Source organism: Pantoea sp. B623 (genome assembly GCF_024814475.1).
GTDB classification, from domain to species: Bacteria; Pseudomonadota; Gammaproteobacteria; order Enterobacterales; family Enterobacteriaceae; genus Pantoea; species Pantoea ananatis.
Map to the genome: position 1 here is coordinate 1261552 of NZ_JANUXM010000004.1, position 115343 is coordinate 1376894.

Genomic DNA, 115343 nt, shown 5'->3' on the forward strand with positions numbered 1-115343 from the left:
CGTAACGCAGATAGCGCGATACCACATCAAACGCCACAAACGTGCGCCCGTGCCCAATGTGACAGAGGTCATACACCGTGATGCCGCAGACATACATGCCGATTTTGCCAGCATGAATAGGGGTAAATTCCTCTTTTTGTCGACTCAGGGTGTTATAAATCTTCAGCATTGGGGTTTCCGTAGTAAGCGTGCGTAACGCACCGTTTTAAGTATCCTGATATTGTGCCGTATTTTTATCTGTCACGCGATGCAAAGCAAGCCAACTGCGCAGCCTGGCTGACGTATTATCGGAAATTATGATATAAGAACGTTCGAGAAAAAGGCGTGTGCACCCTAACCGCGCACCCTATGCTACTGACGACAACCTTTACAGGACGAAAAAAATGGTAACTTTCCAGACTAACCATGGCGATATCGTGATCAAGACCTTCGATGACAAAGCGCCCGCAACCGTAAAGAACTTCCTGGATTACTGCCGTGAAGGTTTCTACGACAACACCATTTTTCACCGTGTGATTAACGGCTTTATGATTCAGGGTGGCGGTTTTGAACCCGGCATGAAGCAGAAAGCCACCAAAGAAGAGATCCGTAACGAAGCCAACAACGGTCTGAAAAACACCAAAGGTACGCTGGCGATGGCGCGGACTTCTGCCCCGCACTCTGCGACCGCACAGTTTTTCATTAACGTGGCTGACAATGACTTCCTGAACTTCCGTGACGAAAGCCTGCAGGGCTGGGGTTATTGTGTGTTTGCAGAAGTGGTTGAAGGTATGGATGTGGTTGAGAAAATCAAAGCCGTTTCAACCGGCCGCAGCGGTATGCATCAGGACGTGCCGAAAGACGACGTTGTGATCCAGAAAGTGACCGTCAGCGAGTAATGCCGCGCACGCTGTTTATCGCAGATCTTCATCTGTGTCAGGAAGAACCGGCGATCACCGCCGGTTTTCTGCATTTTTTACAGCGCGAAGCCCCACACTGCGACGCGCTCTATATTCTCGGCGATCTGTTTGAAGCCTGGATAGGCGATGACGATCCCAATCCCCTGCATCAACAGGTTGCTGATGCCCTGCGATCCGTGCCTGTTCCGGTGTACTTTATTCATGGCAATCGCGATTTCTTAATCGGTCAACGTTTCGCCCGCGCCAGCGGCATGACGCTGTTGCCTGAAGCGCGCGTGCTGACGCTTTACGGCCATCGAGTGCTTATTATGCACGGCGATACGCTGTGTACCGACGATGTGGGTTACCTGCAGTTCCGCGCTAAAGTCCACAATCCCTGGATTCAACGTCTGTTCCTGGCGTTACCGCTGTTTATTCGCAAACGCATCGCAGAACGTATGCGCGCCAACAGTAAACAGGCCAATCAGCATAAGTCGCTGGAGATTATGGATGTGAATCAACAGGCCGTGATCGATGCCCTGCTTCAGCATAAGGCGCCACTGCTGATTCATGGGCACACGCACCGTCCTGCGATTCACGATCTGTCGCTGAATGGCGTAAACGCTCAGCGTGCCGTATTAGGGGCCTGGCACAGCCGGGGATCCATGATTCAACTCGATGCCAGCGGCATTCAACTGATCGATTTCGACTTCTGACAGGGCGAATCGCTTAGCTTCTCATCCAGGAAGGGATGAGGATAGTCTGCGCCAAATTGTTCACGCCATGCGCGCTCAATTCGCGCTCTGTCCGTCTGGATGATCGCTTCCCGCGCCAGGTATGCCATGGCTTCATGCGCATGACGCAACGCTGCAGCCTGGTACGCATCCGGCCAGGCGACAGACAACATGCCCAGCGCCTTAAGTAACCGTAACTGCACTTCTTTTATCGCCGCGCCGTCTCGCGCGACAGGTGAGAAAAAATCATCGAATAATGCGTCTACTGACAAGGGCGCGACGTGAATGGCGGGATAGAACACCGTTGGCGCCGCACATTCGCGTGCAAAGCAGGAGAGTATTCTGACGGCTCGCCCGATCACATCGATGGCGGTGCCAGGGTCATTAGTCGCAGGCGACAGCGCACGCGAGGCGATTTCTGCCATCACACACAGGCAAAAACGTGGATCCTGGGCGAAAGTGCGAGACGCGGCTATTGTCAGGGCAGACAACATCAGTTTGCGTTGCTCCGCAGGCAGGGCGTGGGTGACATACATGACCGGGCGGGCGGGATGAACAAAAAATCCGGGTTGCGCGCCCAGGTAAACATGTACAGGACTGTCTGTGATCGCCTTATGTAGCCTGTCCATATCAATATGCTGAACATAGCCAATAGCGTCCGAATAAACAGCAAACGTGCCCGCAGGTTGACGATCGCTTTCCCGCCAGGGCCTGGCGCCGAAACAAGGGGATTGAGCACGCGCGCTAAAAACATCAAGCGCCATGCGTTCCACACGTGAGGTCGTTTCATCTACGCTGCCAAGCGAGGTGAGATGGTGAATCCAGCGCAGAAGCGTCACCAGAATTAATGCAATGACCACCAGCGTGACCGCAAACAGGATCACTCGCCCCTGTTCACCATAAGCCCCCATATTCAGGGCGATGATGCCGACCAGACTAAACAGGAAAGAGCCAATAAAGGTCGCGAGAACATTTTGTGTTGTACTGTCTTCAACGACCAGTTTCGTGGCGCGCGGCGTAACATGGGTAGTTGCTGAACCAAACGCCGTTACCATCGTACTCAAGGAAAACGTGGTGACCGCCAGCATGCTGGACGCCAGAATATTCAGGATATTGTCCACTGCGTCAGCACCCACCTTTACCGAAACCGAGGGGGGAATTGCAGATTTAAAGACAATGGAGGCCAGGGCGCTGACAACCGCAGCAAGGGCAAATAAAGTTGCCCTGAACCACAGTTTTCTGCCTGCTTGTCTGAAAATCAGTTGCCAGCGTGAAATCATCCTGTTCCTCTTTCTGTCAGTTAACGTCATCCCTTACCAACTGGGTGCAGCGCGGCTCATCATGTCAGTCACCTTGCAACTCTGTTAACTAAAGTTCAGCGTTTCTTGCGCGTCAACGTCAGAGAACAGAATGTCGATAAAACCCCGCCAGCGCGACGTGTAATCCCGACGCAACCGTTTTCCTTGCGCCCTTCTCATGCTATTCTCTTTGCCCTTCAAAACCTGTCCGCCTGGTCAGGTGTGTTTTCATTCACAGGAGTTGACCGCATGTCGTCGAATGCCGCCCCGGCCCGCATCGCTGTTGTTATGGGTTCCAAAAGTGACTGGTCCACCATGCAGTTCGCTGCGGAAATCCTCTCCAGCCTGGACGTGCCCTTCCATGTGGAAGTGGTCTCAGCGCACCGTACCCCGGACAAGCTGTTTAGCTTTGCCGAAACGGCTGCAGATAACGGCTTTCAGGTCATCATTGCCGGTGCCGGTGGCGCGGCGCACCTGCCTGGCATGCTGGCGGCAAAAACCCTGCTGCCGGTGCTGGGCGTGCCGGTGCAGAGCGCAGCGCTGAGCGGCGTTGACAGCCTCTACTCTATTGTGCAAATGCCGCGCGGTATTCCGGTCGGCACGCTGGCAATCGGTAAAGCCGGTGCCGCCAATGCGGCACTGCTGGCCGCGCAGATTCTGGCGATTCACGACAGCGCGCTGTCATCTCGTCTGGCCGCCTGGCGTCAGGCACAGACCGATGAGGTGCTGGATAATCCGGATCCGCGGGAGGACGCATGAAGCCGGTTTGCGTACTGGGTAACGGTCAGCTTGGCCGCATGTTGCGCCAGGCGGGCGAGCCGATGGGCATTGCCGTTCATCCAGTGGGGCTGGATGCCGATCCCGCCGCCCTGCCTATCGTCGAAAGCGTGATTACGGCCGAAATCGAGCGTTGGCCCGAAACCGCTCTGACGCGCGAGCTGGCGAATCATCCGGCCTTTGTGAACCGCGATATTTTTCCGCGTCTGGCCGATCGCCTGACGCAAAAGCAACTGCTGGACGAGCTTAATCTGGCGACTGCGCCCTGGCAGTTGCTGGCGGATAAAAGCGAGTGGCCTGCGGTTTTCTCTCGGCTGGGTGAACTGGCGATTGTTAAACGCCGCACCGGGGGTTACGACGGTCGCGGTCAGTGGCGTTTACGGGCCAGCGAAACGGCCACGTTACCCGACGACTGCTATGGCGAGTGCATCGTCGAACAGGGCATTCACTTTTCAGGTGAAGTGTCGCTGGTCGGCGCGCGCGGCCACGACGGCAGCACCGTGTTTTATCCCCTGACACATAATCTGCACGAAGAAGGCATTCTGCGGACCAGCGTCGCTTTTCCCCAGGCAGATGTGGAACAGCAGCAGCAGGCCGAAGGAATGCTGGGCGCGATCCTTCACGCGCTTGACTACGTTGGCGTGATGGCGATGGAATGTTTTGTGACGCCTCAGGGTCTGTTGATTAATGAGCTGGCGCCGCGTGTGCATAACAGTGGACACTGGACGCAGAACGGCGCCTCGATTAGCCAGTTCGAACTGCATCTGCGCGCGATTTTGGGGCTGGCGTTGCCCCAGCCGGTCGTCATTGCGCCCTCGGTCATGATCAACCTGATTGGCACCGATGTGAATCCAGACTGGCTACAGCAGCCGCTTGTCCATCTGCACTGGTATGACAAAGCGGTTCGGCAAGGTCGCAAGGTGGGCCATCTGAACCTCACCGACAGCGATCAGCCCCGACTCAAAGCTGCACTGCATGCGCTGTTGCCCCTGCTGCCGGCTGAATATGCCAGTGGTATTCGCTGGGCCACAGACAAGCTTTAAGACGGACTGACGCCGTGCGCAGCCTTGCCGCGCACGGCGTTTTTTATGCGCCGTCGAACGTCCTGAACAGCGCTTTGCCCTTGAGCAAACGCACGCCCAGCCAGCCTCCGCACAACGACAACAACAACGCGCCACACAACGGTAACGCCAGCCACAAGGCCCAATCGGGCTGCCACGGGAAATCGAAGATTTTACGCTGCAGCGCCCAGAGCGCCGCTTCAGCCCCCACTGCGGCCGCAACGCCGGACACCACGCCAATCAGCGCAAACTCGCACCACAAGGTCGTCCGCAGCAGTCGCTTGCCTGCACCCAACGTGCGGTACACCACCAGTTCCTGTCGGCGCTGACGCATGCCCACCTGAATCTGGGCCATCAGCAGCAATATGCCACAGGCGGTCACCAGCACCACCATAATCTCCAGGGCCTGGCTGACCTGGGTCAGCACCTGTCCGATCTGACGCATGATGCTGCCAATGTCCAGCAGGCTCAGGGTCGGGAACTCACGGTTTAGCTGCGCCAGCAGCGTGGGGTTATTGTCCAGCCGAAAGCTGGTGAGCCAGGTCAGCGGCTGGCTGTCGAGCGCACCGGGTGGAAAGATAAAGAAGAAGTTTGGCTTCAGGCTTTCCCAGTCAACCTTGCGCAGACTGGTAATTTTGGCACTGAACTTTTGCGTATCCCCCTCAAACGTTAAGCTGTCTCCCAGCTTCACCCCCAGCCGCTCCGCCAGCTCGGCCTCCATAGACACTTCCCCCACGGCAGGCGGCCAGTTGCCCGCCACCAGCGGATTATGCGCAGGGAGGGCCGCCAGCGAAGTCAGGTTGAGCTCACGGTTAAGGGCATTATCCCGTTCAGGATCGGCGGCTTGGCCGTTCAACTCGCTCAGCCGCATCCGTGCGATGGGATAAAAGGTTTCTGGTTTAATCTGATGCGCCTGCAGGAAATCACGCACCTGCGGCACCTGATCGGCCGTCATGTTAAGCAGGAAAAAGTTCGGGCTGTCGGCGGGTAACTGCTGCTGCCAGCGATCCAGCAGATCGCCCCGCATCACCAGCAGCAGGGCCAGCAACATAAACGACAGTGAGAACGCGGCAAGCTGACTCAGCGTCATCGCGGGCTGTCGCAGTAGCCGATTAATCGCCAGACGCAGCGCCAGATTTCGCACTGTCAGACGGCGCAGAAGCAGTAACGTGCCCCAGCCAAGCAGCGCCAGTAGCCCCGCCAGCACCACCACGCCCGCCAGCAGCGCCCACAGCATTTTACTGCCGCCCACCAGCGCCGCCAGCAGCCCCACCACCACGACAGCCATCGCCGGCAGGTAGATTTTCAGCGGCCAGACGGTGGCGACGGCATCGCGCCGAAATACGCGCAAAGGCTGCGTCGCCAGCAGCAGGCGATAAGGACGCAATCCCACCAGCAGGGAAATGACAAACAGCGACCCCGTGGCCCATACCCACGGCCACAGGCTCGCATCAGGCAGGGATGCGGGCAGAACGGGTTTAAGCATTCTCATCAACAGGGCTTCGACGCCCAGCCCTGCTGCCCCGCCCGCTACGGCCGCCAGCAGTAATACCGCCAGCCACTGTCCAATAATCAGCTTTTGCAGCGCGCCGCGCGTAGCACCCAGCGTTTTCAGCACCGCCACCAGGTCGTAACGACTTCGGCAATAATGGCTCATTGCCACGGCCACGGCAGCAATCGCCAGCATCAGCGTTAACAACGCCGATAACAGCAAAAACTGCTGCGCGCGCTGCATTGAACGGCCCAGCGCATCTTCGCTGTTCTCAATACTGATCCAGCGTTGACCGGTTTTTATTTGCGGCGTTATCCAGCGGTCGTAGTTTTCCAGCTGCTGAGGGGTGCCAGCAAACTTGTAGCGCCAGGTGATGCGACTGCCGGGCTGGATCGCGCCGGTCTTATCGGCATCGGCCAGATTAATCAGTAAACGCGGCGCCATTTCGAACGGATTGAAACCGCCATCCGGCTCCTGTATCACCTCTCCGGCAATACGCAGCGTGGTATCTCCCACATCGAGTTCATCGCCCACGTGGAGGTTAAGCAGCGCCATTAAGCGCGGAGCGGCCAGTGCCGTGCCGGGCTGAGGTTTCAGGCCCGGCGGGCGGGTTTGCAGCTCGCCAAACATCGGGTAGTGGTTATCGACGGCTTTGACCGACGCCAGCTGCGGCGTCTGGCCGGCAAAGGTCATGGTCATAAAGCTCAGCTGACGGCTAACCGATAATCCCGCTTGCTGCGCTTTCGCCAGCCAGTCGGGCGGTGCCGCCGTGCTGGTGCGCAGGGTACGATCGCCCGCCATAAAGTCGCGACTCTGCTGACTCAGCCCTTTTTCCATCCGGTCGCTGATTGATCCCAGCGCCAGCACGCAGGCCACCGCCAGAGTGAGTGCCAGCCAGACGATTAACAGTGAGGGCGAACGCCACTCACGCCAGAACCAGCGCCAGATCATTGCTCCTCCCACAGTTTACCGTCACGCAGACGCAAGCGTCGGTTACAGCGCGCCGCCAGCTGCTCGTCATGGGTAACCAGAATTAACGTCGTGGCAAAATCGCGGTTGAGGGAAAACAGCAGATCGACAATACGCTCGCCGGTTTTACGATCCAGATTCCCCGTGGGCTCATCGGCGAACAGCAGGCCCGGACGACCGCTGAAGGCCCGGGCAAGCGCGACGCGTTGCTGCTCACCACCGGATAACTGCGCGGGCAGATGCAGCAAACGCTCACCCAGGCCTAACTGCGTGAGCAGCTCCCGTGCCTGGTCACGGCTCTGACGGTCGCTCTCACCGCGCAGCAGTGCAGGCAACTGAACATTTTCCAGCGCATTTAACGTTGGCACCAGCATAAAAGACTGGAACACGAATCCTACCTGCTGCGCACGTAAGGCCGCCCGCTGCTCTTCATTCATCTGATGCAAAGGCTGGCCCAGCAGATGCACCTCGCCCTGGCTGCCGTCATCCAGACCGGCCAGAATCCCCAACAGCGTAGATTTGCCCGATCCTGACTCGCCAATCAGGGCGATTGTTTCAGCTGGTTTGACAACTAACTCAACTCCGGTAAGGATGGTTAACTGATGCTCTCCCTGACCCACGGACTTAGTAAGATGATGAACTTCAAGAATGTTTTCCGCTGGCATTATCCTTTCCTGTTATTGTGCTGTCTGTTGGTGTCCCGTCTTGCTGCGGCCGATACGTTGCTGGTGCTGGGCGACAGCCTGAGTGCAGGCTATCAAATGTCGGCCAGTAAAGCCTGGCCCAGCCTGCTCGATAAAAACTGGCAGCAGCAGCCCAGAGTGATTAATGCCAGTATTAGCGGCGATACCGCCGCACAAGGACTGGCGCGCTTACCTGCCCTATTAAAACAGCACCAACCGCAGTGGGTGTTAATCGAATTGGGCGGTAACGACGGTTTACGTGGCTTTCCGCCAAAGGATATTGAGCAAACGTTAAGCACCATCATCGAGCAGGTAAAAACCGCCAGGGCTAAACCGATCCTGATGCAGGTACGCTTACCCGCCAACTACGGCCGCCGTTATACGGATGCGTTCCGCGCGATTTATCCGCAGTTGGCGAAACAGCACGATATTCCTTTACTGCCCTTTTTCATGGAGCAGGTTTATTTAAAACCCGAATGGATGCAGCAGGATGGTATTCATCCCAATCCTGACGCCCAACCCTTTATCGCTGAACTGATGGCGAAAGAACTGGCCCCATTAGTTAAGCAGTAGTTGTGCAAAAAAGGTAACACATGCAAAAAACCATTTTGATCACGGGCTGTTCGAGCGGTATTGGCCTGGTTGCAGCCAATGACCTGCTGGCTCGCGGCTATCACGTTATTGCAGCCTGCCGAAAAACCGACGACGTGGCGCGCATGCAAAGCCTCGGCTTTACGGGGCTGATGCTGGATTTGGACGACGCAGAGAGCGTTGACCGCGCTGCCGATGAGGTGTTGGCGCTGACCGGTAACCGGCTGTTTGCCCTGTTTAATAACGCCGGCTTCGGCACCTATGGTCCGTTAAGCACCATCACGCGTCAGCAATTTGAACAGCAATTTTCCAGCAATGTGTTTGGCACCCACCAACTCACTATGCGGCTGCTTCCGGCGTTGAAGGCTTTTGGCAATGCCCGGATCGTGAATACCAGTTCGGTGTTAGGCCTGATTTCCACGCCGGGTCGGGGCGTTTATGCCGCCAGTAAATATGCGCTGGAAGCCTGGAGCGATGCGTTACGCATGGAGCTGCACGCAAGCGGCGTGCGCGTCAGCCTCATTGAACCGGGTCCAATCCAGACCCGATTCACCGATAATGTAACGCAGGGTGAGCAGGATAATCCGGTGCTGAATCCCGGTCTGGCCGCGCGGTTTACGCTGCCGCCTGAGGCCATTTTACCTAAGCTGCGCCATGCGCTCGAAAGCAAACATCCGCGTTTGCGTTATCCGGTGACACTGGTCGCACACGCGATGGGCCTGTTGAAACGCGCGCTGCCAGGCTGGATACTGGATCGCATAATTCGCAGTCAGTAAAGGTATTGCGCGAATACAGCTTGAAGCAGGGCCAGTCGGCCCCATATTCTTTAAACATTTTCTGCAAAGAGACTTAGTCATGTCACCACACGCTTCGATTATCGACATTAACGAATCCAACCTGCAACAGACCCTTGAGCAGTCAATGCAGATACCGGTGCTGTTCTACTTTTGGTCGGATCGCAGCCAACATTGCCAGGAACTGACGCCGTTGCTGGAGCGACTGGCTCAGGAATACGCAGGCCAGTTTATTCTTGCCAAACTGGATTGTGATAAAGAGCAAAGGGTGGCATCGCAATTTGGGTTACGCTCCATTCCCACCGTCTACCTGTTCCAGAACGGCCAGCCTGTTGACGGTTTCCAGGGGCCACAGCCGGAAGACGCCGTGCGCGCCCTGCTGGAAAAAGTGCTGCCGCGTGAGGAAGAGTTAAAAGCCCAGCAGGCGATGGCGCTGATGCAGGAAGGCAAACCGCTGGACGCTTTACCGCTGCTGAAAGAGGCATGGCAGCTCAGTAATAAAGACAGCGAAATTGGTTTTCTGCTGGCGGAAGTGCTGATTACCCTGAACCGTAGCGATGAAGCAGAAACGGTACTCAACGCCGTGCCGTTGCAGGATCAGGACACCCGTTATCAAAGCCTGATCGCCCAGATCGATTTACTGAAACAGGCGGCCGATACGCCTGAAATTCAGCAGCTGCAATCACAGCTGGAAAGCGACCCGGATAACGCTGAACTGGCGACCAAACTGTCGCTGCAGCTGCATCAGGTCGGGCGTAATGAAGAAGCGCTGGAACTGCTGTTTAACGTCATTAAACGCGATTTGAACGCCGCTGACGGCCAGGCGCGTAAAATGTTGCAGGAGATCCTGGCGGCATTGGGCACGGGCGATGCGCTTGCCGCACGCTATCGCCGCCAGCTCTATTCCCTGCTTTACTGATGTAAGCAGAAAACGGGCCGAACGATTTGGCCCGTTCATCTGACAATCTGGAGGTTATATGCTCACCGTGATTCCTGTTCTCATCCTGGTCGCCCTGGTCACCGTATGGTCCGGCGTCAAAATCGTTCCGCAAGGCTATCAGTGGACGGTCGAACGCTTTGGCCGCTACACCCGCACGCTTCAGCCCGGCCTGAGTCTGGTTGTTCCCTTCATGGATCGTATCGGTCATAAGATCAATATGATGGAACGGGTGCTGGATATTCCCTCTCAGGAGATCATCTCCAAAGATAACGCCAACGTCACGATTGATGCGGTCTGTTTTGTCCAGGCCATCGATCCGGCGCGGGCCGCCTATGAAGTCAGCAATCTGGAGCTGGCGATTCTTAACCTCACTATGACCAATATGCGCACCGTGTTGGGCAGCATGGAACTGGATGAGATGCTGTCTCAGCGAGACAGCATTAATACCCGCTTACTGCATATCGTTGATGAAGCCACCAATCCCTGGGGCGTAAAAATCACCCGTATTGAAATTCGTGATGTTCGTCCGCCACAGGAGCTGATTGGCGCCATGAACGCCCAGATGAAAGCGGAGCGTACTAAACGAGCCGATATTCTGGCGGCGGAAGGTGTGCGGCAGGCGGAAATTCTGCGGGCCGAAGGGGAAAAACAGGCGCAGATTTTGAAAGCGGAAGGGGAACGAACATCGGCTTTCCTGCAGGCTGAAGCCCGTGAACGTCAGGCGGAAGCGGAAGCCCGCGCCACGAAAATGGTATCGGAAGCGATAGCCGCCGGCGATATTCAGGCCATAAATTACTTTGTGGCGCAGAAATACACGGATGCGCTGCAAAAAATTGGTGAGTCCAGTAACAGTAAAGTGGTGATGATGCCGCTGGAAGCCAGCAGCTTGTTGGGTGCGATCGGCGGAATTGGTGAGCTGTTAAAAGAAACCCGCAGCGAGTCGAAACACTGATGGTGAGTGAGATTGTTGCCCATCCGCACTGGTTCTGGCTGACGCTGGGCGGGCTGCTACTGGCGGCTGAGATGCTCGGCACAAATGGCTACCTGCTCTGGAGCGGGCTCGCAGCCATGCTGGTCGGTATCACAGAATGGGCTTTGCCGCTCAGTTGGACCGCCCAGGGCTCTTTGTTTGCCGCATTAACGCTGGCGAGCGTATTTATCTGGCATCGCGTCATGCGCTATCGCGAGCGCAACCAGCAGCCAAATTCCCTTAATCAGCGCGGCAACCAGATGATCGGCCTGCAGTTGACCCTGGACAGTGCGTTGCAAAACGGTATCGGTCACGTCCGCGTTGGCGACAGCAGCTGGCGCGTTCAGGCAGACCAGAATCTCCCTGCCGGTACGTTGGTTGAAGTGGTAGCAGTGGAAGGTATTACTCTGCGCATTCAGTCACGCTTGCCGCCAACCTGACTGCAGCAGCCTGCCAGGTTATTAATGATCGGGCAGTCCGCGCTGTCATTACCCGGGCAGGCCGCCGCCAGCGCCAACAGGCGTGCGCGCATGGCGTGCAGTTCTTCAATATGCGCAGCAATTTCGTCAGCTTTCTGCAGCGTACGCGCCTTAACGTCCGCGCTGTGGCGTTCAGGGTCGTTAAACAGCCCGACCAGCTCGCGGCACTCATCAAGGGTAAAACCCACCTGCCGTGCCTGGCGTAATAAATTCAGCTCATCAAGATGGTGTGAATTGTAATGCCGGTAGCCGTTATCGCCGCGCAGTGGGGGCGTGACTACGCCCTTTTCTTCATAGAAACGAATAGCCTTACTGGTTAGCCCGGTCTTTTTCGCCACGGTACTAATATTCATAACAGTTTTCCTGATCTTCCCCTATACGGGGCGCTTCTAAAAGGCCCAGCCCGTGAGCTGCCGGGCTAAATCAGTGTTTGATTCTACGTCACTCGTGCCCGACTCTGTCGTTTTGCACCCGAGAACAGGTGGAAAACAAGGCATTTCATGCAGGAGATTATAGATCACCCTGCCAGGTAAAAGGGTTCTCGTCCCGGTATCTGAGTCAACGCGGTCGCTGCAGAGGCCTTCGGCTGACTCTTCCGGTTAACCTGAGTAATGCCAAAACGCTTTTGAGTGCAGAACAAACTGGCCAGCCGGTCAATCTGCCATCAACCTCATAAAAAATAAGATGATAACGATTGTCAACGAAGAAAATTCCGATAAAATCCCGCCAGTTTGTAACAAATCATTATCATCATTAAAGTATAGGGGATTGGATTATGGCTTTAGTCAGCTGTCCAGAATGTCATAAGGAAGTGAGTGATTCAGCATTACGTTGTCCATCATGTGCCAGGCAGCTCAGAAAGCCGCGTCGCTCTTTTTTTGGCAAAATGGTTAAGTGGACTTTCATTCTGTTTAACATTCTTATGGTGTACTGCCTGTTCGCAGGATTAGGTGGAAGTGGCGACGTTATCAATAACGCGGCTTCCGATGCGGAAAAAGCCGGTGCTGCGCTTGGAGCAGGTTTAGGTTTAATGGCGATCGGCACCCTTTGGGTTATTGGCGACATCATTATCGGGACGCTGGTCTTCTTTACCAGACCCAAAGGGTAATTGACTCATCCTGCGTGCCTGCAAAGGGTTTAGCATGCCTGGCGAAAACCGTTGCACAGCAAGGAACAGCGAAATGTCGATCCCGTTAACGCGGATAGCAGGTAAATCAGTCCCGCTTATCTGGCGAAGCACGGAACTGTGTATATCTTGAGCGACAGGCATGATCGAACAGGATGAAGCCTCGGCAGTAAGCGCGGGGCTGGCCGTCATTTCGTCACCCCTTTTCATCAGCGGGCTTGCACGCCTTTAAGCCGAATGAAAGTCAAAAAAAGCCCTGCTTATCTGGACTGCCGCAAAAGTTGGACAGTGCAGGTTACGCGGGGCTTTCTTCTTGTGGCGTCCTGAATAATGTCAACACCAGCAAGCCGGGTACACCACCGGTGAATAAACTTCCTTATCTGGCCATTCAGGATTTGACCTTCCCCTTGAGGGAAGGTTTAACCTGAATAACAGTCACATCTAAACGATCAACCCCGCACATCTGATAAAGGAGTCAACCATGTCAAACACGATTGTTCTGGCGCTGGACGGATTGTCCTGCGGCCACTGCGTAAAACGCGTCAAAGATGCGCTCGAACAGCGCGACGATGTCGAGCAGGCTGAGGTTACTCAACAGGAAGCCAGCGTGTCAGGCCGTGCAGACGCTACCGCGCTGATCGCTACCGTTGAACAAGCGGGCTATCATGCAACATTAAAAGCTGCGGGTTCCAGCCCAAAGCCTGAGCCGTTGACAGCAGCAGAGCCGCCGCCGGAGGCGCTGACAACGGAGTCTTCTCCTCTTCCGGCAACTGAAAATCAGCCCGCTCACGTGCTGTTAATCGACGGGATGAGCTGCGCCAGCTGTGTCAGCCGGGTTGAGAAAGCCCTTGAGCAGGTAAGTGGTGTGCAACAGGCCCGCGTGAATCTGGCCGAACGCAGCGCGCTGGTGATGGGCAATGTGGCACCCCATCTGCTGGTCGCCGCCGTGGATGCGGCCGGCTATGGGGCGGAAGTGGTCGAAGACGAACAGCAACGCCGTGAAAAGCAGCAGCGCAGCGCCCGACGCGCCATGCGACGTTTTAGCTGGCAGGCGGGACTTGCACTGCTGTTTGGCGTGCCGTTAATGATCTGGGGCATGTTGGGCGACAACATGATGCTCACCGAGGACAATCATACCACATGGCTGGTGTTGGGCACGGTTACGCTGTTGGTGATGGTCGCCACGGGCGGTCACTTCTACCGCAGTGCCTGGCGCAGCCTGCTCAACCGCAGCGCGACAATGGATACCTTAGTCTCGCTGGGCACCGCCGCTGCCTGGATCTACTCCTTTAGTGTGGTGATTTGGCCGGCGTTCTTCCCGCTGCAGGCGCGTCATCTCTACTTCGAAGCCAGCGTAATGATTCTCGGCCTGATCAATCTGGGCCATGCGCTTGAACAACGCGCGCGCCAGCGTTCCTCGCGAGCCCTGGAACACCTGCTCGATCTGACGCCGGAACAGGCAAGAGTCGTAACGGAACAGGGTGAAACCTCAATGCCGGTTAGCGCGGTACAGCCCGGCATGATCCTGCGGCTGGTCGCGGGCGATCGCGTGCCGGTCGATGGCGAAGTCCAGGACGGTGAAGCCTGGTGTGATGAGGCCATGCTAACGGGTGAGGCGGTGCCGCAAAGCAAAACGCAGGGCGATCGTCTGTTTGCCGGCACCCTGGTGCAGGACGGGACAGTACGCTTCATTGCCCGCGCGACCGGCGGCAATACGACGCTGGCGCGCATCATTCAGTTAGTCCGTAAAGCCCAGAGCAGTAAGCCAGATGTGGGTCGCCTGGCCGATCGTATTTCTGCCGTGTTTGTGCCGGTGGTGGTGCTTATCGCCCTGATAAGCGCCGCAGTCTGGTATACCGCCGGTCCGGCGCCTCAGATTGCCTACGCGCTGGTGGTGGCCACCACAGTGCTGATTATTGCCTGCCCCTGCGCGCTGGGCCTGGCCACGCCCATGTCCATTATCGCCGGAACCGGCCGCGCCGCCGAATACGGCGTGCTGGTACGCGATGCCGATGCACTGCAGCGCGCCAGCCGTATCGATACGCTGGTGTTTGATAAAACCGGCACGCTGACAAGGGGCACACCGCAGGTGACCGAGGTGATGAGCTGGAACGGCAGCACGCGCGATTCGGTCCTGTCTTCGGCGGCGGCGCTGGAACAGACATCGGGTCACCCACTGGCGAAAGCGATCCTGGCGGAAGCGGGTACCGCAGCAACACCCGCGATTGCGCAATTTCGTACAATACGCGGCAAAGGCGTAAGCGGCATACTCAATGGCAGACAGCTGTTACTGGGTAATGTCAGTCTGTTACACGATTACGGCGTGGATTGCCAACCGGCGCGGGCTGAAATTGACAGGCTCACCCGGCAAGGGGCAACCCCGGTATTACTGGCACAGGATGGACAGCTTACCGGTCTGATTGGCTTGCGGGATACACTGCGCCCCGAAGCGAAAGCAGCACTGCAGCGGCTGCATGAAGCGGGTTACCGACTGGTTATGCTGACCGGGGATCATAAAAATACGGCCCGGGCTGTTGCGCATGAAGTCGGCATTGATGAGGTGATTGCAGGCGTACTGCCCGAAGGTAAAGCCGATGCGATAAGCCAACTACAGCAGCAAGGAAGGCAGGTTGCCATGGTGGGCGATGGTATCAATGATGCTCCTGCACTGGCGCAGGCTGATGTCGGTATTGCGATGGGCGGCGGCAGCGATGTGGCGGTAGAAACCGCAGCGATTACGCTCATGCGGGCCGATCTGCATGGCGTGGTGGATGCCTTAAAGATTGCCTCTGCCGCCCTGGGCAATATCCGGCAGAATCTGTTTGGCGCGTTTATTTACAACGTTATCGGTATTCCGCTGGCGGCAGGCGTGCTCTTTCCTTTTACCGGCCTGTTGCTTAGCCCGGTTTTTGCCGGTGCCGCCATGGCGCTGTCGTCAATAACCGTGGTGAGCAATGCTAACCGCCTGTTGCGTTATAAGCCACGCGTTTAGCAATAACTGCCCTGCTCTGTCTTTCGCAACGGGATCCCGCTAGCATGGTGGCTTTCAAACAGTGAAGGACAGGGAATGACAGCGCGCCTTTTGCAACGTTTACGTAACTGGATTAATCCGCTTTTTCCAGCCAGCTATCGTTGGCCCGCCGTGGATATTCAGTCGGGCGAATGCCGGTTTCATCTGGTGGGTAGCATTCATATGGGCACCCGTGACATGCAGCCCCTGCCGGTCCGGCTGCTACAGCAGTTGCAAAAAGCCGATGCGCTGGTGGTTGAAGCGGATATTACCCAGGGAGGATCGCCATTTGAAAACACGGAAGAGCGTCCGCCACTGATCGCCAGAATGGATGATGAGGCGCTGGCGAAGCTTGAAACACTGTGCAACGAAACCGGTCTGCCCCTGAGCCGGTTTGATACGTTACCGGCCTGGCAGATTGCGCTGATGCTACAGGCCCAGCAGGCCCAGCGGCTGGGGTTACGTCCTGATTTCGGTATTGATTATCAGCTGCTACAGGCCGCGCGGGCGATGGATAAACCCGTGATTGAACTGGAGGGTGCGCAGGCGCAAATCACCCTGCTGAAATCCTTGCCCGACGATGGCATGGCGCTGCTGGCGGATACGCTGACCCACTGGCACACCAACGCACGCATGTTGCAAACGATGGTGAGCTGGTGGCTGGAAAGCCCGCCACGCGATCCCCAGATTGCGTTGCCAGCGACATTCAGTCAGACCCTGAACGACACGCTGATTAGCCAGCGTAACAGCCAGTGGTGTGATCATTTACGTCGCCTGCCTTCGGGCCGATATGTCGTCGCGGTCGGCGCTCTGCATTTATATGGCGAGAATAGCCTGCCGGGAATGATGCGCGTCAGATAACTCACGGCAAAAAAAAGAGAGCCGACAGTCATATCGGCTCTTCAAAGAGGAATGTGTTAATGATTTTAGTTGTCGCCAACAACAGGATTGCTGGCGCGTGGCAATTCTCGCCTAAAGCACATTATTTCGCCACATTTATTGTTCATTAATACGTAATAAGATTTTTCTGAATATGAGGCAATAATGACGCCCGCGGTAAAACTACTGGAAAAACAAAAGGTCAGCTTCACACTGCATCCTTATGAGCATGACAGTAACGAAACCAGTTTTGGCGACGAAGCGGTTCGTAAGCTCAACCTGGACGCCCGGCAGGTGTATAAAACCCTGCTGGTGGCGTTGAACGGCGAGGCGAAACACCTTGCCGTGGCCGTTACGCCCGTCGCTACTCAGCTCGACCTCAAGAAAGTGGCAAAAGCGTTCAATGTCAAAAAAGCCGAGATGGCCGATCCCATGCTGGCCCAGCGCATCACCGGTTATCTGGTGGGCGGTATCAGCCCGCTGGGCCAAAAAAAGCGCCTGCCTACGGTGATCGACAGCTCGGCAAACGCCTTTGCGACGCTGTTTATTTCCGGCGGTAAGCGCGGGCTGGATATCGAGTTAAGCCCACAGGATCTGTCACGGCTGCTGGAGGCACCCTTAGCGGATATTGCCCGACGCGACTAAGCCGGTTGCAGTGCGCAGAGTTCATCAATCATCCAGCGCCCGGCAGGGCCGGGTGGATTGCGGCGCGACCAGACGACGTCAACCGCGATGCGCTGCGGCCATCCTGGTAAGGGCAACTCCTTTAAAACACCATGTCCAAACTGTTTCACCAGCCAACGGGGTAAAATACTCCAGCCAAAGCCCTGTTCCGCCATCTCCAGCAGGACATAATAGGTTTGAGCAGACCAGGCTCTCCCCTGGAAAGTCGGTGCACGACGATCGGTCCAGGTATTGAGGCGCAGGTGACGAAGAGGTTCGAGCTGACTTTCGCTGATCGTGGTTTCCCGCGCCAGGGGATGATCACGATGCAGATAAACCCCTAATTCAGCATCAACCTGCAGGCGCGCGATCGCAATGTCAGCCGGCAGCGTTGGCTGGGCACGAATCACCCCAATATGCGCACGCCCGGTTTGCAACAGCTCAACGACATCATCATCTTCCGCCGCAATGCCTTCCAGCTCGACATCAGGATAATGCTGATCAAATTGCTTAAGCAGTCGCTGATGGTAATGCGTTTGCCAAAAATCTGAGACTGCAACGCTGAGCCGCGGCTCTGTTCCCTCGGACAAGCGCGTCGCCAGCGCATCCAGTCGCTCGCTGGCGGCGAGGATTTGCTGCACCTGAGGCAGCACGCGTCGCCCCTGCTCGGTGAGCTGTGGCTGGCGGCCGCGCCGGTCAAACAGGGCGAAACCGAGATCGGCTTCCAGATTAACCACAGCCACGCTGACGGTAGACTGGCTTTTTTTTAACGCCCGCGCGGCGGCTGAGAACGAGCCGCTGGCAACGGTCTGGACAAAGGCTTCCAGAGATTCCGGTGAGTAACGCATGAGAACCATCGCTTTTATCGATAGATGATCATTTTATCTTAGCATTTTGTCGTGGGAGAATGCGTAGCCTGAATAAAGGAGATTGAAATGCAAATCCGTTCACTCACAGAACGCATCGTCCATGCCACCCTGTTTGAAGGCCTGGCCATCGTGACGATTGCTCCGCTGGCAGCATGGTTTATGAATAAACCCCTGTTTCAGATGGGAGCGCTGGCGATCATGCTGTCTACGGTGGCAATGCTATGGAATATGATTTACAACAGCGTGTTTGATCGGTTTTATCCGCCAGGGCAGAAACGTCGCGCCCTGCTTCGAGCGCTGCACGCATTGGGTTTTGAGGGCGGTTTTATCCTGATAGGCCTGCCGCTGGCGGCCTGGATGCTGGAGATTTCACTGTGGCAGGCATTTTTAATTGAAGTCGCGTTTTTTCTGTTCTTTCTGCCCTACACCTTCGTCTACAACCTGGTGTGGGACAAACTGCGTCCACACTGGTTCGGTCGCAAATCCTGCCGCGCCTGAAAAAAAGCAGGGAGGCGTTCTCCCTGCCTGGACTTAATGCAGCGTTGCACTCTCTCCATTCCAGTGCCGGATCCACGTCAGTACCATTTTGGGATAGCGCCGCAACGGCGTCGCGTCTTTCGCTTCATCCTTTGGTGGTGCTGCCTGCTCAGCCTGATAAATAACCGCTTCACGTGGCTGGTAATCGCTGGCGTTCACCGGAGAATGGGCGCTTAGCCAGTCCCGCAGGACCTGCGCATCCACCTTGCCGCTGTTCACATAACCCGGGTGCGTGTCGATGCGTGGATAGCCATCCCCGCCTGCGGCATTAAAACTGTTTGTCGACATACGATAGGTTTTTTCATCTGCCAGCGGCTGTCCGTTGATCCTGACCTGGCTGACGCTGCTGCCGTTGGCGATCAGGCTGACGTTGGCCAACTGGGCAAAACCGCCTGAATCAGGTTTGATGTTTGCCACAACCGCCAGATAGCGTTTGATTTCTGCGCCGGTCAGCGTGACGGAAACGACCTGATTACCGAAGGGTTGTACCTGTAACAGATCGCGCCAGGCAACCGGGCCGGATGTCAGCGAGGTACGGATCCCGCCCCCGCTCATCACGGCGAAGTCAGCCTGCGTTGCGGCCATCTGCGCACGCAGTATTAACTGCCCAATGGCGCTTTGTTTAAACCGCACGGTTTCTTTTTCGCCGGGGAAATCCCCTTTAATGCTTCCCACGTTGACCCGTAGCTTCGCGTCTGCGCGCTTTTGAAAAGGCGTCAGTAGTTTCATCATTGCGGTGTTAGCCGGGATGGCTTCCTGCCAGGTCAGTGAGGATTCACTGCCATCAAGATTTTTGATTTTGTGTTTGAGGTTGACCGGTATCAGCTGGTAGGCCTCCAGCGTCACCTCTCCATTGCGGTAGGTAAAATCGCCGCGCCCTACGTATTTACCCCATTTTTCCGCTTGCATGATCCAGACGCCGTTCTGCCGATCGGGCTCACAGGGTTGGCCTGGCTGATAGTCTTTACGGCTGACATTCTCTTTTTCCATACATACCGCATCGTGAGAATGCCCCCCGACGATCATATTGAGGGTTCCCTTTGGCAGACTGCGGGCCAGCGTCACGTCATCAACACCGTTACTGCCGTGTTGACCGTCGTCATAATGGCCAAGATGGGTTAACGCGACGATAACGTCGGGCTTCTCAGTAGCACGCAGCTCGGCGACGGCCTTTTCGGCCTCGGCAATGGGATCGCGGAATTCGATATCGCTTAACTGCGCAGGATTTGTCAGCCGGGCGGTATCGGGGGTAATCAATCCGAGCACGGCGATTTTTAACCCCATGCGCTGAAATACAGCCCAGGGCTTAAACAGGCGCTTGCCACTGCTTTTCTGATAGACGTTGGCGGCCAGGAACGGAAATTTGGCCCATTTTTCCTGCTTATGCAGGACGGCGAGCGGTTTATCGAACTCGTGATTGCCCAGCGTCATGGCGTCGTAGCCAATCAGGTTCATGCCGCGAATGTCGGGTTCCGCGTCCAGCTCATCCGACTCAGGCACGCCGCTGTTAACATCGCCAGCAGACAAGATTAACGCCCCACCGCCTTTGGCCTGAATATCGTAACGCTGCGTATCCATTAGCGTTTTTTGCGCCGCCAGCCCGTATTCACCCTGATCATTAGTCCAAAAATGCCCATGTTGATCGTTGGTATGCAGAATGCTGAAACGGTAACTGCGGTCAGGCACTGCAGCATGGGTAAACAGCGACGATAACATCACGAGCAGTGCCAGACCTGCTCCTGCCCCTCGAAATATCAACACAGCCCTTCTCCTTTGATTGTTATCCGTTTCACCCGCCGGCCATCGGCGCCCTTCTGTGTCGCACAGAAACGGCCGTAACTCAAGATGAATACGGCTCCGTCTGGCCATTATGGCAGGCCAGGCGACCTGACAGGAAACGCCAACCGTCTGATTTATCCGCTCTCTTTTCTCTGACGTGCTGTTAAAAGGCTAAATGTTGACGGGATATGAAGGCATTGTTCATTAAACCTGCAACATTGTTAACCGCTGCGACATCAACTCGACAAAGTGGGTCTTTGCGCTTTTTCCGACATGACTGCTGTTTTCAGCTCAACCTGACAGCCAGACTTTTTTCATGAGTGCTGTCAGCTTTGCGCTGTAGCTTCGGCACAATAGTCTGTTTTCACGATGTTTTTACCCGACATCCAGCACAGCGATGGCACCGCTGCTTCAATCTGAAAAAACCGCTATTACGCTTGTGAGGCTGACTGGCCTTAGCAAATCTCACGCTGGTTCCGGTTGGTGACGGTTTATAGCGCATTCGCGCATCATTGGCGTCACGTCTGTGTCATTTAACGGGCGTAAACTTATTCCGTTCTGTTCCTGATGAAGCGCTAAACCAGCCGATGACAGGGATAAGTGATAAAAACAGCCTTCCGATTGCATTTTTCTCGTATTAGCATAATTTTTTCTGTTAATCCCACAAATTATTCAGCGATCCTTTCCGATATGCATTAGACTCATTTGTTACAAGCGGACACATTTATACCCATGGAGACTGGCATGCATCACACCACACCGTTGATTACGACTATCGTCGGGGCTCTGGTCCTGGCTTTTCTCCTTGGAATGCTGGCAAATCGGTTACGCATTTCGCCGCTAGTGGGTTATTTAGTCGCGGGCGTACTGGCTGGCCCTTTTACGCCGGGGTTTGTGGCTGATACCAATCTGGCACCGGAACTCGCAGAGCTGGGCGTTATCCTGCTGATGTTCGGCGTCGGTCTGCACTTCTCACTCAAGGATCTGATGTCGGTAAAGCGGATAGCCATTCCCGGCGCTATCGCACAGATCGCTGTGGCGACCTTACTGGGAATGCTGATGTCGTGGGCGATGGGCTGGTCCTGGATGACGGGCTTAGTGTTCGGTTTGTGTCTTTCTACCGCCAGTACCGTGGTGTTGCTGCGCGCATTAGAAGAGCGTCAGCTTATTGAAAGCCAGCGCGGCCAGATTGCTATTGGCTGGTTGATTGTTGAAGATTTGGTCATGGTGCTTACGCTGGTCCTGCTGCCCGCGATTGCCGGCATGATGGAACAGGGTAACGCCAGCGCCAGCCTGGTGATATGGGACCTGCTCTGGACCATCGGTAAAGTCGCCGCCTTTATGGTGTTAATGATGGTCGTCGGTCGCCGTGCCGTGCCCTGGATCCTCGCGAAAAGTGCCGCAACGGGTTCACGTGAGCTGTTTACGCTGGCCGTATTAGCCCTGGCGCTGGGCATTGCGTTTGGCGCCGTCGAGTTCTTTGACGTCTCTTTTGCCCTCGGGGCCTTCTTTGCCGGTATGGTGCTGAACGAGTCCGAGTTAAGCCAGCGCGCCGCCCGCGACACGCTGCCGCTGCGTGATGCCTTTGCGGTGCTGTTCTTTGTGTCTGTCGGGATGCTGTTCGACCCGATGATCCTGGTGAAAGAACCGCTGGCGGTGCTGGGGGCGCTGGTGATCGTCGTGATAGGAAAATCTGCCGCGGCGTGGCTTCTGGTCTCGCTGCTGGGTCATTCACGCCGCACGGCGATGACTATTTCGGTCAGCCTGGCGCAAATCGGCGAGTTTGCCTTTATTCTTGCCGGGCTGGGGATCTCCCTGGGGCTGCTGGATGAAGAGGGCCGTAATCTGGTGCTGGCTGCCGCCATTCTTTCTATCATGCTCAACCCGGTACTGTTTACCCTGCTGGGGCGCTATCTGTCTAAGAACGAAACGATGGAGCAGCAGACGCTCGAAGAGGCGCTGGAAGAAGAAGAACAACAGATTCCGGTGGATATCTGCCATCACGCGGTAATCGTTGGCTATGGTCGCGTCGGCAACCTGCTGTGTGAGCAACTGATGGCGCTCAATATTCCGGTGGTGGTGGTCGAAAGTTCGATTCCTCGCGTTAAAGCACTACGCGATCAGGGCATTCGGGCCGTGCTGGCCAATGCTGCCCGCGCAAACACGCTGGAGTTAGCCCGTGTGGACTGTGCAGCCTGGCTGCTCATCACCATTCCCAACGGATATGAGGTGGGGGAAATCGTTACCGCCGCCCGCCAGAAAAAAGCGGACATCAACATCATTGTGCATGCCCATTATGATGATGAGGTGGAGTACATTCTGGAACGTGGCGCAAACCATGTCGTGATGGGCGAACGCGAGATTGCCGCCAGCATCATTCAGAAACTGCAGGAAAACCTTGAGCAGGAGCACACCAGGCTCGCCTGTGAAGGCAACAGCTAATGACCAGCCCTTCAGCAGCGGCAGCGTTGCTGAGGGGCAGTTTGTCTTTCCGGCTTAACGATCCCAGTAGGACTCTTCCAGGCTGTCTTCCCGCTCGGGCAGGCCGCGCGTCAGTCGGGGAGAATGCTGGTTCAGCACCTGATAGCTTACCCGGTTCGCATATTTGCAAACCTGCGCCAGGGACGAATAGGTGAGATAAGCGCGCGCATGCTTACTGGAATTAGGCACGTTGCGGCGATGATAATTGTTTGCCGTAATATCGTGCAGCAATGCGGCCAGTGCGCCGTCCCCTGCCCCGTTGGTATTCATGATCTTTTCCGGGCCGCCCATATAAGGGGCGATGTGAGAAAAAATGCGCAGCGGCTGCTGGCAGTCCTGTTTACGCATCGCCCGGCTGAATTCGTACAGGTTGAACTCCGCAATCGCGCCAGGCAGCAGCGGATGATTCGTTTTGCGCTTGAACGCCTCTTCCGTATAACCCGCCATATACAATCCGGTCGGCCCTGCGGTACACAACACCAGGTCAACCCATTCCAGCGCCATATCCGATGCCAGCAGAGGATCGGCTTCGCCGGTCAGCGCCAGGGCTTCTTCTTCGTTCATGGCCACAATTGAAACGTGATCGCGCAGAAAATCGCGCCAGAACTGCGGGTTGTCGCCGATGACGTGTTTGGTGCCCAGCGTCAGGACCACGGGCACGTTGTGGCGTTTGGCGTATTCAATGGCCTTTAACGTTGCCTCAGGCATGGGCTCGCCCGCCTCGCAGCGGATTAGATAGGAGGTCAGCACCAGCGCAGAGGCGCCCGCAATAACGTCTTCAGGGACGTTTTCCGCCCTGAGCTGATTCATTTGCCCCGGGCTGATAGCAAAGGTGCGGTCGCCCTGATCGCCAATCAGCGTAAAGCAGCGGCCAATCGCACCGTCAACGCCCTGCAGATAGTTCAGGTCCATTCGGCTGGAGGTATTACACAGATAGCGGTAGGCATAACCGCCAATCTGGATATTGTTGCACATCACCCCCAGCAGTACGGAACGATCGTCCGCCAGCACCGAGAAATTATGCAGCGTATTACCAATTGTGCCGCCCGCAAACTGGTGGGTCACCAGTTCGTCACGCATCAATTCCGCATACAGCGCTTCCGCCACGGTATCGTCGATAACCAGCGAATGGCCAGCGCTCAGGCCGTAGCGAACAAGAAAGGCGTCATCGACTTTGGCTTCGATATCGACCAGCGTCTGATCGATGCCGACCACCCAACTGCCGTCTTCACTATCAAATTGGGAGGACTGTAACAGCGGATCGCGGGCGCTAACGGGGAAGTAATGTTTGGATTTACGTTTGCCGGGAAATTTCATGGTAACTGCCGTGAGAAAAAACAGGCAGAGAAGCATATCACATTCTGTGTCGTGACTTTACTGTCGCAAGTGAACCCACTGCATACTCATCTCAGTATGTTCTGCCATTGTATTTAGCACCAGGCGAACCTCAGCCTTCTGTCCAGCAGCATGCAGGAAGAGGAGAGAAACAGGGGGGAAGTCAACGCGTTGAGGGCAAAAGGGGCCAGCCTGGCCAGCCCCAATCCGCTTAGCCGAGAATCTTAGCCAGCTCTGCGCTCACGTCGGACACGTTGCGCGTACCGTCGATCTTGTGATACGCGGTGTGCCCCGCTTCCGCTTCTTTGCTGTAGTAAGCAATCAGCGGCGCAGTCAGCTGATGGTATTCCACCAGACGTTTGCGCACCGTTTCTTCCTGATCGTCTTTGCGCGTGGTCAGCTCTTCACCGGTCACGTCATCCTTGCCTTCCACTTTCGGTGGATTGAATTTGACGTGGTAGACGCGGCCTGATGGCGCGTGAACACGGCGGCCTACGATACGCTCAACAATCAGCTCGTCTGGTACGGCGAACTCCAGCACGTGATCCACTTTAATACCGGCTTCTTTCATTGCGTCAGCCTGAGGAATGGTGCGTGGGAAACCATCAAGCAGGAAACCGTTTTTGCAATCTTCCTGGGTGATGCGCTCTTTAACCAGCGCAATGACCAGCTCATCAGTAACCAACTTACCGGCATCCATAATGGCTTTCGCCTGGTTGCCAAGTTCGGTGCCAGCTTTAACCGCTGCACGCAGCATGTCGCCAGTGGAGATCTGCGGAATGCCGTATTTCTCCATGATGAATTGGGCTTGAGTCCCCTTACCTGCGCCCGGAGCTCCGAGCAGAATAATACGCATTGCGTAAATCCCCTTGCGAATCGCATTGATGAATCTGAGAAGCGGAAGAACATACCATTATGACCCGCCCACCACAAGGAAGCGGCGGGTCAGGAAAGTTTAGTGTACTGGCTTTAGCGCGTGATAGCAGTGCGTCAGGTCAGCGAAAGGGCATTTTCGGACTGGCGGCTTAGGCTGAATGCATTTCATGGCGTTTGCGCAACAAAACGGCTCGCTTAAATCAGGCGATGCACTTAAGCAAAAAAAACCGGTGGACCTTGCCACCGGTTTTGATTGGCTTACGCCGTCAGTAACTGATTCATACGGCGGATAAACTGGTTAGGATCGTCCAGCGTGCCGCGCTCGGCCAGCAGCGCCTGATCCAGTAACAGCTCTATCCACTCACCGAAGCGGGTTTCATCCTGGGTATCCGCCACGCGTTTCACCAGTTGGTGATCGGGGTTGATTTCAAAGATGTATTTCACTTCCGGCACATCCTGACCTGCCGCAGCAAACAGTTTGGCCATTTGCGTGGTCATCTCGTTCGCATCCGTGGTCACAATCGCCGGCGTATCGGTCAGGCGGTGCGTCAGACGCACTTCTTTCACGCGCTCACCCAGCAGCGTTTTCACGCGCTCAACAAACGGCTCCAGCGCTTTTTCAGCTTCTTTCTGCTCTTCCGTCTCTTCGTCGGCCAGCTTATCCAGTGCGTCATCGGCTTTGCTGACAGACTGGAAGACTTTACCGTCGAACTCGGTCAGGTAGCTCATCATCCATTCGTCGATGCGATCGGACAACAGCAGCACTTCGATGCCTTTCTTACGGAACAGCTCCAGATGCGGGCTGCTGTTGGCGGCGGCATAGCTGTCGGCCGTGATGTAGTAGATCTTCTCCTGACCTTCTACCATGCGGCTGACGTACTCTTCCAGCGAAACGGTTTGCGCCGCGCCTTCGCTTTGGGTACTGGCAAAGCGCAACAGTTTAGCAATCGCTTCTTTATTCGCGTGATCTTCCGCCGGGCCTTCTTTCAGTACCAGACCGAACTCTTTCCAGAAGGTCTGGTATTTTTCGCTGTCGTCTTTTGCCAGTTTCTCCAGCATCTGCAGCACACGCTTGGTCAGCGCGCCACGCAGGCTCTGGGTTACCCGGCTGTCCTGCAGGATTTCACGCGATACGTTAAGCGGCAGATCGTTTGAGTCAATCAGGCCGCGCACGAAGCGCAGGTAATTCGGCATGAACTGCTCGGCATCATCCATGATAAACACGCGCTGTACGTACAGTTTCAGGCCATGTTTATGATCGCGGTTCCACATGTCGAACGGCGCACGCGCCGGGATATAAAGCAGGCTGGTGTACTCCTGTTTACCTTCCACACGGTTGTGGCTCCAGATAGCCGGATCGCTGAAATCGTGTGCGATGTGTTTGTAAAACTCGTTGTACTCTTCATCGCTGATGTCAGCTTTGTTGCGCGTCCACAGCGCCTGGGCCTTGTTGATTTTCTCCCAGGTGGTGGTGCCGGTCTCTTCGTCTTTGCTTTCGATTTCTACCGGCAGGGCAATGTGATCGGAGTACTTGCTGATAATGTTGCGTACGCGCCAGCTATCAAGGAACTCATCTTCGCCCTCGCGCAGGTGCAGGGTAATTTCGGTACCGCGTTCGGCTTTGCTGATATCCGCGATGGTGTAATCCCCTTCACCCGCGGATTCCCAGAAGACAGCTTCATCTTCTGCCGCGCCCGCTGCACGGGTGCGCACAGAGACCTTGTCGGCCACGATAAACGCCGAATAGAAGCCTACGCCAAACTGACCGATCAGCTGGCTGTCTTTCGCCTGGTCTGAGCCCAGAGACGCCAGGAAAGATTTGGTGCCTGATTTAGCAATGGTGCCCAGGTTTTCAATCACTTCATCACGACGCATGCCGATACCGTTATCGCTCAGCGTAATGGTACGGTTGTCCTTATCCACAGAGAGACGCACGCGCAGGTCGCCATCGCCTTCATACAGGCTGGCATCAGACAGCGCGCGGAAGCGCAGTTTATCTGCCGCATCCGAAGCATTGGAAATCAGCTCACGCAGGAAAATCTCTTTGTTTGAATAGAGAGAATGGATCATCAGGTGCAGAAGTTGTTTTACCTCTGACTGAAAGCCACGAGTCTCTTGTCCTTTCATGGTCATTGCTACCTCAACAGAATCAGATTTAACGAACGTTGAGGAGGATGTGGGGATAAATGAGAGGTTTTCAAGCCGGTGTCTTTCACAACACCGGCAAGCGTTTAAAATTTAATCTTTTGACGACCGGCGAGGGAGTGGGACAGCGTGGTGCCATCGACCATTTCCAGTTCACCGCCCATCGGAACCCCATGCGCAATACGGCTCGCGTCGACGCCATACTGTCCGCACAATTCAGCGATGTAGTTCGCGGTAGCTTCACCTTCAACCGTGGGATTGGTCGCCAGAATCACTTCGTGAAGCGTTTCTTTTTCCAGCCGTTGTTCCAGTCGGTCAAGACCAATATCGGCTGGACCAATGCCGTCCAGCGGCGAAAGATGCCCCATCAACACGAAATAGCGGCCGGCAAATTGCCCGGTTTGCTCAATAGCATGGATGTCTGCCGGGCTCTCAACCACGCAGATTTGACCATTTTGCTGACGCCGGGGATTGGCGCAAATGGTGCAAATTTCCTGCTCGGTGAAGGTGCGGCAATCGGCACAGTGGCCGATTTCCGACATCGCCCGGGTCAGAGCCTGCGCCAGACGCATTCCGCCACTCCGATCGCGCTGTAGCAGTTGAAACGCCATACGCTGGGCCGATTTAGGCCCAACGCCCGGCAAACAGCGCAGCGACTCCATTAAAGACTCTAGCAGGGGGCTGGTTTGCATCAGAACGGCATCTTGAAGCCTGGTGGCAGCTGCATGCCTGAAGAGACAGAGGCCATTTTCTCTTTCTGCACTTCGTCAATGCGACGAGCGGCATCGTTGAATGCGGCGGCAATCAGATCTTCCAGCATGTCTTTGTCGTCCTCAAGCAGGCTCGGATCGACTTCTACCCGGCGGCAGTTGTGAGCACCGTTGATCGTGACCTTGACCATGCCTGCACCTGATTCACCCGTGACTTCCAGGGCGGCAATTTCTTCCTGAACCTGGGCCATTTTGTCTTGCATCTGCTGGGCCTGCTTCATCAGGTTGCCCAATCCGCCTTTACCAAACATAGTTTTCTCTCTCTGCTGAGGCTACAACGCGGTTTATTCAGACCGTTGCAGCGTGTTCAAACGGGTCGAATGCTTTCCTCATCCAAATCGGCATCAAAAAAGCGACGAAGGGTTTGAATGTGGGTGTCACTCAAGATTGACTGACGCGCCTGCGCCAGCTTCTCTTCGTAAATGGCCTGACGCCACTCCAGTGGCGTCAATACCGAAGAATTATCGTCTTCAATAACCGACAGTTCAACCTGATGGCCTGCTGCCTGACTTAACGCGGCGCTCAGGGCCTGCTGCGCCGACGCGGAATTCAGGTGGCGCTGACCGGAACGTAAATGCAGGCAAATGCCGTTATCCGTGGTTTCTTTCCATGCATTCAGCGCCAGTTGCTGAACCAGTTTAGGCAGCGGTAAGCCCGCGACCTCTGCCGCCCATGCATCGCGCTGCTGGGCTTCTTCCGCCAGTCGCGCGGCCAGCTCAGGATTTTTCTCATGCTCCAGCGCAGAACGCAAGGCTTTTGGCGTCGCGACCGGCTCAGCGACCTCTGTCACTGGCGTCTGTGCTTTCCAGCGGTAAGCCTCTTTTTTTACCGGTGCCGCAGGCGCGCTGTCTCGGACTCGCTGCTGGCTGCGTTCGGTAACAGAGGCCAGTCGTTCCAGCGCAGAGTTGGCCGGCCGCGCACCTGGCGCTGCCGGCTCACTCTTTTTTGCTTTGTTTGCTCCCTGGCGCAGCAACTGCGTGCGCGCCTGCAGGAGCTGGCTGGTGGAGCTGGACAGTGACGGATCGGGCGAAGCCGGCGGCACGGCCTGCTGACTGACAGCCGGTTCCGGCGCGGCCATTTGCGGCTGCGCCGCGGGCGCCTTTTCAGCGGGCTGGGCAGCGACATTCTGCACTGGTGCCGGTGCCGACTGCGCCGTCAGCGTTGGCCGCGCGATCGGTTCGGCGATGGCTGCCTTGGGATGGAACGCCAGGGCGCGCAGCAATGTCATTTCAATCCCCATGCGGCGATCGGGCGCAAGCGGTAAATCTTTACGCCCCATGAGCAGGGTTTGGTAGTACAGCTGGAGATCGGCCGGTGGCACCGCGCGCGCCAGCTCACGCAGGCGTAGCGCATTGCTCTCTTCATCGTCATTGAGCGACGTGGGCAGGAGCTGCACCATGGCAATCCGGTGCAGCAGGCGCAGCATCTCAACCAACAGGGCTTCCCACTCAACGCCGCGTGAAGCAGCCTGGGCTAGCAGCGTCATCATCTGTTCGCCATTGCCCTCAACCACGGCTTCGAGCAGGCCAAGCGGCTGTTCATCATCAAGCGTTCCGAGCATCGTGCCCACGGTAGCGCTGGTCACGCTGCCCTCGCCCATTGAAATGGCCTGATCGGTAAGGCTTAACGCGTCACGCATGCTGCCATCGGCGGCTCTGGCGAGCAGTTGCAGGGCGCGCGGCTCACGCGCGATCTGCTCCTGCTCTAAAACATGATCCAACTGCTGGCGGATCTGATCGACCTCAAGCGCTTTTAGATGAAACTGCAGGCAGCGCGACAGAATCGTCACCGGCAGTTTTTGCGGATCGGTCGTGGCCAGCAAGAATTTTACATGCGAAGGCGGTTCTTCCAGCGTTTTCAGCAGGGCGTTGAAGCTGTGACGCGACAGCATGTGCACTTCATCGATCAGGTAGACTTTAAACCGGCCGCGCGCGGGCGCGTACTGCACGTTATCGAGCAGATCGCGTGTGTCTTCCACTTTGGTGCGCGAGGCCGCGTCAATCTCAATGAGATCGACAAAGCGCCCCTGCTCAATCTCACGACAGTTGTCGCACTGACCGCAGGGTGTTGCGGTAATACCGGTTTCGCAGTTAAGCCCTTTTGCCAGCAGACGGGCAATCGTGGTTTTCCCTACGCCCCGCGTGCCGGAGAAGAGATAAGCATGATGGATGCGTCCCAGAGACAATCCATTCGCCAGCGCCGTCAGAACATGTTCCTGACCGACAACATCAGCAAACGCCTGTGGACGCCATTTTCGGGCAAGTACCTGATAGCTCATGTGGTTTCGACGAATTTGGATGGAAATGTGAGCGCAGACGCACTGCAACCCCTGTATATGATTGCAGTAGTCTAACAGCTACGCTTTCACCTATCACTCGTTATCTTGAACAGGGAAAGATGTGCGGCCTGGCGGAGCACGAGGCCGCAAGCGAGGGTTAGTGGCCGGGAAAATTGACCAGACTGTAGCTGTCAACGCCCAGCGCCTTGAGACGCGCTTCACCTGCAAGATCGAACAGGTTGATAATAAATGCCGCGTCCTTAACTTCGCCGCCTGCACGACGAATCAGTTTGATGGTCGCTTCGAGCGTGCCCCCCGTTGCCAGCAGGTCGTCGACCACCAGCACCACATCGCCTGGCTGAATAGCATCTTTATGCAATTCCAGTCGGTCGGTACCGTATTCCAGTTCGTAAGCTTCGCTGAAGGTTTCACGTGGCAGTTTGCCCGGCTTGCGCACCGGAACAAAGCCCAGCCCCAGTCCGAGGGCGACAGGTGCCCCGAACAGGAAACCCCGCGCTTCCGTGCCCACCACTTTGGTGATGCCTTTATTGCGATAACGCTCTACCAGCAGCGAGATGGACGCGGCATAGGCTTTTGGGTCTTCCAACAGGCTGGTGACGTCACGGAAAAGAATACCCGGCTTCGGGTAATCAGGAATACTTTTGATACTGTTTTTAATCAGTTCAAGCTGCTGCGCAGTGTCGGTCATAATCTTAAGCCTGGTAAAAAAAAATTCTGTTCTGTTTTGCGCAGCTTCAATAGCGCCAACACCGGGTTAAAGGCTCAGCGAAGAGGCATGAATAATGGGAAGCTGCACACGAAGAGGCCCAAATCTAAGCAAATGGTCGGCTAATTGCAACTTTATCGCGGCGGTAAACGTTCATCCGCCGTTTCTGCCACCACCGGCATGCGCCCGATAAACAGCAGTAGCACAGCCAGCATAATAAGTAACATGACGCGTACCCACCACAGCGGAACCAGCCAGAGAGACACCGCAAAGGTTATTACAATCACGATCATCGCCCGGCTTTTTGCACCGGGGGGCATGCCACGATGCTGCTGCCAGTGGCGGATATAACGGCCAAAAGGCGATCTCCAGAGCAGCCAGTCGTGGAATCGGGGAGAGGAGCGGGCAAAACACCAGGCCGCCAGTAGCATAAATGGCGTGGTGGGTAATAAAGGTAATACAATACCCAGTATGCCAAGCACAATCGCCAGCCAGCCAAGGGTCAATAATACTATGCGTTGCATAACCATCGCTCAGCGCGTTTCCAGTCCCGTAACCTTAGCATACCTGAGTCTCGGGCGATGAGTTACGTCACTGCACACCAACGCCTGCTTAACTGCATGCTTGATTTACGACAGGATATTGCCAGCCATCCTGATGGACACTGCCGTTCCCCCCGCTTTGACAGCCAGCTCTTTACCACCAAAGGCACCCGGCTGGCAGATTATTTGCAGGAGATTGAACACAATTATCAGCGTTTGTGCCAGCCCAACGGTGACGTGGCCCGCAGCCAGTGGCTGGCCAGCCATCTGGTCGATCAGATTGCTGCTCTGCAACGTGAGGCCCGCACCCAACAGTTGCGTAGCCCACAGGAGCGCGCTCAGCCCTCTTCCCGGCAGCGAAAATATCAGGAATACCGCGAGTATGAACGTCGACTGCAGGCTATGATCGACCAGCGTGAACAGCGAATGGCGCTGGCGGAAACGCTGGCCGTGCAGCAGCAGTTGAAGAAAGACCTGGAGGTGCTCGAAGGTCGTATGGCACGCTGTCGACAGGCCATCCGTTCGGTGGAGTGGGCAATGTCGCTGGCAAACAGCGCCTTTAACACTTAATGCGCTATCCGTGCTGGAGGGGATTCCCGGATGGCACGCTTATCTGGCCCATGATACAACTGCTCAGGAGGAAAGATGTCCCTGGAAACGGCGCCTGAAGAGGTCAAACTGGCCGTCGATCTCATTCAGCTGCTTGAAGAGAATCAGATCGCGGTAGAAACCGTGCTGTCTGCACTGGCCATCGTTCAGCGCGACTTTGAAAGAAAGCGCGACACGCAGCGTAAAGATTAGGCCTTTTTAGCCAGCGTTGGGCTGAAGCGCAGCATATCAATCAGCGCATCAACCAGCACAGGCGCATCGGTAACCAGATCAAACTTATCGGGTGTAAACAGCCAGCTTTCCATCATGCCGTTCACGTAGCCGCGCATAATCAGCGCGGCCTGACGCGTCTGGAAGGTTTCCGGGAGCTGCCCGGCATCAATGCACTGGCGCAAAACGTCTTCTATTTCATTGTAACGCTCCAGCAACAGGCTTTGCTGAATGCTTTTTACCGCCGCCATTTCCCCCACAAACTCGCATTTGTGGAAGATAATTTCCATTAGCGCGCGGCGCTGAGGATCTCTGGCCGTCGCCTGAAAGATATACACCAGCATCGCTCGCAGAATGGAAAGTGGATCACCGGGGTATTTTGTCTGATACTCAAGTTTCACATCATCCAGCCCTGCATCACTGCGAAGCCATATTTCGTTCAACAAATCGGCTTTGTTTTTGAAATGCCAGTAGATTGCCCCCCGTGTTACGCTGGCTGCGGATGCGACATCCGCCAGGGAAGTGGCTGAAACCCCCTCTTTAGAAAAAAGGGCAAGTGCAGCGTCAAGAATTTGATGCCGGGTTTCAAGAGCTTGCGCTTTGGTTTTTCGTGCCATAGGGGACTTTTTTTACAATCGAGTAAGTTTACATACATTTGTGAATGTATGTACCATAGCACGACCTACACTCTTACGCAGCAATGGGTTCCTGGCTTTGTGATCCATTGATCATTTGATATCGGACTCTAGAGGTTTATTTATGACTAAATTCAGAGGGTTAACGCCTCTGGCGGCCGTCCTGATGCTATCAGGCAGCTTCGTGTTAACAGGATGTGACGGAAATAAATCCGACCAGGCCGCCCAGCAGCAGCAGCCACCTGAGGTGGGTGTTGTTACGGTTAAAAGTGAACCCCTTAAAATTTCGACTGAATTACCCGGCCGCACTTTGGCTTTTCGTATTGCTGAAGTTCGCCCGCAGGTTTCCGGTATCATCCTGAAGCGTAACTTCATTGAAGGCGGAGAGATCAAAGCAGGGGAATCGCTGTATCAGATCGATCCGGCGACCTATCAGGCGTCCTACGACAGTGCTAAAGCCGATTTAGCGAAAGCGGAAGCTAACGCACGCATTGCGCAGCTTACCGTGAATCGCTATAAGCCGCTGCTCGGCACTAAATACATCAGTCAGCAGGATTACGATACGGCTGTGGCCACCGCCGCGCAGAACAATGCCGCGGTTCAGTCAGCCAAAGCCAATGTGGAAACCGCCCGTATTAATCTTGCCTACACCAAAGTCACCTCGCCCATCAGCGGCCGTATCGGTAAGTCTTCCGTAACGGAAGGTGCGCTGGTGCAGAGCGGGCAAACTACGGCGCTGGCAACCGTGCAGCAGCTTGATCCGATGTATGTCGATGTCACCCAGTCGAGTGAAGATTTCCTGCGTTTACGTTCAGAACTCGAATCGGGTCAGCTGAAACAGAACGATGGCAAAGCGAATGTCACCCTGCTGATGCAAAACGGCAAAGACTATGCTCAGCCGGGTACGCTGGAATTTTCCGACGTGACCGTTGACCAGACCACCGGATCCATCACCCTGCGTGCGATCTTCCCGAACCCTGACAAAGCGTTGCTGCCTGGCATGTTTGTCCGTGCTCGTCTGGAGGAAGGCACCAACCCGAACGCCCTTTTAGTGCCACAGCAGGCGGTGAGCCGTACGCCAACCGGCGATGCCTCTGTCATGGTGGTGGGCGCGGATAACAAGGTTGAAGCACGTAAGATTAAAGCGGCCCAGGCTATTGGCGACAAATGGCTGGTGACTGATGGGCTTAAAGCGGGTGAGCGCGTGATCTTTACCGGTCTGCAACGCGCAAAACCAGGTGCGCAGGTTACGCCTAAAGAAGTCACCGATGATGCCAAAGCCGCCAGCGGCGATCCGTCCAAAGCGCAGTCTGCTAAAACATCGTCATAACAGGAGCCGTTGATACATGGCTAAGTTCTTTATCGATCGCCCCATCTTTGCGTGGGTTCTTGCTATTATCGTGATGCTAGCGGGCGCGTTATCGATTCTTAAATTACCGATCGAGCAATATCCCAATGTTGCGCCGCCGGCAATTGAGATTCAGGCCAACTACCCAGGTGCTGACGCCAAAACGCTGCAAGACTCGGTGACTCAGGTCATCGAACAGAACATGAATGGTATTGATGGCCTGATGTATATGTCATCAAGCAGTGACTCATCGGGCGCACTGACGCTGACGATTTCGTTTGAGTCAGGCACCGATGCCGATATCGCCCAGGTTCAGGTGCAGAACAAACTGCAACTGGCCATGCCGTTGCTGCCTCAGGAAGTGCAACAACAGGGGATTCAGGTTAAAAAATCCTCCAGTAGCTTCCTGATGGTCGCCGGTTTTATCAGCGATGACGGCAGTATGAATCAGAACGATATTTCTGACTACGTTGCCTCAAACATCAAAGATCCGATCAGCCGTACGCCTGGCGTCGGTGATACCCAGGTATTCGGGGCGCAGTATGCCATGCGTATCTGGATGGATCCCAGCAAGCTTAATAACTATCAGTTAACCCCTGTTGACGTTATCAACGCGCTGAAAACCCAGAACGCCCAGGTCGCTGCCGGTCAGTTAGGCGGCACGCCACCGGTGCCGGGACAGCAGTTGAACGCCTCTATCATTGCACAAACCCGTCTGACCTCGACCAAAGAGTTCGGCAACATTCTGCTTAAGGTGAATGCTGACGGTTCTCAGGTTCGTCTGCGCGATGTGGCTCAGATTGAACTGGGTGGGGAAAACTACGAAATCATCGCACGTTATAACGGTAAACCCGCTTCCGGTATTGGTATCAAACTGGCGACCGGCGCTAACGCCCTGAACACGGCGGAGGCGGTGAAGGCAGAGCTGGCTAAACTGCAGCCCACTTTCCCGGCGGGTATGAAGGTCGTTTACCCTTATGACACGACACCTTTCGTAAAAATCTCGATTTTCGAAGTAGTGAAGACACTGATGGAAGCCATTCTGTTGGTGTTCCTGGTGATGTATCTGTTCCTGCAAAACTTCCGTGCCACGCTGATTCCTACCATCGCCGTGCCTGTTGTTCTGCTGGGTACCTTTGCCATTATCAGCGCCTTTGGCTACTCGATAAACACCCTGACGATGTTTGGGATGGTGCTGGCCATCGGCTTGCTGGTCGATGACGCCATCGTAGTGGTCGAGAACGTCGAACGCGTAATGGTGGAAGAAGGGCTGCCGCCCAAAGAGGCCACCAAGCGATCGATGGAACAGATTCAGGGCGCGCTGGTCGGTATTGCCCTGGTGCTGTCGGCAGTATTCATTCCTATGGCCTTCTTCGGCGGATCTACCGGGGTCATTTACCGTCAGTTCTCGATCACCATTGTTTCAGCGATGGCGCTGTCGGTACTGGTTGCGTTAATTCTGACGCCGGCGCTCTGCGCCACCATGCTCAAGCCGGTGAAAAAAGGCGATCATGGCAAAACCACCGGTTTCTTTGGCTGGTTTAACCGCCTGTTCGACAAGAGCACGCATCACTATGTCGACAGCGTGGGCCATATCGTTCGCGGTACCGGTCGCTATCTGCTGCTTTACCTGCTGATTGTGCTGGGCATGGCGTTTCTGTTCCTGCGCCTCCCCTCTTCCTTCCTGCCGGAAGAAGATCAGGGCCTGTTACTGGCTCAGGCACAGTTGCCTGCGGGGGCAACCCAGGAACGCACGCAGAAGGTGCTGGATCAGGTTTCTGACTACTTCCTGACAAAAGAGAAGGACTCGGTTAAGTCGGTCTTTACCGTTGCCGGTTTTGGTTTTGCCGGACGGGGCCAGAACACCGGTATCGCCTTCGTCAGCCTTAAACCCTGGGATGAGCGTACCAGCAGCGATATGAAAGTCCCGGCTATCCAGGGACGTGCCATGCAGGCATTAGGGCAAATCAAAGACGGTATGGTCTTTGCGTTTAACCTGCCGGCCATTATTGAATTAGGGAACGCGACAGGCTTTGACTTTGAGCTGATCGATCAGGCAAACCTGGGCCACGACAAGCTAACACAGGCGCGTAACCAGCTGTTTGGCATGATTGCCCAGCATCCGGATACGCTGGTCGGTGTTCGCCCTAATGGCCTGGAAGATACGCCGCAGTTCAAGCTGGATATCGACCAGGAGAAAGCGCAGGCGTTGGGCGTGTCACTCAGTGACATCAACACCACGCTCGCAGCCTCGTGGGGCGGCTCTTACGTCAATGACTTTATTGACCGCGGTCGTGTGAAGAAAGTGTACGTGATGGGTAAAGCCGACGCGCGTATGCTGCCGGACGACATCAATAAGTGGTTTGTCCGTAACAGCAACGGCGAGATGGTGCCCTTCTCTGCCTTCTCTTCGGCACACTGGCAGTATGGTTCGCCGCGTCTGGAACGCTATAACGGTCTGCCTGCCATGGAGATCCTGGGTCAGGCCGGACCGGGCAAGAGTTCCGGTGAAGCCATGAATCTGATGGAAGAACTGGCCTCTAAACTGCCAACCGGCATCGGTTTTGACTGGACGGGAATGTCCTATCAGGAACGTCTGTCAGGCAACCAGGCACCGGCTCTTTATGCCATTTCACTGATTGTAGTGTTCCTGTGTCTTGCTGCCCTGTATGAGAGCTGGTCCATCCCGTTCTCTGTCATGCTGGTCGTTCCGCTCGGTGTGGTCGGTGCATTACTCTTCACCACCTTACGTGGCCTGAGTAACGACGTTTACTTTGTCGTGGGGTTACTGACAACCGTTGGCCTCTCGGCGAAGAACGCCATCCTGATCGTGGAATTTGCGAAGGATCTGATGGAGAAAGAAGGTAAAGGCCTGGTGGAAGCGACGCTTGAAGCCTGTCGTATGCGTCTGCGTCCGATCCTGATGACCTCGCTGGCCTTTATTCTTGGCGTACTGCCCCTGGCCATCAGCACCGGCGCAGGCTCAGGTGCCCAGAATGCGGTCGGTACGGGCGTAATGGGCGGTATGGTGACCGCCACCGCGCTGGCAATCTTCTTTGTACCGGTATTCTTTGTGGTGGTGCGCCGTCGCTTCGGTAAGAAAGCGGACATCGAAAAGGATCATCCTGCCGATAACCACTCGCATTAATCCGTAAACATAAAGGCCGCGTCAGCGGCCTTTTTTTTGTCCTCATCGTGCCTTCTCATACCTGACTGCTCACATTCTCTGTCTGCCACGCCGATGGGCCCGATGCCCGCTCAACTCTGACTGAACCTCGCCCTCTCCGCTATGGATTTCTTTTCCGCCTGTCTCACGCGCATCGCCACCGGGCTGTATTGTTACTGCCTCTGTTTTTCCCTGCTTTTTGGAGGGTTGCAATCGAATCGGCTGCGGCGCATAATATTGTTATAGTATAACATTACATTAGTGAGAATCATGAAAGCGAATATTCATCCTACCTATCGTGCAGTGGTGTTCCACGACACCTCTGCTGACGTGTATTTCAAAATCGGTTCCACCATCAAAACCGATCGTACCGTTGAGTTTGAAGGCGAAACCCTGCCTTACGTTACGCTCGACGTCTCGTCGGCATCTCATGTGTTTTATACCGGTAAGCAGAAAGACTTTGCTAAAGAAGGCAGCACTGCCCGCTTCAACCAGCGCTTTGGCCGCTTTCTGGGTCGCCGATAAGAGAGGACATGATGCAGGTATTAAGTTCGCTGCGCTCGGCGAAGAATCGCCATCGGGATTGCAAGGTTGTCCGCCGTAAAGGCCGCATCTATATCATCTGTAAAACGAATCCGCGCTTTAAAGCCGTACAGGGAAGAAAGAAAAAACGTTGATGTGTGTCGTGAACCTTAGCCGGAATGTCGCTCACCCGCCATTCCGGCTTTTTTTATGCTCAGCGCATGCTGTTCAGCATCGCCTCTACGTTATGTTTAAAAGCGGCCTCGTAGGTGGGTGCAGGGCCGGAAGCCGTTGACAGCGCTTCAGGATAAAGCTCTCCCCCCGGCTTCGCGCCCGTGGCGCTGGCAATCTGCTTCACCAGACGAGGATCGGTCTGGTTTTCCATAAAGTACGTTTTAATATGCTGCTGCTTAAGCTGCGTGATCAGGCTGGCGACATCGCTGGCGCTGGCTTCCGCTTCCGTTGAGAAACCGACAGGTGCCAGGAACGAGACGCCATAACGTTGCCCAAAATAGCCAAAGGCATCGTGGCTGGTCAGCACTTTGCGTTTTTGCTGCGGGATAGCCGCAAAAGACGTTTTGGCCCAGCTGTCCAGCTTCTGGAGCTGCTGAATATACTTTTCGCCGCGCTTACGGATATCATCGGCATCCTGCGGATCGGCCTTGATTAGCGCATCCATCACGTTTTTGGCATAAATCGTGCCGTTATACATGCTGTTCCACGCATGAGGATCGGTGATGGTTTTGCCATCTTCTTCCATCGTCCGCGTTTCGATGCCCGTTGACGCCACTACGGGTTGACCTTTATAGCCCGAGGCACTCACCAGACGATTCATCCAGCCTTCCAGCCCCAGCCCGCTGACGAAGACCACATCCGCTTTCGCCAGCGCTTCGCTGTCTTGTGGTGTCGGTTCAAAGGTGTGCGGATCGCCATTTGGCCCGACAAGACTCTTCACGTGGACGTGATCGCCACCAATTTGCTTCACAATATCGGCCAGGACGGTAAAACTCGCTACCGCATCGACCGTTTTTGCCATAGAGAATGGACTGATGACTAACGCACCGACTGCCAGACTAATGGGTAATATCTTCATAGCTACCTCTGATTAATGGCGGCGCAAAATCCCACCGCACGGCCCTGTTAAGATGGAGAGAAAGAACAGCATTGCGGCACTCAACACCACCGCCGGTCCTGCCGGCAGTGAAAAGTGCCAGGAAAGCACCAGCCCGGCAAACGCCGACAGCACGGCCATCAGCATGGCCGAGCCCAGCATGATGACGAGGTGACGACTCCAGAAACGGGCGCTGGCGGCGGGCAACATCATCAGCCCCACCGACATCAAGGTTCCCAGTACCTGAAAACCTGCGACCAGGTTGAGCACCACCAGCGTCAGAAAAATACCGTGCACCAGCGGCGCGCTCCATTTGCCCTGTGCGCGCAGAAAGTCGGAATCGAATGCATCAATGACCAGAGGACGGTAAATGACGGCCAGCATCAGCAGCGTAAACGCGGCGATACCACCGACCACCGCCAGCGCAGGATTATCCACTGCCAGCAGGGAGCCAAACAGAACGTGCAGCAGATCAACGCTGGATCCGCGAAGTGAGACGAGCGTGACGCCCAGCGCCAGCGAGCCCAGGTAAAAGCCAGCAAAACTGGCATCTTCTTTGAGCGGCGTGTAACGACTCACGGCACCCGACAGCAGTGCCACCGCCAGGCCGGCAATCAGCCCGCCCACGCCCATCGCAACCAGGGACAAGCCGGAGAGTAAATAGCCGATAGCGGCACCGGGCAGTACGGCATGGGATAAGGCATCCCCAATCAGACTCATGCGGCGCAGAGAGAGAAAAACGCCTAGCGGGGTGGCGCTAAATGCAAGCGCGACACAGGCCACCAGCGCCCGTCGCATAAAGCTGAACTCAATAAACGGCTGAATAATTGTCACGGCGCCACGCTCCGTAAGGGCGCGGCATCGATCACACTGCGGCGGTGAGCACCATCATCCATAGACAAGACATCGCTAAAATAACGCTCAACCAGCGGGCGATCGTGGAGCACCACCATGAGCGTGGTGCCAGCCTGCTGCTGCTGCTGCAAGATGGACATCAGTAGCGTTACCGTCTTGCTGTCAATGCCGTTAAAAGGCTCATCAAGCAACCACAGGCGACTACGTTGCAGCATCAGCCGGGCAAACAGCACACGCTGCAGCTGTCCGCCGGATAAAGTGGCAGGTTGAGCATCGGCATAGTCGCTCATCTGCACCGCCTCCAGGGCCTCGCTAATTTCTTTACGCAAGCGCCGGTTGATTCCGCCAAACCAGCCACAGCGCGGCCAGCAACCTATTGAAACCAGCTCGTACACGGTTAAAGGAAAACGTGTTTCCAGCTCGCTTCGCTGAGGCAGCCAGCCAACTTCCCGGCGCGGAAGATGCAGTTCACACTGCCCCTGCACTGGCGGCAATAAGCCAGCGATGGTTTTAATCAGTGTGGATTTTCCGCTTCCGTTCGCACCAATCAGCGCGGTCATGCTGCCCTGGGGCAACTGGGTGGTCAGAACGGGTGAGACAGATTGCCCCTGATAACCCACCTGTAGATTTCTCAACGCTATCACGGCTGCATTCCCCACCACATCGCTGTTGCCAGAACAGCGATTAACAGGAGAGCCACCGCTAACCGTCCTCCGAGTGACATTAACAGTCCACTTTGATTCATCACCGCACCAAAAAAAATGTTATAACATAACAACTATGATATCCGATGTTGTCGCGTTATCACCACGGCAATGTGTTTCAAAAAATAAACCAGCGCACGATTTGCCATAAAAAGGGCTATAGAGAAGCAGAAACGAATCAACCACTTGCTTAAATTTGCCCTCAACGAGGCCTTATTATGTGTGGAGGACTACTTGCAAACCGCCAGAAGAACATCAATGATGGGTTTATAAGTTGTTATTCATGAGCAGACTATGTCAGTAAGAATTGAATGCGATGTCGCGCAGGATGAAACGGATTGCGCAAAATTAGCCACAATTATAGAGCGGAATATTCTCAAAATAACAGATTCACTTGTTGGCGATTTACAGTGGTATTCAGCCAATGCCATCTTAGTGCCAGGCAGTTTACGCGTTATTGCTGTTGAGATGACAGAGACGAATAGATTTAAGTTACTTTACGATTTTCAGTGGAATTTATTTAATCCGTGTCTGGATTTAAATGAAATCGTTACGCAAGATGAACAAGTCAGCTTCCGTATCTGCCCTGCCGCGCTTGTATTTGAGCCGATTGAGAATCAGCGCCCCTCACCTGGCGATGAATTGTAATATTTAGTAATGGAGGTGAGCAGAACTAATGATTCTACACTATTCTTAACTCAGTCCGTTATTTACAAACCCGATAACCACTTCCTGGCCGCTTCACCTAATCGCGCCGCTTTGCGGTAACTTTGCTCGCTACGGAGGGGAAAAAGATGGACGAATACTCACCGAAACGGCATGATATTGCCCAGCTTAAATACTTGTGTGAGAATCTGTTTGACGACAGCATGGCGACATTAACTGACAGTCATCACGGCTGGGTTAATGACCCCACTGCCGAAAGCAATTTACAGCTAAACGATTTGATTGAGCACATCGCCTCTTTCACCATGAATTACAAAATTAAGCATGTTGAAGACGAAGCACTGATTACCCAAATCGATGAATATCTTGATGATACCTTTATGCTGTTTAGCAACTACAGTGTAAATACTCAGGATCTTCAGCGCTGGCAACGCTCAGCGAAACGTTTATTTAATGTGTTTACTGAAGAGTGCGCTTTTCTTCAACAGCAAGCCATTCATTATAGTACTGACGTGAGAACGGTTTATTTATGAACAAAACCCTAACTAAAACTGATTATTTGATGCGACTGAGGCGCTGTCGTTCTATTGACACGCTAGAACGCGTAATTGAAAAAAATAAGTACGAATTACCCGATGAAGAATTAGCAGTATTTTACTCAGCAGCCGATCACCGCCTGGCTGAACTGACGATGAACAAGCTCTATGACAAAGTCCCGGTGTCAGTCTGGAAATTTGTACGCTAACCTATTTTGTATTACGTTTGATCTGATTTCACCAGCCCGTTTTTGCACAACTCGCCTGCCGGCAATGGAACGGCCCAGGCGAGATTCGCCTGTTTATCATCTGGGAAGAGGGATGTTTACGAGATGAAATGGTGGAGGCCCCGCCAGCTACATCCCGGCACACACGTCACCTGCTGCGGCTGCTTCCTTCCGGACCTGACCGAGTTCACAAGCTAGCATTGCGGGAGAACCAACAGGGCCCCCATTGACTAGCCCTCATTTCGAGAGCGCAGGCATTATCGGGGATGCCCCCGGCAATTGCAAGCCTGGTCGGGATGACCGTTGGTTTCTTGTACGATCGCCGATAATTAACCCTCAATGTGATAAAATTATCGCCTTTTCTCGGGCAGGTAAGTTTATGGACAGCTCTGACAGCTTCAAACAGCGAATCTGGCAAATCGTTGCCGCAATTCCTCCCGGCCGCGTCACGACCTATGGTGACGTCGCCCTGCTGGCGGGCTCGCCAAGAGCAGCGCGCCAGGTCGGTGGCGTCTTGAGTCGCTTACCTGAGGGCAGTACGCTTCCCTGGCACCGGGTGATTAATCGCCACGGTACTATTTCGCTGCAGGGCGATCGGTTATTTCGTCAGCGAGATGCGCTGGAGGCGGAAGGCGTTGAGGTGAGTGACGCCGGTGAGATTGATTTAGACCAATATCGCTGGCGATTTTAAGGCGTCAGGGCGGCGGCAATGCCGCCCTGGTAAGGTTGCCCTGAGACCTTACATGGTCGTCGGTGCCGGGACAGCGGCTGACGGTGTAACCTGCGTCGGTGACGTTGCCGGTACGCTCGTGGCTGCGCCAGGCTGCGTTGGCATCGCCATAGAGGGGACCGGTACTAATACCAGATCGGTTTTTGTTCCGCCCTGATTGATCACCGGTTTAACCTCTTCGGTAATGAAGGCCATCTTGCCATCAACCGTAATGGCAGCGCTTAACAGGATGCGCGCATTGGGCTGAATGTCGGCCGGGTTGAAAGGCAGCACAAAATGGAATGGCGCCTGCTTCCCTTCCGTGCGCACGACGCGCTGGGACAGCACTTTCGACGGAGCATCCGCAACCGATGCATCTGACAGCGTCACGGTCAGTGCAGCATTCGGCGGCAGCGCAATGCGCTGACGAATATAGACGGATCCACTGACGTTAGGCTGAGCAATCGTTGCTGTTTGTCCTGCAACCGCTGACCCTAAAGTCGGGGTTGGAACCGGTTTGCCTTTGTGTGCACAACCCGCGAGAGCCATCGCCATCGCTACGCCACTTAACACATGCCAGAATTTCATTGATGTCGTCTCCTTTTGATCAAAATGATTTTTAGCAGTGAATCTTCATTACAGCGTTTCACTCGCCGTATGTCTTTAATGTTGGCACAAAATCAAAAGTTTGCCTGGTCGGATGAAAGACCGAAAGTCTGATTGACGGAAACTGGTCGGATCTTTCACACTTAGGCAAATACTTATTATCAGGAAAGCGTCATGAGTCAGGCACTCGAAAATCTGCTTAATTTAATCCATCTGGAAAAAATCGAAGAAGGCCTGTTTCGCGGCCAGAGCGAAGATCTTGGCCTTCGTCAGGTCTTTGGCGGTCAGGTAGTGGGACAGGCACTTTTTGCGGCCAAACAGACCGTGCCGGAAGATCGCGTCATTCACTCATTCCACAGCTATTTTCTCCGGCCCGGCGACAGCCAGAAACCGATTATTTACGACGTGGAAAGCCTGCGTGACGGTAAAAGTTTTAGCGCCCGTCGGGTCAGCGCCATTCAAAATGGTCAGCCTATTTTTTATATGACGGCCTCTTTCCAGTCGCCGGAAAGCGGTTTTGAACATCAGAAACCCATGCCGCAGGTGAAAGGGCCAGATAATCTCCCCAATGAGCAGCAGATGGCGCAAAAAATGGCCCATATGCTGCCAGAAAAGCTGCGCGAGAAATTTATCGCCGAGCGTCCACTGGAAATCCGCCCGGTGCAGATCCACAACCCGTTACGAGGCCACGTTGATAAACCGCAGCGTCAGGTGTGGATTCGGGCTAACGGCACGCTGCCCGATGATTTACGCATCCATCAGTATCTACTGGGCTACGCTTCCGACCTTAACTTTTTGCCCGTGGCGCTGCAGCCCCATGGCAAAGGCTTTCTGGAACCCGATATGCAGGTGGCAACGATTGACCACTCTATGTGGTTTCACCGTGAGCTGAATTTTAACGACTGGCTGCTCTACAGCGTGGAGAGCACCTCTGCATCGGGCGCGCGGGGCTTTGTACGCGGTGAGTTTTACAACCGGCAAGGGGAACTGGTGGCCTCAACGGTTCAGGAAGGTGTGATGCGCCAGCGCAGCGAATAGCAAAAAGGGGCGAAATCGCCCCTTTTCTCTTATCGTTAAAGATGAATTAATGGTTGTATGCGTTCTCGCCATGGCTGTTGACGTCCAGGCCTTCGCGCTCCTGCTCTTCCGGCACGCGCAGCCCTACAATCATATCCGCCAGTTTAAAGCCAATGAAGGCCACCACGGCAGACCAGACGATAGTCACCCCTACGCTGAACAGCTGAACGGCAACCTGATGCCCCATAGTGACGCCTGGTGCATAGCCTACGCCGCCCAGAGAAGAGGACGCGAACACGCCCGTCAGGATGCAGCCGATGATGCCACAGACGCCGTGAACGCCGAATACGTCACAAGGATCGTCAACCCGCAGCCATCTTTTCAGCGTTGTTACGCCCCAGATGCCCGCCAGACCACCGGCTAAACCGATAATTAACGCGCCACCGACGCCGACATAACCACAGGCTGGCGTAATGGCAACCAGACCCGCAATAAAACCAGAACAGGCACCTAACAGAGAAGGTTTACCACGCAGCGCCCACTCGCCGAAGGTCCATGCCAGCACAGCAGCGGCAGTCGCCACAACGGTATTCAGGAAAGCCAGTGCGGCAATTTCGTTAGCTGCCGACGCCGAGCCTGCGTTGAAGCCAAACCAGCCGACATACAGAATCGCGGTACCGGTAAAGACCATTGGCAGGTTGTGAGGTTTAAATGCCTCTTTGCCGAAGCCTGCACGTTTGCCCACCAGGTAAGCACCGACCAGTCCGGCAACCGCCGCGTTAATGTGCACAACCGTGCCGCCAGCAAAGTCCAGCGCGCCATCCTGAGCCAGTAAGCCGCCTGCCCAGACCATATGCGCGATAGGCAGATAAGCCAGCGTCAGCCATACCGCCACGAAAATCAGCACGGCTGAGAAACGAATACGTTCCGCAATGGCACCGACGATCAGCCCCACGGTAATACAGGCAAAGGACGCCTGGAAAGCCACATGGATGTATTGATAAAAGCTGCCCATTACCGCTGTCAGCGCAATGTTTTTCAGCATCACCCAGTTGAAGCTGCCAAAGAAAGCATTGCCTTCGCTAAAGGCCAGTGAGTAGCCATAAATCACCCACAGCACACATACCAGCGAAAAGGTGACCGCCACCTGAGTGAGCATAGAGAGCACGTTTTTACCGCGGATCAAGCCGCCGTAAAACAGCGCAATCCCGGGAATTGACATAAACAGCACCAGCGTAGTGCAAATCATCATAAAGGCGTTATCGGCTTTGTCTGCAACGGCAGGCGCAGCAGCCATTGCCAGCGACGGTAACAGTGCCAGGCTGGTGAGGCCCAACTTGGTCAGCATTTTATTCATTTTTTTTCCATCCCATCACATTACTGAGTCTTGTTTACAGTGCGGCTTCGTCGGTTTCGCCGGTACGTATGCGAATCACGCGCTGCAGTTCAGCAACGAAAATCTTGCCGTCGCCAATTTTTCCGGTGTAAGCCGATTTACTGATTACGTCCACCACTTCGTCCAGTTGGTCGTCTGCAATGGCGATATCAATTTTGACCTTGGGCAGAAAGTTCACGCTGTATTCCGCACCACGGTACAGTTCGGCGTGCCCTTTCTGACGTCCAAAACCTTTCACTTCGGAGACGGTCAGTCCCTGAATACCAATGGAGGATAATGCCTCTCGCACATCTTCCAGCTTGAACGGCTTAATTACGACGGTAACCAGCTTCATAGCCTCTCCTTAAGGAATTGAAATAAGTAAGTCTCATGGACACGCAGAGACTTAAGCAAAGGCTGTGCCAGATGTAAGTATTGTGCGAAATCCGTTATCAGGCCGCGACGGAATAAGGCTCAGGAAATGCTGAATATCGGTCTGGGAAAAACTGGGGGATTAATAAACGAAGCGGATGCACTCCTTTGGTGCTGTTACGCTCAAAGGCGTGCATCCTGACGGAACAATGGAGAAAAAGATGCGCAAAAAAGGTGCAATCACCCTGCACTGACTAACGGTGCTGCCGATTCCAGTTCATCGCCAACCTGTTGCAACTGATACATTTGCCAGTAGCGCCCTTCCTCTGCCAGCAGCTGCTGGTGCGTGCCCTGCTCGACAACATGACCACGGTGCAGCACCAGTATGTTGTCTGCTTCGGTAATGGTGGAAAGACGGTGGGCGATAACCACCAGCGTCGTATGCTGACGCAGGGTGCGCAGCGTGTGCTGAATAGCCTGCTCTGTACCGGAATCGATATTTGCGGTGGCTTCATCAAGGATGAGAATCTGCGGCAGTTGTACCAGTACGCGCGCCAGCGCCAGTAATTGCTTTTGCCCCACCGACAGGTTATTCCCCTGTTCGCCCAGTCGGGTATGAATACCTGCAGGCAATGCCCGGGCCAGCGGCGCCAGCTGTACCTGCTCCAGCGCCGTCCACACGGCTTCTTCGCTAATATCCCGACCCAGCCGCACGTTGGCCAGCAGCGTGTCGGCCAGCACGACCGGATCCTGCTGTACCATCGCGATGCTGCGTCGTAGCGCCTGGTGGGAATATTGCCCCAACGGACGATCGTCCAGACGGACTTCACCGCGCGTCACCGGATAGTAGCCCATTAACAGGTTTGCCAGCGTGCTCTTGCCGCTGCCGGTATGACCGACCAGAGCGACAAAGCCGCGTGAAGGCACATCCAGCGAGATGTTGCTTAGCACGTCCCGATCATCGCGATAGGCAAAGCTCAGGTTATCCAGCGTAATGCGTCCGGACGCCATGGGTCGATCGCTGTCACCATAGTGCTGCTGGGGCGCATCCATCAGTTCAAAAATACGCTCGCCCGCGACAACTGCCTGCTGCAACATCGACTGCTGCGTAGTGAGTTCGATTAAGGGCTCGTTAAGCCGTCCCAGATAGGTGATAAACGCGTACAGCACCCCGACTTCGAAAACGCCGGGCATTGAGAAACTGAATAACAGCAGCAGCCCGCACAGCACCAGCGCCGAAAACAGGCTTAAAAGCGGCCGTAACAGGAAGCCATCGAGCCGCAGGGTTTCCATGCGCGCCAGATAGTGAGAGCGGCTGGCTTCCCCCATGCGTTCGCCAAAACGTGCCTGCTGGCGGAACTGCTGAATCACGCTCATCCCGCTAATCACTTCGTTAAAACCGTTGTTGATATCGGCCAGATAGCTGCGAACGCGACGCGCTATCGGTGTACTGAAGCGCTGATAAATCAGCATGACGATGAGCACCATAGGGAAAATCAACATCGCCACCAGCGCCATGCGCCAGTCCAGGCTGAACATGGCCACCATCATTGCGCCCACCAGCGCGGCGCTGCGCAGGACCGTCGCGACAACGGTCACATACAGATCCCGGACGACTTCCGTGTCGTTGGTGACCCGGGAAATCAACTGACCCACCGGCTGGGTATCAAACGCAGCGAGCGGCTGACGCAGCGCCGCGTTCATGGCATCGGTGCGTAAACGCTGCACCACGCCAATCGCAGCCTGGTTAAACAGTAACGCCTGCCCGTAATGCAGAGCGGCGGCCAGCAGCTGCAGCAGAATAAAACTCACGACCAGTCCTGCCACGATGCCCCAGGGCATTTGATGCTTCGCCACCAGATTATCGATGAAATAACTCACCAGAACCGGGCCGGTGACTTCGGCGGCGGCGGCAATCCAGAGCATCAACACGGCCAGCGACAGCGATTTGCGCCACGGTTTACCGTAGCTCAGCAGGCGTTTAAGTGTTGGCCACATACGTTGTGACTTAGCCATGCGGCACTCCTTTTTCCGTTTCATCATCATCCAGCGCGGCTTCCAGTTGCTGATAGCGATACATATCCCGATACCAGCCCGCCGCGTTGGTCAGGGCAGCGTGGTCGCCTCGCTGCGCCACGGTGCCCTGATGCAGCACCAGAATCTCGCTGGCTTCCGTGAGTGCCGACAGGCGGTGGGCGCTGATGATCAACGTGCGCCCTTTGCCCCACAGGCGCAGATTATGCAAAATTTCGTGTTCTGTGCGTCCGTCCACGGCTGACAACGCATCGTCCAGAACCAGGATCTCCGCATCAAGCAGCAGGGCACGGGCGATTGAAATACGCTGTTTCTGACCGCCGGACAGCATGACTCCGCGCTCCCCGACTTCGGTTTCGTAGCCTTGCGGCAGGCGTAAGATATCGTCATGGACGCAGGCCATTTTTGCCGCCTGCTCAATATCCTCCTGACTGGCATCCGGCCTGCCCAGCGCAATGTTATTGGCCACGCTGTCGGAAAACAGAAACGGCGTCTGACTGACGACGGCGAGACGGCTGCGCCAGCTGTCCAGCCGCAGCTGTGGCAGCGGGATGGAATGGTAGCGGATATCCCCTTGCTGAATATCGAAGTGACGCTGAATCAAACTCAGCAAGGTCGTTTTACCACTGCCGGTCGGGCCGCACAGGCCCAGCATATCGCCCGGCTTGAGTTGAAATTCAACCTGGCTCAGTATCGCACCTGAACTGGCGGGATAGCTGAATTCGCGAATCGAGACCTGTAACGTTCCGGCCCTGTCAGGCAAGGTTTTATCACCGTCCTCAACGACCGGTGCCTCAGAAAGCAGCGCGCGAATTCGGCTCCAGGCAGCACTGCCACGCTCAACAATGTTAAACATCCATGCCAGCGCCAGCATCGGCCAGATCATCAATCCCAGGTACATGACAAAGCTGGTGAGCTGCCCCAGCGTCATTTGATCATGCCACACCAGCCAGCTTCCGCCGCCAATCGCCAGCAGGTTGGCAAAGCCAATCGCGATATAAATGGTGGGATCAAAACGCGCATCCACTCGCGCAACGCGCAGGTTTTTCTCTCCGGTATCACGTGCAATATCGGCGAACTGCGCCGACTGATGTTGCTCCAGCCCAAATGCCTTAATCATTCGGATGCTGGTAAGGCTCTCTTGCGTCTGATCGTTCAGGCTGGAAAAGGCCGCCTGCGCCAGTTTGAAACGGTTATGCAGCTGCTCGCCATAGCGGTGAATGACCAACGCCATGAATGGCATCGGTATTAGCGATATCAGCGTCAGCTGCCAGCTGATTTGTGTACTCATGGCAATTAACACAACGCATCCCATGACCAGAGAATCCACCAGCGTCAGCACGCCTTCACCGGCAGCAAAAACCACCCGATCGACGTCGTTGGTGGCGCGGGCAATGAGATCGCCGGTTCGGTGACGCAGGTAAAACGCCGGCTGCTGACGGCTGAGCTGACGATAAAAATCCTCTCGCAGCTCAACGGCCAGTTGGTAGGATGCGCCAAACAGCAGCACGCGCCAGACATAGCGCAGCAGATAAACCACCACGGCGGTCAGCAGCATAATGCCAATCCACATCAGGATGCGCCGGGCATCCATGTTTTGGTGGGTCACGCCGTCCACAATCACCCCGACAATCCACGGCGGCAGCAACTGCAGAACGGCAATAACGATCAGTAAGGTGACGGCGCCCAGATAACGCCGCCACTCACGGATAAAATACCAACTTAACTGGCTGAATAATCGCACAAGGCTGCTCTCAATCTCAGATACTCAGGGGCCAACAGGCAGGGCTGTCGTGTATTTAATCTCTTCCATCGCGAAGCTGGAGGTCACATCGATCAGGCCTGTTACACCATTAACTAAACGCTTATAAAAGGCATCATAACTTTTCATGTCGGCAACCTGAATACGCAGTAAATAATCGTACTCACCGGCCATACGGTAAAAGCCCATCACTTCCGGCATGCTCTGCACCACCGAGACGAACTCCTGATACCAGGCTTTGCTGTGCTGGGTGGTTTTGACAAACATAAAGGCCGTGAGACAGAGGCCAAGCTTTTCATTATCCAGCAGAGCGACCCGTCCGCGAATAATGCCGTCTTCTTCCAGCTTTTTAAGGCGCTTCCAACAGGGCGTCGTGGTGAGATTAACCGCATCTGCCAGTACCTGGAGTGAAGTGGTGCAGTCCTGCTGCAGCATAGCCAACAGTTTAAGGTCAATTTTATCTGGCATACGGCCCTCCGGTAGAAATATTTTCTCCATTACCGCCATTTTAACGCAAAACCAGCAAGCTCTTTTTCCTACACGTGCCTTAAAATAATGACTTTCATCCGACCGGAAATGAACGCCATGTCAACATGCTGGGTACGCCACGCGATTAACGAAATTAACGCTGATTTTCAACGCTCAGCGGACACACACTTAATTCGCTTCAGTTTGCCGGATTTTCCGGGCATCAGGTTCTATCTCAAAGATGAAAGCACGCATCCCAGCGGAAGTCTGAAACATCGTCTGGCGCGCTCTCTGTTTCTGTACGCGTTGGCCAACGGTTGGATTAAACAAGATACGCCGGTTATTGAGGCATCTTCGGGCAGTACGGCCGTGTCTGAAGCCTATTTTGCCCGCCTGCTGGGCTTGCCTTTTATTGCCGTCATGCCCGCCAGCACCGCGAAGCGTAAAATTGAGCAGATCACCTTTTACGGCGGTCAGTGTCACTTTGTCAGCGATCCCTGTCAGCTCTATGCAGAATCCGAGCGCCTCGCTCGGGAACTGAACGGCCATTTTATGGATCAGTTTACCTACGCGGAACGGGCCACCGACTGGCGCGGCAACAACAACATTGCTGAAAGCATCTTCCGTCAGATGGCAAACGAACCCTTTCCCGTTCCTCACACCCTGATTATGAGTGCCGGCACTGGCGGTACCTCGGCCACGCTGGGACGCTATATTCGCTATCAGGGATGCGATACGCGATTACTGGTCGTTGATCCGCAGCATTCCGTTTTTTATGACTACTGGCACAACCGTGACGCCACCCTGACCAGCAATCGTGGCAGCATGATTGAAGGCATTGGTCGTCCACGCGTCGAGCCTTCCTTTATGCCCGATGTTATTGACGAAATGCTTCGCGTACCGGATGGCGCATCAATTGCCGCCATGCTGAAGCTGGAAACGCTGCTGGGACGCAAACCGGGCCCGTCTACCGGCACCAACTTCTGGGGCATGATGCAGGTGGCAAAACGCTTACGCGATAACCACGAGCAGGGCTCGCTGGTGACACTGCTGTGCGACAGCGGAGAACGTTATCCTGATACTTACTATCAACCTGAGTGGGTTGTCGAGCACATTGGCGATATTACGCCCTGGCAGCGCGAACTGGGCTAGTGCGCTATCAGACCTTGACTAACGGGTTTAAGGGTTTAAGAAGAGCGAGATCGGGCCAGTTATTGCCCCTGCAGCTGTTCAGCCGCGCGTTCAGGTATTACCATAAGCACCAATTTTTATTATTGGGACGTGCCATGAAACGCGCCGTTGTCGTATTTAGCGGTGGACAAGACTCCACCACCTGCCTGGTTCAGGCCCTACAGCATTACGATGAAGTGCACTGTGTGACCTTCGACTATGGTCAACGTCATCGTGAAGAGATTGACGTGGCCCGGGATATTTCCTTTAAACTGGGCGCCCGGGCGCACAAGGTACTCGATGTGACCATGCTGAATGAACTGGCCGTCAGCAGCCTGACGCGCGACAGCATTCCGGTTCCCGCTTATGATCCCGAGGCTAGCGGCCTGCCGAGCACTTTTGTGCCGGGCCGCAATATTCTGTTTCTGACCCTGGCCTCGGTTTACGCGTATCAGGTTGAAGCGGAAGCCGTCATCACCGGCGTTTGCGAAACCGACTTCTCCGGTTATCCCGACTGTCGCGACGAGTTCGTCAAAGCGCTTAACCACGCGATCGGCCTTGGCATGGCGCGCGATGTTCGTTTTGAAACCCCGTTGATGTGGCTTAATAAAGCCGAAACCTGGGCGCTGGCCGATTACTGGCAGCAGCTTACGTTGATCCGCGAAGAGACGCTCACCTGTTATAACGGCATCAAAGGTGACGGCTGTGGCGAATGTGCCGCCTGTCATCTGCGCTCAAACGGCCTGAATGCTTATCTGCAGGATCGCCCCGGTATTATGGCAGCCATGAAGGCAAAAACCGGTTTGCCGTAACCTCGGGCGCGGCGGCGACAGATAGCCGCCGCCTTGATGACATGAGTTAAGACATCAGTTAAGACATCAGTTAAGACATCAGTTAAGACATCAGTCTTTCCAGTCGCTGCCGCAGTTCGCCTTCCAGCGGGACGGCTTTCTGGGAACGCAGGTCGATGCACACGAAGGTCAGTGCCGCATCTGCAACAACAGTCTCACCACCCGCTAAAAGAACCCGCTGAGAAATGATGCCGCTTTTTCCATTAAGCTGCGTGATGTCGCTGCTGATCTCCAGTACATCGCCCAGCACCGCCGGGCGACGATAATTGATGTTGATGTTTACCACCACAAAGGCCAGTTTCTGCTCAAGCAACCAATTAAAGGCGTCCGCTTCTTCCAGCCATTGCCAGCGCGCTTCTTCTAAAAACTCCAGATAACGAGCATTGTTAACATGCTGATAGACATCCAGATGATAGCCGCGCACTTTTATCGTGGTCTGCATTCCTGTTCTCCTGCTGCTATAGATTAACTGGTTGGACCTGTTCACTTTAGCAGAGTCCGCCCGTAACAGCAGGTTAAGCATCAGAGTTGCGCATCACTTCACAATTTCAGACGCGACAGGTTTCTTTCAACCAGGGCATTGCCAAAGCCGGGCACCTCTTTCAACTGATCGATAGCCGTAAACGGCCCGTACTCTTCACGATAGCTGACGATAGACTGCGCCTTCTTGAGGCCCACCCCGTTCATCGCCTTTGATAGCTGCTCTGCCGTCGCGTCGTTTATGCTGACCAGCTCCTGCTGCGGCATGGAAACCTGCGCGGCCTGGGTTTCACTTGGGGTTTCTGCCGCTGAAAGAGGCATTTGATACAGCGCGCCACACAGGGCGAGGGAAAGATAAAAGGCGTGTAAGTTGGGTTTAGCCATGCTGTGTTTCTCCTTGTGTTAAACAGCAGGCTCAGGTTGTCACGACAATAACCTGCCCTCAAACGGCAAAGGTTAAAAATGGAAAAGGCCGCATAAGCGGCCTTGGGTTGTTTCAGTCATTATCTGAAATTTGCGAGGATCACTGCATCTGCTGGGCAGCGGCACCGTATTTGATTTTGGCCTCTTTACGCAGATTTTGCAGCAATGCTTCAAAGGCAAGCTGCGCGTTGTTCTGCGTGACGCCTTTGACCATTTCATTAATCTGCGCCTGTGGCATCGTACCGGTGCTGACCTTATCCACCGCCACCAGAACCACATTGCCCTGCATATCTTCGCTGACGCCCCAGGAGGGTTTGTTATCCTCAGGCTGTGGCAGGTTAAAGGCAGCCTGTGCCACCGGATCCTGCGTATTTCGATCAACCGTTTTACTGGCGCTCAGGGTCAGGCCTGCCGCTTTAAGCACATCTTGTTTTCCGGCTTTGAGGTCGGCTAACAGTTTATCGGCCTGGGCTTTAGCCTGCTGCGTCGCTTTGTCGTGTTTCAACGTGTCGATAATCTGTGCTTTAACCTTCTCCAGCGGTTCAACCGCTTCAGGTTTGTGCTCACTGATACGCAACACGAAGGCACGATCGCCATCCACACTGATGATGTCAGAGTTATTGCCTGGCGCGCCATTTTGTCCAACAAGCCCGCCGTTGAAAATTGCCTGTTTCACCGCGTCAAAATCGAGATCTTTCGGCACGTCGTCACGGCTAAACCAGCCCGTTTCTGTGGCTTTCATGCCCGACGCCTGCTCCGCGCCCGCAAGAGACTCATTATCATTGCTGGCCGCTTCACTCACCTTCTGCTGCAGCTTATAGAAGGCATCCACTGCTTTTTCCTGCTTGACCTCATCCGCCACCTCACTACGCACGTCGGCCAGCGGCTTGACCTGCTCAGGGATAATATCGTCGAGGCGCGCGATCAGGAAGCCAACGGAAGACTTGATCACGCCTGACAGCTGGCCTTTCTCTTTCAGCCCGGCATTTTTCAGCTCATCCGGCGTGGTAGAAGGTTCCAGCCAGCCCATATCGCCGCCTTTGCGGGCAGAAATCGGGTCAATGGATTTGGTTTTCGCCAGTTCGGCAAAATCAGCACCGCTTTTCAGCTGAGCCAGAATGGCGTTGGCATCGGCTTCCGTTTTGGTCTGAATGACGCTGTAGCGATCGCGCTGTGGCTGGGTGTAATCCGCTTTATGCTGATCGTACCAGGCCTGAATATCCGCATCGCTGGCGTTTTCCTGCATGCCTGCCGCATCCAGTTTGATATAGCTGACCCGGAACTGTTCAGGCGCCATAAAGCTGTTTTTATGCTGCTGATAATACTGGTTGATCTCGTCATCGTTGACGGTCTGCTTCGCCGCAAGTGCATTCACGTCCAGGGTTGCGGTCTGAATATCGCGCTTCTGCGCCACCAAATCCACCAGCTTGCTGGTTTCATTTTTCAGCATAAAGTCGGTGTTGGCGATGGCGTTGATGAGCTGCTGTGTCGCCAGCTGCTTGCGCAGCGCTTCCGCATACTGGTCGGCAGTAAAGCCCATGTTGCCGATCATCGCGTTATATTTGGCGTTATCAAACTTACCGTTCGTCTGGAAAGCAGCCTGATTGAAAATCGCCTGCTTAACCTGATCGTCACTGATGGCAATGTGCAGATCTTTGATGTAGCTGTCCAGTAAGGCCTGATCGATCAGCTGCGACAGCGCCTGCTGGCGCATCTGCTGCATGTAACCATCGTTACCTGCAAGCTGCGAGAACTGGTCGCCCAGCATCTGCTGCTGGCGGTTACGTTCGCTGTTAAATGCCTGATCTAACTGCGCCCGGCTGATCTCCTGACCGTTCACTTTGGCCGCATAATCATTGTTGCCGCCAATCAGATAGTTGCCAACGCCGGTCAGCACAAAGGAGAGAATGATCAACCCCAAAATAATCTTGAGCACGACATGGTTCGACGCCGCGCGTAAATTGTCCATCATGGTATGACAACACTCCGCTGTAGTGTGAATGTAAAGCCCTGTCGCAATAACGCCCTCTTCCCGGCGCATTACTCAGCTGCAAATCTTGCTGGCAGCAATAATCCTGTTGAGACAAGCCTTGCGACCTTTACTGCCTCTCTGGATATAAAAAAAGGCACATCTTATCGATGTGCCCGTATGTTACATGAGAACGCGTTAACCGTCCTCTAATCCACTCAAGAAAATGTGTTAATGAGTGGTGGCGTTGTCATTAGTTGACAGCGTCTTTCAGTGCTTTACCTGCACGGAAACCCGGTACTTTACCTGCCGGGATAGTGATCTCTTTACCGGTTTGTGGGTTACGGCCTGTGCGCGCTGCGCGCTCACGTACTGAGAAAGTGCCGAATCCCACCAGCGCCACTTCATCTCCGCCTTTCAGCGCATCAGAAACAGAGCCCATAAATGCATCTAACACACGTCCTGCTGCTGCTTTAGAAATGTCGGCATCGGCAGCAATTTTATCGATCAGTTGTGACTTATTCACTCTATTCATCCCCTCTTTATTATTTCACATCGTACCCACGCTTCCTGTCGGGTACGAACGCGCAGCAAGTTATATCAAGCCTTATAAGCTGAAACAACGGTAATCCTCTTATAACGATGGTTCAGCAGCCACCTAAATTAGCGGCACAAAAAAAAGCTGGCAAGCACCAATTGGTGTTGCCAGCTCTGCTTTTTAACGGTTTATGCCATTAATCACTATTTTGCGGTAGCGACCTGCATGCCGTAAGGCGCGTTTTCCAGTGCAAGGTTCAATACTTCTTCGATGCGCTTAACCGGATGGATTTCCAAATCGGCAATCACGTTCTGTGGAATTTCTTCCAGATCGCGCTTGTTCTCGTCCGGAATCAGGACCACTTTAATGCCACCACGGTGCGCTGCCAGCAGCTTCTCTTTCAGTCCACCAATCGGCAGCACCTGACCACGCAGCGTGATCTCGCCGGTCATCGCCACATTTGACCGCACCGGGTTACCCGTCAGACAGGACACCAGCGCCGTACACATCGCGATACCGGCACTCGGGCCATCCTTCGGTGTTGCCCCTTCTGGTACGTGCACGTGGATATCACGTTTTTCGTAAAAGTCACCGTTGATACCCAGTTTCTCTGCACGTGCGCGCACGACGGTCAGGGCGGCCTGAATCGACTCCTGCATCACTTCACCCAGTGAACCGGTATAGGTCAGTTTCCCTTTACCCGGTACACAGGCGGTTTCGATTGTCAGCAAATCCCCGCCCACTTCTGTCCAGGCAAGACCGGTTACCTGGCCTACACGGTTTTCGCTGTCCGCACGACCATAGTCAAAACGCTGAACGCCAAGGAAATCCTTGAGGTTCTCACTATTGATGGTGATGTGCTTTTTGGTTTTATCCATCAGCAGCGTCTTCACGGCTTTACGGCACAGTTTGGACAGTTCACGTTCCAGGCTACGTACGCCGGCTTCACGCGTGTAATAACGAATGATGCCCACAATCGCGCTGTCTTCAACGCTGATCTCAGCGGCTTTCAAGGCATTGCGCTCAATCTGCTTCGGCAGCAAATGCTGTTTCGCGATGTTGAGCTTTTCGTCTTCGGTATACCCCGACAGGCGAATCACCTCCATACGATCCAGCAGCGGTGCCGGAATATTCATGGAGTTTGACGTTGCCACGAACATCACATCGGAGAGATCGTAATCCACTTCCAGATAGTGATCGTTAAACGCGATATTCTGTTCCGGATCCAGCACTTCCAGCAGTGCGGATGCCGGATCGCCGCGCATATCCGAGGACATTTTGTCGATTTCATCCAACAGGAACAGCGGGTTTTTTACCCCCACTTTCGCCATTTTCTGGATCAACTTGCCCGGCATTGAGCCAATATAGGTGCGGCGGTGACCACGGATTTCCGCTTCATCGCGCACGCCGCCCAACGCCATACGAACGTATTTACGGCCAGTCGCTTTTGCGATGGACTGTCCCAGCGAGGTTTTACCCACGCCCGGCGGTCCGACCAGGCAAAGAATCGGCCCTTTGATTTTGCTGACGCGACTTTGCACCGCAAGGTACTCAAGGATACGGTCTTTCACGCGTTCCAGACCATAGTGGTCCGTGTCCAGCGTTTCCTGGGCTTTGCGCAGGTCTTTCTTCACTTTGCTGCGCGCGTTCCACGGAACCTGCACCATCCAGTCGATGTAGCCGCGCACCACTGTTGCCTCTGCAGACATAGGCGACATCATTTTCAGCTTCTGCAGTTCGGCTTCGGCTTTTTCACGCGCTTCCTGCGGCATTTTAGCCGCATCGATTTTGCGTTTTAACGCTTCGTACTCGTCAGGCGTATCATCCATCTCGCCTAACTCTTTCTGAATGGCCTTCATCTGCTCATTCAGGTAGTACTCACGCTGGCTCTTTTCCATCTGCTTTTTCACGCGGTTGCGTATGCGTTTTTCAACCTGCAGCAGATCGATCTCAGACTCCATCATCGCCATCAGATATTCCAGACGCTCGTTAACGTCTGACATCTCCAGCACGGACTGTTTGTCCGCGAGTTTCAATGGCATATGCGCCGCAACCGTATCCGCCAGGCGCGCCGCATCATCAATATTGTTCAGGGAGGTTAAGACCTCAGGCGGGATCTTTTTATTCAGCTTGATGTAACCTTCAAACTGATTGATCGCCGTGCGCACCAGCACTTCCTGCTCACGCTCTTCGATCTCTGGTGAAACCAGATATTCAGCCTGGGCTACAAAGTGATCGCCGTTGTCGGCAAGCGTCGTGATGTTGGCACGCTGCAAGCCTTCAACCAGCACTTTCACCGTACCGTCTGGCAGTTTTAGCATCTGCAAAACGGAGGCGATGGTACCCACTGAAAAAAGATCGTTTATGCCAGGTTCATCCGTTGAAGCCTCTTTCTGTGCGACCAGCATGATCTTTTTATCATGATCCATTGCGGCTTCGAGGCACCGAATTGATTTTTCCCGGCCAACAAACAACGGAATTACCATGTGCGGATAAACTACCACGTCGCGCAAAGGCAAGACGGGGATTTCAATGCGTTCAGAACGCTCAGGATTCATAGAGCTCTCTCTTAGTTTCGTGTCCGCCAGGTGATGGGTACCGCACAGGCAGGTATGCGGTTAAACCCACAGGTGTCTGAGTATATGGGGATGATTGTCAGACATTCAATGTCACAACGGTGAGAAATGCAAAAGGGGAAAGATTTTCCCCTTTATAGATGGCACAATGTGGACGATTTGTTTACTTATTCGCCAGAAGCCTGAGCTTCATGCTTGCCATAAATCAGCATGGGTTCGGACTGCCCCTCAATGACTGACTCATCAATCACGACTTTCTCGACGTCGTCCATAGAAGGCAGATCGTACATCGTTTCCAGCAGTGCACCTTCCACGATAGAACGCAGACCGCGCGCGCCGGTTTTACGTGACATCGCCTTTTTCGCAATCGCCGTCAGGGCTTCATCACGGAATTCCAGATCAACGCCTTCCAGGTTAAACAACGCCTGGTACTGCTTGGTAAGCGCATTTTTTGGCTCGCGCAGAATCTGAATCAGCGCCTCTTCACTCAGCTCATTAAGCGTCGCGACGACAGGAAGACGGCCAATGAATTCCGGGATCAGACCAAACTTGATCAAATCTTCCGGCTCACACTGTGACAGCAGCTCGCCTTCCGTTGCTTTCTGCGATTTGCCTTTCACGGTGGCGCCAAAGCCAATGCCTGACCCGGTTTCAACGCGTTGTGAGATAACCTTATCCAGCCCGGCAAACGCACCGCCACAGATAAACAGAATTTTCGAGGTATCAACCTGCAAAAATTCCTGCTGCGGGTGCTTACGGCCGCCCTGCGGAGGAACCGCAGCCACCGTACCTTCAATCAGTTTCAACAACGCCTGCTGCACACCCTCACCTGAGACGTCACGGGTGATTGATGGGTTGTCTGACTTACGTGAAATTTTGTCAATTTCATCGATGTAGACAATACCACGCTGCGCTTTTTGCACATCGTAGTCACATTTTTGCAGCAGTTTCTGAATGATGTTTTCAACGTCTTCCCCCACATAACCGGCTTCGGTCAGGGTGGTGGCGTCCGCCATGGTGAAAGGCACATCCAGTAAACGGGCAAGGGTTTCTGCCAGCAGCGTTTTACCGCTCCCGGTAGGACCAATGAGCAGGATATTACTTTTACCCAGCTCGATACCGTTGCTGGTATCACCGTTGCGTAAACGTTTGTAGTGGTTGTACACCGCCACGGCCAGCACTTTCTTGGCCCTTTCCTGACCAATAACGTAATCGTCGAGGTGATGGCGGATCTCATGCGGCGTAGGCAGGGCGCTACGTTCGCGATGCGGGGCAACCTCTTTTATCTCTTCGCGAATAATGTCGTTACACAGATCAACGCACTCATCGCAGATATACACTGACGGCCCGGCAATCAGCTTACGCACTTCATGCTGGCTTTTGCCGCAAAAAGAGCAGTACAGCAACTTTCCTGAACCGTCTTTGCGCTTATCTGTCATCAGTTAACCTCTTCTTATTCTCAGGCCGTACCTGAAGTACAGCACTGGCCGTGGGTACACGGCCGATGTTCATTCAACCCATTATCACCTTGTCCTGTTAACTATAGACCAGAGACAAGGCGAAGTTAGGGCTTATTGGCGATGCGTCAGGATGGAATCGACCAATCCATACTCTACCGCTTCGCTGGCGGAGAGGAAACGGTCACGCTCGGTGTCACGCTCAATTTCTTCCAGTGACTTGCCGGTGTGCTCCGCCATCAGTTCGTTCATGCGCTGCTTCACCTTCAGGATTTCGCGCGCGTGGATCTCAATGTCAGTTGCCTGTCCCTGATAGCCACCCAGCGGTTGGTGAATCATCACGCGTGAGTTTGGCAGGCAGAAACGCTTGCCCTTCGTCCCGGCAGTCAACAGGAAAGCCCCCATTGAACAGGCCTGGCCCATACAAATGGTACTGACGTCCGGCTTGATAAACTTCATGGTGTCATAAATTGACATCCCGGCAGTAATCACGCCACCCGGTGAGTTGATATAAAGGTAAATATCTTTTTCCGGATTCTCTGCTTCCAGAAACAGCATCTGGGCCACAATCAGGTTAGCCATGTGATCTTCCACCTGACCGGTAAGGAAGATTACGCGTTCTTTAAGCAGACGGGAATAGATGTCGTATGAACGCTCGCCGCGCGAGGTTTGCTCGACCACCATTGGCACCAACGCATTGTGCGGTGCAATAAACTCACGATCGCCACTGTATGACATTACCGTCTCCTGGATAAATTTCGTTGGCAACATTCTGTACCGATTTTACGTAAGACGAGCGACAAAAACTATGCTCTGCCTCTTACCGACAACTTCAGGACGGTTAATCAGTCAGCCGAACTGTTTTTGCATACTCCCTGTATCTTGGGATGCTGCTCAGTTGTTTCAAGCATAACAACCTTTTCATCAATCGCTAACCAGGAAAAAGCGATGCGTGAACAATTTGCCTAAAAATTAGCCAAATAGCGACAAACCGACTGGCAGCAAGCGTAATACAGAAAAAAGCCCGCGACTTTTCAGGCGCGGGCTTTAGCACAACCGGTTAAAAAGATGATTAGGCCTGAGCGGTCTGATTCATCAGTTCCTGGAAGTTAGTTTCTTTCTCAGAAACCTTCGCTTTCGCCAGCACGGCTTCAACAGCCTGCTCTTCCAGCGCAACGTTGCGCATGTTGTTCATCAGCTCGTTATTCTTGCTGTAGAACTCGATCACTTCCTGCGGATCTTCGTAGGCAGAAGCCATCTCTTCGATCAGCACTTTCACGCGGTCTTCGTCAGCTTTCAGCTCATGGGTGCGGATCACTTCGCCCAGCAGCAGACCGACAACAACGCGACGTTTTGCCTGCTCTTCGAACAGCTCACGTGGCAGTTCCAGCGCCTGCTTCTCGTCACCACCAAAGCGCTGTGCAGCCTGACGACGCAGAACGTCGATTTCGCTGTCGATCAGCGCAGCTGGCACGTCAATTGGGTTTGCGTCAACCAGACCGTCGATAGCCTGGGTTTTCACGCGGTTACGAATAGCGCCTTTCAGCTCACGTTCCATGTTCTTGCGCACTTCGGCACGCAGACCGTCAACTGAACCCTCTTCCACGCCGAAACGTTTAATGAATTCTTCAGTCAGTTCTGGCAGTTCACGCGTTTCAACTTTCTTCAACACGATCTCGAACTTCGCGTCTTTCCCTTTCAGGTTTTCCGCATGGTAGTCATCAGGGAATTTCACGTCGATAGTGAAGGTTTCGCCTGCTTTATGACCGACAACGCCCTCTTCAAAACCTGGGATCATGCGGCCCTGGCCCATCGCCAGAACGAAATCAGAGGCTTTGCCGCCTTCGAATTCTTCACCGTCAACAGAACCGGTGAAATCGATAGTCGCGCGGTCTTCTGCGCCGGCTGCTGCATCGGTTTCAATCCAGTTAGCCTGCTGCTTACGCAGGGTTTCCAGCATGGTATCCACATCCGCGTCAGTCACCTGAACCTGTGGCTTCTCGACTTCGATGTTTTCCAGGCCTTTCAGCTCAACTTCTGGATACACTTCGAATTCTACCGCATAGGTAAAGTCCTGACCTTCGGTGTATTCGCCTGGCACGTAGTTCGGTGCGCCAGCCGGATTAATTTTCTCTTTAATGATGGCGTCAACAAAGTTACGCGTCATCAGATCGCCCAGCACGTCCTGGCGCACAGAAGCACCATAGCGCTGTGCCACGATGTTCATTGGCACTTTGCCTTTACGGAAACCATCGATACGGACTTTCTTCGCCACATCCACCAGTTCTTTTTTAACGGCGCTCTCGATGCTGTCAGAAGCGACAGTAATCGTAATGCGACGGCCCAGGCCCTGAGTGGTTTCTACAGAAACTTGCATCTTGTTACCTCAAAAAATCACGTGCTCGGTCAACTTCAGACACCACACATTGGTTAATGCGCCGTATCCAACAACCGGGACGGCTTCCGTGAAGAGAACCTGATCCCTGTTACCAGAAGCGTCCCGAAGACATTCCGGAAAAATAGACGCAGCATTATAGCGGTATCGCTGAGATGAGTCGAGGATGCTAAGTCACCACTTTTCAGGGAGTTTGCTGTTTTTTTGAGCCACAGATCGCGTTTAGCCACCCTTAAACGCAAAAAACGGCCCGAAGGCCGTTTAAAACGCGGGCAATCAGGCTAGCGTTCCGGCGCCCCGGCAGTGAGGTGAAGCCAGTACCGTATCCTGCAATCCTTCCCACTCTTTCAAGGTGTAAGTGTGCAACGCAAGGGCATGGACGCTTCCCGCCAGCTCCGCGCTGAGTTCGCTGTAAATTGCGCGATGGCGCGCCAGGAAACGCTGGCCGGTAAAACGGTCACTGACGATCACGACTTTAAAGTGACTTTCCGAACCGGCAGGCACGTTGTGTCGGTAGCTTTCATCGTGGACCTCCAGATGAGCCGGCTCAAAAGCCAGGCGCAGCTTCTCTTCTATCTGTTCTCGAATCATGGTTTTACCCTCAATGGCGAGCGCTGTGCCCCATCTGTTTAAATATTAGTTGGTTTTCGGCCACTCTACGCGGTGACGGGCGGAATATTATCATTCCGCTGGCCGTATCGCGCGCCTTATCAGCCTGCTGTTTATGCCAGAAAGCGGGGGCGGAAAGCCGCAGCGCTCACTTTACCTCTAGCAGGGGGCTTTATTCACTGCACCGCTTTGCTATGATGGCCGCAGTTTTTGCACACCAACCCATGACACTAACGAGAAAGCGTATGTTGAAAAAACTGTTATTCCCACTGCTGGCTGCCTTTATTCTGGCCGGCTGTGCTTCCAGCAACAACACACTGACAATCCAACCCAAGATTCAGCTGCCGCAGCGCGATCCCAGCCTGATGGGCATCACCGTCAGCATTAACGGCGCAGACCAGCGCCGCGATCAGGCGCTGGCAAAAGTGAACCGTGATGGCCAACTGGTCAGTCTGACCCCTTCACGCGACCTGCGTTTCTTACTGCAGGAAGTGCTGGAAAAACAGATGACCGCACGCGGCTATATGGTAGGGCCTAATGGCGCAGTGGATCTGCAAATCATTGTTAATAATCTGTATGCCGACGTCACCCAGGGCGACGTGCGTTACAGCATTACGACCAAGGCGGACATTTCTATTATTGCTACCGCGAAAAACGGCAATAAGCAGATCAAAAACTACCGTCAGACCTACAGCGTAGAAGGTGCATTCAGCGCAAGTAACCAGAAAATCACCAATGCGGTTAACTCAACGCTGAGCGACGTGATTGCGGATATGGCGCAGGACACCAGCGTCAACGAATTTATCAAGCAGAACGCCCGCTAATTTTGTCCCCTGCCCGGCATGACGCCGGGCCCTTCTCAAGGTCAGTATGAATCACTACTTCCGCGTCTTCCGTCAAAAAAATGCCGCTGTTTTACTCCTGCTGGGATTTGCATCCGGGTTGCCACTGGCATTAACGGGTGGAACGTTACAGGCGTGGATGACCGTGGATAATATCGATCTGAAAACCATTGGTTTCTTTTCGCTGGTTGGCCAGGCCTACGTATTTAAGTTTCTCTGGTCACCCATGATGGATCGCTACACGCCACCTTTTCTTGGTCGCCGCAAAGGATGGTTGCTGCTCACCCAACTGGCGCTAGTGGCCAGCATCATCACGATGGGGTTCATGCAGCCCAGCCGGGATTTGACCCTGATGGCGGCGCTGGCGGTGTTAATCGCGTTCTGTTCTGCGTCACAGGATATTGTATTTGATGCGTGGAAAACGGACGTGTTGCCGCCGGAAGAGCGCGGAAGCGGTGCGGCCATTACGGTTCTCGGTTATCGGCTGGCCATGCTGATATCGGGAGGTCTGGCGTTATGGCTGGCCGATCGCTACCTCGGCTGGCGAGCAACTTACTGGCTGATGGCGCTGCTACTGGTGCCCTGCATCGTAGCAACGTTTATGGCTGACGAGCCGGATGACCGCCAGTCCGCGCCCCGCTCATTACGTCAGGCGGTGGTTGATCCGCTGCGGGACTTTTTTAACCGCAACAACGCCTGGCTGCTGATTACCCTGATCATTCTTTACAAGCTGGGCGATGCGTTTGCCGCCTCGCTCACCACCACGTTTTTAATCCGTGGCGTGGGCTTCAATCCGGGCGATGTTGGCCTGGTGAATAAGACGCTTGGCCTGCTGGCCACCATTATCGGGGCGCTCTATGGTGGCGTGCTGATGCAGCGCCTGAGCCTGTTTCGCGCCCTGATGATTTTTGGCCTGTTGCAGGCGGTATCCAATTTTGGCTATTGGCTACTGGCCGTCACCGACAAACATCTGTGGAGCATGGCGAGCGCGGTGTTTATCGAAAACCTGTGTGGCGGAATGGGCACGGCGGCTTTCGTCGCGCTACTGATGACGCTGTGTAATAAATCCTTTTCCGCCACGCAGTTCGCGCTGCTGTCCGCGTTATCAGCGGTCGGCCGCGTTTACGTCGGCCCTGTGGCGGGTTTTTTAGTGGAATGGTGGGGCTGGCCAACCTTTTATGCCTTTACCGTACTGGCTGGCCTACCCGGCCTGGCGCTGTTAGCATTTTGTCGCAGCACGCTGGATTTCACACAAAAAACCGGGCAGTTTTTGCCGCGTACCCGCTTTGCATCGGGCTACCGCTGGACAAACCGCCTGTTTGCCGGCGGCTGTGGATTGCTGGCTTTATGGCTGCTTGCGCTGGCGCTGGACGCCGCGGGCCTGACTCGCCTGTCGGCCGTGCTGATTCCCTTGTTTGAGGCCGGTATGACGCTGGCGCTTTGTGGTGTACTATTCGGTGTGGTGCTGGATTATCGTGCGCTGCAGAAAGCAGAGGACTCCGCCGTTATCCGATAACGGCTCGTGATTTCGCCGCAATTTCGTACAGTCGATTAAGCGCGCCTAATTTGTCTTTGCGTGTCAATTTACAAAAAATTATTTCACTCACCGGGGGGATTCCCCCCTGATATTTAAAACCGGTGCGCAATTAATTTGGTTAAAAATAATCGAATAAATGATGCAACATTGTTAAATAATTGGGTGATTAAAGTCAGGGTTATTCCTTTACCACTTTTGTTTAACCCTGTATCCATCTCTTTTTGTTATATTGCCGCCAACTGCTTGTCCACGTTAATAATTTGTCACCGAGAACAACATCTGTGACACCCTTAGCAAAAGGTGTCAACATGGTTCTGACACATCCTTAAGCTGGTTTACACTGCATAAACCTTCCCGTAAAATGCGCGCACACTTAAACGACAATAGAGCCCTTTGTCATTGAGGTCGTTAAATGAGACTCAGTAAATACAATAAAAGTTTGGGGATTTTGTCATTAATCGCAGGCACTTTATTAATGAGTGGCTGCGATAATGCATTGTTAAATCCCAAAGGACAGATTGCGCTGGAGCAACGTTCGCTGATCCTGACCGCTTTTGGTCTGATGATGATCGTCGTGATACCTGCAGTCTTGATGGCCATCGTGTTTGCCTGGAAATATCGGGCTTCAAACACGAATGCCAAATACAGCCCTAACTGGTCACACTCTAACAAAGTGGAAGCCGTGGTCTGGACCATTCCGATCCTGATCATTGTTTTCCTTGGTGTGCTGACCTGGAAATCAACCCACGCCCTGGAGCCGAGCAAACCGCTGGTGTCAGACGTGAAACCGGTTGAAATTGATGTGATTGCCCTGGACTGGAAATGGCTGTTCATTTATCCAGAACAAGGTATTGCGACCGTTAACCAGATCGCTTTCCCGGCGAATACACCGGTTAACTTCAAAATCACCTCTAATTCCGTTATGAACTCCTTCTTTATTCCTACGCTCGGTAGCCAGATCTACGCGATGGCAGGCATGCAGACTAAACTGCATCTGATTGCCAACGAGCCAGGAACTTTCGACGGTATTTCCGCCAACTTCAGTGGTCGCGGTTTCTCTGGTATGAAGTTTAAAGCCATTGCCACCAAAGACGACGCGGAGTTCCAGCAGTGGGTTGCCAAAGTTAAAGCGGCACCTAACACGCTGACAACGATGGATGATTTCGAAAAAGTAGCGGTACCAAGCGAAAATCACCCGGTGGAATATTTCTCTTCTGCTAATCCTGAACTGTTCTTGCAGGTCATCAACAAGTTCATGCATAGCCACGGGAAGATGGACATGCCTGAGCATAAAGGCATGGACATGAGTCACACCGCTACCGCGGGAGCCGAGGAATAATACGATGTTCGGAAAATTAACACTGGATGCTATACCGTTCCATGAGCCGATTGTCATGGTCACGGTCGCCGGTATCATCATCGCAGGTCTGGCGCTTGTCGCCGCCATCACTTATTTCGGTAAGTGGAAATATCTGTGGTCAGAATGGTTCACCTCCATCGACCACAAAAAACTGGGTATCATGTATATCATCATGGCCTTCGTCATGCTGCTGCGCGGCTTTGCCGATGCGGTAATGATGCGTACCCAGCAGGTTCTGGCTTCGGCCGGGGAAGCAGGCATACTGCCGCCGCATCACTACGACCAGATCTTCACCGCGCACGGCGTGATCATGATCTTCTTCGTGGCGATGCCGTTCGTTGTGGGCCTGATGAACATCGCGGTACCTTTGCAAATTGGTGCACGTGACGTTGCCTTCCCGTTCCTGAACAACCTGAGCTTCTGGTTTACCGCGATTGGTGTAATCCTGGTTAACCTGTCTCTGGGTGTCGGTGAATTCGCACAAACAGGCTGGCTGGCCTATCCACCGCTGTCGGGGGCAGAGTACAGTCCTGGCGTGGGGGTTGATTACTGGATCTGGAGTCTCCAGCTTTCCGGTATTGGTACCACGCTGACCGGTATTAACTTCTTCGTTACCATTCTGAAGATGCGTGCACCGGGCATGGACCTGTTCAAAATGCCAGTATTTACCTGGGCATCACTGTGCACCAACGTCCTGATCATCGCTGCGTTCCCGGTTCTGACCGTTACGCTGGCACTGTTGACACTTGATCGTTACCTCGGCTTCCATTTCTTTACCAATGATATGGGCGGTAACATGATGATGTACGTCAACCTGATCTGGGTTTGGGGTCATCCAGAGGTGTACATTCTTGTTCTGCCGGTCTTTGGTGTCTTCTCTGAAGTCACTGCGACCTTCTCGAAAAAGCGTCTGTTCGGTTACACCTCGCTGGTATGGGCAACCATCGCCATCACCGTGTTGTCGTTCATCGTTTGGCTGCACCACTTCTTCACCATGGGTGCGGGCGCGAACGTCAACGCCTTCTTCGGTATCATGACGATGATTATCGCCATTCCTACCGGGGTTAAAATCTTTAACTGGCTGTTTACCATGTACCAGGGCCGCATTCAGATGCACTCTGCGATGCTGTGGACCGTAGGCTTCCTGGTCACCTTCTCTGTCGGTGGTATGACCGGTGTTCTGCTGGCGGTGCCAGGTGCGGACTTCGTCCTGCACAACAGTCTGTTCCTGATTGCTCACTTCCATAACGTGATTATCGGTGGTGTGGTGTTCGGTTGTATGGCCGGTGTGACTTACTGGTTCCCGAAAGCGTTCGGCTTTACGCTGAACGAAACCTGGGGCAAGCGCGCCTTCTGGTTCTGGATTATCGGTTTCTTCGTTGCCTTTATGCCGCTGTACGTACTGGGCTTTATGGGCATGACCCGTCGTCTGAGCCAGGACATCGACCCGCAGTTCCACTCGCTGTTAGTGGTAGCGGCAGGCGGTGCGGCACTGATTGCCTGCGGTATCCTTTGCCAGATCATTATGTTCTACGTTTCTGTGCGTGACCGCGACCAGAACCGCGATCTGACCGGTGACCCATGGGGCGCGCGTACGCTGGAGTGGGCAACCTCTTCACCACCGCCGTTCTATAACTTTGCTGTTATCCCGCATGTGCATGAGCGTGACGCTTTCTGGGAAATGAAAGAGAAAGGCGAAGCGTACAAGCAACCGGCTAAATATGAAGAAATTCATATGCCGAAAAACAGCGGTGCTGCGATTGTTATTGCCGCGTTTGCGACCATCTTCGGTTTTGCGATGATCTGGCATATCTGGTGGCTGGCTGGTCTTTCTTTCCTCGGCATGATCGTAAGCTGGATCGTGAAGAGCTTCGACGAAGACGTGGATTACTACGTTCCGGTTGCCGAAGTAGAGAAGATTGAAAAGCAGCACTTTGACGAAATCAGCAAAGCAGGTCTGAAATAATGTCAACTGAAACCGTAAAACACCACCACGAGGCCCATGCGGAGCATGGGCATCACGATGCAGGAGCCAATAAAGTCTTTGGCTTCTGGATCTACCTGATGAGTGACTGCATTATCTTCGCAACCCTGTTTGCGACTTATGCAGTTATGGTTAACAGCACCGCCGGTGGTCCGGCAGGCAAAGATATCTTTGAACTGCCGTTCGTGCTGGTTGAAACCGCGCTGCTGTTATTGAGCTCTATCACCTACGGCATGGCCGTTATCGCCATGAACAAGGAAAACAAAGGCGCCGTTATCGGCTGGCTGGCGTTGACCTTCCTGTTTGGTGCTGGATTCATCGGGATGGAAATCTATGAATTCCATCATCTGATTGTTGAGGGCTTCGGTCCTGACCGCAGCGGCTTCCTGTCTGGCTTCTTCACGCTGGTCGGTACTCACGGTCTGCACGTTACCTCTGGTTTAATCTGGATGGCCGTGCTGATGTTCCAGATCGCTAAACGCGGTCTGAACGCCACCAACCGTACGCGTATCATGTGTCTGAGCCTGTTCTGGCACTTCCTGGACGTGGTCTGGATTTGCGTGTTCACCGTAGTTTATCTGATGGGAGCCATGTAATGAGTCATTCTGTTAACGAACATGGTGCATCACACGGTAGCGTGAAGTCTTACATGATCGGCTTCATCCTTTCTATCATCCTGACGGGAATCCCGTTCTGGATGGTAATGGATGGTAGCGCTTCTCATGGAACCATCCTCGGCGTTGTGCTGGTCTGTGCAGTGGTTCAGGTGCTGGTTCACCTGGTTTACTTCCTGCACCTGGACAGCAAGTCTGAAGGTGGCTGGAACATGGTGGCCATTGTCTTCTCAGCAATCATTATCCTGATTGTTGTCGTTGGCTCACTGTGGATCATGTGGAACCTCAACTACAACATGATGCCCCACTAAAGAGTCTGTGTAATGTTTAAGCAATACCTGCAAGTTACAAAGCCAGGAATTATTTTCGGGAATTTAATTTCTGTGATTGGCGGATTTTTGCTGGCCTCTAAGGGCAGCATTGATTACGCCCTGTTTCTCACCTCGCTGGTTGGCGTGTCACTGGTGGTTGCCTCAGGTTGTGTTTTCAACAACGTGATCGACCGCGACATCGATATCAAGATGGAGAGAACCAGGAATCGGGTGCTGGTTAAAGGCCTTATCTCCGCGAAAGTTAGCCTGGTTTACGCCACTGTGCTGGGTATTGCTGGCTTTGCACTGCTGTATTTTGGTGCTAATCCGCTGGCCATGTGGCTGGCGGTGATGGGCTTCGTGGTATACGTTGGCGTTTACAGCCTGTATATGAAGCGTCACTCTGTCTACGGTACGCTGATTGGCAGCCTGTCCGGTGCTGCGCCGCCGGTCATTGGCTACTGCGCCGTGACCAACGAGTTTGATGCCGGTGCCTTAATCCTGCTGGCTATCTTTAGCCTGTGGCAGATGCCGCACTCCTATGCGATTGCCATCTTCCGCTTTAAAGATTACCAGGCAGCCAACATCCCGGTGTTACCGGTGGTGAAAGGTATCTCGGTGGCGAAGAATCATATTACGCTCTATATCCTGGCGTTTATGATTGCCACGCTGATGCTGACGCTGGGTGGCTACGCAGGCTACAAATATCTGGTCGTTGCGTCTGCCGTTAGCGTGTGGTGGCTGGGAATGGCGCTGTCAGGCTACAAAACCTCAAACGATCGGGTTTGGGCGCGTAAGCTGTTCGTTTTCTCGATTGTGGCTATCACGGCCCTGAGCGTCATGATGTCGGTTGACTTTATGACGCCAGCATCGAAAGACCTGCTGACCTACGTGCGCTGATGTGTACTGCAACAGCATGAAACGGGCGCGATTTTCGCGCCCTTTCTTTTTGTTACGACTGCTTAAGAACTATTGTTTTACCCGCCCGCTCTCCCTACCTAAAATAAATGCAGCACATCAACAGAGGTTGGAATGAACGATAACAAAATGACTCCGGTGGAGCTGCGCGCCACATGGGGCCTTGGCACGGTCTTTTCCCTGCGCATGCTGGGAATGTTTATGGTCCTGCCGGTGTTGACCACCTATGGCATGGCACTTCAGGGAGCGAGTGAAACCTTAATCGGCGTGGCAATCGGCATCTACGGTCTGGCTCAGGCTATTTTCCAGATCCCCTTTGGCCTGCTGTCCGATCGCATCGGACGCAAGCCGCTGATCGTCGGCGGCCTGCTGGTCTTCGTCCTTGGCAGCGTCATTGCGGCCAGCACCGATTCAATCTGGGGCATTATTCTGGGGCGTGCGCTGCAGGGCTCCGGTGCAATTGCTGCCGCGGTCATGGCGCTGCTGTCCGATTTAACCCGTGAACAAAACCGCACTAAAGCGATGGCGTTTATCGGTATCAGCTTTGGCGTGACCTTTGCTATCGCAATGGTCTTAGGCCCCATCATCACCCACAAGCTGGGCCTGAACGCGCTGTTCTGGATGATCGCGATGCTTGCTTCACTGGGCATAGCGATTACGTTATGGGTTGTCCCCTCCTCTTCTCATCACGTGCTAAATCGTGAATCAGGGATGGTACGCGGCAGCTTCAGTAAAGTGCTGGCCAATCCCCGATTGATCAAACTGAACCTGGGCATCTTCTTTTTACATATCTTGCTGATGTCGAGCTTTATCGCCCTGCCCGACCAGTTTGAACAGGCTGGCCTGCCGCCGTCAGAACACTGGAAGGTCTATCTGATCACCATGCTGATTGCGTTTGCCGGTGTGGTGCCCTTTATCATCTACGCCGAAGTGAAGCGTAAGATGAAGCGGGTCTTTGTCGGCTGCGTAGGCATGATGGTCATCGCCGAAATCGTCTTATGGGGCGCCCAGGGGCATTTCTGGACGCTGGTTGTTGGCGTACAGCTGTTCTTCCTGGCCTTTAACCTGATGGAAGCGATTCTGCCATCGCTGGTGAGTAAGGAGTCACCCGCTGGCTATAAAGGCACCGCTATGGGACTTTATTCCACCAGTCAGTTTCTGGGCGTCGCCATTGGGGGGAGCCTGGGCGGTTGGCTGTTTGGTCATTTCGATGCACAAACCGTGTTTATGGTCGGGGCGATTGTGGCCGCAGCCTGGCTGTTTGTCAGCATGACCATGCAGGAACCGCCTTATGTAAGCAGCCTGCGTCTGGTGCTGAGCGATGCCGCGCTGGCCGTGCCCACTCTGGAAAAACGCCTGAAAGCACAGCCCGGCGTTTCATCGGTGCTGATTGTGCCGGAAGAGAAAAGCGCCTACATCAAGATAGACAGTAAGGTCACCAGCCGGCCTGAGCTGGAAGCGCTGATCGGCAGCTGCTAGTCGCGAGCGGCGCTTAACTGCGCGCGATCGTGGCGAAAGGTTAAGTCAGTTCGTGTCAGACATGTCGCCACAAACCACGTGAAAAAGGTGCCCTGCTTCAGGCACCTTTTTTTCATCCGGCGATTGAGGGTGGTTTACAACGACATATCCACCACAATACGGCCTTCAATCTTGCCTGCATGCATCCGGGCAAAGATATCGTTAATATTGCTGAGCGGTTCAATCGCCACGCTGGCTTTCACTTTATGACGGCTGGCAAAATCCAGCGCCTCCTGTAAATCCTTACGCGTTCCGACGATAGAACCCCGCACCGTAATGCCGTCCAGCACCATATCGAAAATAGACAGATCGAATTTGCCAGGCGGCAAGCCGTTTAGCACCATGGTGCCCCCACGACGTAACGTGCCGATCGCCTGCTCAAAGGCTTTAGGCGACACCGCAGTGACCAGCACGCCGTGCGCGCCGCCAAAGTGCTCATGAAACACCCTGGCCGGATCGACGTTTCTGGCATTCGCCACCACGCTGGCGCCCAGGCGCTGGGCAAAGGCCAGCTTATCGTCATCGATATCGACAGCCGCCACGTTCAGCCCCATCGCGACGGCATACTGTATAGCCATGTGCCCTAACCCACCTATGCCGGAAATCACCACCCAGTCACCGGGTTTGGTGTCGGTCATTTTTAACCCTTTGTAGACCGTCACGCCCGCACAGAGCACCGGTGCCACCTCGTTGAATGCGAGGTTTTCGGGGATGATGCCGACATAGTTGGCGTCCGCCACGCAGTATTCGGCAAAACTGCCGTTAACCGAATAGCCGGTATTTTGCTGACTGTGGCACAGCGTTTCCCAGTTATCGAGACAGTGCTCGCAGTGACCGCAGGCGGAGTAGAGCCAGGGCACGCCGACCCGATCGCCCACCTTCAGGTGATGTACGTTATCCCCCACCGCGACCACCTGCCCTACGCCCTCATGTCCCGGGATAAAAGGCGGAACCGGCTTCACCGGCCAGTCGCCCTCTGCCGCATGCAGATCGGTGTGACACACGCCGGTTGCCGCGATTTTTACCAGAATCTGCCCCGACCCAGGCTGGGGTACGGGCACCTGCTCAATCACCAAGGGTTCGCCGAACGCTTTAACAACTGCTGCCTTCATCATCGTGTTGATTGTCATCGTCATGATTTACGCTCCAGGGATAGGTTACGGACTTAAAACAGCCCCAGCGGTGCCGTGTCATAGCTGACTAACAGGTTTTTGGTCTGCTGGTACTGGTTGAGTGCCATTTTGTGTGTTTCGCGACCCACGCCGGACTGTTTGTAACCCCCAAAGGCAGCATGGGCCGGGTAGATGTGGTAACAGTTGGTCCAGACGCGCCCGGCTTTGATGGCGCGCCCCATGCGGTAGGCTAAATTGCTGTCCCGCGTCCAGACGCCCGCCCCCAATCCAAACTGGGTTTCATTGGCAATACGCAAGGCTTCAGCCTCATCTTTGAAGGTGGTGATGCCGATAACCGGGCCAAAGATTTCCTCCTGAAAGCAGCGCATGCTATTGCTGCCTTTAATCAGCGTGGGCTGAATATAGAAACCGTTATCCAGTTCGGACGATATCAAGGCCCGCTCACCCCCGGTCAGGATCTCGCCCCCTTCGTTGCGGGCAATCTCGATATACGACAAAATTTTATCGAACTGCTGACGCGAAGCCTGGGCGCCAATCATCGTGTCGGTATCGAGCGGATCGCCGCGACGAATGGTGGCGACTTTGGCCATCACCCGCGCCATGAAAGGCGCGTAAACGGACTCATGGATTAGCGCACGGGACGGACAGGTACACACCTCGCCCTGATTAAAGAAGCCCAGCACCAGCCCTTCCACAGCCTTGTCAATAAAGTCCGGCTCGCCATTCATGATGTCGGCGAAGTAGATGTTCGGCGATTTCCCGCCCAGCTCCACGGTACAGGGAATAATATTTTCTGCGGCACAGGCCATGATATGACGTCCCACCGGCGTAGAACCGGTGAAGGCGATTTTGGCAATGCGTTTACTGGTTGCCAACGCTTCGCCCGCCTCGCGGCCGAAACCCTGTACCACGTTTAGCACGCCTGCAGGAAACAGGTCGCCGATCATCTCCATCAGCAGCGTAATGCCCAGCGGAGTTTGCTCCGCAGGCTTAAGCACCACGCAGTTACCGGCAGCCAGGGCCGGCGCCAGCTTCCATGCGGCCATCAGCAACGGAAAATTCCAGGGAATAATTTGCCCCACCACGCCCAGCGGCTCATGAAAATGGTAGGCCACGGTTTTTTCATCGATCTCGCCCGTGCTGCCCTCCTGCGCGCGCAGGCATCCTGCGAAGTAACGAAAATGGTCGGCCGCCAGCGGCAGATCGGCATTGAGCGTTTCCCGAATCGGTTTGCCGTTGTCCCAGCTTTCCGCCACGGCCAGGGTTTCGAGATTGGCATCAATGCGATCAGCCACCTGGAGCAGCAGATTAGATCGGGTTTGTACGGAGGTTTTTCCCCAGGCTTCTGCAGCCCGGTGCGCGGCATCCAGCGCTAAATCAATATCGCGCGCATCGGAACGAGGAAACCGGGCAATGTCACTGCCGTTGACGGGTGAGGTATTCATGAAGTACTCACCACTCAGCGGCTCGATAAATTTGCCATCAATGTAGTTGCCGTAGGCAGATTTAAACGTCACTAACGCACCAGGTGTGCCGGGATGGGCATAACGCATCGCAAACTCCTTCTGTAGGGTAGACAGGCAGCGGCATGTTGATTTTTAACGGATAGCGCGCTGTCACCTGACGTTTGCAGGTCCTGTGCCAACTTCCCTTGCGCGCTGAAAATCCAGATAAAAATCAATCACCTGAATAGTAATCTCACAGGCATGCGTTGAGGACTAACCGGCTTTGATCCCGCTTTGTGTTGCAAATCGCAACACCGCTAAAACCAAAACGCTACAATCCCGCTACACTTTTCCGAGCCCACGAGGTCATTCATGCAGCACAAGGTTTCCGATGCCCTATTGCCCGCTATCGATAACAACCCCCTGCTGAGTGATTCCTGGCTACGCAGCCAGCTCTACGGACTGGATCGTTCGGCCGATGATTTTCCTCGCGTACGTCAGGCCGAGCTGACAGAGCTGGTGGCCAGTAATACTGACCTCCAGCAGTTTGCTCAGCCCATCATGCACAAGCTGGCCCAGAAGGTGACGCAGATGCAGTCGGTGGTCATTCTGTCTGACGCGGCAGGCCGGGTGCTGCACACCTTTGGCGAGATGCAGGCGATGCAAAAAGCACAGCGTTTCGCCCTTGCCCCCGGCAACATCTGGAGCGAATGTGGCCGTGGCACCAACGCCATTGGTACGGCGCTGGCGATAGACGACGGTTGTGAAATCGAGGGTAATCAACACTTCCTGACCCGCAACCAGGGGCTTTACTGTGCCGCCATGCCGCTGCAAATGCCCAACGGGCAGATTGCGGGGGTACTGGATGTCTCCGGCCCTGCGCATTTTTCCCATGCCCATACGTTTGCCTGGGTCAAACAGGCGGCACGGCACATTGAGTATCTGTGGGTTAAGCAGAGCCTGCATCCCCAACAATGGCTAATGAGCCTGCACAGCGACGCACACCGGCTAGACAGCCCGGATGAGCTGCTGCTGGTGTTTTCAGACAACGTGCTGACTGCCGCAAATCGGCTGGCCCTGCGTGAACTTGACCTGCACGCCGAACAGCTTGGCGTCATCACATTTCAGCAGCTGTTTCCTCACGGCGATCTGCGGGCCACCGCACTGCCAACGCCGGTGATGATCGGACCCCAGCCTTATTATTTTCGTCTGCGTGCGCCCACCCGAACCCGATTCAGCGTAGCAGCAGGCCCTGCGCGTCCGCTGCCTTTCTCACTGCAACATGAGGGAGATAAAATGGTGCGGCTGCTGAATGCCGGCGTTTCATTGTGCATTCGCGGGGAAACCGGCAGCGGAAAAGAGTACGTCAGCCGCGCGTTACATCAGCAAAGCCGCTGGCGGGAAGGAAAATTTGTGGCGATTAACTGCGCCGCGATTCCGGAATCCTTGATCGAATCTGAACTCTTTGGCTACCAGCCGGGGGCATTTACCGGTGCCAGCAAAAATGGCTACATCGGTAAAATCCGTGAGGCCGATGGCGGCGTCCTGTTTCTGGATGAGATCGGAGATATGCCACTGGCGCTGCAAACCCGGCTCTTACGCGTGCTACAGGAAAAAGAGGTCGCGCCGCTGGGATCCAGTCAGAGCTGGCCGGTTAACCTGGCCGTGATCAGCGCGACACATCGGGATCTGGCGCAACGCGTCTCACAGGGCGACTTCCGCGAGGATCTCCTGTACCGGCTGCAGGAATTTTCATTCACGATCCCGCCGCTGCGTGACTGGTCTTCTCTTCCGGCGTTTATCACGCAACTCTGGGACGCGCTGGGCGGCGGCGCGCGTCAGATCGGCTTGTCTTCCGAAGTGCTGGCGACATTAACGCGCTATTCCTGGCCGGGCAACGTGCGCCAGCTACGCAGCCTGATGAAAGTCTTGCTGGCGCTGGCGGAAGATGGCGATAGCGTGGAGATCACGCATTTACCTGAGGAGTACCGCAGCGGCAACGCCGCGGCATCACCCGCGCGCCAGCAGCATGACGATCGTCTGATAAAAGCGACGTTGCAGCAGTTTAACGGCAACATCAGCAAAACGGCGCAGGCGCTCGGCGTTGCGCGCAGCACGCTGTATCGCCGCGCTGCACGCGAGAAGTGAGCTTAATCGCGGAAGTTTTTAAACTGGAATGGCTGGCCCAGATTTCCCCCGCGCACCAGCGCCATCGCCCCCTGCAGATCGTCACGTGACTTACCAGTGACGCGCAGGGATTCACCCTGAATCTGGGTCTGCACTTTCAGCTTGCTGTCTTTGATCAACTTCACCAGCTTCTTCGCCACATCGGCTTCAATGCCTTTTTTCATTTTGGCATCCAGGCTCCAGCTCTTGCCGCTGTGCTCAATTTCTTCCGGCACGTCCAGGGCCGCGCCTTCAATGCCGCGCTTAAGCATTTTTTCACGCAGAATATCGACCAGTTGCTTTACCTGAAAGTCAGATTCACTGATGACTTTAATGGTTTCATTTTTTTCATTGAGTTCGTAACTGGCGGTGACGTTACGAAAATCGAAACGGGTGGACAGTTCGCGGTTAGCGTTATCTACCGCATTGCGAACTTCCTGCATGTCGACTTCTGAAACGATATCGAAAGATGGCATCTCTTCTTCTCCTGAGGCTAAACTGGCATGCATAATACGCGTCTTAGGCCACTAAATAAAATCACGCTGTGCAGCGCTATACTTAACCCATTGTCACAGCGCATAAATAATACGCCCGCGAGCGGGAGGCAGCATGAAAATAACCGTATTAGGATGCGGCGCGCTAGGCCAGGTCTGGCTTACCGCCCTTGCCCATTCTGGACATGATGTACAGGGATGGCTGCGTGTTCCCCAGCCCTACTGTTCAGCCAACGTGATTGATCCTCTGGGTCGCGTCTCGAACCGGACCTTTATTGCCAACGATCCGCTGTTTCTGGCCCAGAGTCAGCTGCTGCTGGTCACGCTGAAAGCCCCCCAGGTTTCGACAGCCGTTAAAAATCTGGAGAGCGTGATGGCGGAAAACTGTCCCGTGCTGCTGCTGCATAACGGAATGGGGACGCTGGGGGAATTAAAGGGCCTGCGACAGCCGCTGTTGCGCGGCATTACCACGCACGCCGCCATGCGGGACGGAACGGTGATTAAACATGTCGCCAGCGGCGTCACGCATATTGGCCCCGGCAACCGTAAAAGCGAAGGCTGGAGCGCGATTGCCGACGTTCTACATGATGCACTGCCCGACGTCGCCTGGCATGACAATATCCGGGCCGCCTGCTGGCGCAAACTGGCGGTTAACTGCGTAATAAACCCGCTGAGCGTGGAGCACGATTGTCAAAACGGCGCGCTCCGCCAGTACAGCCGTGAAATACAAACCCTGTGCGATGAAATCAGTTGGGTGATGGAACGAGAAGGCCAGTCCGTTGACAGCCAGAGTCTGCAGGATCAGGTATTCGATGTGATAGAAACGACGGCGGCGAATACGTCGTCAATGCTGCAGGATATTCGCGCACAGCGGCTGACGGAGATTGAATACATCACCGGTTTCCTGCTGCGCCGGGCACGCACCCACGGCTTCGTGTTGACAGAAAACACGCGCCTGTATGACATGATTAAACGCAAGGAGTCTTTTTATGGGCGCGAACGCCTCAGTACTGGTCTGTCTGGCTCATGGCAGTGAAGAAATCGAAGCGGTCACCACGCTGGATCTGCTGGTACGTGGCGGGATAAAAACGGTTACCGCCAGCGTGGAAAGCGACGGCAGCCGTGAAATCCTCTGCTCGCGCGGGGTCCGCCTGCTGGCCGATATCCCGCTGGTCGAGGTCGCGGATAACGCCTACGATGCCATTGTACTGCCCGGCGGATTGAAAGGCGCCGAGACGTTTCGCGACAGTCCACTGCTGGTGGAAACCGTGCGGCAGTTTCATCTGACCGGGCGTATTGTTGCCGCCATCTGCGCCGCGCCTGGCACGGTACTGGTGCCACATAACCTGTTTCCCGTGGGAAACATGACGGGTTTCCCCGGTTTGAAATCCACCATACCGGATGATAAATGGATGGAGCGGCGCGTGGTGTGGGATCCGCGCGTCAATCTGTTAACCAGCCAGGGGCCGGGCACCGCAATGGATTTTGCGCTGAAGTTAATCGATCTGTTAGTCGGCAGTGATAAAGCGCGGGAGGTTGCCGCTCAACTGGTAATGGCACCCGGCATTTACGATTACCAGGCCAGTTAAGATTTGGCGTCTGAAAAGCGGTACAGGTAGCACTGTGCCCGCTTCCCGGTCGGGTGCGCGGGCACAGCGTGCCTTTTAAGGGCGGTAAACTTTGACGTTTTTAAAGCCCTGCTCATGCAGATACAGCGCCTGAAGTTTACTCATCACGCCGCGATCGCAGTACAACAGCCAGGTTTTATTCTGATCGAGGTCGCCAAACTGGGTGCTGAGTTTGTAGAAAGGCATCGACTTCACCTCTGTTCCCACCAACTCAAGCGGTTTGTCTTCCTGCTCATCCACCGAACGGATATCCAGTACGCTGTCGTTTTCGTTCAGCAAGCCGACCGTTTCAACCTCGACCACTTCGTCCTGCGTTTGCTCGGCAATTTCGCGGATATCCACGTTGGTCGCTTCGGCCACCATGCGTTCCAGAATCGAGAAGTCAAAATGGCTTTCTTCAGCGTCGATTTTGCCCTTCACCGCTTTGACGGTTGGGCTTTTGGAAATCACACCGCAATATTCCGGCATGGTACTGGCAAAATCTTCGGTGCCGATCTCACGCGCGACCTTGATGATGTGCTCTTTATCATGGGAGATCAGCGGACGCAGAATCAGCGTGTCCGATGCATTGTCGATCAAACGCAGGTTGGTCAGGGTCTGACTGGAAACCTGTCCAAGCGCTTCACCGGTCACCAGCGCCTGAACGCCATAGCGTTCAGCGACCATCGACGCGGCGCGAACCATCATGCGCTTCAGTACCACGCCCATCTGGCCATCGTCGACTTTTTCTAAAATTTCGCCCACGACCGGTTCGAAGTTTATCGCGACAAAACGGACCCGATGCGAACGACCGAAACGGTTCCAGATATAATGCGCCACCTGACGCACGCCGATTTCGTGTGCGGCACCGCCAAGATTAAAGAAGCAGTAATGCACCCGGCAGCCGCGACGCATCAGCATGTAGCTCGACACGCCAGAGTCAAAGCCGCCCGAGATTAGCGACAGCACATCTTCCTGCGTGCCAATCGGGAAACCGCCCAGCCCCTCATAGCGCGCGGTCACCAGCGTTAAGCGGTTCTCTTCCACTTCGAGATTGACCGTCACCTCTGGCTTTTTAAGCTGCACCGTGGCGCTCTCGATGTGCTGATTCAGACCACCGCCGACGTAGCGTTCCACATCCTGCGAACTAAAGCTGTGTTTGCCCCGGCGCTTAACACGCACGCAAAACGTTTTGTTTTCAAGAGCATCGCGGTACTGCGCCAGCGTCTGCTCAAAAATATGATGAATATCGGTATATTCACGCTCTTCCACCGCAAGGACATGGTGGATACCGGGAATGCGCATGAGCTCATCAGGAATAACCGTGCGCATGGCTTCATCTTTGCAGCGCACTTCAATATGATCCCAGTAACGGACGACCGCGATCTCGTCGCTGACGGTTTTAAGCACGTTGCGAATATTGCTGGCAAGAATCTTAATAAAGCGCAGGCGCACCGACTGACTCTTGATGGTGATTTCGGGAAATAACTTGACGATAAACTTCATGGCGATACAGCTTCGTTGGGCAAATAAGTGCTAAAACAGGCTGCACTTAGCTGGTAAGATCATAAAATTGCGGGCTGCCAGGCGCATCCGCATCCGAGGCGCGGAAGTATATCACCTTTACCTGGTGACTGCTTCTGCAACAGCATGCACATTGATTATTTTGCTAATCATTCTCTCTCAGCTACCATGACCGATTGCATGATAACGTTCCAACCGTGAGTCGATCCTAACTATGCCGAAAAAAGCCGAACAGCCAGCCAGCTTTGAAACGTCATTGCAGCAGCTGGAACAGATTGTCAGTCGTCTGGAAAGTGGTGAACTGCCGTTGGAAGAGGCCCTCAATGAATTTGAGCGCGGCGTGCAGCTGGCACGCAATGGCCAACAGACGCTGCAACAGGCCGAGCAGCGCGTTCGTATTTTACTCAGCGATGATAAAGACGCCGACCTCTCCTCTTTTACGCCGGAAAACAACTAATGGATTTTCCTGAACTGCTCGACGCTTATCACAGGCAGGTGAATCGTGCGTTGACGGGCTTATTAGACGCCCTGCCTTTTCAGAGTTCTCCTCTGGTGAATGCCATGAAGTATGGGGCATTATTAGGCGGCAAACGCCTGCGCCCGTTTCTGGTCTACGCCACCGGCGAGATGCTTCACGCCGACAAAGCGAGTCTGGATGCGCCCGCTGCAGCAGTTGAGTGTATTCATGCCTATTCACTGATTCATGACGATCTTCCTGCCATGGACGATGACGCTCTGCGTCGTGGGCAACCGACCTGCCATATTAAATATGGTGAAGATACCGCCATCCTTGCAGGCGATGCGCTGCAAACGCTGGCATTTTCTATCCTTGCCGACCAGCCCATGCCGGGCGTGAGCGCGGAATATCGGCTGGCCATGTTGTCAGAACTGGCAAAAGCCAGCGGCGTCGCGGGGATGTGCGGCGGTCAGGCACTGGATCTGGCGGCGGAAGGTCAGTCGGTGGGGCTTGCTCAACTTGAACAAATTCATCGTCATAAAACCGGTGCGTTGATCCGCGCGGCCGTTCGGCTTGGCGCGTTTGCCGCTGGCGAAAAAGGCCGCGAGGCGCTTCCGTATCTTGATCGCTATGCAGACGCTATCGGTCTGGCTTTTCAGGTGCAGGATGACATCCTGGATGTGACGGGTGACACAGCTGTCATCGGAAAACGCCAGGGTGCCGATCAAGATCTTGGAAAAAGCACCTATCCTTCACTGATGGGTCTGGATGATGCCCGCACTAAGGCACTGGATTTATATCAGGAAGCCGTCGATGCTTTGCACATGCTCTCTGCCAAATCCTATAACACCACAGCCTTGAAGGCGCTGGCGAGCTTCGTAATTGAACGCGATAAATAACTTCCATGATGAGTCACTGATGAGTTTTGATATTACAAAATACCCGACACTGGCGCAGGCAGAAACGGTTCAGGCGCTGCGAGCCCTGCCAAAAGAGAAATTGCCTGCGCTCTGCAACGAGCTGCGCCAGTATTTATTAGACAGCGTGAGCCGCTCAAGCGGCCATTTTGCGTCGGGCCTGGGCGTGGTCGAGCTGACCGTGGCGCTGCATTACGTCTATAACACGCCGTTCGATCACCTGGTGTGGGACGTCGGTCATCAGGCTTATCCGCACAAAATTTTAACGGGACGCCGCGATCGCATTGGCTCTATTCGCCAAAAGAACGGTGTGCATCCGTTTCCCTGGCGCGGCGAGAGTGAATACGATGTGCTGAGCGTGGGCCACTCTTCGACCTCCATCAGTGCCGGACTGGGCATGGCTGCGGCGGCCGAACGTGAAGGCAAAGGCCGCCGCACGGCCTGCGTTATCGGTGATGGTGCCATTACTGCGGGCATGGCGTTTGAAGCCATGAACCATGCAGGCGATATCAAATCGGATATGCTCGTGATTCTGAATGACAATGAAATGTCGATTTCAGAGAACGTCGGGGCGCTGAACAACCGGCTGGCGCAGATCCTCTCGGGCAAAACCTATGCGCGTCTGCGTGAAGGCGGCAAGCGTGTTCTGACCGGCCTGCCGCCGATTAAAGAATTAGTGAAGCGTACCGAAGAGCATCTGAAAGGCATGGTCGTGCCCGGAACCCTGTTTGAAGAGCTGGGTTTTAACTATATCGGCCCGGTGGACGGCCATGATGTGCTGACGCTGGTAAATACGCTGAGTAATATGCGCAGCCTGAAAGGGCCACAGTTCCTGCATATTATGACCAAAAAGGGCAAAGGCTACGCGCCGGCAGAACAGGATCCTATTACCTGGCATGCTGTGCCGAAATTTGACGTCGCCAGCGGTGAGCTGCCAAAAAGCGCCGAAGGTTTGCCGAGCTACTCCAAAATTTTCGGCAACTGGCTGTGTGAGATGGCCGCTCACGATACGAAGCTGATGGCGATTACGCCTGCCATGCGTGAAGGTTCAGGCATGGTCGGTTTCTCTCGCAAATACCCCAACCAGTATTTTGACGTTGCCATTGCCGAACAGCACGCGGTGACCTTCGCCGCTGGCCTGGCGATTGGGGGCTACAAACCGGTGGTGGCCATCTACTCCACCTTCCTGCAGCGCGCCTACGATCAGGTCATCCACGACGTGGCAATTCAGAAACTGCCGGTGTTGTTTGCCATCGATCGCGGCGGCATCGTCGGCGCTGACGGGCAGACACACCAGGGCGCGTTCGATCTCGCCTATCTGCGCTGCGTGCCGGACATGGTGATTATGACGCCAAGCGACGAGAATGAATGTCGCCAGATGCTGTATACCGGTTATCACTATCAGGATGGCCCGGCCGCGGTACGTTATCCGCGCGGTACCGGTACCGGTGCTGCACTGACACCGCTGCAAAGCCTGCCGCTGGGTAAAGGCGTGGTAAAACGTCAGGGCGAAAAACTGGCCATCCTCAACTTCGGTACGCTGCTGCCGGAAGCGAGCAAGGTGGCGGAAGCGCTGAACGCAACGCTTGTGGACATGCGCTTCGTGAAACCGCTGGATACGTCACTGATCGCCGAACTGGCGGCCAGTCATGAGTCCCTGATTACGCTGGAAGAAGGCGCGATTAAAGGCGGCGCAGGCAGCGGCGTGAATGAGTTTGTCATGGCTAAACGCCTGGGCGTGCCCGTGCTGAATATCGGCCTGCCTGATGAGTTTATTCCGCCTGGTACTCAGGAAGAAATGCGCCACGACTACCAACTGGACATTGACGGTATTCAACAGCAGATCAGCCGCTGGCTGGCGCAGTAGGTCCCCTGCCCGCGCACTGTGGAGCGCGTCATTCCTGCTATGCTTAATCCCCTGGGTTAGACATAGCAGGAGTCTTCATGAAAACTATTCAATTAGCGAACACTGACTTAACGGTTTCCCGGCTTTGCCTGGGTTGTATGACCTTTGGAGAACCCGATCGCGGCAAGCACGCCTGGACACTCCCGGAAGAGAGCAGCCGTCCGCTCATCCAGCAGGCGCTGGAAGCAGGGATCAATTTTTTTGATACCGCGAACAGTTATTCTGACGGCAGTAGCGAGGAGATTGTGGGCCGGGCGCTCAAAGATTTTGCCCGACGTGATGAGGTGGTCGTTGCCACCAAAGTTTTCTTTCCCATGAGCAATCTCTCGCAGGGCTTATCTCGCCAGAACATTCTGCAATCTATCGACGACAGCCTGCAACGGCTGGATATGGAGTATGTCGATCTCCTGCAAATTCATCGCTGGGACTATGACACCCCGCTGGAAGAGACGCTGGAAGCCCTTGACGCAGTGGTGAAGTCTGGTAAAGCGCGCTACATTGGTGCCTCCTCAATGCATAGCCACCAGTTTGCTCAGGCCTTAGCCCTGCAGGACCAACAGGGCTGGGCACGCTTTGTCAGCATGCAGGATCAGTACAACCTGATCCAACGTGAAGAAGAGCGGGAGATGCACCCTTTGTGTCTGCGGGAAAACATTGCGGTATTACCCTGGAGCCCCCTGGCACGCGGCAAACTGACCCGCCCCTGGGGAGAAACCACCGCACGATCCGTGTCGGATGACGTCATTCCCTCGCTCTATGCCACAACCGAGGAGAACGACGCGATGATAGCCGAGCGCCTGGCAGAGGTTGCGGCGGACAAAGGCGTGACGCGTGCGCAGGTGGCGCTGGCATGGTTACTCAGCAAACCCGCCGTCACCGCCCCAATCATCGGTGCTTCGCGCGCCGGGCAGTTCGCCGAGCTGGCTAACGCCGTCAACGTGGAACTGACCGGGGACGAGATCGCCCATCTGGAAGAGGCCTATCAACCGCACCCGGCAACGGGTTATCAGTAAGCGGGTTGTGAAGCGTTTTGCATGCGGCGCTATGCGCTGTCCGACAGGCAAAGCGGCAGACCGTTCCCGCAGGGGAACGGCCATCATGCTGAACGACGAAATGAGGGAGAACAGGCGGGGTTTTTCGCTGTAAAGGCCCGGTCTGGCAAGCTTAAGCGGCCAAAAAGACGCCCGTCGCGTACAGCATCGCCGCCGCGATAATACCGGCGATAATATCATCTACCATGATGCCCATACCGCCATGCACGTTACGATCGAACCAGCGAATCGGCCAGGGTTTCCAGATATCCAGCACGCGGAACAGAACAAAACCACTCACCACCCACTGCCAGCTGTTGACCGGAATCGCCATCAGGGTAATCCACATCCCGATAAACTCATCCCAGACAATGCTGCCGTGGTCATGCACGCCCATATCCTTGGCGGTGCGATGGCAAAGGTAAACGCCCACACTAATGCCCAGCAAGACCACCAGCGAGTAGAGATCATGGGGGAGCAAGGTCATGAGCCACCAAAACGGAATGGCGGCCAGCGATCCTACCGTTCCGGGCATAAACGGGCTCAGGCCGCTGCCGAAGCCGGTCGCCAGCAAATGCCAGGGATTGCGCAGGCGCAGGCGGCTTTTCGCGAGGGTTTTATCTGAGGTCAAAATGGTCGAATCCTTTATGACGGAATTCCGTGGGTTTACCGTTTTCCAGCAGTGACAGCCCTTCTGACTCCGGTGCCATCTGGCCAATGCAGGTATAAGGCACGCCAAGATGCCCCAGCGCCACATCCAGCGCGCCACGATTGACTTCCGGCACGCTAAAGCACAGCTCGTAATCTTCTCCGCCGCTGAGCGCCCAGCGCAGCACCTGTTCGGCATCAAAGTTTTCACGCAGTGCAGAAGAGAGCGGCAGCGCATCCAGATTCAACCGTGCACCACAGCCGCTGGCTTTCAGTACATGGCCAAGATCGGAGATGAGTCCATCCGATAAATCAATGGCGGATGACGCCAGGGAACGCAGCGACTGTCCCTGTAAAATGCGCGGCATTGGGCGCAGGTGGCGCTTGATCAGGGCTTCGTGTATCGCCGGATCGTCAATGCGGCAGTGATGCTGTAATAACGCCAGCCCGGCAGCGCTGTCGCCCAGCGTACCGGTCACGTAGATCCAGTCACCCGGCCTGGCGCCCGAGCGTTTCAGCGCCTTGCCGTGGGGAATCAAGCCATGAATCCCCAACGTGAGGCTGAGGGGGCCACGCGTGGTATCGCCGCCCACCAGCTGCATGTCGTAGTATTCCAGCAGGTCAAACAGGCTTTCGCTAAAGCTGCTGAGCCAGGTTTCATTCACGTCAGGCAAGGTCATGGCCAGCGTCAGCCAGGCAGGATCGGCTCCCATCGCGGCCAAATCGCTCAGGTTTACCGCCAGAGATTTATACGCTAAATCCGCAGGATGGATGGAAGACAGGAAATGGACGCCGGAAACCAGCGTATCGGTGCTGACCGCCAGCGTCTGTTTTTCGGGCACGCTAAGCAACGCGCAATCGTCGCCAATGCCGAGTTCGACATCACGGCGGCTACGCGTTCTGCGATTGAAGTAGCGTGCGATGAGTTCAAATTCACCACATGACATAATTGCGTTCCGCTTAACCATTAATGAAAAAGGCCGGCAAGCCGGCCTTATTGATTATTTGCGTTGGGGTCTGATTTGTGGACCGGCTTTATCCAGTACACCGTTGACAAATTTATGGCTGTCTTCGGCACCAAACACTTTCGCCAGCTCAATACCTTCGTTGATGGCCACTTTATAGGGCACATCAGAACGCTTGCTCAATTCATACAGCGAAATACGCAGAATGGCTTTTTCAACCTGTCCCAGCTCTTCGAGCTGACGCGACAGATACGGCTTCATCAGGCCATCCAGGTACGCGCTGTTGGTCGCCACACCGGACAGCAGTTCGCGGAAATAGGTAATGTCGACGTCTTTGACGTCTTGTTCCGCCAGAAACTGGTATTCCACATCGGCAATGTCGTTGTTGGACAACTGCCAGGAGTAAAGCGCCTGGACAGCGCACTCACGGGCGCGACGACGAGCAGCAGGTTTCACAAAATTCCCCTTACAAAAATCAGGCTTTAATGGCTTTCAATACGTTGATCATTTCAAGCGCGGTCAGGGCCGCTTCGGCACCTTTATTACCCGCTTTCGTTCCAGCACGCTCAATGGCCTGCTCGATATTTTCAGTCGTCAGTACTCCAAATGCCACCGGAATATCACTGTCCATGGCAACGCTGGCAATACCGGAGCTGGCTTCACCTGCGACATATTCGAAGTGAGCAGTGCCACCACGAATTACGGTACCCAGCGCGATCACGGCGTCGTACTTGCCGGTTTTGGTCAGCGCACGGGCTGCCAGCGGCAGTTCATAAGCGCCTGGAACCCAGACGACGGTGATATTGTCATCGCTGACCTGGCCAATGCGCTTCAGGGCATCAACCGCGCCGTCTAACAGGCTGTCATTGATAAAGTTGTTAAAACGCGCGATAACGATGGCAATGTTTGCCTCAGGCGTTGCAACGGCAGCTTCGATAACTTTCATACATATCCTTTCAGGGGTTTGTTTGGCCCCGCGCAGGGGGGCGGATTCTAACATACTCTTTGGCGGCGTGCTCTCGCTTTTCCGCCTCCGTTATTGCGGTGTCAGCGTCAGGCGCACATCATCGCCGACCTGACGGATATCGCGAAAGGCAAAGACCGGCGCATCGGCCAACTGCGTTAACCCCGCAAGCTGGCACAGGCCACGCGCGTCATTGCCCAGTAATTTCGGCGCAACATACACAATCAGCTCATCCACCAGCCCGGCCTGAATGAGCGCGCCGGCGAGCGTCGCGCCGGCTTCCACCCAGACGCTGTTAATCTGCCGCTGGCCCAGCACCATCATCAGCGCCACTAAATCCAGCTGGCTGTCGCGCAGTGGAACAGGAATCTGCGTCACCGTTTCCGGCCAGTGCCGATCGTCGACCTGCTGGCGCATCAGCCAGGTTTCGCCTAATTGTTCAATAAGTTTGTGGTCCGGCGTTACGCGATTCTGGCTATCGACGATCACTCTCACCGGCTGACGCAGCTCGGCTTCATCCACCTGGCGCTGACTTTCGCTGTCCAGTTCTGACCAGCGCACCGTTAACGAGGGATTATCCGCCAGTACGGTTGCACTGCTGCTGAGGATGGCGGAACTCTGGGCGCGCAGCCGCTGCACGTCGCGCCGGGCCGCCGGCGAGGTGATCCACTGGCTTTCCCCACTTGCCATGGCGGTGCGGCCGTCCAGCGAGGCACCCAGTTTTAACTGTATCCAGGGAAAGCCGGTACGCATGCGTTTCAGAAAACCACGGTTCAGGGCTTCCGCTTCCTGCATCATCAGCCCGTGGCTGACCTCAATGCCCGCCTGATGCAGGCGGTGTAATCCCCGTCCGGCTACCTGCGGATTGGGATCCTGCATGGCCGCCACCACGCGGGTTACACCTGCGGCAATTAATGCATCACAACAGGGCGGCGTGCGCCCGTGGTGACTGCAGGGTTCCAGCGTCACATAGGCGGTTGCGCCACGTGCGCGGTCCCCCGCCATACGTAACGCGTGCACTTCCGCATGCGGTTCCCCGGCGCGCTGATGCCAGCCTTCCCCAACAATCTGACCGTCACGCACAATGACGCAGCCTACATTGGGATTGGGTGTGGTGGTAAAACGGCCGCGGCGCGCCAACTCCAGCGCGCGCGCCATATAGCGTTCATCGGTCATGATTTAATCCTGTAATCTGGCAATCTCTTCGCCAAAATCACGCACGTCCTCAAAGCTGCGGTAAACAGAAGCAAAGCGGATATAGGCTACCTTATCGAGCTTCTTCAGCTCGTCCATCACCAGGTTGCCAATCAGCTTGCTGGGGATTTCACGTTCTCCTGTCGCCCGCAGTTGGGTTTTAATATGGCTTACCGCACTCTCAACGGCATCCGCACTGACCGGACGCTTCTCCAGCGCTTTCATCATGCCGCTGGCCAGCTTGTCTTCATTGAAAGGCTCACGCACGTCGTTGCTTTTCACCACGCGCGGCATCACCAGTTCAGCCACTTCAAACGTAGTGAAACGCTCATGGCACACCAGACATTGACGACGGCGCCGCACTGACGAACCCTCACTAACCAGACGAGAATCAATCACTTTAGTGTCTACAGCGGAGCAGAATGGGCAATGCATGACGTTTCCTGACACGAGATAAATGGGTTATACAGTGTAGCGCGAACTGCAGGTCAACAAAATCGATTCGCGTGCTTTCCCCTGCCTGCTTCACAGCCTGAGCGGGCAACAGACCAGCGACGTTAAACAGCACGACGCTTAGAGAGCCGCAGGCGGGATGTGGTGAGCACACCGCCAGCCTCCCTCACCAGAGACACCGGCACACACGCAGGAACACGTGAACGGGCCGTAACAGCTTCAGCGCATTACGGCAGCAGCCTTTGCCTGAGCGGGACAACGGGAGAAGGCTGACTCGGCTCCCCTGCCGTTCAGACAATTCCGTTAACGAACAAACCGCCGTCTGGCCGCTCAGGACAGGCTTGACGACATCGCTAACCTGGAAGATAACGTGCTGTTGGCCCTTTCAGGTTACCCAGGCGAAACCGGACAGAGCCATGCCATGAATATTAATGAAACACAGAAGCCACACCGGATAACCTTCACCCGGACAGTTTCTGGCCATTTCTTTATAACGGATAAGGATAAATAATGATCAGGATGGTTTGGGCCCCCGCCGCCCTCTCACTGATGCTGTTGAGCGGTTGCAGCACAACTGCCGGGCAGCCACAGGTTAAACAACTTCATCAGGAAGTTAGTCAGTTAAACCAGCAGATGCAGCGGCTTACCAGCCAGGCAAGCGCGGTGGAGATTCAGGGGCAGCTTAACGGACATTCGCAGCAGGGTGCCTGGTTATTACCTCAGGCCAATACGCCCGTTGAATTACAAACCCAGGCCGGCACGCTTCGCTTGTCTTTATCGCGTGTTGAGGCAGAAGCCAACGGCTCACGCGCTAACCTGACCCTACAGACGCGGGATAATACGCCGCTGCCGGGGCTGGAGGCTACCGTAGTCTGGGGCCAGCTCGATCCCGCGACCGGTAAACCGCTTGAGGCCGACAGTCTGACGCAAACCATCCGGATTCCCGCCTCGCTGACGCCACGCAGTTCGGTCATTGTGCCGTTGCGCCTGGGGGGTATTACGCCGGACCAGCTTGGCTATGTGCGGATTCATCAGGTACTGGCCAAAACGGCTGTACCCACACCATAAAGACAAAAAAAAGCCGCCAGTTGTCTGAACTGGCGGCTTTTTTATCATGCAACGATTACGGCAGGATTGAAGGCTGATCTGCGCCCTCTTTCTCCACTTTCTGTACCAGCATGTGTTCGCGTTTCATGCCCAGCTTCAACGCCAGCGCTGAAGAGACGTAGATCGACGAAATCGTACCAATGGTGACACCGATCAGCATGGTCAGCGAGAAGCCTTTCAGCAGCGCACCACCAAAGATGAACAGGATCAGGATCATCGCCAGCGTCGTCAGCGAGGTGATTAAGGTACGGCTCAACGTCTGGGTCAGGGACACGTTGGTAATGTCGTAAGAAGAGCCGCGACGAATTTTGCGGAAGTTCTCACGAATACGGTCCGAAACCACGATTTTATCGTTAAGCGAGTAACCGATAACCGACATCAGCGAGGCCACGATGGTGAGGTCGACTTCAACCCGGAACAGCGACAGCAGTCCACAGGTGATGATCACGTCGTGCGCCAGCGCCAGCACCGTACCCAGCGCCAGGCGCCACTCAAAGCGAATACCGATGTAGATCAGGATCGCAATCAGTGCCGACAGCAGAGCCAACGCTCCGGCCTGCGCCAGATCGCTACCCACGCTCGGTCCAACAAACTCGATACGTTTTACCGTGGCGTTTTGCTGGGTGGTCTGGTTAATCACCGTGACCACTTTGTTGCCTAACTCTGTGCCTGCAGGCCCCGTGACAGGCGGCATACGCACCATCACGTCGCGGCTGCTACCAAAGTTCTGGATCAGCGGCTCCTGAAAGCCCGCCTTGACCAGCTCGGCACGGATCGTGTCGAGGTCAGCGGGTTTTTCCAGGTTGATCTCAATCACCGTACCGCCGGTGAAATCGAGACCCCAGTTAAAACCACGTACGCCAACAATGGCAATCGAGATGATGATTAACAGTCCCGAAATGATAAATGCCAGCGTATCCCAGCGCATAAAGTCGACGACTTTACGGCCATGGTTTAACTGCTCAATGTTATATTCCTGTGCCACAACGCACTCCTCAGATAGACAGCTTTTTGATGCGCTTGCCACCGTACATCAGGTTAATGATGGCGCGGGTACCGACAATCGATGTGAACATTGAGGTCGCAATACCAATAGCCGTTGTAATCGCAAAGCCCTTAATGGAACCCGTACCGATCGCATACAGAATCACCACTTTGATCAGGGTGGTGACGTTAGCATCGACAATACTGGAGAAGGCGCCTTTGTAGCCCTCATGAATTGCCTGCTGCACGCTACGCCCGTTACGCAGTTCTTCTTTAATACGCTCGTTGATCAGTACGTTGGCATCGACCGCCACCGCCAGCGTCAGCACGATACCGGCAATGCCAGGCATCGTCAGCGTGGCGCCCGGCAGCAGTGACATGATACCGACAATCAGTACCAGGTTTGCCAGCAGTGCGCTGGTGGCAATCAGGCCCACCTTTTTGTAGTACAGCACCATAAACAGGATAGAGGCGACCAGGCCCCACAGGCAGGCTTCCAGACCCTGAGTAATGTTCTGCTGCCCCATCGTTGGACCAATAGTCCGCTCTTCCACAATCTGGATAGGCGCAATCAGCGCACCGGCACGCAGCAGGAGCGACAGCTGACGTGCTTCGTTCGGGTTGCTGATACCGGTGATGCGGAAGCTGTTACCCAGGCGAGACTGGATATTGGCGACGTTGATCACCTCTTCCTGTTTCACCAGAATGGCACGACCGTTAGCATCTTTCTTGCCGCTGTCTTTGTACTCCACAAACAGGGTCGCCATCGGCTTACCGATGTTGTCCTTGGTGAAGTTAGACATGATATTACCGCCCGCGCCGTCCAGTGAAATGTTCACCTGAGGCTGGTTGTACTCATCCATGCTGGATGTGGAATCGGTAATGTGGTCACCGGTCAGGATCACGCGTTTATAGAGCACCACAGGGCGTCCATCACGCATGTCTTTCACTTCAGAATCACCCGGTACACGGCCGCTGGCGGCGGCGGTAGGATCCACGCTGGTGTTAACCAGACGGAATTCCAGCGTCGCCGTCGCACCTAAAATTTCTTTGGCGCGCGCGGTGTCCTGAATACCTGGCAGTTCAACCACGATGCGGTCAGAACCCTGACGCTGTACCAGCGGTTCTGCAACACCCAGTTGGTTTACACGGTTACGCAGGATAGTAATGTTCTGCTGAACTGCATATTCACGTGCTTCGCTGAGGCGGGCATCGGTCATGGTGGCGCGCAGGGCATCATCGCCACTGCTGTTAATGACGAGATCCTGATGACGCGAGGATAGCCACTTAACCGCAGCATCGCGGCTGGCTGCGTCACGGAAACGAATTTCCACGCCGTAGTTAGCAATCTTGTTGACGTTGGTATAAGGGATATTCTTTTCGCGCAGGTCGCTGCGCAGGCTGTCAGCATTCTGCTCTTGCAGTTTGCTCAGGGCAGTGTCCATATCCACTTCCATCAGGAAGTGCACACCACCACGCAGATCGAGGCCAAGCTTCATGGGCTGTGCCGCCAGCAGCGTCAGCCAGCGCGGCGTGGCCGGTGCAAGGTTAAGCGCGACCACATAGTTTTCGCCCAGCGCTTTCATGATCGCTTCGCGGGCACGCAGTTGCACATCCGTATTGGCAAAACGCGCGGTAATCGCGCCATTTTCCAGCGCAACAGACTTACTTTGAATATTGTCTTGTTTTAATACGTTCTGAATTTGATCCAACGTTTGCTCACTGGCGGCGCTTCCGCGCGCGCCAGTGATCTGAACAGCCGGATCCTCACCATAAAGGTTGGGAAGTGCATACACCAGGCCAATGACAAGCACCACGACCAGCATTATGTACTTCCACAAAGGATAACGATTTAACACGGCAGTTCCCTTAGGGAAGTAAAAATTACAGCGCCTTCATAGAACCTTTCGGCAGGACGGCAGCCACGAAATCACGTTTAATAACCACTTCAGTAGTGTCGTTCAGCGCAATCGCAATGTAGCCGGTTTCTGCCACTTTGGTTACGCGACCCACCAGGCCACCATTCGTCAGGACTTCATCACCTTTGGAGATAGAATCCATCAGCTTCTTATGCTCTTTTGCACGCTTCTGCTGCGGGCGCAGGATCATGAAGTAAAAGATCAGGCCGAAGACGACCAGCATGATCACCAGAGAATACGGACTTCCCTGAGACGGTGCGCCTGCTGCAGCCACAGCGTCAGAAATGAAAAAGCTCATTAAATTTCCCTCATTGATGAATTATCAGACGTTAAAGGCGGAACCGCTTTGCCCGTCCGTTGGTAGAACTCGCTAACAAAGCGCTCTAATTTACCCTCTTCGATAGCCTGGCGTAAACCCGCCATCAGACGCTGGTAGTAGCGCAGGTTATGAATCGTGTTGAGACGCGCGCCCAGTATTTCGTTACAGCGATCAAGATGATGCAAGTACGCGCGGCTGTAATTGCGACAGGTGTAACAATCGCACTCTGCATCCAGCGGCGAAACATCATCTTTATGCTTGGCATTGCGAATTTTTACCACGCCATCGGTCACAAATAAGTGGCCATTGCGCGCATTGCGCGTTGGCATGACGCAGTCAAACATATCCACGCCGCGACGTACGCCCTCAACCAGATCCTCAGGTTTACCCACGCCCATCAGGTAACGCGGTTTATCCGCTGGGATCTGCGGGCAAACATGCTCAAGAATACGGTGCATATCCTCTTTCGGTTCACCGACCGCCAGGCCGCCCACAGCGTACCCATCAAAGCCGATCTCTACCAGACCTTTCACAGAGACATCACGTAAATCTTCGTAAACCGAACCCTGAATAATGCCAAACAGCGCATTTTTGTTACCCAGGCTGTCAAAACGGTCGCGACTGCGTTGTGCCCAGCGCAGAGACATCTCCATGGAGCGCCTGGCATAATCCCAGTCCGCCGGGTACGGCGTGCACTCATCAAAGATCATCACGATGTCCGATCCCAGGTCGTACTGGATCTCCATCGATTTTTCCGGATCGAGGAAGATAGAATCGCCGTTGATCGGGTTGCGGAAATGGACGCCGGCTTCGGTGATCTTACGAATATCGCCCAGGCTGAAGACCTGGAAGCCGCCGGAATCGGTCAGAATAGGGCCTTTCCACTGCATAAAATCATGCAAATCGCCGTGCAGCTTCATGATTTCCTGGCCGGGACGCAGCCAGAGGTGGAAGGTGTTGCCCAAAATAATTTGCGCGCCGGTTTCCTGCACTTCTTCCGGCGTCATGCCCTTCACAGTGCCATAGGTGCCCACGGGCATAAAGGCCGGGGTTTCCACCACGCCACGATCGAAAATCAGACGACCGCGACGCGCGCGACCGTCTGTGGTATCAAGCTCAAATTTCACAAGACCTCCATCGGAGAAACAGTCCGATGTTCAAAGTAAACAGATCAGGCGCCCACTTTTTCCAGCGGCGCCTGGGGGTTTTTGCTGATAAACATCGCGTCGCCGTAGCTGAAGAAACGGTATTCTTCCGCCACCGCCGCACGATAAGCAGCCATCGTGTGCTGATAACCGGCAAAGGCCGAGACCAGCATGATCAACGTCGATTCGGGCAAGTGGAAATTGGTGATCAGCGCATCAATTACCTGATACTCATAGCCCGGATAGATAAAGATTTGGGTGTCATCAAAGAATGGCGCAATCAGCGCATCCTGACTGGCTTTGGCTGCGCTTTCCAGCGAGCGTACCGAGGTGGTGCCTACCGCCACCACCTTGTTGCCGCGCGCTTTGCAGGCCAGCACCGCATCCACCACCTCCTGCGGCACTTCCGCATATTCGGCGTGCATATGGTGCTCTTCAATCGTCTCTACGCGTACCGGCTGGAACGTCCCTGCCCCAACGTGCAAGGTGACAAAAGCCATCTCAACGCCTTTGTCTTTTAGCGCCTGAATTAAGGGTTCGTCAAAGTGCAGGCCGGCGGTCGGTGCCGCCACGGCGCCAGGGCGCGCGCTGTAGACCGTCTGGTAAAGCTCGCGATCCGCTTCTTCATCCGGGCGGTCAATGTACGGCGGCAGCGGCATATGGCCTACGCTGTTGAGAATGTCCAGCACGGCACGATCGTCTTCGAATGCAATCTCGAACAGCGCATCGTGACGCGCGACCATCGTGGCTTTCACGCTCTCATCGTCGCCCAGCAGCAATTCTGCGCCTGGCTTCGGCGCTTTGGACGCCCGAACGTGTGCCAGCACGCGCTTGTCATCAAGCATGCGCTCTACCAGCATTTCAATTTTGCCGCCGCTTGCTTTACGCCCGAACACCCGGGCCGGGATCACGCGCGTGTTGTTAAACACCAGCAGATCGCCAGGCTGAAGCTTGTCCAGTACATCGGTAAAAACGCCATGGGCCAGCGCCCCGCTCGGGCCGTCCAGCGACAGCAAGCGACAACCGCTACGCTGCGCCTGAGGGTAATGGGCGATAAGGGATTCGGGCAATTCAAAAGCAAAATCGGCGACACGCATGAAAGACTTCTTACTCAGAAAAACAGGCGGCACAGTTTAGCGGAAAATCGAACAATTCTGAACAACTGGCTGCGCAAAGCGAGTTGCGCTTATAATAGCGCATGAATTTTCTTGCTCATCTTCACTTAGCCCATCTTGCAGACAGCTCACTCCTCGGCAATCTGATGGCGGATTTTGTTCGCGGTGCGCCGCATCAACACTGGCCCAAACCGGTGGCCGACGGCATTCTGATGCATCGCCGGCTTGATGTCATGACCGATGCCCTGCCGGAAGTGCGTGAGGCACGCCAGCTTTTTCGGGCAGAAACCTACCGCGTTGCGCCCATTACGCTGGATGTCGTTTGGGACCATTTTCTGGCGCGTCACTGGGATCGCTTCCATCAGGCGCACTCGCTAAAACAATTTTCGGCCCACGCCGAAAGCGAAATTGTTCCGCAGCTGGCTGCCACACCCGACGAATTTAAAGCGCTCAATGCCGTAATGTGGCGTGAACGCTGGTTCGAACATTACGCCGACCCGGAACGTCTCGAACGGGTACTGAATGGCATGGCGAGCCGTCGCCCCAGGCTGGCCGCCCTGCGCGACTCTTATCACGATTTTACGGCGCATTACTCCGCGTTTGAGGCCTGCTTTTTTCAGTTTTATCCGCGTCTGATGCAGCTGGCAGCCAATCAACAGTTGTAACCTTCCCCTGACGGCGTCAGGTTTGTGAGCGCATTTCATCGCACCACAAACCTGTAACGCTGAAAAAGCGCGCAGTCAGTAGCACGGCCGTATTGCCATTGGTTCCGGTCTGCGGCTTAATAAGTCTTGCTTAACTATGATTCACGATGCTCTCACTGTCAGACCGCCTGTTCAGGCGCTTCCTTTATCCGATATGTTTTAAAAATCATAAGAGGGAAACATGTCATCCGCTTCGCATTCTGAGATTGACGCGCGCTATCATTACGCCTGCGAAATCGCCCGTGCGGCCGCAAGCCGCGCCTGGTCATGGTATCAACAGCGTCAAAAACTGGTGGTGGAACATAAGAGGGACCTTCAGGATGTGGTCAGTGACGCTGACCGCAACGTTGAAGAATTAATTAAGTCACTGATTTCGGAGCGCTATCCTGATGATGCCGTTCTGGGAGAAGAGAGCGGCGGTGACACTCAGGGTGCCCGTATTGTATGGGTGATCGATCCCATCGATGGCACCGCCTGTTTTGTGAACGGGTTGCATAACTGGTGCGTATCGCTGGCAATTGTTTGCGACGGTGAGCCCGTCGTGGGCGTGATTTGCGATCCCAATCATCACGAACTGTTTCATGCCCGCAAAGGCAGTGGTGCCTGGCTCAACGATACCCAACTTGAGGTGCATAAAGCCCAACAGCTTAATGAGGGCCTGCTGGGAATCAGTAATTCCAGTCGGATTCCCGGAGAGCACGTGACGCAGCTCATCGATGCCCTGCTCAGGCAAGGCGGGATGTTTATTCGCATCGGCTCCGGCGCGTTAACCAGTGCCTGGGCCGCTGCAGGTCGCTTGATTGGCTATTATGAAGCGCATATGCATCCGTGGGACGGCCTGCCGGGCATCGTATTGATGCGCGAGGCCGGTGGGGTGACTAACGATTATATGCGCAACGACGGACTGAAAAAGGGCAATCCTGTTTTGCTGGCGAATACGGTAATCTATCCGCAAATTAAAGCGCTGCTCGCCACGCACGAAATTGAGGATTGATGATGTCTGCCTACCTACCCCGACATTGGTTTATGCTCTGCACTTTTTGGCTCCTGGCGGGGCCGCTGTACGCCGCCCCCGAGTACCAACTTGAGAAAGTCGTGGAGCTGAGCCGACACGGGGTACGTCCGCCGACGCCGGGTAACCGCACAGAGATTGAAGCGGCAAGCCAGCAGCCGTGGTACGTCTGGAGCACGGCGGACGGCGAACTGACGGGCCATGGCTACAGCGCGGTCGTCAATAAGGCCCGCTGGGAAGGCGACCACTATCGCCAGTTGGGTTTACTTAACGCAGGTTGCCCTGACGCGAAGGCGATCTATGTCCGCGCCAGCCCGCTGCAGCGCACGCGGGCAACTGCCGAGGCGTTGGTGGATGGCGCGTTTCCCGGCTGTGGCGTGGCGATTCATACCGTCGCCGGCGACATCGATCCTCTCTTTCAAACCGAGAAACTGCCCTTTGCCCATACAGATCCTCAACGTGAATGGGAGGCAAAACGTCACGCGGCCGGGGATTTAGCGCAGCGTCAGCAGCAGCTTCAGCCCGCGATCACGCTGCTTAAACAGTCGGTATGCCGGCCCGGCAGCGATTGCCCCTTTTTCGATCGTCCGTGGGCGTTGAAACAGACGAAAAGCGGAAGCGTCTATGTTGAGGGCCTTAGCGCCATGGCCGCCATGGTCGAGACGTTGCGTTTGGGCTACAGCGAGAACCTCCCTTTCGCGAAACTGGCATGGGGACACATCACCTCTGCCCGGCAGATCACCGCTCTGCTTCCTCTGCTCACCACTAATTATGATCTCAGCAATGACGTGCTCTACATGGCACAACGTCACGGTTCCCTGCTGCTGTCCCAGATGCTTGAGGCCATTAAAGGTAACGACCCTGACGTGCGCTGGCTGCTTCTGGTGGCACATGACACCAACATTGCGATGGTGCGCCGCTTAATGGGATTTGAATGGCAACTGCCTGGTTATACGCGGGGCAATATCCCCCCTGGCAGCAGTCTGGTACTGGAACGCTGGCGCGACAGTAAGACGCATCAGCGCTTCCTGCGCCTCTATTTTCAGGCACAAAGTCTGGACGGCCTGCGTCAGTTACAACCCGTGAACGACAGCCATCCGCTTTTACGTCAGGAGTGGCGGCAGCCCGGATGTCAAATCACCGCAGTTGGGACGCTGTGCCCGTTGCAGGCTGCCCTGACGCAGTTGGGTAAACACCTGGATAACGACGCGATGGCTCCGGTCAGCATGATCTTGCCGCCTTCGGGCTAATGAACCCAGACAGGCCGGGCGTTTACGCTGATGCGCGCGCTGGCATTTGTCTTATTTTACGGCAACTTATTTAACGGGGATGCATTTTGCATTAGCATGATTTTGTCAATCATCCCTCTGTTTGTTTCACTTGCCCTGTCCCGTTTCGGCGAGTCATTTCGCCGATTTTATTTTGTGTTGCCGGTCATTATTGGCTGTCCCAACCCCGCACATATCGGGACCGGGACAGCAAACGTGGGTTATTTGCGCACCAGCTTATAGCCCAGCAACAGCACCACGATCCATACCATCCCGACATACAGCGAAACGCGGGTATCCGGGAAATAGCCAATCAGCCCAATGATGAAACATAAAAACGCCACGCCTGCGCCTGCCGTCCAGCTTCCACCGGGCAAGGCAAAGGTTAACGTCCGGGCGGCCGCTTTGCCGATCTTGCGTCGAAACGCCATCTGCGACAGCAGAATCATGATCCAGACCCAAACGGTGGCAAAGGTCGCCAGCGAGGCGATGACCAGGAAGACTTTTTCTGGCATCAGGTAGTTGAGATATACCGCAATCAACATGGCGAACATCATCACCACCACCGTCACCCAGGGAATACCGCGTTTAGAGACCTTCATAAACATTTTGGGTGCATGGCCCTGCTGAGCCATGCCGTGCAACATACGCCCCACGCCGAAGACATCGCTGTTTATCGCCGACAGCGAGGCGGTCAGCACAACAAAATTCAGGATAGACGCGGCGGCGGCAATGCCCAGATGCTGGAACGTCAGAACAAACGGGCTGCCGTTAGTGCCGACCTGATTCCACGGGTAAATGGACATGATGACAAACAGCGTGCCCACGTAAAACACCAGGATACGCATCGGAACCGAGTTGATAGCGCGTGGGATAGAGGTTGCCGGATCTTTGGCCTCACCCGCCGTAATACCGATGATTTCAATACCGCCGTAGGCAAACATCACCATCTGCAGCGACAGCAACATCCCAACGATACCGTGGGCAAAAAAGCCGCCATTGGTCCACAGGTTATGGATACCGGTCGGTTGGCCGCCGTTGCCAATCCCCCAGACGATCATGCCAAACCCGGCCAGAATCATCACAATAATGGTCGCGACCTTAAAGAAAGAGAACCAGAACTCCACCTCACCAAACACCTTCACGCTCATCAGATTGACCGCGCCGATGATCAGCACCACGCTCAGCACCCAGATCCAGTGCGGCACCTCCGGAAACCAGACGCCCATATAGATCCCGAACGCGGTGACATCGGCGATGGCCACGATCAGAATTTCAAAGCAGTAGGTCCAGCCGGTGATGTAACCCGCCATTGGCCCGAGATAATCCTGCGCATAGCGGGAAAAAGAGCTGGCCTGAGGGTTATTGACCGACATCTCCCCCAGCGCGCGCATGATGATGTACGCCACCGCACCGCCAATAATATAGGCCAGCAGCACGCTGGGGCCCGCCATTTTGATGGCGTCCGCCGAGCCGTAGAACAGCCCGGTGCCGATCGCCGATCCCAGCGCCATAAAACGGATGTGGCGCGTGCTCAGTCCGCGTTTGAGCTTGTTGGTTTCTTGCATAACAACCTGTACCTGTGAAATGAAAAAACCACGGGCAAGCCCGTGGTTAAAGAAGAATCGATCTTAGCCGTTACGAGTGAACCGACACCTGTTCAGCCCCTTTTAACCGATCAACCAGCGCCACAATCAGCAACATCACCAGTGATGGCGGCAACCAGGCAAGGCCCTGGTCGGCTAACGGCAGATGCTGACTCAATGCGGGTAACGCTGCTGTAAACCCGGTGGTTTTGATGGCGTCAAGGATACCAAAGAGCAGGCTGACCAGCATAGTCGGCGCGATAATACGGCTGCTTTTATTCCACCAGTTCAGCGTAAAACTCAGCACGACCAGCACGATACAAGGCGGATAAATAGCCGTCAGCACCGGAATCGAAATCTGAATCAGATGGCTCAGCCCCAGGTTCGATACCACCATCGAGAACAGGCCCAGTACAAAGACCAGCGTTTTGTAAGACAAGGGCAAATACTGCGCGAAAAACTCTGCGCAGGCACAGGTCAGGCCGACCGCGGTCACCATACAGGCAATAAAAATCAGGGCGGCAAGGAAGAAGCTGCCCATGTCACCAAAGGTCTGCTGAACGTAAGCATGGAGAATTGCCGCACCGTTGGCATTCTGATCCACTAATGCACCACTGCCTGCACCCAGTTTAAACAGACTAAGGTAAACCAGGGTCAAACCAATGCCGGCGATAACCCCGGCTAAAACCGTGTAACGGGTTAACAGCGCCGCATTATCAATCCCGCGCGAACGTGCTGCGTTGACGATGACAATGCCGAAGACCATTGCGCCCAGCGTATCCATAGTGAGATAGCCGTTAACAAAACCACTGGAAAATGCGGCGCGCTGATAGTCCGCCGTCGCAGGAATCGTTCCTCCCGCCGGCCACAGCAGAGCCGCGACGCCCAGCAGCGTCAGGGCTGCAATTTTTAGCGGTGCCAGAAAATGGCCGACCGTATCCAGCAATTTCCCCGGATAGAGGGAAATCACCATCACCAGCACAAAATAAATCAGGCTGTAGATAAACAGCGGCAGCTCGCCATCGCCGGTAAGCGGAGCAATGCCCACCTCAAACGAGACCGTGGCGGTACGCGGCGTGGCAAAAAGCGGCCCTACCGCCAGGTAGCAGACCGTGGCCAGAACCACACCCGCAACTTTGCCGATGGGCGTGCTCAGGGCATCAATCCCGCCGCCGACGCGCGCAAGCGCGATCACGGTGATAACGGGCAGACCGACTGCAGTAAGCAGAAAACCAATAGCGGCCACCCAGACATGTTCGCCTGACTGAATACCCACCATGGGAGGAAAGATGATGTTACCCGCACCAACAAACAGGGCAAACGTCATGAAGCCCAGCGCGAGAATGTCTTTAACGGTTAAACGATGTGTCATACGGCCTGTCACTGATGTTGCGATGAAAGATAAGTTTGCGTTGCCCCCTCGCTGCGTTAATACAACGACCGACCAGATGATGACAGCGCATTATGCGCAGCGTCTGGTTTAGCGCAGGTGATTTAAGCTGCTTTTTTTCTGTTCACAGAGGGATAAATCGACAACGGCGGTAAGTAAAACGTTTATAGCGAAGAAAGGCAATACGGGATCGGAAAACCAGAGGGTTATTTCGCAATTTGAATCAATATTAGAGGATCACATCAATATTCTCTGCAACCGCATCAGATGATGTGCTTTAAAAATAAACAAGCGATGGTAAATATCAGCATGAAGGCGGATTTGTATGCACAAGTGGCGCATTTATTGCGCCACGCTGCACACATTCTGCTATCACCAGACCTGATTCGCGACGTTCACGACCAGTCGAATCTTCTGCCACTGCTCTGCTTCGCTCAGGCTGTTGCCCTCTTCCGTCGAGGCAAAACCACACTGCGGACTGAGGCAAATCTGATCGAGGCTGATGTACTGGGTCGCTTCCTGCAGGCGCGCTTTCACCTGTTCGGCATCTTCCAGTTCACCCACCTTCGTGGTAATTAAGCCAAGCACCGCCTGCTGATGGCCGGGCTTGATGAACCGCAGTGGTTCGAATCCGCCAGAGCGATGATTGTCGTATTCAAGGAAAAACGCATCCACATTCACGGAGCCGAACAGGATCTCGGCCACCGGCTCGTAGCCACCTTCAGAAATCCAGGTGGAGCGGAAATTGCCACGGCACACATGCAGGCCCACGGTCAGGTCGGCCGGTTTCCCTTCTAACGCCTTATTCAGCACGCGCGCGTAGGTGCGGGCCAGCTGGTCTGGATCGTCGCCACGTTCGCGGATCTCACGCTTTTGATCGTCTGAACAAAGGTAGGCCCAGACGGTATCGTCCAGCTGTAAGTAGCGACAGCCCGCGTCGTAAAAAGCTTTGATCGCCTCTTTGTAGGTCTGTGCCAGATCGTCAAAGTACACATCGAGATCGGGGTAAACGTCAGCGTCGATGACTTTTCGGCCGCCGCGAAAGTGCAGCACGCTCGGGCTGGGAATCGTCATTTTAGCTTCCGCATCGCCTGCTACGCTCTGCAGGAAACGAAAATGATCCAGCATCGGATGCCCGTCAAAACCCAGTTTGCCGGTGATTTTTACGCCCTGCGCTTTCGTCTGCACGCCGTTGAACTGAATGCCCTGCTCGGCTTCAAAATGCTCAACACCTTTCAGACCGTAGAAAAAGTCAAAATGCCACCAGCCGCGGCGAAATTCGCCATCGGTCACGACCTTGAGGCCATTTTCACGCTGCTTCGCGACCACGTCCCGAATCGCGTCGTTTTCAATATCGCGCAGTTCATCAGCGCCGATCTCACCCGCATGAAATTTTTCGCGAGCATGCTTAATAGCGGCGGGACGAAGAAAGCTGCCAACGGTGTCGGCGCGAAACGGGGCGGTTTGTCTTTGCATGATTACTCCTGGTCACCGGCCAGATAATTTCGGGCGGGAATAGTTACACAATGTTATTTTAGCCTTCCAGATGGCTAAACGTCTGGATGTAGATTCCCACGCGATGTGCTCACGTGCAAACGAATAATATTCACTTGAGATGAAATAATTTCATGTTGCGAGGCCGGATTCTGACTGTGCTCCCCTTGAGGTTTGCACCGAGGCAATCGGCGGGGATTTATGCCCCTGATGCGGCACAGGTCCCTGCCAGACGTGCGGCAGGAACGGGAAAACATGGGCGAAGGCGGTAACCCCTTTGGCTGTGGGCGAGCGGGGAAACTTACCGGAGGGAGGCGCGCGCCAGGTTCATTTGCGTTTCAGACAGCGGCAGATAGCCAGCCTCGATGACGCGCTGCTGCCCTGCACTAGACAGAACCTGTTCCAGAAAGGCGGCTAACAACGGCGGCAAGGGCTTACCTGGCACTTTATTAACGTACAGATAGAGCGGACGTGCCCAGGGATAGCGACCGCTGCGGATGGATTCAGGATCGGGCGCAACGGCTTCCCCCCTTTTTGTGATAACCGGCAGCAGTTTTACCCCACTCAGGTGAAAACCGAAGCTGGCATAACCGATGCTGCGCGGATCCCCGGCGACCGCCTGTACCACCGCCGCCGAGCCGGGAAACTCCGCCACGTCGTTGCGGAAATCGCCCTGACACAGCGCCTGCTGCTTGAAGAATCCCCATGTGCCGGAGGCCGAATTGCGGCCATAGCGCTGGATAGATCGCTGCTGCCACTCAGCCTGATGCAGACCCAAATCGCCCCAGCGTTCGGGCACCTGGTTTGCGCCACACAGACGCGTGACGGAGAACAACGCATCAAGCTGGCGGGGATCGATGGACGTCAGCGGATTGCGCTGGTTGACCACCACCACCAACGCGTCCATCGCCACCGGCACGGCCAACGGAGGATAACCGTATCGCGCCTCAAACGCCTGGCGCTCATCCGCCTGCATGGGACGGCTCATTGCCCCTAACTGGACGGATCCGGCTGTCAGCGCGGTTGGCGCCGTTGAGGAGCCCGATGCCTGAACCTGCACATTTACCCCGGGTGACTGACGGCTAAAATCATCGCCCCACAGGGTCATCAGATAGCCGAGCGTGTCCGAGCCTGCGCTGCTGAGATTGCCTGAAAGCATCACCGGCTGCGCCTGCACCAAGGCAGGCAAGAGAGAAAAGAACAGCAAAAAAAGAAGGCGCATCGTTCCGGTCCGTCAGCAGTTAATGAACCGCATTCTCCTGCATCCCGTTAGTCACAATCAACCGTGGTGCCAGGGTAAAGGTAAAACAGGTTTCCTGGTGCGGGATGCTGGTGATCTCCAGCCGCGCATTGTGATGGCTGAGCGCATGCTTCACGATGGCCAGCCCAAGACCGCTGCCGCCGGTCGCACGTGAACGCGCTTTATCCACCCGATAAAACCGCTCTGTCAGGCGCGGGATGTGCTCAGGTGGAATGCCGGGGCCGTTATCACAGACTGTAAATACCGCGCCCTGCTTGCTGCGCAGCCAGCTGATATCAATGCGCGTCCCCTCGGGCGTGTGGTTCACCGCGTTGTAGACCAGGTTGGAGATAGCACTGCGTAATTGTTCATCATTGCCAAAGACTTTCAGGTGAGGATCGGTATGAAAATGGATGGCGTGACGCCCGCCGCTCAGGGTTTCAGCTTCATGCTGCAGGAGTTTGAGCATAACCGGTACATCAACCTTTTCTTTCAGGTTAATGGCCGGAGCCGCCTCGATGCGCGACAGCGTCAGGAGCTGTTTGACCAGGCTATCCATTCGCCGGGTTTGCTCCGACATGGTGTGCAACGCTTTGTCCCGTGAGCGCTGATTCATGACGGAGTCATTCATCATTTCCAGATAGCCCTGAAGCACCGTTAAAGGCGTGCGCAGTTCATGGCTGACGTTGGCAAAGAAGTTTCGCCGTGCCCCTTCAAGCTGATGCATCTGGGTTACGTCGCGAGCCACCATCAGCCACTGGCCTTCGCTGTAGGGCATCACACGGAATTCCATGTGGTGCTGGTTATTCAGCACCAGCGTAAGCGGCTTATCGAAATCACGTTGCCGCAGATAGCGAGAAAATTCAGGATAACGCAGCAGATTAAGGATATTTTGCCCGTTATCTTCTGGCCAGCGCAGCCCCAGGTGCTGCTGGGCCAAGCCGTTGCACCAGAAAATAGTGCCCTCTTCGGTGGTAAGTATCACGGCGTCCGGCAGCGACTCCGCGCCGCTGCGAAACCGCTTAATCAGATTACCTAATTCGCGCCGCCGCCGCCGGTTGCGCAGTTGCATTTGATACAACCCGTAAAACAGCGGTTCCCAACTGGCCTGTCCGGACGGTGGCGTCATCGTGCGATCCAGCCACAGCCAGTGAGACAGGCGCATCAGGTTGTAAAAATGCCACAGTAAAATACCGACTACGCTCAGTAACAGCAGCCACGGCAAATAGCCGAACAGCAGGCCGAGCACCAGCGCAGGCAGACACGCCAGCACCAGTTCGGACAGTAATCTCTTCCAGGAGAGGCGTTCCAGCACGGTTAAAGCTCCGTTTAAAAGCGGGCAGAGAAACGATAACCTGTTCCGCGTACGGTTTGTACCATGCGATCGTGGCCGGTCAGTTCCAGCGCCTTACGTAAACGACGAATATGAACGTCAACCGTACGATCTTCAACATAGACGTTAGTGCCCCAGACATGATTGAGTAACTGCTCACGGCTGTAAACACGTTCAGGATGGGTCATAAAGAAATGCAGCAGCTTGTATTCTGTCGGCCCCATTTCCAGCGGTGTGGTTTCTGACATCACGCGATGCGAAGATGGATCCAGGCTCAGGCCCTGCATTTCGATCACATCTTCTACCGCCATCGGCGAAATACGACGCATAACGGCTTTAATTCGCGCCATCAGCTCTTTCGGGGAAAACGGTTTGGTGATGTAGTCATCGGCACCGACTTCCAGTCCGCGTACCCGATCTTCTTCCTCGCCGCGCGCGGTGAGCATCATGACCGGTATATCACGCGTCATGGCTTCACGCTTAAGATGTTTAATAAATTGTATGCCGCTGCCGCCGGGTAACATCCAGTCCAGCAGGATCAGGTCAGGCCAGGGTTCAATCAGCTTGCTGACGGCGCTGTCATAATCTTCTGCCTCAATCGGCTGATAATCGTTTTGTTCCAGTACGAAACATAACATTTCACGGATTGGAGCTTCATCTTCCACAACTAAAATGCGCTTAGCCATTATTACTCCTGCAGGTAGGACGGCTTTCACTGATATTTGCGGCGCCATTATGCGTCAGTTTTGTGACACTTTTATGAAAAAGTTAGCCATAAAAACCGGCCTGCAACAACCATTTATGACAACATGACGACATGTTTTGTGGCTTTAGTGACTGAGCCAGTATAATTGCCGGGCAAATCGATTTGGCAGGGAGTTTTATGCGCATTATCCACACCGCGGACTGGCACCTGGGGCAGTTCTTCTATAACAAGAGCCGCGCCGCCGAGCACCAGGCCTTTCTTGACTGGCTGTTAATACAGATCGAACAGCATCAGGTCGATGCGCTGATTGTGGCGGGCGACCTGTTTGATACCGGTACGCCGCCCAGCTATGCGCGTGAAATGTTTAACCGCTTCGTGGTGGCGTTACAGCCCAGCGGCTGTCAACTGGTGGTGCTGGCGGGCAATCATGACTCGGTGGCAACGCTGAATGAATCGCGCGAACTGCTGGCCTGTCTGAACACCCGGGTCGTTGCCACGCCGCAGGAGAGTGACGACGTCATGATTCTGACAACCCGCCAGGGTGAACCCGGCGCGCTGCTGTGCGCGATTCCCTATCTGCGCCCGCGCGACATTATGCGCAGCCAGGCCGGTCAGTCTGGACGGGATAAACAGCTCAGCCTGCTGGAGGCCATCAGCGCCCATTATCAGCGCAGCTTTGCGGCGGCACAGGCGCTGAACATGTCCCTGCCGATCGTGGCGACCGGCCACCTTACCGCCCTTGGCGTCAGCAAAAGTGACTCCGTGCGCGATATCTACATCGGCACGCTGGATGCGTTTCCTGCCTCGGCGTTTCCGCCGGCCGATTACATCGCCCTTGGACATATTCATCGCGCTCAGCGCGTCGCGAACAGCGACCATATTCGCTACAGCGGCTCCCCTATTCCGCTGAGCTTTGACGAGCTGGGCAGCGAAAAAAGTGTCTGTCTGCTGACTTTCAGCCCGCGCGGCCTGGAAACCCTGACCCTGCCGGTTCCCACCTTCCAGCCGATGCAGATGCTTAAAGGCTCCCTGGCGCAAATCAGTGAGCAGCTCGCTCACCTTTCCCCTCCCAGCGGAGAGAAGCCGGTCTGGCTCGATATAGAAGTCACCACCCAAGAGTACTTAAGCGATCTGCAGCGCCAGGTTGAAGCGCTGACGGCAGATTTACCGGTGGAAGTGCTGCTATTACGCCGCAGTCGTGAACAGCGCCAGCACAGCCTGGCGCAAACGGATAACGAAACCCTGAGCGAACTTAAGGTCGAAGAGGTTTTTGCCCGACGCCTGGCGCTTAATGAGGAGCTTGATGACAAGCAGATCGTCCAGGTCACGACCCTGTTTAAGCAGACGCTGGCCGACCTGGAGGCGAACCCATGAAGATCCTCACGCTGCGATTCAAAAACCTGAATGCGCTGAAAGGAGAATGGTTTATCGATTTTCGCACCGAACCTTTCGCCAGTAATGGTCTGTTTGCCATTACCGGCGCGACAGGTGCCGGTAAAACCACCTTACTGGACGCTATCTGCCTGGCGCTGTATCACCAGACGCCGCGCCTGGGTGCGATTTCTCAGGGCCACAACCCGCTGATGACGCGCGACTGCGCCGAGTGCCTGGCCGAAGTCGAGTTTGAAATCAAAGGTGAGGCCTGGCGGGCATTCTGGAGCCAGAACCGCGCACGAGGCACGGCCGACGGCAAACTGCAGGCTCCCCGCGTCGAGCTGGCTCGCTGCGCAGATAATCAGATCGTTGCAGACAAAGTGGGCGACAAGCTCAGGCTTACCGAAACGCTTAGCGGCCTGGATTTTGAACGTTTTACCCGTTCAATGATGCTGTCACAGGGCCAGTTCGCCGCATTTCTTAACGCCAAAGCGAATGAGCGCGCAGAGCTGCTGGAAGAGCTGACCGGAACGGAAATTTACGGGCTGGTTTCCATGGCCGCGTTTGAGCGCCATAAAGAAGCCAAAAATGCGCTGGAACTGATGCGCAGTCGGGCAGGCGGCATGGCACTGCTTGATGAGGCGACCCGCGCCGGGCTGCAGCAACAGCAGGCAGCCCTGACTGAGGCCGAGCAGCAACTCAGCCGTCAGTTTGACACCGCTCAGCGGCAGCAGCAGTGGCTGCAGCTGGCACAGCAGCTGAGCGCGGATGCTGAACAGGTGAACGCCGCCCGTCAGGCCGCCAACGCGGCGAGTCAGGCGGCAGAGGCCGATCGCCAGCGTCTGGCACGAAGTGAACCGGCAGAAAAACTGCGCGGTGCGCTGCAACAGCGCGACAACCTGCAGACTGAACGCGCGGAGCTGCAACAGCGTCAGCAGCAGTTAAACCAGCAGATGCAGGCGACGGCCCACGAGCAGCAGCAGTTGCAGCAGCGTTATCAGGAAACCGAAGCGGCGCGCGAACAGGTGCGTTTGCAACAGCACCAGCAGGAAACGCTACTGAGCGGACAGGTTATTCCACTCGATCAGGCGCTCTCGGCCCTGCAGCAGCAAATTCAACAGCTGCAGCATGAAACCGCACAGCAGCAGGCGAGCTGTACGCAGCGTGAACAGGCGATGCAAACCGAGCAACATAAGGTCAGCGATCTCCAGCAGGCGCTGGCACAGCAGCAGGCGCGTCGGCAACAGCTGGCGGATATGCCGGTTTGGGGCGAAAATCTTCCGCTGTGGCAGGACCGCTTTGCTCAACTGGCCCGCCATGAAACCGATCAGGCGGCGTCGGCGCAGCAAATTCAGCAACAGGCGTTGCAGCTTCATCAGCGCCAGCAGCAGGTCGAACAGCTGCAACAACAGCTTGCGCCATTGAAGCAGGCCGGGCAACTCACGCAGCAGACCTTGTCTGACGCTGAGCAAGCACTAACATCGCTCCATAAGGCGCATCCTCCCGAAGCCTTGCGTCAGGCCTTAAAGCAGTTAACTCAACAGCGTGACGCACGTCAGACGCTGACGTTACTTGCAGCCCAGTGGCAGCCGCTACATCAGCAGCGCGGTCAGTATGAAAAACGGTTACAGGATCTGGAAAAAGCCTGCCAGCAGGCTGAGGCTGAATTACTGACGCTGCGGGAAACATGGAAGCGGGAGAAACAGCAACTCACCGACGTGGAGAAGATTTGCCAGCTTGAAAGCCATATTGCCGATCTGGAAGAACACCGGGCGCGGCTGGAGGCCGGGCAACCCTGCCCTTTGTGCGGTTCCTGCGAACACCCCGCGGTTGAAACCTACCGCACGCTCGAAGTCAGCGCCAACCAACAGCGCAAAGCCGTGCTGCAAAAACAGGTGGAAGCACTGAGCGAAACCGGTACGGCCAAAAATGAGCAGATAAAACACCTTAAGGGCCAGCAGCAGTCTCTGCGCGACGAGCTCGCCAGTGTAGTGCAGCAGCTGGATGCATTGACCCAGCGCTGGCAGGCACTGAGCGGTGAGCTTGCGCTTACCTTCACTCTGAACGACACCGACGCGCTGGACCACTGGCTGCAGGCGCAAAGCCGTCAGGAACAGGCATTAACTTCGCAGACAGAGACGCTGGAACACGCCGAGCGAACGTATCAGGCGGCAAAAGAACAGCATCTGCAACAGCAGCAGACACAGCAGCAACACCAGCAAACGCTGCAGTTGACGCAACAGCAGCTGGAGAACGAACACCAGGCGTTACTGACTTTACAGCGCCATCACCAACAGGCTCAGGCGAATGCTCAGCCGCTCCAGGAGGGGCTGGCGCAACAATTCGCAGGCTTCGGCCTGACGCTGCCTGACAGCGCACAGCGCGACAGCTGGCTGGCTGAACAGCAACAGCGCTGGCAGCAGTGGCAGGAAAGTGAGCGGTTGCTTGCTAACTTGCAGCCTCAGTTGGCGCGCGCGGAAAGCCAGGCTGACGCCCTGCGCCAACAGCTGCAGCTTGAGCAGCAGCGCCTGAATCAGCAGCAACAGCAGCTCGCCGCACTGGACCAGCAATACCGCGAAAAACGTCAGCAGCGTGAGGCGTTGTTTGGCGATCGGGATGTCATTCAGGCCCGTCGGCAGATGCAGGAGAGCGTCGAGCATCATGAGGCGCAGCTGACGCAGCAGCGTGAAAGGCTGCAGCAGTCTCAGGCTGAAGCCAGCCGCCTCCACGGCCAACTGACGTTGCTGGAGAGCCAGCTACACAGGTTGGGCACTCGCCTGACGGACGCTGAGCAGCACTTCAACGCCGCGCTGACTGCGGCGGAATTCCCGGACGAGGCGAGCCTGCGCGCCGCGTTGCTTGACGAGCATGAAGCGCAACAGCTTCGCCAGCGACTGCAGCAGATCGATCAGCATCTGCTCCATCAACAATCCCGCCTGGCAGAGCTGCAGCAACGGCTGGCAACCCATGAGCAGGCTAAACCCGATAAGATGCCTGAGTCCGCCGATGCACTGACCACACAGCTGGAAGCATTGCGGCATTCTCTGAGGGAGAACGCCAGTCAGCAGGGACAACTGCAGCAGCAGTTGCAAAGCGACGCCAGCCTGCGGACCCAGCAGCAAACGTTGCTGGCTCAGATTGCGCAGGAGGAAACCACGCTGGCGCAGTGGGCGTTGCTTAACGATCTGATCGGCTCGGCGACCGGGGATAAATTCCGGCGCTTTGCCCAGGGACTCACGCTCGATCACCTTGTGGCGCTGGCTAACCGCCAGCTGGATCGTCTGCATGGTCGCTACCTTTTACAGCGCCGCGCCATCGATGCGCTGGAACTGGACGTGGTGGATACCTGGCAGGCGGACAGCGCACGCGATACCCGCACGCTGTCAGGTGGAGAAAGCTTTCTGGTGAGCCTTGCGCTGGCGCTGGCGCTATCCGATCTGGTCAGCCATAAAACCCGCATCGAGTCGTTATTTCTTGATGAGGGTTTCGGCACGCTGGACGCAGAGACGCTGGATACCGCCCTGGATGCGCTGGATGCGCTCAATGCCAGTGGAAAAACCATTGGCGTGATCAGTCACGTCGAGGCGATGAAAGAGCGCATTCCGGTGCAAATTAAGGTCCGCAAAATGAATGGCCTGGGTTACAGCAAACTTGAATTGCCGGGTACGTAAGAGGTTAATTATGTTGAGATGTACAGGAATCATGGCGGCCACGATGCTGCTGCTGGCAGGATGCAGTCATCATCCTGAGGCTTCCGAAGCGCAATGCGCGTCAGGCCTGCCCCAGGCGCAGTGTCAGGACGTGAACCGCTATATTCGCGAGGTCAATGCGTCCGTCATGCGCAATTTTCACAATGCGAAAAACTATGTGGGCCAGCGTTGCCTGGTGACGGCACAGCGTCGCCCGGATGGGCGCTATAACGTGATGCGAACAGAAGGAAATGAGTCGCTGTGCCTCAAGGCCTGGCAGAGCGTCAGCAGCGCGCGGGATATGCCTTTGCCTCCACCGTACGCCCCACAGCAGCTCGTCTTTGCCTTCGCGCCGGTTCGCTGAGCCAGCCCTGTGCATCCTTCAGTATGTTGCACAGGGCCGCAGGCCACGGCGGCGTTTATTCCGGCCACAGCCAGGCCGCGCCGCGCACACCGCTTGAATCCCCGTGCATCGCTTTCAGCACCGGCGTTTCACACTCGCCGCCAAAAACCCATTTCTTCATCAGCGTGGGCACCGTCTGGTACAGACGGTCCACGTTGCTCATGCCGCCGCCCAGCACAATCACGTCGGGATCGATCAGGTTGACAACCTGAGCCAGGGATTTTGCCAGACGGATTTCATAGCGGCTCATTGCCAGGGCAGCCACGGGATCCTGCTGCTCCAGCAGTTTGACAATCTCAGCGCCTTTGCGCGCCACACCGCTTAACCGCTGATAGTCGATAGCAAAGCCGGTACCGGAAACAAAGGTTTCAATGCAGCCCTGCTGGCCACAATAACAGGGGACTTCCACGCGGTAACGCAACTCGTCTTCATCCATCCACGGCAAAGGATTATGACCCCATTCGCCCGCATTGCCGTTGCCGCCAATGCGTGACGCGCCGTTTATCGCTACGCCTGCGCCCGAACCGGTGCCGATGATTACCCCAAACACCAGTGCCTGCCCCGCGCCTGCGCCATCGACCGCTTCGGACACGGCCAGACAATTCGCGTCATTGGCTATGCGGATGTCACGATTCAGCGCCTGCGCCAAATCTTTATCCAGCGGCTGACCGTTTAGCCAGGTGGAGTTCGCGTTTTTCACCCGCTGCGTATAGGGCGAAATCGTGCCCGGAATACCTAAGCCTACCGTCCCGGTTTGGCCGGTTTTTTCTTCGGCGAGGCGGACTAAATCAACGATGGCCTGCACGGTCGCCCGGTAGTCGTCACGGGGCGTGGAAATCCGATGGCGAAACAGCTCTTTTCCCTCGCCGGACAGCGCAATCACTTCTGTTTTGGTGCCGCCCAAATCAATGCCTATGCGCACGGTTTATTCCTCATTATTCGTTAGGGTGTTTTCTACACTAAAAGGCGAATGCCTGAAAGGCAATGAAACCGCTCCGATGTTTCGCTATCATGCGCACACTTAGTAAGATTTGTGCGCCCGATCGCGCCACGGTAAGGAATCCCGATGTTGTGGTTTAAAAATATGATGGTTTATCGTCTGAATCGTGACATTCCGTTGTCTGCAGACGACATGGAAAAACAGCTGGAGGCTTTCACCTTCTCGCCCTGCGGCAGTCAGGACATGAGCAAGACCGGGTGGGTGGCACCGATGGGCAATCGCAGCGATGCCCTGACCCACGTCAACAACGGTCAGATTGTCATTTGCGCGCGCAAAGAAGAAAAAATCCTGCCCTCTCCGGTCGTGAAGCAGGCGCTGGAGGCCAAAATCGACAAGCTTGAGGCAGAGCAGAGCCGCAAGCTAAAAAAGACGGAAAAAGATTCGCTGAAAGATGAAGTGCTGCACAGCCTTTTACCGCGTGCGTTCAGCCGTTTCAGTCAGACCTATATGTGGATCGACACCGTGAACAACCTGATCATGGTGGACTGCGCCAGCGCTAAAAAAGCCGAAGACACGCTGGCTCTGCTGCGTAAAAGCCTGGGTTCGCTGCCGGTTGTGCCCCTGACGCTGGAAAGTCCGATTGAACTTACCCTGACCGAATGGGTGCGTTCCGGGGATGTTCCGGCCGGTTTTGCCCTCATGGACGAAGCCGAGCTCAAGGCCATTCTGGAAGATGGCGGCGTGATTCGCTGCAAGAAACAGGATCTGGTGTGCGATGAAATTGCCAACCATATCGAAGCCGGTAAGCTGGTGACCAAGCTGGCGCTGGACTGGCAGGAGCGTATTCAGTTCGTCTTATCCGACGACGGCTCGGTGAAACGCCTGAAGTTCAGCGATACGCTGCGTGACCAGAATGATGATATCGATCGGGAAGATTTTGCGCAGCGTTTTGATGCAGACTTTATTCTGATGACCAGCGAACTGGCGGCCCTGACCAGCAATCTGGTTGAAGCGTTAGGTGGCGAAGCTCAGCGTTAATGCATTTGGCCGCAGATTGCCTGCGGCCGTTCTTCTTAGTCTTTCAGATAGCGGCAAAGATATGCGCTCGGCTCGCCTACCTGCAGATGAAACTCGCTGTGGCCCGGTACGTTAAACACCGATCCCGCCTCAAACCATTTCCACTCTGTCTCACCCGGCAGCAACACTTTCATTGAGCCGCTTACCACGGTCATCTCTTCCGGTTGGGCGGTGCCAAACGTGTATTCACCTTCTGCCATAACACCGACGCTGGCACGGCCGGTGCTCGCACTGTCAAAACCGATGGATTTAACTTTTCCGTCAAAATACTCACTTACATTGAGCATAAACCTTCCTCACAGCACATTAGGGTGACTGGCAGTGTAGAAGGGAACTTGCTGATCTGTCACGCGAAATAGTGAGTGATTGTGATCGCCGCGCGGCAATGGCTGCCGCGGGAACCGGGGGAAATCAATGGCTTCCTTGCCAGAGCAGAGGCTTACTCTTTTTCTACATCTTCATAGCGATCTTTTGCATCATGCGCTTCCTGCTCTGATTCGTGCTCGCTGATTAACGAATCTGGCTTGGGATGGTCGGCCCGCAGTTGCCATGACGTCACTTTTTTGCCTTCGGGGCCTTTTTCCACAGTGACAACGCGCGCTTCTCGGGGGTAAGGAGGTCTTGTCGGCATAATGTGTCCCTCTTCGCTAAATGACATTCCACACGACAGGCGATTGCCTGCCATGGGATAAGTATAGTCAATACGGCGGAAAGGACGGCGAAAGCGGGATAAATCTGAGGGTTAACTGGCACGCGCCAGAGATAACGACTGCAGGATCTGTTCAACGACGCGTTCAGGTGCCAGCATGGCGTTCACCTCGTGATGCGCGGCAGAACGGTACAGGTGCGCACGGGCGCGCAGCACTTCACCCATTTCTTCCGCGATGGGGCGTCCGGTTAACGTGGGGCGCTGAGCATTTTCCGGCTGGCTTTCCAGACGACGGGCCAGGATATCAGGCGGTGCACTTAACCAGATCACCTGACCGTGCTCACGCATATAACGGCGATTACCTTCCGCCAGCACCATCCCGCCACCGGTGGCGATAATGGTTGACGGGGCGGTTACGGCTTTGAGCGAGTCGGTTTCACGCGCACGAAAGCTCTCCCATCCTTCCGCAGCCACAATTTCCGCTACGGTACGCTGCGTCGTGAATTGCAGGTGATGATCGGTATCGCGAAACGCATAACCCAGCGCATGAGACAGGGCTTCACCGATAGTAGTTTTTCCGCATCCGCGCGCACCGATCAAAAAAATGGACAAGGACATCAGGGCAGTTCCTCCGCCGCGCAGCCCATCACAGCTGCAGGTTAGGCTCAATAATAGGACGCATCATAGCGGGAATTTATTTCGTCCTCTACCCATTGAGCGTATTTTACGCATGATTGCACCCACTATTGCAAAAAAATAAATAAATACAGCAGGTTAACGATGCACATTTTGTGCATTGGGTAAAAAAGTTTACGTCA

General features: G+C 55.1%; 110 protein-coding genes, 1 other RNA gene and 1 other annotated feature (1 of these 112 running past the window's edge). Of the genes, 51 read left to right on the forward strand and 60 right to left on the reverse strand.

Going from position 1 to position 115343, the window contains the following annotated elements; genetic code table 11:
- Positions 1-169, reverse strand: partial view of a cysteine--tRNA ligase gene (gene cysS, locus NXS97_RS07810; protein ID WP_014606408.1) — the start only. The gene continues 1217 nt to the left of window position 1, outside the view; only the first 169 of its 1386 coding nucleotides appear in the window; the start codon lies at positions 167-169; its stop codon lies beyond the left edge, outside the window.
- Between the two features lie 214 nt (positions 170-383).
- On the opposite strand from cysS, the gene ppiB reads away from it, so the two are divergent.
- Together ppiB and lpxH are read left to right on the forward strand one after the other, a co-directional pair.
- Positions 384-878 (forward strand): peptidylprolyl isomerase B, encoded by a 495-nt coding sequence (gene ppiB, locus NXS97_RS07815; protein ID WP_014593110.1) that lies wholly within the window; start codon positions 384-386, stop codon positions 876-878.
- On the forward strand, positions 878-1594 hold the full coding sequence (gene lpxH / locus NXS97_RS07820; RefSeq protein WP_013024945.1) for a UDP-2,3-diacylglucosamine diphosphatase: 717 nt from the start codon (positions 878-880) through the stop codon (positions 1592-1594). Before ppiB ends, lpxH begins: the two co-directional genes overlap by 1 nt.
- On the opposite strand, the gene NXS97_RS07825 is transcribed toward lpxH, so the two are convergent.
- Positions 1570-2892, reverse strand: a complete 1323-nt coding sequence (locus NXS97_RS07825) for a DUF2254 domain-containing protein (protein WP_259231910.1) — start codon at positions 2890-2892, stop codon at positions 1570-1572. The genes lpxH and NXS97_RS07825 overlap by 25 nt on opposite strands.
- Before the next feature lie 267 nt (positions 2893-3159).
- Here NXS97_RS07825 and purE point away from each other — a divergent pair, with 267 nt between their 5' ends.
- Both purE and purK read left to right on the forward strand, forming a co-directional pair.
- The gene (gene purE, locus NXS97_RS07830; RefSeq protein WP_014593107.1) at positions 3160-3669 is read left to right on the forward strand and encodes a 5-(carboxyamino)imidazole ribonucleotide mutase; all 510 of its coding nucleotides are present in this window, start codon (positions 3160-3162) and stop codon (positions 3667-3669) included.
- Entirely contained in the window at positions 3666-4730 is a 1065-nt protein-coding gene (purK, locus tag NXS97_RS07835; protein ID WP_116219519.1) for a 5-(carboxyamino)imidazole ribonucleotide synthase, read from the forward strand. Before purE ends, purK begins: the two co-directional genes overlap by 4 nt.
- Positions 4731-4773: 43 nt before the next feature.
- Here purK and ybbP read toward each other — a convergent pair whose 3' ends face one another.
- Both ybbP and ybbA read right to left on the reverse strand, forming a co-directional pair.
- Positions 4774-7191 carry a putative ABC transporter permease subunit YbbP gene (ybbP, locus tag NXS97_RS07840; protein WP_116219518.1) on the reverse strand — a complete coding sequence of 806 codons (2418 nt, stop codon included), beginning with the start codon at positions 7189-7191 and terminating at the stop codon, positions 4774-4776.
- On the reverse strand, positions 7188-7874 hold the full coding sequence (gene ybbA / locus NXS97_RS07845) for a putative ABC transporter ATP-binding protein YbbA (RefSeq protein WP_013024940.1): 687 nt from the start codon (positions 7872-7874) through the stop codon (positions 7188-7190). The genes ybbP and ybbA overlap by 4 nt, the downstream gene beginning before the upstream one ends.
- Between ybbA and tesA the strand changes: the two genes are divergently transcribed.
- From tesA to NXS97_RS07870, 5 genes are all read left to right on the forward strand, one after another.
- A complete protein-coding gene (gene tesA / locus NXS97_RS07850; RefSeq protein ID WP_022622644.1) occupies positions 7842-8465 on the forward strand; it encodes a multifunctional acyl-CoA thioesterase I/protease I/lysophospholipase L1 in 624 nt (207 codons plus the stop codon). The genes ybbA and tesA overlap by 33 nt on opposite strands.
- A 20-nt stretch (positions 8466-8485) precedes the next feature.
- Positions 8486-9259, forward strand: a complete 774-nt coding sequence (locus tag NXS97_RS07855; RefSeq protein ID WP_116219517.1) for an SDR family oxidoreductase — start codon at positions 8486-8488, stop codon at positions 9257-9259.
- Between the two features lie 79 nt (positions 9260-9338).
- Positions 9339-10196, forward strand: coding sequence for a co-chaperone YbbN (locus NXS97_RS07860; RefSeq protein ID WP_013024937.1), 858 nt, complete (start codon positions 9339-9341; stop codon positions 10194-10196).
- A 58-nt stretch (positions 10197-10254) separates the two neighbouring features.
- On the forward strand, positions 10255-11169 hold the full coding sequence (locus tag NXS97_RS07865; RefSeq protein ID WP_116219516.1) for an SPFH domain-containing protein: 915 nt from the start codon (positions 10255-10257) through the stop codon (positions 11167-11169).
- Complete coding sequence (locus NXS97_RS07870) at positions 11169-11627, forward strand: NfeD family protein (RefSeq protein WP_024471190.1); 459 nt, start codon at positions 11169-11171, stop codon at positions 11625-11627. Before NXS97_RS07865 ends, NXS97_RS07870 begins: the two co-directional genes overlap by 1 nt.
- Here the strand turns inward: NXS97_RS07870 and cueR are convergent.
- Entirely contained in the window at positions 11603-12019 is a 417-nt protein-coding gene (cueR, locus tag NXS97_RS07875) for a Cu(I)-responsive transcriptional regulator (protein WP_013024934.1), read from the reverse strand. The genes NXS97_RS07870 and cueR overlap by 25 nt on opposite strands.
- Positions 12020-12441: 422 nt before the next feature.
- Here cueR and NXS97_RS07880 point away from each other — a divergent pair, with 422 nt between their 5' ends.
- The 4 genes from NXS97_RS07880 (at position 12442) to ybaK (ending at position 17326) form a co-directional block, all read left to right on the forward strand.
- Positions 12442-12774: a hypothetical protein gene (locus NXS97_RS07880; RefSeq protein WP_013024933.1), complete on the forward strand. Its 333-nt coding sequence runs from the start codon at positions 12442-12444 to the stop codon at positions 12772-12774.
- A gap of 499 nt (positions 12775-13273) precedes the next feature.
- A complete protein-coding gene (copA, locus tag NXS97_RS07885; RefSeq protein ID WP_116219515.1) occupies positions 13274-15784 on the forward strand; it encodes a copper-exporting P-type ATPase CopA in 2511 nt (836 codons plus the stop codon).
- Positions 15785-15859: 75 nt separating this feature from the next.
- Positions 15860-16663: a TraB/GumN family protein gene (locus NXS97_RS07890; RefSeq protein WP_116219514.1), complete on the forward strand. Its 804-nt coding sequence runs from the start codon at positions 15860-15862 to the stop codon at positions 16661-16663.
- Positions 16664-16846: 183 nt separating this feature from the next.
- On the forward strand, positions 16847-17326 hold the full coding sequence (gene ybaK / locus NXS97_RS07895) for a Cys-tRNA(Pro)/Cys-tRNA(Cys) deacylase YbaK (RefSeq protein WP_019106627.1): 480 nt from the start codon (positions 16847-16849) through the stop codon (positions 17324-17326).
- Here ybaK and NXS97_RS07900 read toward each other — a convergent pair.
- Positions 17323-18192, reverse strand: coding sequence for a LysR family transcriptional regulator (locus tag NXS97_RS07900; RefSeq protein WP_014606418.1), 870 nt, complete (start codon positions 18190-18192; stop codon positions 17323-17325). The genes ybaK and NXS97_RS07900 overlap by 4 nt on opposite strands.
- Positions 18193-18279: 87 nt before the next feature.
- Here NXS97_RS07900 and NXS97_RS07905 point away from each other — a divergent pair, with 87 nt between their 5' ends.
- A complete protein-coding gene (locus tag NXS97_RS07905) occupies positions 18280-18711 on the forward strand; it encodes a multidrug/biocide efflux PACE transporter (protein WP_022622650.1) in 432 nt (143 codons plus the stop codon).
- Between the two features lie 33 nt (positions 18712-18744).
- Here the strand turns inward: NXS97_RS07905 and ushA are convergent, their stop codons facing one another.
- Entirely contained in the window at positions 18745-20511 is a 1767-nt protein-coding gene (gene ushA, locus NXS97_RS07910) for a bifunctional UDP-sugar hydrolase/5'-nucleotidase UshA (protein ID WP_116219513.1), read from the reverse strand.
- Positions 20512-21273: 762 nt separating this feature from the next.
- Between ushA and ybaL the strand changes: the two genes are divergently transcribed.
- Positions 21274-22971, forward strand: coding sequence for a YbaL family putative K(+) efflux transporter (gene ybaL / locus NXS97_RS07915; protein WP_014606421.1), 1698 nt, complete (start codon positions 21274-21276; stop codon positions 22969-22971).
- Between the two features lie 54 nt (positions 22972-23025).
- Here the strand turns inward: ybaL and NXS97_RS07920 are convergent, their stop codons facing one another.
- From NXS97_RS07920 to NXS97_RS07955, 8 genes are all read right to left on the reverse strand, one after another.
- Complete coding sequence (locus tag NXS97_RS07920) at positions 23026-24327, reverse strand: inosine/guanosine kinase (protein ID WP_026021084.1); 1302 nt, start codon at positions 24325-24327, stop codon at positions 23026-23028.
- A gap of 229 nt (positions 24328-24556) precedes the next feature.
- A complete protein-coding gene (gene adk, locus NXS97_RS07925; RefSeq protein ID WP_013024924.1) occupies positions 24557-25201 on the reverse strand; it encodes an adenylate kinase in 645 nt (214 codons plus the stop codon).
- Between the two features lie 278 nt (positions 25202-25479).
- A complete protein-coding gene (gene htpG / locus NXS97_RS07930) occupies positions 25480-27348 on the reverse strand; it encodes a molecular chaperone HtpG (protein WP_170934917.1) in 1869 nt (622 codons plus the stop codon).
- A 104-nt stretch (positions 27349-27452) separates the two neighbouring features.
- Complete coding sequence (gene recR / locus NXS97_RS07935) at positions 27453-28058, reverse strand: recombination mediator RecR (RefSeq protein ID WP_014606423.1); 606 nt, start codon at positions 28056-28058, stop codon at positions 27453-27455.
- A complete protein-coding gene (locus NXS97_RS07940; protein ID WP_013024920.1) occupies positions 28058-28387 on the reverse strand; it encodes a YbaB/EbfC family nucleoid-associated protein in 330 nt (109 codons plus the stop codon). The genes recR and NXS97_RS07940 overlap by 1 nt, the downstream gene beginning before the upstream one ends.
- Positions 28388-28443: 56 nt before the next feature.
- Complete coding sequence (gene dnaX / locus NXS97_RS07945; RefSeq protein WP_116219512.1) at positions 28444-30414, reverse strand: DNA polymerase III subunit gamma/tau; 1971 nt, start codon at positions 30412-30414, stop codon at positions 28444-28446.
- Positions 29041-29102: a sequence feature (DnaX frameshifting element), on the reverse strand. Its footprint overlaps the gene before it by 62 nt.
- A 157-nt stretch (positions 30415-30571) precedes the next feature.
- Entirely contained in the window at positions 30572-31123 is a 552-nt protein-coding gene (gene apt, locus NXS97_RS07950; protein ID WP_014606425.1) for an adenine phosphoribosyltransferase, read from the reverse strand.
- Between the two features lie 152 nt (positions 31124-31275).
- Positions 31276-31665 (reverse strand): DUF454 family protein, encoded by a 390-nt coding sequence (locus NXS97_RS07955; RefSeq protein WP_028723971.1) that lies wholly within the window; start codon positions 31663-31665, stop codon positions 31276-31278.
- 57 nt (positions 31666-31722) lie between these two features.
- Between NXS97_RS07955 and priC the strand changes: the two genes are divergently transcribed.
- Both priC and rsmS read left to right on the forward strand, forming a co-directional pair.
- Positions 31723-32253 carry a primosomal replication protein PriC gene (gene priC, locus NXS97_RS07960; RefSeq protein ID WP_015700823.1) on the forward strand — a complete coding sequence of 177 codons (531 nt, stop codon included), beginning with the start codon at positions 31723-31725 and terminating at the stop codon, positions 32251-32253.
- Between the two features lie 75 nt (positions 32254-32328).
- The gene (rsmS, locus tag NXS97_RS07965) at positions 32329-32484 is read left to right on the forward strand and encodes a pleiotropic regulatory protein RsmS (RefSeq protein WP_013024914.1); all 156 of its coding nucleotides are present in this window, start codon (positions 32329-32331) and stop codon (positions 32482-32484) included.
- Here the strand turns inward: rsmS and acrR are convergent.
- Positions 32481-33119 (reverse strand): multidrug efflux transporter transcriptional repressor AcrR, encoded by a 639-nt coding sequence (acrR, locus tag NXS97_RS07970; protein ID WP_014593091.1) that lies wholly within the window; start codon positions 33117-33119, stop codon positions 32481-32483. The two genes, rsmS and acrR, sit on opposite strands and share 4 nt — an antisense overlap.
- Positions 33120-33261: 142 nt before the next feature.
- On the opposite strand from acrR, the gene NXS97_RS07975 reads away from it, so the two are divergent.
- The 4 genes from NXS97_RS07975 to ykgO all read left to right on the forward strand — a co-directional run bounded on the left by NXS97_RS07975 (position 33262) and on the right by ykgO (position 38328).
- Complete coding sequence (locus NXS97_RS07975) at positions 33262-34467, forward strand: efflux RND transporter periplasmic adaptor subunit (RefSeq protein WP_013024912.1); 1206 nt, start codon at positions 33262-33264, stop codon at positions 34465-34467.
- Positions 34468-34483: 16 nt separating this feature from the next.
- A complete protein-coding gene (locus tag NXS97_RS07980) occupies positions 34484-37633 on the forward strand; it encodes a multidrug efflux RND transporter permease subunit AcrB (protein ID WP_013024911.1) in 3150 nt (1049 codons plus the stop codon).
- A gap of 288 nt (positions 37634-37921) precedes the next feature.
- The gene (locus tag NXS97_RS07985) at positions 37922-38176 is read left to right on the forward strand and encodes a type B 50S ribosomal protein L31 (protein WP_014606427.1); all 255 of its coding nucleotides are present in this window, start codon (positions 37922-37924) and stop codon (positions 38174-38176) included.
- Between the two features lie 11 nt (positions 38177-38187).
- Entirely contained in the window at positions 38188-38328 is a 141-nt protein-coding gene (gene ykgO / locus NXS97_RS07990; protein WP_014606428.1) for a type B 50S ribosomal protein L36, read from the forward strand.
- A gap of 59 nt (positions 38329-38387) precedes the next feature.
- On the opposite strand, the gene NXS97_RS07995 is transcribed toward ykgO, so the two are convergent.
- The 3 genes from NXS97_RS07995 to NXS97_RS08005 are packed head-to-tail and all read right to left on the reverse strand — an operon-like array spanning position 38388 to position 40783.
- Positions 38388-39266, reverse strand: a complete 879-nt coding sequence (locus NXS97_RS07995; protein WP_013024908.1) for a metal ABC transporter substrate-binding protein — start codon at positions 39264-39266, stop codon at positions 38388-38390.
- 12 nt (positions 39267-39278) lie between these two features.
- Positions 39279-40118, reverse strand: a complete 840-nt coding sequence (locus NXS97_RS08000) for a metal ABC transporter permease (RefSeq protein WP_013024907.1) — start codon at positions 40116-40118, stop codon at positions 39279-39281.
- Positions 40115-40783 carry a metal ABC transporter ATP-binding protein gene (locus NXS97_RS08005; RefSeq protein ID WP_014606429.1) on the reverse strand — a complete coding sequence of 223 codons (669 nt, stop codon included), beginning with the start codon at positions 40781-40783 and terminating at the stop codon, positions 40115-40117. Before NXS97_RS08005 ends, NXS97_RS08000 begins: the two co-directional genes overlap by 4 nt.
- A gap of 354 nt (positions 40784-41137) precedes the next feature.
- Here NXS97_RS08005 and NXS97_RS08010 point away from each other — a divergent pair, with 354 nt between their 5' ends.
- The 3 genes from NXS97_RS08010 (at position 41138) to NXS97_RS08020 (ending at position 42254) form a co-directional block, all read left to right on the forward strand.
- Positions 41138-41491, forward strand: coding sequence for a hypothetical protein (locus NXS97_RS08010; RefSeq protein WP_013024905.1), 354 nt, complete (start codon positions 41138-41140; stop codon positions 41489-41491).
- A gap of 146 nt (positions 41492-41637) precedes the next feature.
- Complete coding sequence (tomB, locus tag NXS97_RS08015; protein ID WP_116219511.1) at positions 41638-42042, forward strand: Hha toxicity modulator TomB; 405 nt, start codon at positions 41638-41640, stop codon at positions 42040-42042.
- Positions 42039-42254, forward strand: coding sequence for an HHA domain-containing protein (locus tag NXS97_RS08020; RefSeq protein WP_013024903.1), 216 nt, complete (start codon positions 42039-42041; stop codon positions 42252-42254). The genes tomB and NXS97_RS08020 overlap by 4 nt, the downstream gene beginning before the upstream one ends.
- Before the next feature lie 138 nt (positions 42255-42392).
- Here NXS97_RS08020 and ffs read toward each other — a convergent pair.
- Positions 42393-42489: signal recognition particle sRNA small type (gene ffs / locus NXS97_RS08025), an RNA gene on the reverse strand.
- Positions 42490-42651: 162 nt separating this feature from the next.
- On the opposite strand from ffs, the gene NXS97_RS08030 reads away from it, so the two are divergent.
- Positions 42652-42963, forward strand: a complete 312-nt coding sequence (locus tag NXS97_RS08030) for an MGMT family protein (RefSeq protein WP_014606432.1) — start codon at positions 42652-42654, stop codon at positions 42961-42963.
- 48 nt (positions 42964-43011) lie between these two features.
- Here the strand turns inward: NXS97_RS08030 and NXS97_RS08035 are convergent, their stop codons facing one another.
- On the reverse strand, positions 43012-43569 hold the full coding sequence (locus NXS97_RS08035; protein WP_019106636.1) for a YbaY family lipoprotein: 558 nt from the start codon (positions 43567-43569) through the stop codon (positions 43012-43014).
- Positions 43570-43761: 192 nt separating this feature from the next.
- Here NXS97_RS08035 and tesB point away from each other — a divergent pair, with 192 nt between their 5' ends.
- Positions 43762-44625 (forward strand): acyl-CoA thioesterase II, encoded by an 864-nt coding sequence (tesB, locus tag NXS97_RS08040; protein WP_116219510.1) that lies wholly within the window; start codon positions 43762-43764, stop codon positions 44623-44625.
- Positions 44626-44671: 46 nt separating this feature from the next.
- Here the strand turns inward: tesB and amtB are convergent, their stop codons facing one another.
- The 5 genes from amtB to NXS97_RS08065 form a co-directional block, all read right to left on the reverse strand.
- Positions 44672-45961, reverse strand: a complete 1290-nt coding sequence (amtB, locus tag NXS97_RS08045) for an ammonium transporter AmtB (protein ID WP_116219509.1) — start codon at positions 45959-45961, stop codon at positions 44672-44674.
- A gap of 34 nt (positions 45962-45995) precedes the next feature.
- Complete coding sequence (glnK, locus tag NXS97_RS08050) at positions 45996-46334, reverse strand: P-II family nitrogen regulator (protein ID WP_013024898.1); 339 nt, start codon at positions 46332-46334, stop codon at positions 45996-45998.
- A gap of 257 nt (positions 46335-46591) precedes the next feature.
- Positions 46592-48367 carry a SmdB family multidrug efflux ABC transporter permease/ATP-binding protein gene (locus NXS97_RS08055; RefSeq protein ID WP_014606436.1) on the reverse strand — a complete coding sequence of 592 codons (1776 nt, stop codon included), beginning with the start codon at positions 48365-48367 and terminating at the stop codon, positions 46592-46594.
- A complete protein-coding gene (locus NXS97_RS08060) occupies positions 48360-50129 on the reverse strand; it encodes a SmdA family multidrug ABC transporter permease/ATP-binding protein (RefSeq protein WP_013024896.1) in 1770 nt (589 codons plus the stop codon). Before NXS97_RS08060 ends, NXS97_RS08055 begins: the two co-directional genes overlap by 8 nt.
- A 24-nt stretch (positions 50130-50153) precedes the next feature.
- Positions 50154-50615 carry an Lrp/AsnC family transcriptional regulator gene (locus tag NXS97_RS08065; RefSeq protein WP_026021085.1) on the reverse strand — a complete coding sequence of 154 codons (462 nt, stop codon included), beginning with the start codon at positions 50613-50615 and terminating at the stop codon, positions 50154-50156.
- A 117-nt stretch (positions 50616-50732) separates the two neighbouring features.
- On the opposite strand from NXS97_RS08065, the gene NXS97_RS08070 reads away from it, so the two are divergent.
- Together NXS97_RS08070 and queC are read left to right on the forward strand one after the other, a co-directional pair.
- Positions 50733-51767 carry a PLP-dependent cysteine synthase family protein gene (locus NXS97_RS08070; protein ID WP_116219508.1) on the forward strand — a complete coding sequence of 345 codons (1035 nt, stop codon included), beginning with the start codon at positions 50733-50735 and terminating at the stop codon, positions 51765-51767.
- Between the two features lie 134 nt (positions 51768-51901).
- Complete coding sequence (queC, locus tag NXS97_RS08075; protein ID WP_116219781.1) at positions 51902-52597, forward strand: 7-cyano-7-deazaguanine synthase QueC; 696 nt, start codon at positions 51902-51904, stop codon at positions 52595-52597.
- Between the two features lie 82 nt (positions 52598-52679).
- On the opposite strand, the gene NXS97_RS08080 is transcribed toward queC, so the two are convergent.
- From NXS97_RS08080 to bolA, 9 genes are all read right to left on the reverse strand, one after another.
- Positions 52680-53078: a thioesterase family protein gene (locus NXS97_RS08080; RefSeq protein WP_014606439.1), complete on the reverse strand. Its 399-nt coding sequence runs from the start codon at positions 53076-53078 to the stop codon at positions 52680-52682.
- Between the two features lie 98 nt (positions 53079-53176).
- Positions 53177-53500, reverse strand: a complete 324-nt coding sequence (locus NXS97_RS08085) for a helix-hairpin-helix domain-containing protein (protein WP_013024891.1) — start codon at positions 53498-53500, stop codon at positions 53177-53179.
- 139 nt (positions 53501-53639) lie between these two features.
- Positions 53640-55511, reverse strand: a complete 1872-nt coding sequence (gene ppiD / locus NXS97_RS08090) for a peptidylprolyl isomerase (RefSeq protein ID WP_015700835.1) — start codon at positions 55509-55511, stop codon at positions 53640-53642.
- 250 nt (positions 55512-55761) lie between these two features.
- On the reverse strand, positions 55762-56034 hold the full coding sequence (hupB, locus tag NXS97_RS08095; RefSeq protein WP_014606441.1) for a nucleoid-associated protein HU-beta: 273 nt from the start codon (positions 56032-56034) through the stop codon (positions 55762-55764).
- A gap of 215 nt (positions 56035-56249) precedes the next feature.
- Complete coding sequence (gene lon / locus NXS97_RS08100; protein WP_116219507.1) at positions 56250-58604, reverse strand: endopeptidase La; 2355 nt, start codon at positions 58602-58604, stop codon at positions 56250-56252.
- Positions 58605-58789: 185 nt separating this feature from the next.
- A complete protein-coding gene (gene clpX / locus NXS97_RS08105) occupies positions 58790-60061 on the reverse strand; it encodes an ATP-dependent protease ATP-binding subunit ClpX (RefSeq protein ID WP_013024887.1) in 1272 nt (423 codons plus the stop codon).
- Between the two features lie 132 nt (positions 60062-60193).
- Complete coding sequence (gene clpP, locus NXS97_RS08110) at positions 60194-60817, reverse strand: ATP-dependent Clp endopeptidase proteolytic subunit ClpP (RefSeq protein WP_028723991.1); 624 nt, start codon at positions 60815-60817, stop codon at positions 60194-60196.
- 334 nt (positions 60818-61151) lie between these two features.
- Positions 61152-62456 (reverse strand): trigger factor, encoded by a 1305-nt coding sequence (gene tig, locus NXS97_RS08115; protein WP_014593078.1) that lies wholly within the window; start codon positions 62454-62456, stop codon positions 61152-61154.
- A 294-nt stretch (positions 62457-62750) separates the two neighbouring features.
- Positions 62751-63065, reverse strand: coding sequence for a transcriptional regulator BolA (gene bolA, locus NXS97_RS08120; protein WP_013024884.1), 315 nt, complete (start codon positions 63063-63065; stop codon positions 62751-62753).
- A 263-nt stretch (positions 63066-63328) separates the two neighbouring features.
- On the opposite strand from bolA, the gene NXS97_RS08125 reads away from it, so the two are divergent.
- From NXS97_RS08125 to NXS97_RS08160, 8 genes are all read left to right on the forward strand, one after another.
- Positions 63329-63907 carry a lipoprotein gene (locus tag NXS97_RS08125; protein ID WP_014606442.1) on the forward strand — a complete coding sequence of 193 codons (579 nt, stop codon included), beginning with the start codon at positions 63329-63331 and terminating at the stop codon, positions 63905-63907.
- 46 nt (positions 63908-63953) lie between these two features.
- A complete protein-coding gene (gene ampG / locus NXS97_RS08130; protein ID WP_116219506.1) occupies positions 63954-65441 on the forward strand; it encodes a muropeptide MFS transporter AmpG in 1488 nt (495 codons plus the stop codon).
- 433 nt (positions 65442-65874) lie between these two features.
- On the forward strand, positions 65875-66801 hold the full coding sequence (cyoA, locus tag NXS97_RS08135; protein ID WP_014606444.1) for a cytochrome o ubiquinol oxidase subunit II: 927 nt from the start codon (positions 65875-65877) through the stop codon (positions 66799-66801).
- Positions 66802-66805: 4 nt separating this feature from the next.
- Positions 66806-68788, forward strand: a complete 1983-nt coding sequence (gene cyoB / locus NXS97_RS08140) for a cytochrome o ubiquinol oxidase subunit I (protein WP_013024880.1) — start codon at positions 66806-66808, stop codon at positions 68786-68788.
- Positions 68788-69402, forward strand: coding sequence for a cytochrome o ubiquinol oxidase subunit III (locus NXS97_RS08145; RefSeq protein WP_116219505.1), 615 nt, complete (start codon positions 68788-68790; stop codon positions 69400-69402). The genes cyoB and NXS97_RS08145 overlap by 1 nt, the downstream gene beginning before the upstream one ends.
- Entirely contained in the window at positions 69402-69731 is a 330-nt protein-coding gene (locus NXS97_RS08150; protein ID WP_013024878.1) for a cytochrome o ubiquinol oxidase subunit IV, read from the forward strand. The genes NXS97_RS08145 and NXS97_RS08150 overlap by 1 nt, the downstream gene beginning before the upstream one ends.
- Positions 69732-69743: 12 nt before the next feature.
- Positions 69744-70631 (forward strand): heme o synthase, encoded by an 888-nt coding sequence (cyoE, locus tag NXS97_RS08155; protein WP_013024877.1) that lies wholly within the window; start codon positions 69744-69746, stop codon positions 70629-70631.
- A 132-nt stretch (positions 70632-70763) separates the two neighbouring features.
- Positions 70764-72128 (forward strand): MFS transporter, encoded by a 1365-nt coding sequence (locus tag NXS97_RS08160; protein WP_015700837.1) that lies wholly within the window; start codon positions 70764-70766, stop codon positions 72126-72128.
- Positions 72129-72262: 134 nt separating this feature from the next.
- On the opposite strand, the gene adhP is transcribed toward NXS97_RS08160, so the two are convergent.
- Positions 72263-73303 (reverse strand): alcohol dehydrogenase AdhP, encoded by a 1041-nt coding sequence (gene adhP, locus NXS97_RS08165; RefSeq protein ID WP_072404205.1) that lies wholly within the window; start codon positions 73301-73303, stop codon positions 72263-72265.
- A gap of 29 nt (positions 73304-73332) precedes the next feature.
- Positions 73333-74853 carry an aldehyde dehydrogenase family protein gene (locus NXS97_RS08170; protein ID WP_029568491.1) on the reverse strand — a complete coding sequence of 507 codons (1521 nt, stop codon included), beginning with the start codon at positions 74851-74853 and terminating at the stop codon, positions 73333-73335.
- 264 nt (positions 74854-75117) lie between these two features.
- Between NXS97_RS08170 and NXS97_RS08175 the strand changes: the two genes are divergently transcribed.
- The gene (locus NXS97_RS08175) at positions 75118-76893 is read left to right on the forward strand and encodes a sigma-54-dependent Fis family transcriptional regulator (RefSeq protein WP_116219504.1); all 1776 of its coding nucleotides are present in this window, start codon (positions 75118-75120) and stop codon (positions 76891-76893) included.
- 2 nt (positions 76894-76895) lie between these two features.
- Here the strand turns inward: NXS97_RS08175 and NXS97_RS08180 are convergent, their stop codons facing one another.
- Positions 76896-77387, reverse strand: coding sequence for a YajQ family cyclic di-GMP-binding protein (locus NXS97_RS08180; protein WP_014606447.1), 492 nt, complete (start codon positions 77385-77387; stop codon positions 76896-76898).
- A 133-nt stretch (positions 77388-77520) separates the two neighbouring features.
- Here NXS97_RS08180 and panE point away from each other — a divergent pair, with 133 nt between their 5' ends.
- Together panE and yajL are read left to right on the forward strand one after the other, a co-directional pair.
- The gene (gene panE, locus NXS97_RS08185) at positions 77521-78441 is read left to right on the forward strand and encodes a 2-dehydropantoate 2-reductase (protein WP_013024871.1); all 921 of its coding nucleotides are present in this window, start codon (positions 77521-77523) and stop codon (positions 78439-78441) included.
- Complete coding sequence (gene yajL / locus NXS97_RS08190; RefSeq protein WP_078829193.1) at positions 78395-78994, forward strand: protein deglycase YajL; 600 nt, start codon at positions 78395-78397, stop codon at positions 78992-78994. Before panE ends, yajL begins: the two co-directional genes overlap by 47 nt.
- A gap of 75 nt (positions 78995-79069) precedes the next feature.
- Here the strand turns inward: yajL and thiI are convergent, their stop codons facing one another.
- The gene (thiI, locus tag NXS97_RS08195) at positions 79070-80518 is read right to left on the reverse strand and encodes a tRNA uracil 4-sulfurtransferase ThiI (protein ID WP_013024869.1); all 1449 of its coding nucleotides are present in this window, start codon (positions 80516-80518) and stop codon (positions 79070-79072) included.
- Positions 80519-80750: 232 nt separating this feature from the next.
- Here thiI and xseB point away from each other — a divergent pair, with 232 nt between their 5' ends.
- The 4 genes from xseB (at position 80751) to NXS97_RS08215 (ending at position 84829) form a co-directional block, all read left to right on the forward strand.
- A complete protein-coding gene (xseB, locus tag NXS97_RS08200; protein ID WP_013024868.1) occupies positions 80751-80993 on the forward strand; it encodes an exodeoxyribonuclease VII small subunit in 243 nt (80 codons plus the stop codon).
- Complete coding sequence (ispA, locus tag NXS97_RS08205) at positions 80993-81892, forward strand: (2E,6E)-farnesyl diphosphate synthase (protein WP_089517542.1); 900 nt, start codon at positions 80993-80995, stop codon at positions 81890-81892. Before xseB ends, ispA begins: the two co-directional genes overlap by 1 nt.
- Positions 81893-81911: 19 nt before the next feature.
- On the forward strand, positions 81912-83777 hold the full coding sequence (dxs, locus tag NXS97_RS08210) for a 1-deoxy-D-xylulose-5-phosphate synthase (RefSeq protein WP_026021088.1): 1866 nt from the start codon (positions 81912-81914) through the stop codon (positions 83775-83777).
- A gap of 77 nt (positions 83778-83854) precedes the next feature.
- Complete coding sequence (locus NXS97_RS08215) at positions 83855-84829, forward strand: aldo/keto reductase (RefSeq protein WP_019106644.1); 975 nt, start codon at positions 83855-83857, stop codon at positions 84827-84829.
- Positions 84830-84980: 151 nt separating this feature from the next.
- Here NXS97_RS08215 and pgpA read toward each other — a convergent pair whose 3' ends face one another.
- From pgpA to nrdR, 6 genes are all read right to left on the reverse strand, one after another.
- Positions 84981-85478: a phosphatidylglycerophosphatase A gene (gene pgpA / locus NXS97_RS08220; RefSeq protein WP_013024863.1), complete on the reverse strand. Its 498-nt coding sequence runs from the start codon at positions 85476-85478 to the stop codon at positions 84981-84983.
- Positions 85465-86442, reverse strand: a complete 978-nt coding sequence (thiL, locus tag NXS97_RS08225; RefSeq protein ID WP_014606449.1) for a thiamine-phosphate kinase — start codon at positions 86440-86442, stop codon at positions 85465-85467. Before thiL ends, pgpA begins: the two co-directional genes overlap by 14 nt.
- Before the next feature lie 54 nt (positions 86443-86496).
- A complete protein-coding gene (nusB, locus tag NXS97_RS08230; protein ID WP_014593065.1) occupies positions 86497-86916 on the reverse strand; it encodes a transcription antitermination factor NusB in 420 nt (139 codons plus the stop codon).
- A 19-nt stretch (positions 86917-86935) separates the two neighbouring features.
- Complete coding sequence (gene ribE, locus NXS97_RS08235) at positions 86936-87406, reverse strand: 6,7-dimethyl-8-ribityllumazine synthase (RefSeq protein WP_014593064.1); 471 nt, start codon at positions 87404-87406, stop codon at positions 86936-86938.
- Between the two features lie 90 nt (positions 87407-87496).
- On the reverse strand, positions 87497-88600 hold the full coding sequence (ribD, locus tag NXS97_RS08240; RefSeq protein WP_116219503.1) for a bifunctional diaminohydroxyphosphoribosylaminopyrimidine deaminase/5-amino-6-(5-phosphoribosylamino)uracil reductase RibD: 1104 nt from the start codon (positions 88598-88600) through the stop codon (positions 87497-87499).
- A 3-nt stretch (positions 88601-88603) separates the two neighbouring features.
- Positions 88604-89053 (reverse strand): transcriptional regulator NrdR, encoded by a 450-nt coding sequence (gene nrdR, locus NXS97_RS08245; RefSeq protein ID WP_006117986.1) that lies wholly within the window; start codon positions 89051-89053, stop codon positions 88604-88606.
- A 528-nt stretch (positions 89054-89581) separates the two neighbouring features.
- Between nrdR and NXS97_RS08250 the strand changes: the two genes are divergently transcribed.
- A complete protein-coding gene (locus NXS97_RS08250; RefSeq protein WP_013024857.1) occupies positions 89582-90139 on the forward strand; it encodes a DUF3251 domain-containing protein in 558 nt (185 codons plus the stop codon).
- A gap of 55 nt (positions 90140-90194) precedes the next feature.
- On the opposite strand, the gene secF is transcribed toward NXS97_RS08250, so the two are convergent.
- From secF to queA, 5 genes are read right to left on the reverse strand one after another with little or no spacing between them, the layout of a single operon-like run.
- On the reverse strand, positions 90195-91163 hold the full coding sequence (gene secF, locus NXS97_RS08255; protein WP_014606451.1) for a protein translocase subunit SecF: 969 nt from the start codon (positions 91161-91163) through the stop codon (positions 90195-90197).
- Between the two features lie 10 nt (positions 91164-91173).
- The gene (secD, locus tag NXS97_RS08260; protein ID WP_013024855.1) at positions 91174-93021 is read right to left on the reverse strand and encodes a protein translocase subunit SecD; all 1848 of its coding nucleotides are present in this window, start codon (positions 93019-93021) and stop codon (positions 91174-91176) included.
- A gap of 25 nt (positions 93022-93046) precedes the next feature.
- Positions 93047-93379, reverse strand: a complete 333-nt coding sequence (yajC, locus tag NXS97_RS08265) for a preprotein translocase subunit YajC (RefSeq protein WP_006117993.1) — start codon at positions 93377-93379, stop codon at positions 93047-93049.
- A complete protein-coding gene (gene tgt, locus NXS97_RS08270) occupies positions 93379-94527 on the reverse strand; it encodes a tRNA guanosine(34) transglycosylase Tgt (RefSeq protein ID WP_041455999.1) in 1149 nt (382 codons plus the stop codon). The genes yajC and tgt overlap by 1 nt, the downstream gene beginning before the upstream one ends.
- Before the next feature lie 44 nt (positions 94528-94571).
- Complete coding sequence (queA, locus tag NXS97_RS08275) at positions 94572-95642, reverse strand: tRNA preQ1(34) S-adenosylmethionine ribosyltransferase-isomerase QueA (protein ID WP_014593059.1); 1071 nt, start codon at positions 95640-95642, stop codon at positions 94572-94574.
- Positions 95643-95743: 101 nt separating this feature from the next.
- Between queA and NXS97_RS08280 the strand changes: the two genes are divergently transcribed.
- The 3 genes from NXS97_RS08280 (at position 95744) to NXS97_RS08290 (ending at position 98626) form a co-directional block, all read left to right on the forward strand.
- Entirely contained in the window at positions 95744-96325 is a 582-nt protein-coding gene (locus tag NXS97_RS08280) for an ACP phosphodiesterase (RefSeq protein WP_116219502.1), read from the forward strand.
- 220 nt (positions 96326-96545) lie between these two features.
- Positions 96546-97358 (forward strand): inositol monophosphatase, encoded by an 813-nt coding sequence (locus NXS97_RS08285; protein WP_116219501.1) that lies wholly within the window; start codon positions 96546-96548, stop codon positions 97356-97358.
- Positions 97358-98626, forward strand: a complete 1269-nt coding sequence (locus tag NXS97_RS08290) for a histidine-type phosphatase (RefSeq protein WP_116219500.1) — start codon at positions 97358-97360, stop codon at positions 98624-98626. Before NXS97_RS08285 ends, NXS97_RS08290 begins: the two co-directional genes overlap by 1 nt.
- A gap of 239 nt (positions 98627-98865) precedes the next feature.
- On the opposite strand, the gene proY is transcribed toward NXS97_RS08290, so the two are convergent.
- The 6 genes from proY to phoB form a co-directional block, all read right to left on the reverse strand.
- On the reverse strand, positions 98866-100212 hold the full coding sequence (proY, locus tag NXS97_RS08295; RefSeq protein ID WP_013024849.1) for a proline-specific permease ProY: 1347 nt from the start codon (positions 100210-100212) through the stop codon (positions 98866-98868).
- A 70-nt stretch (positions 100213-100282) separates the two neighbouring features.
- Positions 100283-101602 carry a branched-chain amino acid transport system II carrier protein gene (gene brnQ / locus NXS97_RS08300; protein ID WP_014593055.1) on the reverse strand — a complete coding sequence of 440 codons (1320 nt, stop codon included), beginning with the start codon at positions 101600-101602 and terminating at the stop codon, positions 100283-100285.
- A gap of 390 nt (positions 101603-101992) precedes the next feature.
- Positions 101993-103096, reverse strand: a complete 1104-nt coding sequence (locus NXS97_RS08305) for a cobalamin-independent methionine synthase II family protein (protein WP_116219499.1) — start codon at positions 103094-103096, stop codon at positions 101993-101995.
- Between the two features lie 319 nt (positions 103097-103415).
- Entirely contained in the window at positions 103416-104336 is a 921-nt protein-coding gene (locus NXS97_RS08310; protein WP_064373309.1) for a PstS family phosphate ABC transporter substrate-binding protein, read from the reverse strand.
- Positions 104337-104355: 19 nt separating this feature from the next.
- Entirely contained in the window at positions 104356-105669 is a 1314-nt protein-coding gene (gene phoR, locus NXS97_RS08315; RefSeq protein WP_013024845.1) for a phosphate regulon sensor histidine kinase PhoR, read from the reverse strand.
- A 14-nt stretch (positions 105670-105683) separates the two neighbouring features.
- Positions 105684-106373: a phosphate response regulator transcription factor PhoB gene (gene phoB, locus NXS97_RS08320; protein ID WP_014606457.1), complete on the reverse strand. Its 690-nt coding sequence runs from the start codon at positions 106371-106373 to the stop codon at positions 105684-105686.
- A gap of 197 nt (positions 106374-106570) precedes the next feature.
- On the opposite strand from phoB, the gene sbcD reads away from it, so the two are divergent.
- Genes sbcD through NXS97_RS08335 form a run of 3 tightly spaced genes read left to right on the forward strand, consistent with a single transcriptional unit; the run spans position 106571 to position 111820 of the window.
- Complete coding sequence (gene sbcD, locus NXS97_RS08325) at positions 106571-107767, forward strand: exonuclease subunit SbcD (RefSeq protein WP_072137841.1); 1197 nt, start codon at positions 106571-106573, stop codon at positions 107765-107767.
- Complete coding sequence (locus NXS97_RS08330; protein WP_116219498.1) at positions 107764-111438, forward strand: AAA family ATPase; 3675 nt, start codon at positions 107764-107766, stop codon at positions 111436-111438. Before sbcD ends, NXS97_RS08330 begins: the two co-directional genes overlap by 4 nt.
- Before the next feature lie 10 nt (positions 111439-111448).
- Complete coding sequence (locus NXS97_RS08335; RefSeq protein ID WP_015700855.1) at positions 111449-111820, forward strand: cell envelope integrity TolA C-terminal domain-containing protein; 372 nt, start codon at positions 111449-111451, stop codon at positions 111818-111820.
- A gap of 55 nt (positions 111821-111875) precedes the next feature.
- Here NXS97_RS08335 and mak read toward each other — a convergent pair whose 3' ends face one another.
- Complete coding sequence (mak, locus tag NXS97_RS08340) at positions 111876-112781, reverse strand: fructokinase (RefSeq protein WP_024472066.1); 906 nt, start codon at positions 112779-112781, stop codon at positions 111876-111878.
- A 144-nt stretch (positions 112782-112925) separates the two neighbouring features.
- On the opposite strand from mak, the gene rdgC reads away from it, so the two are divergent.
- Positions 112926-113837, forward strand: coding sequence for a recombination-associated protein RdgC (gene rdgC, locus NXS97_RS08345; RefSeq protein WP_013024839.1), 912 nt, complete (start codon positions 112926-112928; stop codon positions 113835-113837).
- Positions 113838-113872: 35 nt separating this feature from the next.
- Here the strand turns inward: rdgC and ppnP are convergent, their stop codons facing one another.
- From ppnP to aroL, 3 genes are all read right to left on the reverse strand, one after another.
- Positions 113873-114163 (reverse strand): pyrimidine/purine nucleoside phosphorylase, encoded by a 291-nt coding sequence (ppnP, locus tag NXS97_RS08350; RefSeq protein WP_013024838.1) that lies wholly within the window; start codon positions 114161-114163, stop codon positions 113873-113875.
- Between the two features lie 152 nt (positions 114164-114315).
- The gene (locus tag NXS97_RS08355) at positions 114316-114507 is read right to left on the reverse strand and encodes a YaiA family protein (protein ID WP_014606461.1); all 192 of its coding nucleotides are present in this window, start codon (positions 114505-114507) and stop codon (positions 114316-114318) included.
- Between the two features lie 111 nt (positions 114508-114618).
- On the reverse strand, positions 114619-115143 hold the full coding sequence (gene aroL, locus NXS97_RS08360) for a shikimate kinase AroL (protein WP_014593048.1): 525 nt from the start codon (positions 115141-115143) through the stop codon (positions 114619-114621).
- Positions 115144-115343: the final 200 nt, after the last annotated feature.

Bases quoted from the DNA above. Each gene is read 5' to 3' on its own strand.
- NXS97_RS07855 (WP_116219517.1), top strand. From the start codon at position 8,486: ATGCAAAAAACCATTTTGATCACGGGCTGTTCGAGCGGTATTGGCCTG.
- amtB (WP_116219509.1), bottom strand. From the start codon at position 45,961: ATGAATAAAATGCTGACCAAGTTGGGCCTCACCAGCCTGGCACTGTTA.
- queA (WP_014593059.1), bottom strand. From the start codon at position 95,642: ATGCGTGTCGCCGATTTTGCTTTTGAATTGCCCGAATCCCTTATCGCC.
- ppnP (WP_013024838.1), bottom strand. From the start codon at position 114,163: ATGCTCAATGTAAGTGAGTATTTTGACGGAAAAGTTAAATCCATCGGT.
- purK (WP_116219519.1), top strand. From the start codon at position 3,666: ATGAAGCCGGTTTGCGTACTGGGTAACGGTCAGCTTGGCCGCATGTTG.
- NXS97_RS08160 (WP_015700837.1), top strand. From the start codon at position 70,764: ATGAACGATAACAAAATGACTCCGGTGGAGCTGCGCGCCACATGGGGC.
- NXS97_RS08085 (WP_013024891.1), bottom strand. From the start codon at position 53,500: ATGGCTAAACCCAACTTACACGCCTTTTATCTTTCCCTCGCCCTGTGT.
- tig (WP_014593078.1), bottom strand. From the start codon at position 62,456: ATGCAAGTTTCTGTAGAAACCACTCAGGGCCTGGGCCGTCGCATTACG.
- glnK (WP_013024898.1), bottom strand. From the start codon at position 46,334: ATGAAGCTGGTTACCGTCGTAATTAAGCCGTTCAAGCTGGAAGATGTG.
- NXS97_RS08250 (WP_013024857.1), top strand. From the start codon at position 89,582: ATGATCAGGATGGTTTGGGCCCCCGCCGCCCTCTCACTGATGCTGTTG.
- NXS97_RS08310 (WP_064373309.1), bottom strand. From the start codon at position 104,336: ATGCGCCTTCTTTTTTTGCTGTTCTTTTCTCTCTTGCCTGCCTTGGTG.
- NXS97_RS08290 (WP_116219500.1), top strand. From the start codon at position 97,358: ATGATGTCTGCCTACCTACCCCGACATTGGTTTATGCTCTGCACTTTT.
- clpP (WP_028723991.1), bottom strand. From the start codon at position 60,817: ATGTCATACAGTGGCGATCGTGAGTTTATTGCACCGCACAATGCGTTG.
- NXS97_RS08280 (WP_116219502.1), top strand. From the start codon at position 95,744: ATGAATTTTCTTGCTCATCTTCACTTAGCCCATCTTGCAGACAGCTCA.
- NXS97_RS08330 (WP_116219498.1), top strand. From the start codon at position 107,764: ATGAAGATCCTCACGCTGCGATTCAAAAACCTGAATGCGCTGAAAGGA.
- sbcD (WP_072137841.1), top strand. From the start codon at position 106,571: ATGCGCATTATCCACACCGCGGACTGGCACCTGGGGCAGTTCTTCTAT.
- NXS97_RS08150 (WP_013024878.1), top strand. From the start codon at position 69,402: ATGAGTCATTCTGTTAACGAACATGGTGCATCACACGGTAGCGTGAAG.
- lpxH (WP_013024945.1), top strand. From the start codon at position 878: ATGCCGCGCACGCTGTTTATCGCAGATCTTCATCTGTGTCAGGAAGAA.
- NXS97_RS08335 (WP_015700855.1), top strand. From the start codon at position 111,449: ATGTTGAGATGTACAGGAATCATGGCGGCCACGATGCTGCTGCTGGCA.
- NXS97_RS08035 (WP_019106636.1), bottom strand. From the start codon at position 43,569: ATGAAATTCTGGCATGTGTTAAGTGGCGTAGCGATGGCGATGGCTCTC.
- ykgO (WP_014606428.1), top strand. From the start codon at position 38,188: ATGCAGGTATTAAGTTCGCTGCGCTCGGCGAAGAATCGCCATCGGGAT.
- NXS97_RS07905 (WP_022622650.1), top strand. From the start codon at position 18,280: ATGCAAATCCGTTCACTCACAGAACGCATCGTCCATGCCACCCTGTTT.
- proY (WP_013024849.1), bottom strand. From the start codon at position 100,212: ATGCAAGAAACCAACAAGCTCAAACGCGGACTGAGCACGCGCCACATC.
- NXS97_RS08285 (WP_116219501.1), top strand. From the start codon at position 96,546: ATGTCATCCGCTTCGCATTCTGAGATTGACGCGCGCTATCATTACGCC.
- tomB (WP_116219511.1), top strand. From the start codon at position 41,638: ATGGACGAATACTCACCGAAACGGCATGATATTGCCCAGCTTAAATAC.
- NXS97_RS07825 (WP_259231910.1), bottom strand. From the start codon at position 2,892: ATGATTTCACGCTGGCAACTGATTTTCAGACAAGCAGGCAGAAAACTG.
- NXS97_RS08180 (WP_014606447.1), bottom strand. From the start codon at position 77,387: ATGCCATCTTTCGATATCGTTTCAGAAGTCGACATGCAGGAAGTTCGC.
- cueR (WP_013024934.1), bottom strand. From the start codon at position 12,019: ATGAATATTAGTACCGTGGCGAAAAAGACCGGGCTAACCAGTAAGGCT.
- NXS97_RS07955 (WP_028723971.1), bottom strand. From the start codon at position 31,665: ATGCAACGCATAGTATTATTGACCCTTGGCTGGCTGGCGATTGTGCTT.
- NXS97_RS08020 (WP_013024903.1), top strand. From the start codon at position 42,039: ATGAACAAAACCCTAACTAAAACTGATTATTTGATGCGACTGAGGCGC.
- NXS97_RS08145 (WP_116219505.1), top strand. From the start codon at position 68,788: ATGTCAACTGAAACCGTAAAACACCACCACGAGGCCCATGCGGAGCAT.
- xseB (WP_013024868.1), top strand. From the start codon at position 80,751: ATGCCGAAAAAAGCCGAACAGCCAGCCAGCTTTGAAACGTCATTGCAG.
- dxs (WP_026021088.1), top strand. From the start codon at position 81,912: ATGAGTTTTGATATTACAAAATACCCGACACTGGCGCAGGCAGAAACG.
- yajC (WP_006117993.1), bottom strand. From the start codon at position 93,379: ATGAGCTTTTTCATTTCTGACGCTGTGGCTGCAGCAGGCGCACCGTCT.
- thiI (WP_013024869.1), bottom strand. From the start codon at position 80,518: ATGAAGTTTATCGTCAAGTTATTTCCCGAAATCACCATCAAGAGTCAG.
- NXS97_RS08355 (WP_014606461.1), bottom strand. From the start codon at position 114,507: ATGCCGACAAGACCTCCTTACCCCCGAGAAGCGCGCGTTGTCACTGTG.
- brnQ (WP_014593055.1), bottom strand. From the start codon at position 101,602: ATGACACATCGTTTAACCGTTAAAGACATTCTCGCGCTGGGCTTCATG.
- ppiD (WP_015700835.1), bottom strand. From the start codon at position 55,511: ATGATGGACAATTTACGCGCGGCGTCGAACCATGTCGTGCTCAAGATT.
- NXS97_RS07900 (WP_014606418.1), bottom strand. From the start codon at position 18,192: ATGCGTTACTCACCGGAATCTCTGGAAGCCTTTGTCCAGACCGTTGCC.
- NXS97_RS07985 (WP_014606427.1), top strand. From the start codon at position 37,922: ATGAAAGCGAATATTCATCCTACCTATCGTGCAGTGGTGTTCCACGAC.
- ampG (WP_116219506.1), top strand. From the start codon at position 63,954: ATGAATCACTACTTCCGCGTCTTCCGTCAAAAAAATGCCGCTGTTTTA.
- ybbP (WP_116219518.1), bottom strand. From the start codon at position 7,191: ATGATCTGGCGCTGGTTCTGGCGTGAGTGGCGTTCGCCCTCACTGTTA.
- NXS97_RS07865 (WP_116219516.1), top strand. From the start codon at position 10,255: ATGCTCACCGTGATTCCTGTTCTCATCCTGGTCGCCCTGGTCACCGTA.
- NXS97_RS08175 (WP_116219504.1), top strand. From the start codon at position 75,118: ATGCAGCACAAGGTTTCCGATGCCCTATTGCCCGCTATCGATAACAAC.
- yajL (WP_078829193.1), top strand. From the start codon at position 78,395: ATGGGCGCGAACGCCTCAGTACTGGTCTGTCTGGCTCATGGCAGTGAA.
- ribD (WP_116219503.1), bottom strand. From the start codon at position 88,600: ATGACCGATGAACGCTATATGGCGCGCGCGCTGGAGTTGGCGCGCCGC.
- copA (WP_116219515.1), top strand. From the start codon at position 13,274: ATGTCAAACACGATTGTTCTGGCGCTGGACGGATTGTCCTGCGGCCAC.
- htpG (WP_170934917.1), bottom strand. From the start codon at position 27,348: ATGAAAGGACAAGAGACTCGTGGCTTTCAGTCAGAGGTAAAACAACTT.
- NXS97_RS08170 (WP_029568491.1), bottom strand. From the start codon at position 74,853: ATGCGTTATGCCCATCCCGGCACACCTGGTGCGTTAGTGACGTTTAAA.
- tesA (WP_022622644.1), top strand. From the start codon at position 7,842: ATGATGAACTTCAAGAATGTTTTCCGCTGGCATTATCCTTTCCTGTTA.
- apt (WP_014606425.1), bottom strand. From the start codon at position 31,123: ATGACCGACACTGCGCAGCAGCTTGAACTGATTAAAAACAGTATCAAA.
- NXS97_RS07890 (WP_116219514.1), top strand. From the start codon at position 15,860: ATGACAGCGCGCCTTTTGCAACGTTTACGTAACTGGATTAATCCGCTT.
- NXS97_RS08030 (WP_014606432.1), top strand. From the start codon at position 42,652: ATGGACAGCTCTGACAGCTTCAAACAGCGAATCTGGCAAATCGTTGCC.
- bolA (WP_013024884.1), bottom strand. From the start codon at position 63,065: ATGATTCGAGAACAGATAGAAGAGAAGCTGCGCCTGGCTTTTGAGCCG.
- nrdR (WP_006117986.1), bottom strand. From the start codon at position 89,053: ATGCATTGCCCATTCTGCTCCGCTGTAGACACTAAAGTGATTGATTCT.
- ybaL (WP_014606421.1), top strand. From the start codon at position 21,274: ATGCATCACACCACACCGTTGATTACGACTATCGTCGGGGCTCTGGTC.
- lon (WP_116219507.1), bottom strand. From the start codon at position 58,604: ATGAATCCTGAGCGTTCTGAACGCATTGAAATCCCCGTCTTGCCTTTG.
- dnaX (WP_116219512.1), bottom strand. From the start codon at position 30,414: ATGAGCTATCAGGTACTTGCCCGAAAATGGCGTCCACAGGCGTTTGCT.
- priC (WP_015700823.1), top strand. From the start codon at position 31,723: ATGAGTTACGTCACTGCACACCAACGCCTGCTTAACTGCATGCTTGAT.
- NXS97_RS08010 (WP_013024905.1), top strand. From the start codon at position 41,138: ATGTCAGTAAGAATTGAATGCGATGTCGCGCAGGATGAAACGGATTGC.
- NXS97_RS07980 (WP_013024911.1), top strand. From the start codon at position 34,484: ATGGCTAAGTTCTTTATCGATCGCCCCATCTTTGCGTGGGTTCTTGCT.
- thiL (WP_014606449.1), bottom strand. From the start codon at position 86,442: ATGTCATGTGGTGAATTTGAACTCATCGCACGCTACTTCAATCGCAGA.
- ybbA (WP_013024940.1), bottom strand. From the start codon at position 7,874: ATGCCAGCGGAAAACATTCTTGAAGTTCATCATCTTACTAAGTCCGTG.
- ispA (WP_089517542.1), top strand. From the start codon at position 80,993: ATGGATTTTCCTGAACTGCTCGACGCTTATCACAGGCAGGTGAATCGT.
- NXS97_RS07940 (WP_013024920.1), bottom strand. From the start codon at position 28,387: ATGTTTGGTAAAGGCGGATTGGGCAACCTGATGAAGCAGGCCCAGCAG.
- ybaK (WP_019106627.1), top strand. From the start codon at position 16,847: ATGACGCCCGCGGTAAAACTACTGGAAAAACAAAAGGTCAGCTTCACA.
- ppiB (WP_014593110.1), top strand. From the start codon at position 384: ATGGTAACTTTCCAGACTAACCATGGCGATATCGTGATCAAGACCTTC.
- NXS97_RS08070 (WP_116219508.1), top strand. From the start codon at position 50,733: ATGTCAACATGCTGGGTACGCCACGCGATTAACGAAATTAACGCTGAT.
- NXS97_RS07880 (WP_013024933.1), top strand. From the start codon at position 12,442: ATGGCTTTAGTCAGCTGTCCAGAATGTCATAAGGAAGTGAGTGATTCA.
- phoB (WP_014606457.1), bottom strand. From the start codon at position 106,373: ATGGCTAAGCGCATTTTAGTTGTGGAAGATGAAGCTCCAATCCGTGAA.
- aroL (WP_014593048.1), bottom strand. From the start codon at position 115,143: ATGTCCTTGTCCATTTTTTTGATCGGTGCGCGCGGATGCGGAAAAACT.
- rdgC (WP_013024839.1), top strand. From the start codon at position 112,926: ATGTTGTGGTTTAAAAATATGATGGTTTATCGTCTGAATCGTGACATT.
- adhP (WP_072404205.1), bottom strand. From the start codon at position 73,303: ATGACGATGACAATCAACACGATGATGAAGGCAGCAGTTGTTAAAGCG.
- acrR (WP_014593091.1), bottom strand. From the start codon at position 33,119: ATGGCACGAAAAACCAAAGCGCAAGCTCTTGAAACCCGGCATCAAATT.
- ribE (WP_014593064.1), bottom strand. From the start codon at position 87,406: ATGAAAGTTATCGAAGCTGCCGTTGCAACGCCTGAGGCAAACATTGCC.
- NXS97_RS08065 (WP_026021085.1), bottom strand. From the start codon at position 50,615: ATGCCAGATAAAATTGACCTTAAACTGTTGGCTATGCTGCAGCAGGAC.
- cyoE (WP_013024877.1), top strand. From the start codon at position 69,744: ATGTTTAAGCAATACCTGCAAGTTACAAAGCCAGGAATTATTTTCGGG.
- recR (WP_014606423.1), bottom strand. From the start codon at position 28,058: ATGCAAACCAGCCCCCTGCTAGAGTCTTTAATGGAGTCGCTGCGCTGT.
- purE (WP_014593107.1), top strand. From the start codon at position 3,160: ATGTCGTCGAATGCCGCCCCGGCCCGCATCGCTGTTGTTATGGGTTCC.
- NXS97_RS08125 (WP_014606442.1), top strand. From the start codon at position 63,329: ATGTTGAAAAAACTGTTATTCCCACTGCTGGCTGCCTTTATTCTGGCC.
- NXS97_RS07995 (WP_013024908.1), bottom strand. From the start codon at position 39,266: ATGAAGATATTACCCATTAGTCTGGCAGTCGGTGCGTTAGTCATCAGT.
- panE (WP_013024871.1), top strand. From the start codon at position 77,521: ATGAAAATAACCGTATTAGGATGCGGCGCGCTAGGCCAGGTCTGGCTT.
- NXS97_RS08055 (WP_014606436.1), bottom strand. From the start codon at position 48,367: ATGGCTAAGTCACAACGTATGTGGCCAACACTTAAACGCCTGCTGAGC.
- clpX (WP_013024887.1), bottom strand. From the start codon at position 60,061: ATGACAGATAAGCGCAAAGACGGTTCAGGAAAGTTGCTGTACTGCTCT.
- NXS97_RS08305 (WP_116219499.1), bottom strand. From the start codon at position 103,096: ATGCAAAGACAAACCGCCCCGTTTCGCGCCGACACCGTTGGCAGCTTT.
- adk (WP_013024924.1), bottom strand. From the start codon at position 25,201: ATGCGTATTATTCTGCTCGGAGCTCCGGGCGCAGGTAAGGGGACTCAA.
- NXS97_RS07870 (WP_024471190.1), top strand. From the start codon at position 11,169: ATGGTGAGTGAGATTGTTGCCCATCCGCACTGGTTCTGGCTGACGCTG.
- NXS97_RS08215 (WP_019106644.1), top strand. From the start codon at position 83,855: ATGAAAACTATTCAATTAGCGAACACTGACTTAACGGTTTCCCGGCTT.
- rsmS (WP_013024914.1), top strand. From the start codon at position 32,329: ATGTCCCTGGAAACGGCGCCTGAAGAGGTCAAACTGGCCGTCGATCTC.
- NXS97_RS07975 (WP_013024912.1), top strand. From the start codon at position 33,262: ATGACTAAATTCAGAGGGTTAACGCCTCTGGCGGCCGTCCTGATGCTA.
- cyoA (WP_014606444.1), top strand. From the start codon at position 65,875: ATGAGACTCAGTAAATACAATAAAAGTTTGGGGATTTTGTCATTAATC.
- NXS97_RS08080 (WP_014606439.1), bottom strand. From the start codon at position 53,078: ATGCAGACCACGATAAAAGTGCGCGGCTATCATCTGGATGTCTATCAG.
- tesB (WP_116219510.1), top strand. From the start codon at position 43,762: ATGAGTCAGGCACTCGAAAATCTGCTTAATTTAATCCATCTGGAAAAA.
- queC (WP_116219781.1), top strand. From the start codon at position 51,902: ATGAAACGCGCCGTTGTCGTATTTAGCGGTGGACAAGACTCCACCACC.
- NXS97_RS07920 (WP_026021084.1), bottom strand. From the start codon at position 24,327: ATGAAATTTCCCGGCAAACGTAAATCCAAACATTACTTCCCCGTTAGC.
- cyoB (WP_013024880.1), top strand. From the start codon at position 66,806: ATGTTCGGAAAATTAACACTGGATGCTATACCGTTCCATGAGCCGATT.
- NXS97_RS07860 (WP_013024937.1), top strand. From the start codon at position 9,339: ATGTCACCACACGCTTCGATTATCGACATTAACGAATCCAACCTGCAA.